The organism is Neorhizobium alkalisoli (genome assembly GCF_007829835.1).
In the GTDB taxonomy this organism is placed as follows: Bacteria; Pseudomonadota; Alphaproteobacteria; order Rhizobiales; family Rhizobiaceae; genus Neorhizobium.
On record NZ_VIWP01000002.1, the window covers coordinates 335515 to 449388 of the forward strand.

Genomic DNA, 113874 nt, shown 5'->3' on the forward strand with positions numbered 1-113874 from the left:
ATCGACGCGCAGAAGAGGCTGAAAACGCCGCGAGCAGGTAACACTTCTTCACCGCATTCAGACGATTTCTCTGCACCGAAGAAGACGGCTATCGATGAGCCGGATCCCGCGGATCCCTTCCAGCTCATAGCACACCTCGAAGATCAGGTCGCAGATCTGACTCGGCGAAACAAAGTTGCAGCCATCAAGATTGTAACTATTGACGATGAGAACCAGCAGCTACGCGAAGAGATAAAGCGGCTGAAGACGGAGTTGACACGGAGAAGGTTTGTTCCGACAAATTAGCGACGCATTCGCGCGTCACCGCATCACACCGCCCGAGGTGGGCCACCAAACTTGCGCCGCGCTTTGCGATACTAAATGGTCGGCCAACGCGGGAGAGTGCCGGTGAGAGAGGCGTTACGGTCTTCGACGGCGATCCGGTATTAGGGCCGAGGTCATCCTAGTGGACCATGTTGAGAAGCGGCGAGACGGATCGACTGGTCGGAGTTTGGTATGAAATGCGGCATCTTGATCATCGGCTCGCTTCTCTGGGACGACAAAACAGAGGGGCGGAAGGACTGGCGAGATCATAGGCTGGATGTCTCTAAGGCAGTTCCGGTTTTGGTTCCCATTGACTATGGACGTATATCCTCAAGCCGATCCAACACGTTCACCATGGTGCTGCGATCAGATGGTCCTCCGGGTACAGGGTTGCTTGTACCGTGCCGACGCGAAGTTGTAACGATTGACGATCTTGTCGCCGAGGCTTCCGCCCTCTGGAAAGCCGAAGCTCCGAAAGCCAAGCGGGGAGTAATAGGCTCAACTTGGGGCAGCGTCGGAGTCCTGTTCCGAGAGGGCGCGTCGAGCGCGGGCTTTGCGGAATCATGGCGGGCACACTTCAAGAAGATGGGCACGAAGTCTCTAGCGGTTGTCGGAAGCGATGGATCATTGAATATTCCGTGGCCTGTAACAGAGGACGGCGCTTCGGCAGATTTTGACCTGGTGCTCGCGACAGCCACGGTTCCGGAAAACGTCAAGCCCAGCCCAGAGGCTGTCGCTAGAGCCATGTTGTGCCAGGCCGACGGACACGAAAACTACTTTCTGAACAATGTCCTCAACGGCATAAGGACGGCCGCGGACGACGAGATTTTCACCATCATCGAAAGGGGCAGCCCGGACTGGATCTCCACTGATGAATATCGCGATGCTATTGCCATTCTAAAAGCGGCTCAATCCTTCGCGAAGTAATCGGCATTGGCTACGGCACTACGAACGCCCGAATAAGCTTGGCATTGCGAGCGCGCTCTTGCGTCTTCTCAAAGGTCTCGTTCCAGGATCCTGCCGGGAAGTACGCCTTGAGTAGGTCGAACTCAGCGCGCGCGGCGACCCGTGAAGTCGTTCGACGGGCCGATGTTATTCGTACCGCTAATGCCTCCGGACTATCGCATCCTTCACGAACCGCTGCTCCTAGCGTGCTGAGCACGATCGACAAGGCTTCCTCGTCGCCTTTGTCACTGTGGCGTGCGGCAGAAAGACGGGCTGGCAGTCCTGCGAAGAACGCCAAATCTGGAACCATTCGAAGAACGAAGTGCCGTGCATGCTTGCAACGACCAGAATCCCCGTTGGGGTATTTCGCTTCGATGTCCTTCAGCGGAGCACCGCTCATCCAGGCGTCAAGGCAGTCCCATATTATCGGTAAAGCGTACCCAGCCTTCTCTTCAATGCTGAGCTTGCCGAAGGCGACACCGAAGAAGTCATCCACGTTCTCCGGGCGCATGACCTCGAACAATCTTCTAGGGTCAGCCATCAACCATTTCAACAGCGTTGCGATAGCCGCGTCAGTCGATTCGAATGTCTCGACCGGCTCGAAGGCGGCGGCGATCTGGCGCAAGGATTCGATTCCTACACCTGTCAAACCAGAAACCCTGTCCAACCACCCATCCTCTGCAGCGACCGGGATCTGGTTTCGCGCTGAGAAAACCGCGCTGATCCGATCCTCCATCCATTGCTCGTCTCCACGTTGACGCGCCTTGAAGGCCGCGAGCGATTTATTGAGTACACTCCGAAGCGTGCCGTCGCTGCCATCTTCATCCGCGGGTGGCAGCCTGCTCACGAAGTAGGTCGACATGGCGTCGCCCCAAGTTCCCGCCTGAATGCGGTCGAGAAGTACCGTGGTGGGATCATCGATTTCGAGGCATTGATCGCTTTGTGAAAAAATCGACTGCAGCGTCATCCAATGGGCGTTGATAAGGCCTTTTTCCTCGTCAAATTCCACGACCTTGCTAGGTACTACCAAGACCATACCCTGAGAATTCTCCCCCGCCCTGCCAGCGCGTCCAGCGGCATTCAGCAATTCATGTGCCTCTAGTTGAGCCATCTTCTCCTTCTCGGGGTCAAAACGACTATCACCAGCTATGATCACCAGCTCGCTGGGTAGGTTCATGCCCTGGGCGAGAGTGGAGGTTGCAAATAGAACCTTGATACCGTCTGCGCGCCTGAACAGGGACTCGTGCAGCAGACGCTCCTCGCGAAGCAGCAGAGAATGGTGCCCGGCGGCGCCGCCGGAATACTTCCCATGTTCATCGACGCTGATGTAGCAGAATCCTGCACCACCCATCTCTTCCGAAGCGATCCGGTAAAGATCCAGCTCCGCTTCGTTCAGCGTTACCGGATCGCGACTGTCCAAAGCCCTAAATTCCTTCACGGCGGATTCGGCAAACACTACGGACTGGACGAACACAAGTGTCTTCAAATCCGCTTCCGCTGCGGCCGCAGCAATAACGGCACTCGTGTGATTTCCATTCGGCGTGAGATACCACGTCTTCCGCTTCGTCGTTCCCGTTGATAAGGCATGCTCCTCTGATAGAAGGGGGAGCAACGCATAGTCTCTTCGGTCTTGAGTAGCCCATGTCTGCAGCAAGCCGAAGAAACCGAAGGGCCGCGCCGTCAGGGTGTCAGTGACCGCTTTGGGAGCGTCCTTGTTCGGATATTTTCCGCGGGCTTCAGTCAGCGCCTCGTTGAGCTCATTGATTCGCCGGGCGGCATATACGACGGTGCCACGGACTTGACGGGTAGGTTTCCACGCAAGATTAAGAGCAAGACAGTTCCGACCCGTCAGGTCGCCAACCCAGTTTGCGATCTCGTCCGTGTTTTTCATCATAGCCGAGAGGAGAAGCAAGTCAGCATTCGGCGCAACGAGCGACAGGTTCAATAGCGCCAGCATGGCATCAACGCTGCGTCGGCTCTTCTCGACGTCGCGGGGGTGGAGAAGATGACACTCATCGAATACCACGAGCCCAAGATCCTTAAAGGCTTCGGGCTGTGTGGTGAGCAGCATAAGGCATCGCTCCGGTGTCGTGACAATAGCTTCCGGCAGCTCGATCAACTCATCCGAACTGTCGTCGGCGACGTCACCAAAAATTTCGAAATCGAAAGTCTTGAAGGTTTTTTGCAGCGATCTAGCAGTCTGATCCACGAGCGCGTGTGTTGGCGCCAGAAACATGACCTTCTCTTCTCGCAACAGCGCCGTGGCGATCTTCAACTCAGACAGCGTCGACTTTCCGCCTCCCGTCGGAAAGCTGATTGCAGCAGAGACACCCTTATTGAGATAGCCGCTATCGATCGCGGCCATGTGGTTACGCCACAAGAAAGGTCGCCCCCCGGACATGCGCTTTACGATTCGCCACCAGTCCTGGTCGGGGACTTGATCGGGGGTCGGAATGCGGCTCAGAGCGGAACCGACGAGGTCGCGATCAACGGCGAGGAGAAGGTTCGCAAGATGCAGTGGCCCAGGGAAAAGGCTGAAGACCGGATCGCCGGTCCCGAAGATGTCATCAAGCTGCCCGATGCTGAGCTGCTTTACACGGTTGAAGAAGTTCGCCGAGGGTTCGATACCGCCCACCTCCAAGGGTAGATCCGTTCTGCGTTGGATACGCAGAGCAAGATTCTTGATACCCCTGAGAAGTTCGAGATAGAGCGCACTGACGGCTGTATCGCTGGACTCGGCGTAGATCGGAAGCTCCGGAACCGTGATCGCAGCGACCAGATGCACACGACCTAGGCAAAGCCACCGGATTGCGTTTAACAGCGCCGCCTCCACAGCACGTTCAGGATCCGTAGGTGCTGATATCCGCTTAGCGCACTCTGCAGCGTCCGCATGCGCCTCTGCAATCAGGAACAGCAAGCTCGCGCACACCTCTGCGGAGAGGCTGGCACCATCTAGGTACGACACGTAACCATCAGGCTTGTAGGTTCCTAAAAGGCAGACCTGATGTGCAGACGCGGCGACGAAAGCTGCCGCAGATCTGTTATCGCGATCTGGCAATAGGGCGACGTAGCTCTCGTGGGCCGACGCAAGCCGCTGCATCTCGCGAATTGTTTGTAAAAGCGCTTCCGCCGGCTCGTCCCGCTTCCGGCCCCGAAGCTCGATACGAGCGGCGACGATTTCAGAGAAGGCCTGTGTCAATCTCTTGGGAAGGTCATCAAGGTCGAGACCTGACAATGCAGGCGCCGAGGCAATGATTGCGGATGTGATTGGATCAAACATTCCCCAACTCTTCCAGCTTGATGATCACTTTGGCAGCGAAGCCGGCCATCCAGGCCCTTAAGTCGTCGAAATGCATTGTCTCTGCTTGTCGACGAAGCGTGTCTCCAGCCGCAGTCGTGTCATAGTCTGCAAAAAGGCCTGCGCGAGCGTTCTCTGTCTTGTGCGTATTGCCCGTAGTGATACTGACGCGATATCGACGCGCTTCCTGCCAGAGAATCCGATCGACTGCGCCGTCAATATCCATGCCGGGATAGACGTGTTGCTGCGCTTCCAAGAGACCGGCCGCCTCGTGCGTGAGTTCAGCGACCCTTTCGCCAGCCTCCATACTGACGATTCCTGGCCATACATCCTCCCGAATGGTGCTTCTTGGATTATCGGTCGCCTTGTCTTCGAATATGATGAGTGCGATTACCGATTGGCCATCATCAGTAATTTCAAGCTGAATACCGTCGAATCCTTTGTGCGCATGGAAAATGTGTGGCGGCTTCAAAATGGCCTTCCCCGCCTTCTGCTGGCTTGCGGCGATCCACGATATGATTTGAAAGATCCATCCATCGCGTTGCCACGGATCCCCGTTCTTCGCGACTTGCATCTTCTGGATGGCATTCTCTGCGTGAACTTTCGATCCTTTCGGGGCAGCTACGTTCAAGCCATCGAGTATCCTGGAAACATGGCGGTACTGCCCCATCGCCACACGGGCGACGCGTTCGACAAGAAGATCGAGGTCATCAACTTCCCATCTATTTCCATGGCAGAGATCTCCGTGCGAGATCGGTGTCAAAATTAAACTCATGCAGTTTGGCCCGCAGGCTCCCGTCCATTTACCCGAAAGCTTCACTAAAGCAGCAACCTCGACTGCAGATTTGATCAGGAATCACTTCTGTAGGTTGAGTTACAAAGCTATCGCTGAGTGAAGCGTTCAACGCAATCGCAACCGAATCAATTGCATCGAGTTTTTTTGGATGGTGACCTAGGACCTGACTTCCGAGCGACTTTATCCCTGCTGATCGCAATAATTTAACAGAGCCGCGTATTGAATTCGCCTTGGCTATTATCTGCGGATGGAGGACGTGCCCTCGGGTACCCGCACCGATTCGGATGGTCCGCATGCGGAGCTTACAGTCCTTCAACTTGAACTCCGTTTTCCGCCAGCCAGGATTTCCGAGTTCGCCAATCGGGCAGGTGTTGCTCGACCTTAGTCCAGAAACTAGCCGAATGGTCCGGGTGGTGCGCATGAGCAAGCTCATGAATCATCACGTATTGCGCAATCCGTGGAGGCAACAAGATCGCTTTCCAGTGAAACGAAACCCTCCCGTCGGCGCTGAACGATCCCCACCTGAAGCCGAGATCTTGAACCTTAACTTCGCTTACTTGGACACCCATCCGGTTGGCGTGTTCAGCGACCTGTTGCGAGAACCATTTCAGAGCACGCCTTGTGTACCATGCGATGAAGACATCTCTAGCGCGGTGAGCTGAGGAGGCCCTGAGGCAGAAGCGGCCATTCTTCAAACAAAGATCGACGAGCTGGTTCTCGACTAGCCGGAGGCGGTGACTCTTGCCGAGATACAGGAAGCCCTCACCATTCACAAATTCCTTGATCGGAGCGCGTTTTTGCAGCCGCGCTTTCTCTTCGATTTTGGTGTGGATCCATAGCAGCTTTTCTTCAACGAAAGACGCCAAGTCCCACTCCGGCACTCCAGTGGGAGCAGTAATCGAGAGCTCTCCGGACCGTTCTACCGTAATCTGCAGTGTCTTGCGCCTGTCGCTTCGGTGAACTTCGAAGATCAACCCATCGATTTCCAGCGTATCACCCGACGAACGGGCTAACTTCCCTCCGGTTCGAACAGGTGAAAGCGGAAGCAATGGCATCAGACGCTCCGGAGGATGTCATCGTTGGCCTTGGCCTGCTGCAGAATTTGATCTGCAAGGCCTTCAGCGTCGTCAACTCCAACGCCAGGCAGGTGTTTGTCGAATATGATCTCGAATATCTCCGAGCGCAGATTCTCTTGATCGGCCATCTTGAACGAGTTCCAAATTGACCGATTTGCGCGGATTTCTTCGATAACTCGATCCACAACTTCGATAGTCATCCGGTGGATTGCTTGGAGCTCAGCCTCCGAAATATTCTGGTCTCTGGCAAAAGCGTCCAGCGCGGTCCGAAGAAACGGAAGGTAAATGGCAGGGATGTCCGATGGATCATCATTGTCAGGGTTACTGCCTGAGCGCAATTCATCGATGATCGTTTGCAGTTGTTGGACTATTTCCTCCCACTGTTGTCCCAGGCTACGAAGGATCTGGTTAAGTCGTTCAGACATTCGCTTGAAGCGGACAGGGTCTGTCTCGAGATTTTTCCTAATATGAGAACGGATAGCATGTTCCATTTCGGAAGCCTTCGCACGACTGCCGGATGCCTGGCCAACTTGGTGCTCGAATTCAGCATCCGTCAACTGGACGGGCGGAATCTTTGGATTGATCCCTAGCGAGATCACGTGGTCATCAATGAGCTTCCGTACTTTTGCCCCGACGTCGGATCCGATTGGCACAAGATCCCGATATCGGTTTCTCGCCCGTGCATAGATATAGGCAAGTCGTTTCGCGTCCTTAACAAAAGGCAAGCCTTCAGGCCTGGGGAGAACGATCTCCAGCGACTTCAAGAAATCCTTCAGTTTCACAGAAAACTCGGCGCGCGCCTTTTCGGTCGCGAGGACATTCAGACATATTTCATCGTCCGCTAGATCATCAAGACCCGCACGTCGGAAGATGTCCACCACACGAATATGGCGATCTCGAAGAATGGGTATCTGGTCATTCAGACTGACAAGAGCACCATCGACGTCTTCATCGGAATAGGCCGCGAGAGCTGCCTTCAGATGGTGGGCAACGCCGAAGTAATCGACGACGATGCCGCAGGTCTTTCCATGGCCAGTCCGGTTCACGCGGGCGATTGCCTGCAAAAGCTCGGCCTCCCGGATTGAGCGGTCAAGATACATCACCCCCTCTATTGGGGCGTCGAACCCGGTCAGCAGCATTGATTTCACAATAAGGAATGCCAAGGGATCCGTTTTGGAAGGATCAGCGTGGAGCAGCGGCTTCTTGAAGCGCTTTATCCGCACCTCCTGCATGCTTCCATCAGTCCATTGCTTCCAACCGGCATCATCGTTATTGCCTCCGGACATGACGGCGGCGAACTCGATCCGCGCCAGAGTTTCGCGGTAACGCCAAGCCTGCACGAGAGCTTGAAGCCGGGGCGGTTTTGTACAAAGCGCCTCGTCATCCAAGGCCTTCTCTTGATCGGAGAGCGCTGTGGCTTCGGCCAGCAATTCGTCGAGTGCTTCGAGAAAAGCCGCATGGTACCGCACGACGGCAGTCCGGCTATAGGCTACCACCTGAGCCTTGTACCCGTTCGGCAAGATGTTGGTCACGTAATGTCGAAGCATATCGCGTGCCTTTTCGGCAATCATTGCGGGCGCTTCGAGGATGTTGCCTTTGGTCGCGTACTTCTTGCGGATCGCCTCCAGTTCTTCCTCGCTACGCTCTTGGAACATGTCCTCAAAAAGATCGTCGAGCGTAGCGCCATCCTTTACCGCACCTTCTGCCGTGCGCCCCTCGTAAAGAACTGGCACCGTGGCGCCGTCCGCCTCCGCTTCCTTGATGGTGTACCTGTCAATGAAATCACCGAAGATTTGAGTTGTGCGCTTCTTCTCACCCATGATGATGGGTGTGCCGGTGAAGCCGATCCGAGCGCAGTTTGGCAGGGCAGCCAGCAGGTTTGCGTGCAGATCACCTGCTTGCGTGCGGTGAGCCTCATCAACCACGACAAGGATCGTTTCATCTTCGTTGAGCACCTCGAAGGCGGGTCCCCTTGTAACCTCGGGCACATCCTCGTCCGTCCGATACTTCTGGATCGTGGCAAAGACCAGGCCTGGCCCCTTGCGCCGCGCCAATTTCCTAAGCGCTCCCGCGTCTGTCGCTAACTCGACCACATCCCCCGAGAGCGCCGCCGTTTCCGACAACTGCCGTTGTAGGTCGCGTCGGTCGGTGACCACGATCACCTTGAACTTCCGTAGTTCGAGGTTCGTGCGCATCTTGCGGATCATGAACACCATGGTGAGGCTCTTGCCCGAGCCTTGGGTGTGCCACACGATGCCGCCTCGGCGGTCGTATTCGCCATCCTGCAATCGTGTCTTGCCCGTCCGCAGCCGCTCGACAGCACGGTTCACGGCACGGTATTGCTGGTATCGGCACACTGTCTTGATAATTTGCCCGCCGACCTGCATGAACAGCAAGAAGTGCCTCAGGAGATCCAGCAGATGCGCAGGGCGTAGCACGCCGGCGACAAGGCGTTCCTGCTCCGAAAGCGCGTTTTTTCCCAAATTTGACGCCACAACGACCTCGGATCCTGTGCCATCGGGCCCGACGACCGTCTTCCACTGTCCGTAATGTTCCAGCCCTGCGCCGATGCAGCCCACACGGGCCTCATCGAAACTGGTGGCGATCAATAGCTGGACCGACGCGAAGAGCGCGGGGGCGCCCTCATTCTCCTCGACCTCAAGCGCGGCCTTCCGGGCATTGTGGTAGCGCCGCAACTGCTTGACCGCCTCAGCCAGGGGCTCGGGGATGCCGGGGCTCTTGGCCTCTACCACGACCAGCGGGATGCCGTTCACCAGCATCACTATGTCGGGGATGATGAAGCCCTTGCCCACATCATGGCCAGGCGGGCAATCGACGCGGAACTGGTTGGCAATGGTGAAGGTGTTAGCCGTTGGGTTGGACCAGTCGATATAGCGGATCGTTTGGCCGCGCCCGCCGTTCCAACCGGGCAGACCCTCGACTGTCAGCCCTTTAAGGAGCAGGTCCGTCACCGCCTGGTTCGCCTCCATGAACCCGCGCTGGCCGTGGCGCGTCAGCGCACTGACTGCCTCGGAGAGGCGAGTATCGTCGAGCCAGGGCTGACCATCCGGGCCGGGGTTGATGGTGCGCAGTCGTTCGCGCAGGTTCGTCTCTTGAATGACTTGCTTGAAGCTCGTGCGTCCGGTCAGGCCCGCGTCATCCTTGTTGCCGGTCTGCGCCTGCCAGCCCATGGCAACACATTGGTCAATGAACGGCTTTTCGACATCGATGTATTCGTGAGCCATGGGCAGATCTTCCGGTTACAAAAGCGGAGTGACAGAGACGCGCCCTGTGAGCAGGTCATTCATGAGACCGGATTTCTGAAGGCGGTACTTGGCTAGAATTGCTTCTTCCTCCCGCAGTCGTTCGGATAACTCCAAGACTATCGACTCAATGGCGGTTTGCTCTTCCCTTGGCGGAACAGGCAATCGTGTCGAGCGAATGGTATCTGACCTGATAGCCGACATAGTGCCCCCCTGTTGATCCTTCGAGAAGTGGCGAAGAACCCAGTCTGAATAATTGACTTGTAACATTGCAAGGTAGGGAGAGTATTTGTCGCTATCCAACGAGATCGCCCAAGTATGCTTGGAAGACAGTGCGTCACCGATATCCTTTGGCACCAAACAGCAACGTCCTACGGTGCCCATGATGGTGATCATCAGATCATCCGGTCGGACGGCATATCGGTGAAGATCGAGGAACTTTGCGCGCGTCACGAAGCGTTTGTAGTCTCGGTCGAACCTCTCGACATGGACGTTGTCAATACCGAGAAATGGGATGCCATGACTGACAAGCTCCTCCTTCAGAAGAGCACTGCCAAACGGTCCTGAGCGCATCGCCGGATCAACTGCGGCAAGCAGGTCCTGTATTTCCAGAACATCCCATTCCATTGGTAGCCACCCCAGTGGGGTTTCCTTGTAGAGATGGGGTGCGTCGGGGTAGCGAGGACGGAGATTTCCTCTCACGTCGATGCCGCGAGTCAGCAGGTCATGCAGCAGCCCGTGCTTTGATGCCTTCAACTTGGCTATCACCGCCTGGGTGCCCCGGATCGCCGCATCTAGCGTGTCGAGAATTTCGGCGATTTTGGATTGATGATCAAAAGGTGGAATGAGGCATCCCACGGTTTTCAGCGTCGAGAGATTGATCCGAATGCGTGTCGAACCAATTGCTTTCTTCTCCGCCTCTTGTCGGGTGTAGGGGCTATTGATTGCCTTTACAACAAATGAGGGGACGAACTTGGTCGTGTCCGGTCGTAGACGGATGCAATCCGCCACCACCACGAACTGCTTGCTGGCTTCAGGCACTATGCATGCCCTCGCAACTGGGTCGGCCATTTTTGCAATGGCTATGTCACCTGGCACTGCGCCATGCCGCTGAAGCGAGAGGAATTTCTGCTCGGAGATAAATTTCTTGTTGTCGTCATTCCATTCGTTGATGCCGATGTTTTGGAGCTGAATTAGCCGAATGCCTGCTTCTGTGTACTCGTTGGACTTCAAGCTTGATCCAAACGGCCCATCAACGAAGCTGTTGCTGGTACGTTCAGCAATATCCACGAGTTCGACTCTCTTAAAAGCTGGTTCAGACATACCCCAACCCCTTAAGGAACCCGGTCAGCTTTTCGGTCGCCTGCGCCCGCGCGAGCTCGATCTGGGTCAAGGTCACGCGATACTTGTCCCACCAGTTCTCGAAGGTCGCCACGATCTGCCCGCGCTGTGCCGCAATGTAGCGGGTAAGAATCTTCTCCATGTCGTCATGCAGGATCTTTAGGAGGAGTTCGCCGGCTTCCTCGGGCGTCAGTCCGTCAACCGACCTGTTGATCTCGTCGGTGAACTGGGCGTGCTTGGCCTTGAGGGCTTTATTGACCTCGGTCAGGTCTTTCTTCCACCGCTTGATCTGGGCCTCGTCAACCGGATCGGTGTTGTCCTCGTCCTCCTCGCCTTCCTCGGGCGTGGCGGTGGCAGCCTTGATCTGCGCGTCCAATTCGGCCTTGCGTCCTTCAAGCTCGGCAATCTCGGCCACGAAGCTGCCCATCAGGAAGGTTACCAGCTTGTGATCCAGTGGGCTGTCCTTGTTCCCCTTGTCCTCCAGCGCCGTGACGATCGAGGTGCGCCAGGCATCAATCACACCTGTAGTGTCGCGCGCCATGAGGGTGAGAAAGTCGAACCTCGACTGGTTCCAGAATTGCGCGATGATCCCGCGCACGGTGAACGGGTCCAGCGTACCGAGGCTCTCGAGCGTCTCCGGGAAGCTGGACAGGAGTTCGTCGCGCAGCGCGATCAGCCCCGCCGGATCATTCACTTTGGCGAGAGCCAGGATATTCGCCTGATGGGCACCCCACCAGGCGTTGAAGCTGTTCTTTACCTCGGCCTCCCTGGCCCGTAATCCCGAATTGGTTTCGACAGCGGGCTTCAGGCCGACCTTGGTGTCGAGACCTTGCGCGAAATCGAGATAATGGTCATCGCGGATGGTGAGCAGATCCATAGGATCCAAGCCATGAGAGGCGAAAAGGCCTACCTTTGCCTCGACTTCGGCGTTGGGGATGCCGCCAACAAGATGGGCGCGCACATCTTGTGGTTCCGGCGCTGGTGCGTTGTCGGCGTAGCGACGGATGTTCAAGTTCCAGTCGTTCTCTTTCAGGGTCTTGATGTCCACGATGGCGGAGAAGCCGGGTACGTCGCGATACTCCTCGAAAGTGGTGACGATCTTCTCGATATGCTCGGGTAGTAGGTGGTTCTGCGCGCGTCCCTCGAAATACTCGCGGTCAGCGTTGATGAAGAGCACATTGCCCTGCCGTTCCTTGGGTTTGCCCGAGACAAGGTTGGCTCCGTTGTGGACCCGTTGGCGCAGGACAATGATGCAAGCCGGAATACCTGTGCCATAAAAGAGATGCGGACCAAGGCCGATGACCGCTTCGATCTGATCGTCCTCGATGATCTTCTGCCGGATCTTGCCTTCATCCCCGCCGCGGAACAGCACTCCGTGCGGCATGACGGTTGCGATCATGCCGCCGTCCCGGGTGACGTGAAGCATGTGCTGCAAGAACATGAGATCGGCCTTCTTAGAGCCCAGAGGCACCTCGTGAAAGAAGCGTTCCCTAAACTTCGGCTGCCAGATTGGCTTGCCGGAACGGTCCTTGTCCTTCGTGCCCCATGTGATGGAAAAGGGGGGATTCGTCAGGATTCGATCGAACCGGAGGAGCTCACCATTCTCAACGTGCTGAGGCTCACCCAAGGTATCTTCGTTGCGAAGATCAGCGCTGTTGATCCCGTGCAGCAGCATGTTCATCTTGGCGATGGACCAGACGGTGCCGGCATTTTCTTGGCCAAAGAGGTTGGCCTTACGTCCGTCCTGACCATGCTCGTCGATGTATTCCTTGGCGGCAATCAGCATCCCTCCGGAACCACAGCACGGATCATAGATGTCATGTTCGAGCGAGGGCTTAAGGAGCCGAACCATCATGCGCACCACGGAACGCGGCGTGTAGAATTCGCCACCCTTCTTTCCGGCCGAATCCGCAAAGTCTCCGATGAGATATTCGTATGCCGCCCCGAGCAGATCCGGGAACTCGAAGTCTTCGTTACGAAGACGAATCTGGCCAAAATGCGTGATCAACTGACGGAGTTTTAAATCACTGATTTTGCTCTGGCCGACTTTCCGGGTGAAATCGATATGGTCAAGGACTCCTTCGAGCGCGATGTTCTCGGACTCTATGCCACCTAGGGCCTTATTCAGCGTGTCGCCAATGTTTTCATGAGCTTCGTTGACCAAGAATTCGAATCTGGACTGCGGTGGAACCCAAAAGGTTCCGCTACGTCCGTACCAGACCTTGCTTTCAGCGTCCTGCGCAGCGCGCTCTGGCGAAACGCCACTGGACACGCGCTTCTCGATAACTTCCAACCTTGCCTGCTCGAAGACGTCGGAACACCTCTTCAGAAACAGCATCCCGAAGATGTATTCTTTGAACTCCGACGCGTCCATTTTACCGCGGAGAATGTCTGCTGCGCTGAAAAGATGGCGCTCAAGCTGAGCCAGGGTCAAAGGCATTTATGTTTCTCATTACCGTTCATATGCAATCTGAGTAGTCTGCATGGCACGAACGACGATGATTCGTCTGCCCTGTCGTTGTTGAGTAGACATCGGAGAGCGAGGTATCACGCTTGGCCTCATCGGCCGGACCCGTTTCAAGACCAACGGCGGCCAACAGGCCAAGCATGCTAACATTCGATCGGAACCCTGGGTGCAGGCGACGACCTCCCTACACGATATTAAGGCCCAGTATCTGAAAAACCTGGCGGTTTTGCACGGTGTTGTCTTCTATGGCTCGTTCAAGAGCCTCACAAAGACGCAGTGCTTGTGGATCCGACGCCGACACGGCGCGGATGTTCTCAAAATCTTGAAGCATATCAGCCACCGTCACCCGCATCGCATGGCCACATGCGACCACTGTTTGAGTGGAAAGAGCCAAGTTTCGCAAGAGTTTTCGCCTATTCTCTCCTGATAGCTTGCCAGTCACCATACACCTCCATCATCGCCGTAGCTTCCGAACCACTATCGCAGGCTGAGGAGGTTGGTCGCCGAAATTCTACTCGCCTGACTTCTTAAGAGCCCGCCTTTTGAGTGTCTCCCTGTATTTCCCTTGAGACACAGTCTTTGGCCCGACATTGGCCGGTACGAATCCTACCTCTGACAGAGCTTCGCCAAACGTCTCGGCGTCAGGCACCGAATTCCTTACTCGACTATCGCTGGTTTTGTTCGCATCGCTTTTTCCCCCTTTTGACATACCAATCTCCAATCACCTCGCTATAGAGTGGGCAGAGCTGGACGCGAAGTGGCCAACTTCGCTTGAAGTGGACACCATTCGCAACAAAGAATGTGGGCAATTCTAACATGCGCCGCATGTCAGACGCTTGCGGCCTTTCGGAAACTCATTGTTGCCGCCTTGCTTGCTCGCGGGCCTTCCGCAATCCCTCGACAACCCGTTCCAACCTTCGGATCGAGCCACCGGTCCAGACCTTCGCCAAGGCGTCCAATTCGAATCCTTCGAGTGGCTTGGCCCAGCGCGGATCGTAACCCGCATCGATGTACAACCGCTCCAGGATACGCGAGGCGAGCGTCGGCAATTGATCGGCTCCCGGGGTGGGAAAGCGAAGGATTCGGCACCTGTCGCGCAAGGCTCTCGGGATCGGCTCAATCGAGTTCGCGGTCATCAGCCAGGACACGTGCGACAGATCGCATGGAGCCTGAATGTAGGGATCATGCCAGCAGCGCGATGTCACCGGTTCGTACAGGCCGATCAACACGTCGTGCACATTGCCATTGTTGCGACTGGTGCCGATCTTATCGATCTCGTCGAGAATTAGAATCGGTCCGGCGCACCGGTGGCGACGCACGGCCATGATCGCGAGGCTTGGTTCGCCCGATGACCACCTCCGGGCGGTCCCGCCGATGGCGCTATCGCTCAGGCCGCCACAAGATATGACTTCAAAGGGCGCGCCGAGTTCCTTACTCAATCGTTTGGCAAACTCAGTCTTGCCGCTTCCAGGCGCACCAAGCAGGATCATTGGTCTCAGGTAGAGATTGGCCCGGCCATCAAGGCCCTCCAGCACATTGTCAATAACCGTCACTGCATAGGGAAATTCCGCGATCAGCCGCGCACGAACTTCGGTCAATTGAGGCATGCCGGGCAAAGGCAACTCACGCTGTTTGAACTTTTCGAATTCCTTGGCTACTCGCTTCCCTTCGGCCGTCGTATCATTACCGACGCCGTTGATAACGACGACACCGTTAGTCGGTCGCGTCTGGTGCTCTAAGGGCTCTTCTTCCCAGGTCGGGATTGAAAGGCCGGCATCACCTGAATCCTTGGGTTCAGACCCATCGACCATTTTTGAAGTGATCGCATTTTTGAAATGCGCCTCGTAGGTCCGCACTTCCATCTCGAACCACTCTGCGGATCTTTCACTAGAAACACCTGCTCGTTGCCGCGCGTGGAGTGCACGGGATTGTGCTGCCCAACTGAGCGAACGCCACAGCAGGTGGAGACTCTCCGCAGCAGTGAGCTTCTCAGAAGCTAGATGGGCGATCTCTCCGGCGATCAACGCCGTCGCTTGGCCATCCCCGAAGAACGCCCGGTAGAATCTGCATCGCAGGCGGCACTCATCGAACGGCAATCCTTGGGCATCATCGATGAGATCGAGAGCAGCCTCCACCGCAAGCACGGCGTCGCTACTGGGATGCAATGCTAGCTCATCCAGGCCAGCGGCGAGGAGCGCAAGCCTAGTCCGCTTCCGCTTTTTAAGTAGACCCGACAGACGTTCGGAATATTCGCGGATGTCTTCGGCCAAGTCTTCGCGGAAGAAGGCCATCCCTAGGAGCAGCTCCTCGGCGGTCGGCAAATGCAATCCGGCGATTGCTGCCTGCTGCCGGCGTAGGAAGTGGCGATCTTGTGGTGGCAGTTTATCTGTCACGGGACACCTATTTGAATCCTAGTCAAGCATTGGTGCGAAGTCGTGGCCGCTTTCGGCCCGGCTTCATGCTTTTCCAGTTTCGGCCGGACGCCCCAGGCGGTACCAACGGTTGATCGTACGGGCGATGCCGACCTCCGTGTCCATGTACATGAGCTGACTGGTCATGATTTCACGACTGTCTCCCAGAGATGGATGTCCAAAGACGTATCCGGAGAGGCAGGCCGTCCTGCGTGAATACATCTGATGGGCTTCGAGGATGGGAGCGGTGTGGAGTGACAGTGTGTGGGTAATCCCAGCCTCAACCGAGCGCAAATCGGCGGACAGTCTCTGTGCATCTTCTGCGCTCAAATAGGCGAACTTCATGGGATTGCCCTCTCATGTTGATTCGCGGCTTCCACGAGCCACGAAAGATTAGCGGTTCTGTCGCTCTTATTAGCGAATCTATCGCTACTTTTCGCGAGTCGATCGCTATTGTCAACATTTGTTTGCGAACCGGGGCTTTTGATGACACCAAGGCGGCATGAGGCCGCCATCACGAATGCTTGCTGTCGCTCGACTTGTCCTTGGTCAAACTCAGGCCGAGGTGGCGGAGGATTCCGGCATCAGTCCACGCACGATCTACATGATCGAGAAGGGGGCAGCCGGGATCGCAAGCGTTGAAAAACTCGTCCGCCACTACGGCAAGCGGGGGGTGATTTTTCTCGCGCCAAGTGGGACGGAAGGCTGGGGCATCCGCGCCAACTTTGTCGCCGGTTCCTATGATGATGAGCGACCAGAGTGACGGACTGGCAATATCGATCAATCGGGCGCTCAAAGCCCCTTCCTTCGGTCGGGGTCCAAAGCCGGCTTCGCCGGAAATGACGGCCTATCGGCCGGCTTCTTAAATTCATTTTGACGACAAGGCCTCGTCCGCTGCGAAGTTGGGCTCCGCTCCTCGGCCTAGTCTTCTGAAAGGAATCCGCCTAGCCGGCGGATGAGTCGGCATAAAGTGCCACGACTGACTGTTCAGATGTTCAGATGGTGTCCAGAAAAGCAAAGGCGCCAACTAGCAGTTAACTAGCTGGCGCCTAAGAAGTCGATTACCAAATGAGGTAACCTTTTGAAAAACCTCGGAATGGCGGGATTCGAACCCACGACCCCTTGACCCCCAGTCAAGTGCGCTACCGGGCTGCGCTACATTCCGTCATAGTTTTTAGTCTCGGTCGTGAACAGATCGACGGTCCCGTATAATGAACCGACGACCCCTTGACCCCCAGTCAAGTGCGCTACCGGGCTGCGCTACGCCCCGACCAGCTTCGTTGGAAGCATGCCTTCCATACTGACATGCCCCTGTCCACGCAAGCGAAAAATCCCGATCCGGACCAAGAGCCCGCAACTCCTCTCATGGCAAGAAAAAGGCCCGCTTCCGTTCGGGAGCGAGCCTTGGTTCATCACATCAATGAGCTGTCCGACTGGCGATCACGGCGAAACGCACTGGCGGCGCGGGCCGTAATTCGGCTGGAATGTATTGTCGGACGCCCGGTAAGAGCGATAGCGGTTATAGCACCAGCTGGTATGCGAGTTGCCGCCGTAATAACGCGGCTGGGCGAGCGCGCCGCCGATGATGGCACCTGCGGCCAGTCCGCCGATAATGGCGCCGGCGCTCGGCCCGCGGCGATAATAGCCGCCATAGTGACGACCGCGGTAATAACGATTGCCGTAATAGCGACCATGGTTGCCACGGTAATAGCGGCCGTGATTGCCGCGATAGTAGCGGTGCGGTCGCGCATTGCGGAAGTCGCCATGGCTCCAGCCGTCGCCGCGGTGACGCCATTGCACCTGTTCTACCGGCTGGGTCTGGGTGACTTGCGAGGTTTCAACACGCGGCGCTGCGGCGATCGGAAAGGCTTCCGCCGGCATGACACCGCTTACCGCTGTCGCGAAGGCAGCGACAAGGATCGCGATTTTCTTCATCGTTTTTCTCCTATTCGTGTTTCCACAATAGGAAATGCGTCAGCTTTCCGTTCGAAACAGGGGCGAGCGGTAAATTCCTGGTGATCTGGCGCTTTTTTCGTCAGCGAACCTGATCGAGCAGGCGTTTGCATTCGAGAAGATCGAACAGCGCCTCCTGCAAGAGCGCACGATCTTCCTTGCCGACGCTCGACTTGCCGATGGAAACTTCCGGCGTGTCGTCGGAGCCACCGAAGCCGAAGAAACGGCCGCTCGGCTTGACCTTCGGACGGCCGACGATCTGGTCGTCATCGGCAGCGGCAACCTTTGGCTCGACATGCTTGTCGCTATTGGCGGCCATGATGGCTTCCATGGTCGCCATATCGCCGGAGGCGATTGCCGCCACGAACTTGTTGCCGTTCGTCTTCAGAAGCTTCTGCACGCCCTTGATCGTGTAACCATGGTCGTAGAGCAGATGACGGATGCCCTTGAGGAGATCGACATCTTCCGGACGGTAATAACGGCGGCCACCGCCGCGCTTCATCGGCTTGATCTGCGGAAAACGCGTTTCCCAGAAACGCAGGACGTGCTGCGGCAGATCGAGGTCGTCAGCAACTTCGCTGATCGTGCGGAAAGCGTCCGGGCTCTTTTCCAAGTTCAGTCTCCAACCTTCGAACGCTGTGCTGCAGGGGAAGCTTCAAGCTGCGAAGCGCGACAGCAACTATGCGCCGAATCGCACATATCTCAACGGTTTGCACCGCAAGATTCAAGCATGTTCACAAGAATGGAAAAGCGGGTGCGCAGGAAATTGCCCACCCGTCGATATCGTCGCGATCGACCCGCTCTATCAGGCGACAGGGGTTGCCGGCTTCTGCTTGGCCTTGCGGGAACTGTGCGCCTTGAGGATGCGCTGCTTCAGGACGTTGGACGCCTTGAAGGTCATCACCCGCCGCGGCGAGATCGGAACCTCCTCACCGGTCTTCGGGTTGCGGCCGATCCGCTCGTTCTTGGCGCGCACCTGGAAGGTGGCGAAGGACGAAAGCTTGACCACTTCACCCTGTACGATTGCGTTGCAGATTTCGTCGATTACCGTCTCGACGAGCTCGGCAGACTCCGTTCTGGAAAGCCCGACCTTGCGAAATACAGATTCCGCCAGATCCGCCCGTGTCACTGTCTTGCCGGCCATGATCCCCGCCCGATTTTGAAAATTGATCTTATCAAAGCCGACCAAGAGTATTTTGCTTAAGCTTTTGGGTCAAGCACCTGTTTGAAATCGATTATTTCCGCGATCTGGACATTTGCCCAGACCGTTGGCCGTTGAACGGTCAGACATGGTGCCCGGTTACCAGCACCATTTACCAGCGAATGAGAAGCGCGCCCCAGGTGAAGCCGCCGCCCATGGCTTCCAGCATGACGAGATCGCCCTGCTTGATGCGTCCGTCATCCAGCGCAACGGACAGCGCCAGCGGTATGGAAGCCGCCGAGGTATTGCCGTGCAGATCGACGGTGACGACGACCTTTTCGGACGGAATGCCAAGCTTCTTGGCAGAACCGTCGATGATTCGGCGGTTTGCCTGATGCGGCACCAGCCAGTCGATATCGTCTGCCGTGGTCTTGGTTGCGTCGAAGGCACCTTCGATGACATCGGTGATCATTGCCACCGCATGCTTGAAGACTTCGCGGCCTTCCATGCGCAGATGGCCGACCGTGCCGGTCGTCGAAGGGCCGCCATCGACAAAGAGCTTATCCTTGTGGGAACCGTCGGAGCGCAGATGCGCGGTCAAAATGCCGCGGTCGGCATTCGTCCCCTCGCCTTCCTGCGCTTCCAGAACCAAGGCGCCTGCGCCATCACCGAAGAGAACGCAGGTCGTACGGTCGGTCCAGTCGAGGATGCGCGAAAAGGTTTCGGCACCAATCACCAGCACGCGCTTGGCCATGCCGCCGCGGATATGCAGGTCGGCAGTCGCCATCGCGTAGACGAAGCCGCTACAGACGGCCTGCATGTCGAAGGCATAACCATGCGTCATGCCGAGACGGTCCTGGATCTCGACGGCCGTGGCCGGAAAAGTGTTGTTCGGCGTCGAGGTGGCGACGAGGACGAGATCGATATCGTCCGGCGTCAGGCCGGCCTTGTCGAGCGCTGCACGGGCCGCCTGTTCGCCGAGCGAGGCGGTGGTCTCACCCTCGCCCGCGATATAACGCTGGCGGATGCCGGTGCGCTGGACGATCCACTCGTCCGACGTATCGACCATGTCTTCCAACTCGCGATTGGTGACTACCCGCTTGGGGAGTGCTGCCCCGTAACCGCGAACTACTGAACGGATCATTCTAAAACTCACATCTCGTCATGCTGCTTCAGGGCCAGCCGAAGGCTGGCGCTTGGCATGATAAATCTTCAAATCCTGGGCGATCTTTGCATTGAGATCATTGCGGGCCATGTCATAGCCGACATCGATCGCCGCTGCGAAACCATCGGCATTGGTGCCGCCATGGCTCTTGATGACGATGCCGTTCAGACCGAGGAACACACCGCCATTGACCTTGTTCGGGTCCATCTTTTCACGCAGCCGGTCAAAGGCCGGCTTGGCGAGGAGATAACCGATCTTGGCAAGCAGGGTGCGCGACATCGATTCCCGCAGCAGCGTGGCGATCTGCCGCGCGGTGCCTTCGGCCGCCTTCAGCGCAATATTGCCGGTAAAACCTTCGGTGACCACGACATCGACCGTGCCCTTGCCGATATCGTCGCCTTCGACGAAGCCGTGATAGGCGATGGTTGGCAGGCTTGCCTCGCGGATCAGCCGTCCGGCTTCCTTGACCTCTTCCTGGCCCTTGACCTCTTCGACGCCGACATTGAGCAGGCCGACGGTCGGACGGTCGAGTTCAAACAGCGCACGTGCCATGGCACCGCCCATCAGGGCGAAATCAAGCAGCTGCTGCGCATCGGCACCGATCGTCGCGCCAATGTCGAGAACGATGCTTTCGCCCTTCAGCGTCGGCCAGATGCCGGCAATCGCGGGGCGTTCGATGCTTGCCATGGTGCGCAAACAGAATTTTGCCATCGCCATCAGCGCGCCGGTATTGCCGGCCGAAACAGCGACATCGGCCTCGCCGAGCTTCACCGCTTCGATCGTGCGCCACATGGTGGAGACGTAACGGCCGCGGCGAAGCGCAGCACTCGGCTTTTCATCCATGCCGACGGCAAGTTCGCATTCGTGGAAGACGGAGCGGTCGCGCAGCTTCGGATATTTGGCAAGCAGAGGCTCGCACTGAGCCTTCAGGCCGTAGATGAGGAAGTTGACGTCGGGGTGACGTTCCAGCGCCTTGGCGGCACCGGGTATCACGACCTCTGGGCCGAAATCACCACCCATGGCGTCAATGGAAATTCTGATCACGCTTGCCAGATCCTTATTTTCACCGGACATCTAAGCCCAGCAGCCGTGTGCCACTCATCAGTTTTGCAGTGACGCTTGTGCAGTGGCTTTGCCAATGCTCTGCCCTGCCGGCGAAATCGTGGCCAAAATATAGTTTTTGTTGCCGCTTACAACAGGCCTCAATCCTTTTTCCAATCTTTGAGGACTGCGAACGGGTTGGGCCGGCCTCCCTTGTCGTTCGGATCGCCTTCCAGATGGGTGGTGAACTCGACGCCCGGCTTGCGCGGGTAAGGATCGATCGAGAGGGCTGCAAATTCCGTCACCACCTCGCCGGCATCGATCGTATCGCCGACAAAGGTCTCCGGAAGATCCGGCCCTTCGGGGTCGAGCACCATTTCGGCATTCTCGGCAGAGATCACCCGTGCAAGCTTCGAACCTTCCGGCACGAAGATCTGCTCGAAAGGCTCGTCGATATGGGAGATGACCGGCTCGAGCGTGACGACGCAAGCCTGGGTGATATCGGCAGAAACCCTGCCCTTGAGGCGGATACCGTCCTTTTTCCAACGAACGATCTGCAGCTCGGCTTTCAGGCTCTCCACCGACAGGACGCGCCAGAGCTTGGCCAGACCGACAAGTTCGCGCGGATCGGCTTCAAGCGTCACGGTGACCGGGTTAACCGAGATATTCCCAACCTTTACCGGATAGGAGAAAGGAGGCTTGTCGCCGCCGTCATGTTCAGTCTTCATCGTTCCTCACTTCCCTGAGTTCTCGCTCAGGCCCGGAGCCGGCAATTGCAGCAGCCCACGGGAAATTTCGTCTTCCGACACACCGGCCAGATCTGCTTCGGCGGCAATCATCCAGAGAGCCAGGCCGCGCATGTCAGGCGCATCGCTTTCCTGCGGATGGATATTCCGTCGCAGCGCTTCTGCCAAGCCTTCAACATCCTTTGCCTCAAGGGCTGCGGCATAACGTTCCAGCCGGCCGTAAAACATGCCGGCGAGCTTCTTCATCCGCTTCGGCACGCCCTGGTCGCCAATTCCGAGCTCGCGAATCGAATGATCGATGTCCTGGAAAAAGGCATCGACAATCTCCTGCGCGAGTTCCTGGCCGCTGCCTTCAGCCTTGGCCGTGCGCCGGAAAAACAGGATCATCACGACCGACAGCATCTCGAACCGGCCCATGACCGTGTCCGGCACGTCGAGATCGGTATAAAAGAAAGGAATGCGGGCCGCCGCGGTCAAGGTCTGATACTGGCGATCGACAATGGCGCGATTGCGGTTCTTCTTCCTGAACAGGCCAAACATCGTCAATTTTCTCCCGTCCGGCATCCATCATTCCGCTTTGCCGGCGACCGGCGATGTTGCATGCAAGCCAAAGCTGGTTTACCGAAGCATGCACGAAATGCAATGCGTTCGCCATGTGCGGGCGAGCTCGCCGCAAAGGATGGGCTTTTCGGCTCCCGGCGGTCGGCTTCCCCGGAATAGCCACAATGGTATGAACAGCAGAGTAACCGGCGAGAGCCGGAGTCGATATGTGGGGGATGCCGTTGAAAAAGCGGATTTTCGGGTACGAAATGAACGTGTTGAGCAAGACCGCCGCGGCCCTGACCGTCGCATCGATAGCCGTCTCGGGCTGCACCTCCATGAATATCGGCGATACCATGTATAATGGCTATGTCGTCGATGAGCAGTCGCTCAACCTCATCCCGGTCGGATCGAGCCGCGAGCAGGTTCTGCTGACCATGGGCACGCCCTCGACCACGGCGACCTTCGACGCCGAAGTTTTCTATTACATCTCGCAGAAGCGCCACCGCGCCGTGGCCTTCATGAAGCCTAACGTCGTCGACCAGACGGTGCTTGCGATCTATTTCAACAAGGACGGCGTCGTTGACCGTCGTGCCAATTACATGATGCAGGACGGCAAGGTGTTCGACACCATCTCGCGCACGACGCCGACCGGCGGCCGCGATCTGACCTTCCTGCAGCAGCTGTTGAATGGCGGCACGGGTGCGGCTTCGAGCGGCGCTGCCGCCGTCCGCAACATGCTGGGCAATATGAGCCAGTAACGGCTGCCCGGACGAATGAGATGAAAAGAGGCCCGCCGGATCGCTCCGGCGGGCCTTTTGATTTCTGCGCATTACCGTCTCAGCCTGCAAGTACGGCCAGCAGAAGAAGTGCTACGATATTGGTGATCTTGATCGCCGGATTGACGGCAGGGCCGGCCGTATCCTTGTAGGGGTCGCCGACCGTATCGCCGGTAACCGAAGCCTTGTGGGCTTCCGAACCCTTCATATGGCGAACGCCATCCTTGTCGACGAAACCGTCCTCAAAGCTCTTCTTGGCATTGTCCCAGGCACCGCCACCCGAGGTCATCGAGATCGCCACGAACAGGCCATTGACGATAACGCCCAAGAGCGACGCGCCGAGGGCTGCAAGAGCAGACGCCTTGCTGCCACCGGAGACGAAAAGCACGCCGAAATAAACGACGATCGGCGCCAGAACAGGCAGCAGCGACGGCACGATCATCTCGCGGATCGCGGCCCTCGTCAGAATATCGACGGCGCGGCCGTAATCCGGCTTTTCCGTACCCTGCATGATGCCCGGCTTTTCGCGGAATTGCTTACGAACTTCCTCGACGATCGAACCGGCAGCGCGGCCGACGGCGGTCATGGCGATACCGCCGAACAGATAAGGGATGAGGCCGCCGAAGATCAGGCCCGCGACGACGTAAGGGTTGGACAGGCTAAACGAGATCGGCCCTACCCCTTCGAAATAAGGATATTGCTGCGGATTGGCGGCAAAATACTGCAGGTCGTTGGAATAGGCGGCGAACAGAACGAGAGCGCCGAGACCGGCAGAACCGATCGCGTAACCCTTGGTGACCGCCTTGGTCGTATTGCCGACCGCGTCGAGCGCATCGGTGGACTTTCTAACTTCCGGCGGCAGGTGCGCCATTTCGGCGATACCGCCGGCATTGTCGGTGACCGGGCCAAAGGCGTCGAGCGCGACGATCATGCCGGCAAGGCCAAGCATGGCGGTGACGGCGATGCCGGTGCCGAACAAGCCACCGAGCTGGTAGGTGGCGATGATGCCGCCGATGATGACGATCGCCGGCAGAGCCGTCGATTCGAGCGAGACGGCAAGGCCCTGGATGACATTGGTGCCGTGGCCGGTGACGGAGGCCTGGGCGATCGAATTAACCGGCCGCTTGTTGGTGCCGGTATAATATTCGGTGATCACCACGATCAGTGCTGTCACGACGAGGCCGAGCAGACCGCAGATGAACAGGTTGGCACCGGTAATATCGAGGCCGGCAACGGTGCCGATAGAACCCCAGCCGATCGTGACCGAGGTGGCGAGTGCCAGACCGACGATCGACAGAAGACCGGTGACGATCAGGCCCTTGTAGAGGGCACCCATGATCGAGCCGTTCGAGCCGAGTTTGACAAAGAACGTGCCGATGATCGAGGTGACGATGCAGACGCCGCAGATCGCCAGCGGATAGATCATGACCGTGTCGAGGATCGGAGCGCCGGCAAAAAAGATCGCGGCCAGAACCATGGTGGCGACGACGGAGACCGCATAGGTTTCGAACAGGTCGGCTGCCATGCCGGCGCAATCGCCGACATTGTCGCCGACATTGTCGGCGATCGTTGCCGGGTTGCGCGGGTCATCTTCCGGAATACCGGCCTCGACCTTGCCGACAAGGTCCCCGCCGACATCAGCGCCCTTGGTAAAAATGCCGCCGCCGAGGCGGGCGAAGATGGAAATCAGCGACGCGCCGAAACCGAGCGAGACAAGCGCATCGATCACCTCGCGCGAGCCGCCCGGATGGCCGAGGCCGGCTGTCAGAACGAGATAATAGATGGAGACGCCGAGCAATGCGAGGCCGGCGACCAGCATGCCGGTAATGGCTCCGGACTTGAAGGCGATATCGAGACCGGCAGCAAGACTATGTGACGAGGCCTGCGCGGTGCGGACATTGGCGCGCACCGAGACATGCATGCCGATAAAGCCGGCAAGGCCCGACAGAACGGCGCCGATGACGAAGCCGATCGCGGCGGTGACGGACAGAAGAATACCGGCCAGCACGGCCACGACCACGCCGACGATCGCGATCGTCATATATTGGCGGGTCAGATAGGCCTGTGCCCCTTCGCGGATATAACCCGCGATCTCCTGCATGCGCTGATTGCCCTGGTCGGCGGCGAGAACCGAGCGTGTCGCCCAGACGGCATAAATGATCGACAGCAGGCCGCAGACGATCACACCTGAAATTACGGTCATTCGCTTTTTCCTCTCCCTGTCGCCGTCCGGCCAAATGCCCTCCGGCCATGCATTCCTCCGGTCTGCTTCTCCCCTCCCAAGGAGTGCTTACCATGCATGCGAGAGATTGGGGGCAGGAACAACCGGCGTCAAGCGCCGACACCGTACGAGAGGCTCAAGCGCGGGGATTTGCCGCGGGGCGTCGTATCATCAGGGCGATGAGCAGCAAAAGGCAGGTGATCGCCACCGGCCAGATGACGAGATTGATGAAGGACCAGCCCCAGGTGACGAAAACCTTGCCCGAGGAGAAAGAGGACAAGGCGACCGAAGCGAAGAGCACGATATCGTGGAACCCTTGCACCTTGTCGGCCTCATGCGGCCGATAGGTGGAGGCGATGATGGTGGTCGACCCGATGAAGCCGAAATTCCAGCCGATGCCGAGCAGGATCAGGGCGAGCCAGAAATTCCAGAGTTCTATACCGATATGCGCGACGACCGCGCAGCTCATCAGGAGCACCAGGCCGGTCGCAACGACTTTTTCGGCCCCTAACCTGGTAATCAGCATGCCGGTGAAAAAGCTCGGGCCGAACATGGCAAGCACATGCCACTGGATGCCGAGCGCCGCGAGTTCGGTCGGGAAACCGCAGCCGATCACCATGGCCAGCGGCGCGCCGGTCATGACGAAAGTCATCAGCGCATAGGTGCCGATGCCGCAGACGATGCCGGTGATGAAGCGTTGTGTGAGGACGATTTCCCTGAGCGGCCGGGCCGGCAGCTGGCTGGCAGCGGCCTTGGAAGCATTCGGCAGCTTCAGAAAGCTCATGGCGGCAAGGCCGACGAGGCAGACCGGCACGAGAGCTACGAAGGTTCCGGCAAAGGTGACCGGCGCGAACCAGTCCCTAGCAAGGATCGCCAATTGCGGGCCGATAATGGCCGAGACGATGCCGGCACCGAGAATCCAGGAGATCGCCCGCGGCTTGAAGGCAGGCGGCGAGACGTCAGCTGCCGCAAAGCGAATTTTCTGGGTAAAGCCGCCGCAGGTGCCGATCAGCAGAAGCGCGAAGGCAAACAGCCAGAAATTTTCGCGAAACAGGGCGATTGCCGCAAGTGCGCCGGCAAGGCAACCGATCACGGCACCGAGCATGAAGGCGGCCTTGCGGCCGAAAACACGGGAAGCAACGGCAATCAGCACCGCACCACAGGCGGTGCCGACATTCATCGCGGTGACGGGAGCGGTCGCAAGCGTCTTGTCATCGCCGAGAAGCTGGTAACCGGCGAGTGCTCCGATCGACACGGCGATCGGCGTGGCCGAGCCCAGAACGGCCTGGGCTCCGGCCAAGAGCATGACACGGCGGCGCGCGGAGCGGAGATCGATAGTCGAAATTTCCGCTGCCGCATCCATGCCGAAATTGCCTACTTCTTGGTGTCGCCGCGAATCTGCTTGGCGATACGGTCGAGAACCGCATTCACCACCTTCGGCTCGTCATCCGCGAAAAACGCACGGGCGATCTCGACATATTCAGTGACGATGACGGCGACCGGAACGTCCTTGCGCTCGATCAGCTCGAACGTGCCGGCGCGCAGGATGGCGCGCAGGGTGGAATCGAGGCGCGACAGCGGCCAGTCTTCCTGCAGGGCCGAACGCACCAGCGGGTCGATCTTGACCTGATCGCGCACGACGCCGGCGACGATGGAACGGAACCAGGAGGCGTCGGCCTTCAGATAGGTATCTCCGTCCAGTTCCTGGCCGAGGCGATGCGCTTCATATTCGGCAACGACCTCGAGCACGCCGGTACCGCCGACATCCATCTGGTAAAGGGCCTGCACGGCAGCGAGGCGGGCTGCGCCACGCTGGTTGGCCGGACGGACCTGCTGGTCAGCTTCCTTCGTCATCGGATCAACCACCATTCAGCTTTTCGCGCAGCGCGATCATGCTCAGGGCAGCACGAGCGGCAAAACCGCCCTTGTCCTTGTCCGAGCGGCGTACACGGGCCCAGGCCTGATCGTCGTTTTCGACGGTCATGATGCCATTGCCGATCGCCAGCGATTCCGAGACGGCCAGATCCATCAGCGCACGCGAGGATTCGTTCGAGACGATATCGAAGTGGTAGGTCTCACCACGGATGACCATGCCGAGCGCGACGAAGCCGTTATATTCGGTGCCGCCCTCTTCCGCTGCATCGAGCGCCATGGCGATTGCCGGCGGGATTTCGAGCGCACCGGGAACGGTCACGACGTCATAGGTGGCGCCGGCTTCCTTGAGTGCAAAAGTTGCACCTTCGAGGAGCGCGTCAGACATGTCGTCGTAGAAGCGCGCTTCGACGATCAGGATATGGGGAGCGGATTCTTGCGACATGATTTTACCTTTTCAAACCGGGCGGTGCAGCCAAGCCGCCGGGACAGGCGGCGGTCAAAACACGCCGCGCAGCACTTGGCAAGCTATTTTCGTTGACCTCAGCGTTGCATGTCGCGAATATCTCGTTTCAGGGACGACCTGACGAACGGGGCGGCGACAGTCGAAACGGGATCCATATGCAGCCAGTTGCATTGACCTACTATAAATTTATGCAGTCTCTATTCTCCTTTTATTAGGAGGATGCAATATAATGGTTGTGAAACACGCCGCAGTTGGAACTCTTGAATGCATTTTTCGGACCAGAGCTGTATGGAAGATTTGATCCTGCAGATGTCGATGGCCCGGGACATATCGGAAATCATTTCGATAGTCCGGCATTCGGCCCGCAGCCTCATCGGGGCTGACGGCATAAGCTTCGTCCTGCGGGACGGGGCAAGCTGCTACTATGCCGACGAGGATGCGATCGGTCCGCTCTGGAAGGGACAGCGCTTTCCGATGACCAGCTGCATTTCAGGCTGGGCAATGATCCATGGCGAGACCGTCGTCATCCCGGATATCTATGTCGATCCGCGGGTACCGATCGAGGCCTACAGGAACACGTTCGTGAAAAGCCTGGTCATGGTGCCGGTGCGTCCCGAAGATCCGGTTGGTGCGATCGGCGCCTATTGGTCCAAGGTCGGCGAACCGGGGCCCGAAATCGTCCAGCGCCTGAAGCGCATCGCCAATACGGCGGCAATCGCCATGACCAATGTGGCACTGATCAATTCGCTTGCCACCGCCCGCGAGGAATCGCAGCGTGCGCGCGACGCGATGATCCTTGCCATGGCCTCTCTTGCGGAAACGCGCGACCACGAGACCGGCAATCACATCCGCCGCACCCAGCATTATGTGCGGGCTCTGGCCGAGGCGATGCGGCAGCAGGAACCTTACAAGGCGACGCTGGATGATGAGCTGATCGACCTTCTCTACAAGTCGGCGCCGCTGCACGATATCGGCAAGGTCGGCATTCCCGACAGCATTCTCTTGAAGCCCGGCAAGCTCGACAAGAGCGAGTTCGAGGTGATGAAGACACATGCCGAGATCGGCCAGGCGGCAATCGAGACGGCTGAGAGCTATATGGGCTCGACGACGCCCTTCCTCAGCCTTGCCAAGGAAATCGCCTATACCCACCATGAAAAATGGAATGGAACCGGTTATCCGCGCGGCCTGAAGGGCGAGGAAATCCCGATTGCCGGACGGATCATGGCGATTGCCGATGTCTATGACGCGCTGGTTTCGGAGCGGATCTACAAGGCAGCCATGCCGCATGAGCAGGCCGTGGACCTGATCGCCAGCGAGAGCGGCACGCATTTCGACCCCGATATCGTCGAGGTCTTCATCAAGATCGCGCCGATCTTCAAGGATATTCACCGCAAGTTTTCGAACGCGGCCTGAGCGGCCGCGTCGAGGATCATGCCGTCGGGAACTGGGCCAGACGGGCGGCGTAACGCGCCATCGTATCGACTTCGAAATTGACGAAGTCGCCGGCCTTGCGATCGCCCCAGGTGGTGACGGCAAGCGTATGGCGGATCAGAAGGACGTCGAAATCCGCGCCATCAACGGCATTGACCGTCAGCGACGTGCCGTCCAGCGCGACCGAACCTTTTGGCGCAACGAAACGGGCGAGATCCTGCGGCGCGCGCAGCGTGATGCGAACCGCCTCGCCTTCGGATTTGATCGAGAGGATTTCGGCCTTGCCGTCGACATGGCCGGAGACGATATGGCCGCCGAGTTCGTCGCCGATCTTCAGCGCCCGCTCGAGATTGACCCGCGTGCCTTCGCCCCAGGAGGCGATCGTTGTCAGGCGCAGCGCTTCTTCCCAGGCCTCGACCTCGAACCAGCGCTCGTTGCTGCCTTCGGCCGGAAGATTTGTGACCGTCAGGCAGACGCCGCCATGGGAGATCGATGCGCCCATGTCGATGGTTTTTGGATCGTAGTTGGTGGCGATCCGAAGCTTGACGCCCTCATCCATCGGCGATGCCGATGCGACCGTGCCGACATCCGTGACAATTCCGGTAAACATCAAAAACCTCGTTCAAATTCGTAAGAGCTGTCCGGGCCGAACATGTCCTTGCGGACGGGCCGGAACTTTTCCGGCATATCGGATGGCGTCAGCGGCGATTCAAGCCCGCCCTCACCGATCGTCACCGGCCCTTGCGAAACGATCACACGATCGACGAGGTCGGCATCGAGGAAAGCACGGGCAACGGCCGCTCCGCCCTCGACGAACAGCGAGGAAATACCGTGTTCGGTGAGCGTATAAAGAAGATCGGCGAGATCCCTAGCGTCGATGATATGGACGCCCGCATCCAGAAGCGCATTACGTGCGGGGTCGTCCGAGATCGGCGCGGCTTCGGTCTCATTCCAGGTCTGACCGGTCACATCCTGCGCGACATAGATATGCTTCTGCTCCTCACCACAGCGGCAGAAAGAAACAGAGGCACGCCCCTTGCCCATCGATGAGGATGGCTGGGCGGTGGCGGGGAGCGCACCCACGGATGCTGCGATGACCGGCACGACCCGGGCAGAGCGCACGAGATTGGAATCGAGCGGCAGTTCCAGCCGCCGATCGAGGATGATACGCACCGGCGAACGGTCGCGCATGCCAGGAAGGCGGACGGTGAGTTCCGGATCGTCGCAACGCACGGTGCCGATGCCGACGAGGATCGCATCGCTTTCGGCGCGCAGAACATGCACCTGTGCGCGGGCGAGCGGACCGGTGATGGAAACTTCCTCGCCGCGACGGCCGAGCATGCCGTCCAGAGAAACTGCAAGCTTGAGAGTCACATAAGGGCGTTTTCTGACCTGCCGGCTGAGATAGGCGGCCAATGCCCGGCGGCCTTGGCTCTCCAGAAGACCAGTCTCGACCTTGATGCCCGCCTCTTTCAGAATGGCAATGCCGTGGCCGGCAACGCGCGGATCGGGATCGACCAGGCAAATGACGACGCGGCCGACACCGGCAGCCACGAGCGCATTGGCGCAGGGCGGCGTGCGGCCGTAATGGGCGCAGGGTTCGAGCGTGACATAAACGGTCGCTCCCCTCGCCTTTTCGCCGGCGATGGCCAATGCCTGCGTTTCCGCATGCGGGCGGCCGCCGACAGCGGTGACGGCCGCGCCGACTATGGCGCCGTCCCTGACGATAACGCAGCCGACGGAGGGGTTGGTTTCGGTCTGTCCTTCATGCCAGAGCGACAGCCGAAGGGCCGCCGCCATGTAGCGTGCGTCCTCGGCCGCGGACATGATCAGATTTCCACGCCGGAATCGCGGGCGATCTTGGCGTTGATCTCCTGGATCACCTTCTCGAAATCTTCCGCATGGGAGAAATCGCGATAAACCGAGGCGTAACGGACGAAACCGACGTCATCGAGGCTCTTCAGGGCTTCCAGCACCTGCAGGCCGATCTCTTCCGACGAGATTTCGCTCTCGCCGGAACTTTCGAGACGGCGGACGATGCCGGAAACGGCCCGCTCGATGCGGTCGGCATCCACGGGCCGCTTGCGCAGCGCGATCTGGAACGACCGCACCAGCTTGTTGCGGTCGAAAGGCACCTTGCGGCCGGTCTTCTTGGTGACCATCAGCTCGCGCAGCTGGACACGTTCGAAGGTCGTGAAACGACCGCCGCAATCCGGGCAGATGCGCCGCCGGCGGATCGAGGTGAAATCCTCGGCCGGACGCGAATCCTTGACCTGGCTATCTTCCGAACCGCAATAGGGGCAGCGCATGCCTTTTCCTTACAGGTAGGGGTACATGGGGAAACGGCCGGTCAGAGCGACCACCTTTTCCCGCACGCCGGCTTCGATCGCCGCATTGCCTTCGTCGGAATTGGCAACCTTCAGGCCATCGAGAACCTCGACGATCAGGTTACCGATTTCCTTGAACTCGGCTTCCTTGAAGCCGCGGGTCGTGCCGGCCGGGGTGCCGAGACGGACGCCGGAGGTGACGAAGGGCTTTTCAGGATCGAACGGGATGCCGTTCTTATTGCAGGTGACGTAGGCGCGGCCCAGAGCTGCCTCGGCGCGCTTGCCGGTGGCGTTCTTCTTGCGCAGGTCGACCAGCATCAGGTGGTTGTCGGTGCCACCCGAGACGATGTCGAGACCGCCAGCGATCAGGGTTTCCGACAGCGCCTTGGCGTTCTTGACGATCTGGGCTGCGTAATCCTTGAAGTCGGGCTGCAGCGCTTCGCCGAAGGCAACGGCCTTGGCGGCGATGATGTGCATCAGCGGGCCGCCCTGCAGGCCGGGGAAAACGGCCGAATTGAACTTCTTCGCCAGATCCTCGTCATTCGTGAGGATGACGCCGCCGCGCGGGCCACGCAGCGACTTGTGGGTCGTGGTGGTGGCAACGTGGCAATGCGGGAACGGCGACGGATGCTGGCCACCGGCAACGAGACCGGCAATATGGGCCATGTCGACCATCAGGTAGGCGCCGACTTCATCGGCGATCTCGCGGAACTTCTTCCAGTCCCAGATACGGGAATAGGCGGTGCCGCCGGCGATGATCAGCTTCGGCTTGTGTTCGCGCGCCTTCTTGGCGACGTCTTCCATGTCGAGCAGGTTGTCGCCTTCGCGCACGCCGTAGGAGACGACGTTGAACCACTTGCCGGACATGTTGACCGGCGAGCCATGGGTCAGGTGGCCACCCGAATTGAGGTCGAGGCCCATGAACGTATCGCCCGGCTGCAGGAGCGCGAGGAATACGGCCTGGTTCATCTGTGAACCCGAATTGGGCTGGACGTTGGCGAAATTGACGCCGAACAGCTTCTTGGCGCGCTCGATGGCGAGTTCTTCGGCGATATCGACGAACTGGCAGCCGCCGTAATAACGCTTGCCCGGATACCCTTCCGCATACTTGTTGGTCATGATCGAGCCCTGGGCTTCGAGCACGGCGCGGGAGACGATGTTTTCAGACGCGATGAGTTCGATCTCGTGGCGCTGACGACCCAGTTCCTTCTCGATCGCGCCAAAGATTTCCGGATCGGATTCGGCAAGCGGGCGGGAGAAGAAGGTGTCGGTATTCGACATAAGCAGGCTCCTCGAAAGGGGTGGCAGGCGATGCAAGGCGTATTAGCGCCCCGGCGGGGTCAGGGCAATACGCCGAGCGACATTTGCGCGTCCAACTCCGGTCAAGCATCCTGGAAAACGAAAAAGCCGCACCCTTTCGGACGCGGCCTTTCAAAATTCTGCAGAGACCCAGTCTCTTACTGCGGCAGGACTTCCTCGCCAATCGAGCCGACCGGCTTTTCCTGGCCGTTGGTCGTCTGAAGCGCCAGTTCCTGTTCACCGTCCATCTGGTAGATGTCGTCGCGGAACTGCACGACACCGTCCTTGGCCGACCAGGCGGTGATGTAGGAGAAGTAGACCGGCACTTCGGTCGTCAGCTTGATCGGCGTGTTGACGCGGCTAGCGATGACGCTTTCCATGTGCTGGCGCGACCATTCCGGGTTTTCCGAAAGCAGCCAGACGGCCAGGTCGCGAACGTTCTGAACGCGCACACAACCGGACGAGTCGAAACGCATCAGCTTGTTGAACAGGCCCTGTTCCGGCGTATCGTGCATGTATTCGTTGTTCGGGTTGTAGAAGTTGATCTTGGTGGATGCCATGGCGTTGTTCTTGCCCGGATCCTGACGGAACATCAGGTTCGGCGCCTTTTCGGCATTCCAGTCGATCGTTTCCGGCGCCACTTCCCCGCCCTTGCCGTCGAGCAGGCGGATGTTGTTGCGCGTCAGATAGGTCGGGTCCTTGCGCATCAGCGGCACGATATCCTTGACGATGATCGAGCGCGGCGCGGTCCAGTAAGGATTGAGGATGACCTCATAGATCTTCGAGTTGATGATATGCGTCGGGCGGCTGAGACGGCCAACGATGGCGCTGTGGCGCAGCGCCACCTGCCCGTCCTGCACGGCCTCGATATAGGTCGCCGGAATGTTGACCATGACGTGGCGGCGGCCGAGATCGCCCTGGAACGTCTGGAGACGGATCAGGTTGGTGTTCAGCTGCTGCAGGCGCACGTCGGCGGAGATGTTCATCGCCTTGATCGTGTATTCGCCCATCACGCCGTCTGCCGGCAGGCCGTGGCGGGCCTGGAAACGCTTGAGCGCGCCATCGACATAGCTGTCGAACGAGCTGGACATGCCGGCGCTGCGCGGCAGGTCGCCGACGATCATCAGGCGCTGGCGCAGCGTCTGGACGTTCGAATCCGTGACACCGATCTTGAAACGCTGCTGGGCGGAAACATTGACCATCGGCCAGCCGCCGGCAGAGACGATCTGCTGGTACTGGGCGATCGCCACCTGGATGTTCGGAACAGACTGCGGGCTGAGGATCGGCGTGTTGGACACGGTGCCGACCGCGGTACGCGAAACCTGCGCATCGAACTGGTCGTCCCAGGTGCCGCGGCCGCGGGCATTGATCAGTTCATCGACCGCGCTCTGCGCAAACGCCGGCGCTGCCAGTGCGGCCGCCCCTGCGGAAACGGCCGTACGCAAAAGCGCGCGGCGAGAAAAAGCTTCCGATCCGATCTTCTTCGACATTATCCCGTCCATTCGATCCCAAGTAACGTCAAGAGGTTACGGGGATATGGTTAATACAAAGCGTTGACTGCGCGTGGTCGCTGCGGTGAAACAGCGGGAACCCAAAGTTTTCAGCGCGATTTTACCGTCTACATAGACCTTGGCGTTCACATAGCAATACGGCCAATTCGTGTCAGTTGCGAATGGGTCACAAAGCTGTGTGAACGTGTGTTTTCGGGAACACTCGGTGCGCCACAACACTCACGAAAACGCGATGTGGGTATCCGGCGCTGCGGACGACCTCGTCCTATGATTTCCGCCGAGACTTGGCTAGCCTTTCGGCGATCGGAGAATCGTCATGCGCACATTGCTCGCCGCCGCCCTCATCACCGCCGCGATCGCCGGATCGGCGCAGGCGCAGAGTTTCAGCTTCGGACAACCCAAAACCGTCTCCTTCGGCCTGCCGGGCTGCATCGATCTCAAGACCGAGAACGTGATTGCCGGGCTGCTGAAACAGAAGGAAGTCAATGCCGCGATCAAGATGGCCTACGATGCCGGTACGAAATGCAGGCTGTTCAAGCGGCTCGAACAGGTGACGGTCGAAGGATTTTCAAAACCGCAATCACTGTTCTGCATTCGGCCGAAGGACGCGCAGGATTGTTATTGGTATCCGTCGGTTTATTTGCGGTGAAGCTCGGCTGAAACAGGTGCGACGGAGCGCATTGCTGCACTCCGTTCGACCTTAGGTGTCACTGCATGACTGGAGGAAATGCCGTGCCATCGAACCCTTCGTGGCTTAAGGGCACTTAGTCCTCGGCGCCGCAGAGACAAGTTACCTCTCCGAAGAGGAGTTGGCGTTCTGACTTATTGTTGAGTAGCGTGCGGTTGCCGGTATGACGGCATGAAAGGATGGCTTTCCACATCCCAGAACTTCCAATTGTTTTGCCTCCCAGACAACCTTCAAGAAGGCTGGGATGCGGGTCTGGGGCCGCATCCATTGCAAGAATCGTCGCCCATCCATTAGGTCTTGGCAACAACTTTCACGCGCGGTGCTTCAATGGACGTCAAATACCAGATTTTCGTGAGTTCGACCTTCGACGACCTGATAGAAGAGCGCCGGGCGGTGATGGAGGCTATCCTGAACCTAAGGCACATTCCCGTGGGAATGGAGCTATTTCACGCCACCGACGAAACGCAGTGGCAGTACATTCAACGCCGAATTGCGGAATGCGATTATTACGTTGTTATCGTTGCGGAGAGGTATGGTTCCGAGTTCGAGGGCAAGAGCTATACGCAGAAAGAATACGAGCTTGCGGTGCAACTAGGTATACCCGTCATTGCCCTCCTTCTCGATGGCAGCGTGCGGGCCACATGGCCGCAGACGAAAGTCGATTTCGAGAAGAAAACTCAGGTCGAAGAATTCCGCTCGCTTTGCAAACAGCGTCTGGTGAAGTTCTGGAAAACCTCTGAAGACTTGGCTTTGAAGGTCACCCAGTCACTGAATGCGGTCACAATAGATATCCCCCGTGTAGGATGGGTGCGGGCGGATGCAGTGCCGTCGCTGAAGGTGGTGGAAGAACTGTCCATCCTGTCCGACGAAAAACGCAAGCTACAGGCTCGGGTTGAGCAGCTGTCGGGGTCGGAGAGCATTTCGATCCCACCGGAAGTCATCTACCGCATCCAGCAACTTCAGATGTCCTCCGTCAACAGCTACTGCGAGGGTTACGAGATCGAGGACGACATCCCCTCCCTGCTGGATGTGTTTCTCGCGTCCCATAAAGTCTTGGCGACGGGCGCGGAGCTTTGGCAAATGTGGGAAGTTTGGCGCGAGAGCTTCAAGATGTTTGGTAATGACGACCACACAGCCGTCAGTATCCTCGGAGAGTTCGCCTCCCACAATTTGGTGGATTTTGGCTACAAGCCGACGAGCGGCCGTGGACAGGCCAAGGAATATCGCCTGACTGAATACGGGAAAAACTTCGCCATGTACGCCTATAACTACGAGACGGGGCCCTAGAGCCGCACTCTATGCTTCGCTCGTTTCGAACGCGCTGCATAACGCGAAAGGCGCACCATGGTGTGGTTCCCATGGTGCGTGATCTGTGCCGCTGGAGGCAGGCAAATGGCTGGCGCGCAACTGGCGCGCATTCATGCGCTACCGTGTGCATTCTTGTGCACTTTCGTGCCTTTACGCGCCAGTTAGCAGTTTCGAATTATCAAGCTTTCGCAAAGCCTTAGCGGCTTACATCCGGTAAGCGATGCTGTCGTTCCAGAAACGATCCAGACGCTGCAGCAGCTTGTTCATCTGCGAAAACTCGCCTTCGCCGATGCCGCCGACCTTTTCGATCGAGCCGATATGGCGCTCGTAAAGCTTTGCGACGGTTTCGGCGATTTCCTGGCCTTCCGGGGTCAGGCTGATGCGGACCGAGCGGCGGTCGATGCGCGAGCGCTGGTGGTTGATGAAGCCGAGGTCGACGAGCTTCTTGACGTTGTAGGAGACGTTCGAGCCGAGGTAATAACCGCGGGAGCGAAGTTCACCGGCGGTCAGTTCGGAATTGCCGATGTTGAAGAGGAGCAGTGCCTGGACTGCGTTGACATCGTCGCGACCCTGGCGGTCGAACTCGTCCTTGATGACGTCGAGCAGGCGACGGTGCAGGCGTTCTACGAGGTGCAGCGACTCCATGTAGAGCGAGCGGATGGTGTCTTCATGCGGAGCTGCGACGGCCGCGGCCTGCGGCTTGATTTTGGTATTCAACATGACTGCCTCACTGTTTCGTTTGGCGGTGTGTTTGTTTATTCCCGCCTTGAGACAGACACTATCGAAAGCGCATAAAATTCGACTTAAAACAAAGGGTTAATGAAACCTTGCCGAAGTTTTTCCAATGCCCGGCACTTGTGAGCCCCATAAAGCGGCCGCAATCTCACCCTTGAAATTTCAATGACTTAGATGCGATTTTTCGCTAAAATCGCGGGGTCAAAGCTTTAATTTCAGGGTAAATCAATCCTTACCCGCTCGGCCTTGCGGCGCTCTTCCAGCCACAAAGAGAGACGAAAGACGATATAAAGGGCCGCCACGAAGACGTGCAGAAGCGGCACAAGCCTGTTATGTCCGAAGACATCCGGCCAGACGACATACATCAGAACCTGCACGGCGGCGGCGATCGTCCACAGCACCGCGCCCCAGGAGACGGTGAGCCAGAGGCCGAGCGAGGCGACCGGAAAGAGCACGGCCAGCGAACAGGCGGCGACCTTCCAGGGCAGATTGAGCAGATCGAAGCGGGCCGCACCCTTCAGCGAATAACCGACCAGCATGCCCCAATACTGGATGCCGAACCAAAGGCAGGCCACCGCGACCATCCGCAGGAAGATCACGAACAGGATTTCGGTCAGCGAGCGTTTGAGCGCCGTGGGGGAATCAGGTTCCATGGCCGCACATTAAACATGGATGGGCGCGCCTCGCCAGATAGGCAGGGGAATGCAGACCTTGTATCCTCCGTTGAGCGCAGCCCTGCCCCTTTCCATGTCACCTGCTTTCCATGTCACCTGCGGCATCCTGCCCTTTTATATAAAGTGGCGCCTATGCTAGTGACCTCGCCATACGATCGGACCGCCGACTTCGCCGACGGCCACGACAAAACCCGTATCGGAGATTTTTCATGGACAAGACCCATCTCGTCGACACCGTCACCGGCCACCGGCGCATGCGCCGCAATCGCAAGGCGGACTGGACGCGCCGCATGGTGCAGGAAAGCCGCCTGACGGTCGACGATTTCATCTGGCCGATCTTCATCGTGCCGGGCACGGGCATCGTCGATCCGATCAAGGCCATGCCGGGCGTCAACCGCATGAGCGTCGACAAGGCGGTCGAGGCCGTCAAGGAAGCGGCCGATCTTGGCATTCCGGCCATCGCCACCTTCCCCGATATCGAGATGGATCTGCGCGACGTTACCGGCTCGCAGAGCCTTGTCGCCGACAATCTGATCAACAAGGCGACGGCGGCGATCAAGAAGGCCGTGCCGAATATCGGTATCATTACCGACGTGGCGCTCGATCCGTTCACCAGCCATGGCCATGACGGCATTTTGCGCGATGGCGTGATCGTCAATGACGAAACGGTCGATCAGGTCGTGCGTGCCGCAATCTTGCAGGCGGATGCCGGCGCCGATATCATCGCGCCGTCGGAAATGATGGATGGCCGCATCGGCGCCATCCGCCGCGGGCTCGACGCCGCCGGCCACCAGGATGTCGGCATCATGTCCTATGCGACGAAATTTTCGTCCGGTTATTACGGCCCCTATCGCGAGGCGATCAACACAAGCGGCCTGTTGAAGGGCGACAAGAACACCTACTACGTCTCGCCGGCTAACGGCACCGAGGCGCTGCGCGATGCGGCGCTCGATGTCGAGGAAGGCGCCGACATGATGATGGTCAAGCCCGGCCTTGCCTATCTCGATATCTGCTGGCGGGTGAAGGAAGCATTTGGGCTTCCGACCTATGCCTATCAGGTCTCTGGCGAATATTCGCAGATCAAGGCTGCCGCGATGAACGGCTGGATCGACGGCGAACGGATCATGATGGAGACCTTGCTCTGCTTCAAGCGCGCCGGCTGCGACGGTATTTTGACCTATTTCGCGATCGAGGCCGCAAAGAAGCTTGCCAAGGGCTGATTCTTGAAGCGATCTGCAATCGTCACGCCGGATTGCGCGTGACGATTGCCGGTACCGGCCTTAGGGCCATGGCAGTTGAACTGCATCCGGCGCGATACCATATCCCATGTCATGTCTTTCTCAGGAGAAACCAAGACGATGAGCATCGAGCCGAACCCGACTTTTGCCGCACCGGAGGACTGGCGCGCCTATAGCGGCGTTCTGTCCCGGCGCATCTTCGCCTTCCTGATCGATTATCTGATCGTGCTGCTTCTGTGCATTCCGGCCGCCGTGATTGTGTTCTTCCTCGGCATCATCACGCTTGGCCTCGGCTTTGCGCTCTATCCGGCGCTGTTCGTCATCGTGGCGCTTCTCTATTTCGGCATGACGCTCGGCGGGCCGAACCAGGCCTCGCCCGGCATGCGGGCAATGGGTCTTGCCATGGCACGCATCGATGGTCGCCGCATGGATTTCTTGACGGCCATGGTCCACACCGTGCTGTTCTGGCTGATCAACTCGGTGCTGACGCCGCTCATCCTGCTGGCCGGCCTGTTCATCGAGCGCTCGCGACTCGTACACGACCTGCTGCTCGGCACCGTGGTAATGCGCACCAATTGATCTTTTTCAATTCCGTGCCGCGTCCCTATCGATGCGGCGCGGGACTGCAATCACTAAAATGTTGAGGCAGCCCATACCGTAGATTGCCGGAGTTGACGTTTGGCGTTTATGCGCCATGCTATGGTTACAAAGGCAATAAAGAGGGACCCGGTCGGCACTCGATGAATACGCAGGCGACGCCATCACCGCAGTTCTACCTGACGGCACCGGCGATTTGTCCCTATCTTCCCGGCGAAATGGAACGCAAGGTGTTTACCCACCTCGTGGGACCACGCGCTGCGGAAATGAACGACCTTTTGACCCAGGGCGGTTTCAGGCGTTCCCAGAACATCGCCTATCGCCCCGCATGTGAAGCCTGCCGCGCCTGCGTGTCCGTCCGCATTCTCGCCGGAGAGTTCCAGCCGGCCCGTTCGATGCGCCGCGTGCTTGCCGCCAACAAGGACGTCATTGCCAGCGTCGGCCCGGCCCAGCCCTCCACCGAACAGTTTTCCCTGTTCCGTCGTTATCTCGACGACCGCCATCAGAAGGGCGGCATGTCGGACATGTCTGCGCTCGACTATGCGATCATGGTCGAGGACACGCATGTGAACACCCGCATCATTGAGTACCGCCGCCGCGAACCGGGCGCCGGCATCAGCGCAGAGCCGAAGGGCGAATTGCTCGGCGTGGCATTGACCGACCTGATGAGCGACGGGCTTTCGATGGTCTATTCGTTCTTCAACCCGGAGCTCGAGAAGCGTTCCTTCGGCACGTTCATGATTCTGGACCACATCAACCGAACCAACACGCTCGGCCTGCCGCATGTCTATCTCGGCTACTGGGTGAAGGGGTCGACGAAGATGGGGTACAAGACGCGGTACCAGCCGCAAGAGCATTTGACCGCGCGAGGGTGGGAGCGGTTTGCGGGTGAGGACGGCGGGGAATAGGTTGGCTCAAATTGTAGCCAGTTTTCGCTCATGCTATAACTTGGCTATACGATAGGGGCAGGCCATGAACGTCACGATACGTAAAATCGGCAATTCCGAAGGCATTATTATCCCCAAGGAAGTTCTAGATCGCATGGGCTTGAAAGAAGGCGATACGCTTCAGGTTCTGGAGGAGAACGGGAGTATTGCTCTCGTGCCAGAGCAGGCCGAACTCTCAGAGCAGCTTAAAGCCGCTCGCCTCGGTATGGAAAAATATAAAGTTGCCCTGAGAGAACTCGCGAAATGACAGCCATTAAGTGGCTGTCACGTTCGTCCATTGAGATTATTCATTCCGAGCAAATTGCAGAGCACGGCGGCTTGTCTGGCCTTAAAGACGTCAATGCTTTGGAAGCAGCGCTGGCCCGTCCTATTCACAAGCACACCTACGGAGAAAACGATCTTTTCGTACTTGCTGCCGCCTATCTTTATGGCTTAACTCGCAACCATCCGTTTTCCGACGGCAATAAACGCATTGGCTATCTTGCTGCATTTACGTTCCTACTGATCAACGGCTACCTGATAGAGGCGAGCCAGAGGCAGATCGTTAACCTAGTCCTTGCCGTAGCCGCCGGCGAGGTCGACGAGGAAGGTGCGACGCACCTTCTGCGCGACCACACCATCCCCTATCCATAATCACCCCGCAAACTTCCCGCTTCTCGGAAAGCCCTTCGGCACGGTACGGCCAGCCGAGGCACGGTCGCCCATCCATTCCAGCAGCTCGTCCTTGTTGCGGGTGAAGGCGCGACCGGCGCTGTCTTCCCAGGAAAGGCCCGTTTCCATCGCAAAGCACTTGATGTCGGAAATGCCGCCATCCTTGTAGCGTTGCAGGCGCACGCCCTTGCCACGGCTCATTTCCGGCAGCTGGGCGAGCGGGAAGACGACCATCTTGCGGTTTTCGCCAACGACGGCGACATGATCGCCCGAGACCTGCACGACGAGCTTGGCCTCGTCCGGCATGGAGACGTTCATCACCTGCTTGCCCTTGCGGGTATTGGCGACCATGTCCGTCTCGCCGACGATAAAACCGTAACCGGAGGTCGAGGCGATAATGACCTTGCGGGATGCGTCATGCACGAAGGCGGTCAGCACGTCCTGGTCGTTTTCCATATCGACCATGATGCGGATCGGTTCGCCATGGCCGCGGCCGCCGGGCAGCTTGTCGGCGCCGAGCGTATAGGCCTTGCCGCCGGTCGTGACGAGCAGCAGCTTGTCGGTCGTCTGCGCCGGGAAGGCCAGTTTCGGTCCGTCGCCTTCCTTGAAGGTCAGGCCCGACGTATCGGCGACATGGCCCTTCAGCGCACGGATCCAGCCCTTTTGCGAGATGACGACGGTGATCGGTTCCTTTTCGATCATCGCCTGGTTGATCGCCTCGATATCGGCATCCGGCGCATCGGCAAAGGTCGTCAGGCGGGCAAAAGGCTTGCCCCTGCCCTTGGCGAAGGTTTTGCGGACGTCCTGGATCTCGTGCTCGATCACCTTCCACTGCTTGTCGTCGGAGGCGAGCAGCGATTCGATATCGGCCTTTTCCTTGCTCAATTCGTCGAATTCCTTGCGGATCTCGAACTCTTCCAGCTTGCGCAAATTGCGCAGACGCATGTTGAGGATAGCCTCGGCCTGCGTGTCGGTCAGCGACCAGCGCGCGATCATGACCGGCTTCGGCTCGTCCTCCTCGCGGATGATGCGGATCACCTCGTCGAGATTGAGATAGGCGATCAGGAGGCCGCCGAGGATATCGAGGCGGCGGTCGATCGCGGCCAGACGGAAGCGCGAGCGGCGGATCAGAACGTCACGGCGATGGCTGAGCCATTCGACCAGAACCTCGTTCAGTGCCATCACTTTCGGCACCTTGCCCATGGACAGCACGTTCATGTTGAGCGGGAAACGGGTTTCCAGCTCGCTCAGCTTGAACAGCGATTCCATCAGCAGCGTCGCATCGACGGTGCGGTTCTTCGGCACCAGAACGACGCGCACGTCTTCGGCAGATTCATCGCGGACGTCTTCGAGAAGCGGCAGCTTGCGGGCCAGAAGCAGCTCGGCGATCTTTTCGATCAGCCGCGATTTTTGAACCTGATAGGGAATTTCGGTGACGACGATCTGGTAACCGCCGCGGCCGAGATCCTCGATCTGCCAGCGGGCGCGAACGCGAAAACCGCCGCGGCCGGTCTTGTAGGCCTCGATCATCTGCTGGCGGCTGTCGATGATGATGCCGCCTGTCGGGAAGTCCGGCCCTTCGATGCCACCCTTGGCCGGATTGGCCGGATCGGCCATCAGATCCTCGACCGTCGCCTGCGGGTTCTTGATGAGGAGAAGCGCGGCGTCGCAAAGTTCATGCACGTTATGCGGCGCGATGGACGTCGCCATGCCGACGGCGATACCGGACGTGCCGTTCGCCAGAAGGTTCGGGAAGGCACCGGGCATGACGACCGGTTCTTCGTCTTCCTCGTTATAGGTCGGGCGGAAATCGACGGCGTCCTGATCGATACCTTCGAGCAGCAGCGCCGCGACATCGGTCATGCGCGCTTCGGTGTAACGATAGGCGGCGGCGCCATCGCCGTCGATATTGCCGAAATTGCCCTGGCCATCGACGATCGGATAACGCTGCGAAAAGTCCTGGGCGAGACGCACCAGCGCGTCATAGACCGACTGGTCGCCATGCGGGTGGAATTTACCGATGACGTCACCGACGATACGGGCGCATTTCTTGAAGGCCGAATTCGGCCTTATGCCCATTTCGCTCATCGCGTGGATGATACGGCGATGCACCGGCTTCAGGCCGTCGCGGACGTCCGGAAGCGCGCGGTGCATGATGGTCGACAGCGCATAGGCAAGGTAGCGCTCTTCCAGCGCTGCCTTGAGGTCGACTGGCAGAATATGGTCATCGCCGCCGTCAGAGGGCGGATTTACAGTTTTTCCCATGGGACTGCCCTAGCGGAAATGCGGATTTGCGGCAAGAAAGCCGGGCAAACCGCCTGTGGATTAAGAGATTTTGCACTCCAAGGACAGTTTGGCTGCGCGTAATCATTCCGCCGCAATCTTGTCTTCACAGAAGGGCTTTAGGGGCGACGTTTGGGAGTTGCGTAACTCTGTCAGCGTTTTACTGCAGGACCCCATAGACGTTTGGTATTCGCCGCCTATAACTCTTGCCTTGATTAGGCATTCATCGGTTTTGCGGGCAAGATCTGCCCGCCAGGAGGAAAAATGACGCACTATTCCACCAAGGCCCGGCTTCTTATCGCCGGTACGGCGCTTTCGGTCTTCGCCAGCCCGGCTTTCGCGCTGGATGGTCAGGACCTCCTGAAGAAGATCAATGCCGCCATGGCCGTTCAGGGTGGTAAGCTGACGGCGGAGTCGATCGACATCAGCGGTTCGACCGTGACCCTTAAGGGCACGCGCGTCAGCCCCGTCGCGACGCCGGAAGAACTGACGATCGGCACCGTTACCATGGATGGTGTCGAGGAAGATGCGGGCGGTTATTCGATCGATAAGGTCACCTTCCCCAATATCAACGCCTCCAGCGAAGGCACGACGGTGACTGCCACCGATCTGACTCTGAGCGGCGTCACCGTTCCGGCGGATGCCACGACCGCATCGCTGGATTCGCTTCTCATCTATGAAAAGGCGCATTCGGGTCCGGTGAATGTCAGCGTCGGCGGCAAGACGATTTTCGCGATCGCCGAAACCAATGCCACGACCGATGTCGCCGATGACGATACCAGCCTCGATTTCGCCTTCGACATGACCGGCATCAAGGCCGATCTCAGCATCGTCGATGACGCCCAGTCGAAGGAAGCGATCAACGCGCTCGGCCTGACCTCGCTCGATGGCAAGATCACCATGAAGGGCAGCTGGACGCAGAATGACGGCACGGTCGATGTCGAGGAATATGCGATCGACTTCGACAAGGTCGGCAGCCTCAACCTCGCCTTCAGCCTGTCGGGCTACACGATCGACTTCATCAAGTCGGCGCAAGAAACCGCCAAGGCGATGGAAGCCAATGCCAACAAGGAAGAGGCCCAGCAGGCCGCCAACCTTGCCATGCTCGGCCTGATGCAGCGCCTGACCTTCAACAGCGCCCAGATCCGTTTCGAGGATGACGGCATCACCACCAAGGCACTCGATTACGCCGGCAAGACGCAGAACACGACCGGTCCGCAGATGGCCCAGATGATCAAGGCGATGACGCCGCTGGTGCTGGCCCAGTACAATGTGCCGGAACTGCAGAACATGCTGAGCCAGGCCGTCAACAGCTTCCTCGACAAGCCGGAAAGCTTCACCGTCGATGCCGAGCCGAAGAACCCGGTCCCCTTCCCGATGCTGATGGGCGCCGCAATGGGCGCCCCGAACACGCTGCCGCAGGTTCTCGGCGTCAAGGTTTCCGCAAACGACTGATCGTTTCGCAGACTGATTCAAAAAGCCCCGGCAAGCGATTGCCGAGGCTTTTGTTTTGGAGACGATTTTGAACGTCAGTGACCTGTCGGAGCAGACAGGGAAGCATGCTCCTTGTCGTGCAGGGCGAAGCGGTCGATCATACTGGCGCTTGCCTCATTTGCGCCCCTCACCTCGACCGAAACTCCACGGCGGCGGAATTTCAGGACGACCTGATCAAGCGCGCCGATGGCCGAGATATCCCAGAGGTGCGCATTGCCGACATCGATCGTGACCCGCTCGACCGGCTCGGCGAAATCGAAGGCGGAGAGAAAGTTTTCGACGGAGGCAAAGAAGATCTGCCCCTCGACCAGATAGTGCCTCTCCTTGCCATCCGAAGACAGGTTTGAAGAAACCCGGAACAGACGGGCGACCTTTCCGGCGAAGAAGACGCCGGAGAGAAGCACGCCGACGATGACGCCCTTGGAGAGATCCTGGGTGGCAAGCACGGTGCCGACCGTTGCCAGCATGACGATCGAAGATGTGCCGGGATGGCGTTTCAGATCGACGATCGATTTCCACGAAAACGTGCCGATCGACACCATGATCATGACAGCGACAAGCGCCGCCACCGGCACGACGCGCAGGACATCATCAAGAACGAGAAGCAGCACGAGAAGGAAGGCGCCGGCAATGAAGGTCGAGAGACGGCCACGGCCACCCGAAGTGACGTTGATCACCGACTGGCCGATCATCGCGCAGCCGCCCATGCCGCCGAACAGGGCGGCGACGATATTGCCTGCCCCCTGCCCGGCGCATTCCTGGCTCTTACTGCTCGTCGTATCGGTCATCTCATCGACGATCTGCGCCGTCAGCAGCGATTCCAGCAGACCGACAGCGGCGAGCGCGACAGAATAGGGAAAGATGATCCGCAGCGTCTCGAAGGTCAGGGGCACATCCGGCCAAGCGAAGGCCGGCAGCGTCGTCGGCATCTCGCCGAGATCTGCGACAGTCGGCACATGGATGCCGAAGCCGAGCGCGATCAGGGTCACGACGACGATCGCCACCAGGGGCGAAGGGATCGCCTTGGTCAGATAGGGAAAGAGATAGATGACAGCGAGTGCCACGGCGATCAGCAGATAGGTGACTTCAGGCACATGGATGAGCTGTGGCAGCTGGGCCATGAAGATCAGGATCGCCAGCGAATTGACGAAGCCGGTCATGACCGATTTCGAGACGAAACGCATCAACCGGCTGAGCTTCAGCATGCCCGCAATGATCTGCAGGATGCCCATCAGGATGGTTGCGGCAAACAGATATTGGATGCCGTGGTCGCGGACCAACGGCCCCATCAGGACGGCGGTGGAGGCGGTGGCCGCCGAAATCATCGCCGGACGCCCGCCGGTGATCGCGGTGACACAGGCAATCGCTACGGAAGCGAAGAGGCCGACCTTGGGATCGACACCGGCGATGACGGAAAAGCCGACGGCTTCGGGGATCAGGGCGAGCGCCACGACGATGCCGGAGAGAATGTCAGCGCGAATGTTGGGAAACCATTCGCGGCGATAGGTGGAAAAAGCGTTCATGGGTTTTGGATTTTTCGCAAAAGGGAACGCATCCGCCGGGAAGAAATCCTGGTGTGATTTTCGTCTTGAAAAAGGCTGATGCTTTGCGTTGTCCGGCGGATCGGCGGCCGGAAGAGCCACCCGGGAGTTTCACCCGAGTCCTTGTGGTGGGAAAGCTATAGCGGGGAATAACGAGACTGGCAAATGCCGGGATTGCCGATGCAATTTTTGCGTTTATCATGGTCCGCATAAAACATCGGGGGCTGTGATGAATGAGATTGCAAGGAGAACTTTGGTTAATAACGAGCGACTGAAATTACTGGCGACATTCGTGAATGGAATTGGGATAGCGACATTTGCCGTAGGAGGACTTACCCCATGATATCGAGCCTATAGGGCACCAACGGCATCTCAAAAGCCGTCTTGCTAACAAGCTCGATTTGTATTTTGGGCGCCTTCGCAATACATTATGTTGGAAGTCTATTTCTCAGGAGGCTCGTATCATGAACACATTGCAAATTGCGTCGATGCTGTTGATGCCGGTTTCCGGACTCGCGTTCGCCTTGGTGGCCCTCTACATTGTCAACCGCAAGTTCGGCCACGATCACCGCGACTGAGCCATTCTTGCAAATCGACATGAATTGGCCGGCACTCTATTGTTGGCGCCGGCCTTAAAGCTCCATGATATCTGCTTAAGCGCAACCGCGTCGGTCACTCCAGAACCTGGATCACCGTATGGGTCTGCGGATCTACGATCACGCGGCGCTCATTGACGACGGTATAGCCGTAATTGTCGTACCCCTGGACCGGACGTACCTCGACAGTATCCGGCAGGACGCGGCCGACAAGGACATCGCCTTCGTAAGGCACCGATTCGACCTGCTGTTCCATCACATAGGTGCGGACCTGACCGGGCATGACCACGGTGGAATTGGTCACCGTCGGATCCTGGGTGATGACCATGGTCTGGGCCATTGCGGTGCCCGAAAGGGCCATGAGGGCGGCCGAGGCAGCCAGAACGATCTTGCGCATAGTGCTTCTCCCTTAGGTTTCTGCTGGGTGGTAAACACAAGCGGCAGGATATGGTTCCGTTTCCTCCTCTGCCTTCGTTGTGCGCTGCATCATGGCTTTCATTCCCGTGGCCCGATGCAGCTTGACGAAACGGCGCCTGCGGGCGATGACAGTTTTGACCTGCCTTCGGGCAGCAAGGGGTGTCGATGACTGCGGGGGCGCAGGCATCGCTTGAGATGGTGAAACTGCATGTTGTCCTGGCTTGCTCCGCCAATCGATACGATCGAACGGCTGGACACGAGCGCGCAGAGCTTCGAGCCGGCGCGTACCGATTATTACAAAGGCAAGCCCGGGCGGCAGGTGCAGCGCCTGCTGACCGCGCGCAAGGATTTTCTGGCCGTCTGGCGGGCAGCCGATTACCAGCAGAAGGTCTCGGGCCTCAAAATCTTCGGGCGGCAGGTGGTCACGGTCAACTCACCTGAAGCGATCAAGTATGTCGTGGCGACCCGCCATGACAATTTCGAGCGCAAGACGCCGCAGATGCGCCGGGCGCTGGAATATCTGCTGGGCGACGGCCTGTTCATTTCCGATGGCGAGACCTGGAAGAACCGGCGTCCGCTGGTCTCCGATATCGTCCACAAGAACCGCGTGCCGGCCTTCGGCTCGATCATGACCGACACGTCGCTCGAGCTGGTCAAGCGCTGGGAGACGCTCGGCGAAGGCGCGTCCGTCAACGCGCTTTACGAAATGGCTGGTCTCACGGCGGAAATCATCTCGCGCAGCGTGTTCGGCAACGATCTTGGCGAAGATGCTGCCAATGCCGTCACCGAAGGGTTCACCAGCTATCAGTCGCTGATCGACAGTATCAATATCGGCTATTTCCTCGGTTTCGACGAAGGCCTGCCGCAGTTGCGCACGCCGTCGCTGCGCCGCTCGGTCAAGCGCATCCACCAGATCATCGACCGGGTCATCGAAGACCATCTCGCCGGCAAGGGCGACGACAATTCCATGGTCGAGCTCCTGATCCGCCGGCAGGCCCGCAATCCGGAACTGAAGCTCGACGTGGTGGCGCTGCGCAACGAGGCCGCGACCATCTTCATGGCCGGCCACGAGACGACGGCCGCGACGCTGACATGGGCCTGGTATCTCCTCTCCCGCGCACCATGGATCGAGGAAGCCGTGCATGCGGAAATCGAGGCAGTCTGCGGCTCCAACCCGCCAACGGTCGACGACGTGCCGAAGCTGAAATGGTGTTCGGCCGTGATCGAGGAAACGCTTCGGCTCTATCCGCCGGTGCCGATCCTGGCACGGCAGGCGAAGGAGGCGGACAAGGTCGGCAATCTCGAGGTGGAACGCGCCTCGCTGCTGCTGATCGTGCCGTGGATCCTGCACCGCACCGCTTCGCTGTTCGACCGCCCGCATGAATTCCGCCCGGAGCGGTTCATGGAAGGCAAGAGGCCTATCCCCTACAGCTATATTCCATTTGCGGCAGGCCCCCGCGTCTGCCCCGGCCTGCAGTTCGGACTGACCGAAGCGATCCTCTGCCTTGCCGTCATCGCCCAGCGTTTTCGCGTACGCGTCAGGGAAGATCACAAGGTTGAACCGGTCTGCCGGCTGACGCTCAGACCGCGCGGCGGCCTGCCCGTGACCCTGCACAAGCGCTGAGACACGGATGGCAGAGCCCGAATCGAAAGAGATACCGCTGCGCAAGCGAAAAGCCTGGATGTTTTCGCAGAGCGAGGCACCGAGGCTTTCCGCCCTGTTCGAAAGCCCGGAAGGCCGGAAGAAATTCTGGCGCTACTGGGTGAAGGACAATCTCGTCAACGGTATCGATCTTGCCGTCCATTTCGGCCTCAAGCTGATCCCGATGGATGCGGCCTCGAATTTCGGCGCCTGGCTCGGCCCCTTTGCCCTGCCCCGTTTCCACAAGACCGCGATCAGGCGCGGCCGGGCGACACTCGCCCGCCTTCTGCCGGAAAAAAGCGAAGCCGAACGCGACGCCATTCTCTATCGCAACTGGCAGGCACAGGGCCGGCTGATGACGGAGTTTTCCGCGATCAACCGGCTGCGCGGCCATATGGACCGGATCCAGCTGCACAATTTCGAGCGTCTCAGGGATACGGCCAAGGCCGGACCTGTGGTCGTCGTCGGCATGCATCTCGGCAATTGGGAAATCGGACCGCTGATCCTCAGCACCGCGGGCCTGCAGCCCAACATCAATTACATCCCACCATCCGGCCGTGCCAAAGCCTGGATTTCGCGTCGCGTTCGCCTGAAGGCCGGCGTCGCCTTCCTGCCTCCGGGGCATCAGGGCACCCGCGCCTCCGTCAAGGTTTTGAAGGATGGCGGCATGGTCTCGATGTTCTGCGACGAAGGTGTTTCCGGAAAGATCCGCGGCCCCCTTTTCGGCCGGGCGCCGCATCAGGAAGGCAATCTCGCCGTCGCCGTGCGGCTGGCGCGGATGACGGGTGCAAAAATCTGCCCCTGGTACAATCTGCGCGGCAAAGGTTTTCGCTTCGACGCCTACTTTCTGCCGCCGATCGAGCTGCCGCCGGAAGACAAGCCGGGCGCCCGGCTGGCCGAGGATATTCTGATGCTGAACGGCGTGATCGAGCCGGTTATCTCGGCGCATCTCGACCAGTGGTATTTTCTGGATAACAGCCTGCCGGAGGGGTGATCGCTACTCCGCAGCAAATTCGTCCTTAAGTGGACGGTGGCTGCTGTCGGCGCTCGGCCTTCACATATTTGGCGATAACCGTAGCCAGTTCTTCTTCGCTTGCGAATTCGCAACGATCAGCCTCAGCCAAACCAGCTTCAATCTCGGCAATCTGCGAGAGATTTATCGCGGTCTCTTCAGCGACCTGTGCGGTAAAATCAACCATCGGCATCGCTTTCGTTAGGACATCACGATTAGCGGTGAACGAATGCCTTTCGTCAAGATTTCTCGAGTCAGAACAGCGCGCACAAAAAAGCCCGGATCGCTCCGGGCCTTTTCAATCTCATTCCACCAAAGACCCTCAGTCCTTCTTCTGCGGCGGCATGACGCGCAGGGAGAGCTCCATCAGCTGCTTCGGCGTTGCCGGCGAAGGTGCGTTCATCAGAAGATCCTGTGCCTGCTGGTTCATCGGGAACAGGGTGATTTCGCGCAGGTTCTTGGCGCCGAGCAGGAGCATGACGACGCGGTCGATGCCGAAGGCGCAGCCGCCGTGCGGAGGGGCGCCGTACTGGAAGGCACGGTACATGCCGCCAAAACGTTCTTCCACGTCCGTCTGGCTGAGGCCGACCAGTTCGAAGGCCTTGACCATGGCTTCCGGCGACTGGTTACGGATGGAGCCCGAGGCAATTTCGAAACCGTTGCAGACCGCGTCGTACTGATAGGCCTTGAGCGACAGCGGATCCTGGGTCTGTAGCGCTTCGAGACCGCCCTGCGGCATCGAGAAGGGGTTGTGGGCGAAGTCGATCTTCTTGTCTTCCTCGCTCCATTCGTAGAACGGGAAGTCGATGATCCAGCACAGTTCGAACCGGTCGCGATCGACGAGGTTGAGGTCTTCGCCGGCCTTGGTGCGGGCTTCGCCTGCAAACTTGTAGAACTTTGCCGGTTCGCCGGCGACGAAGAAGGCGGCATCGCCGGCTTCAAGGCCGAGCTGGACGCGGAGCGCTTCGGTGCGCTCTTCGCCAATGTTCTTGGCGAGCGGACCGGAACCACCGACCTTGCCGTCTTCTTCCTTCCAGAAGATGTAGCCGAGGCCCGGCTGGCCGAGCGACTGCGCCCAGGCGTTCATGCGGTCGCAGAATGCGCGGGAGCCGCCGGTCTTGGCCGGGATCGCCCAGACTTCGACCTTCGGGTTGGACGCGATCATGCCGGCAAACACCTTGAAGCCGGAGCCGGCAAAGTGGTCGGTGACGGCCTGCATCTCGATCGGGTTGCGCAGGTCCGGCTTGTCGGAACCGTATTTGCGGATCGCGACGTCATAAGGAATGCGCGGCCAGTCCTTGGTGACCGGCTTGCCTTCGGCGAACTGCTCAAAGACCGAGGTCATGATCGGGGCCATCGTATCCCAGACGTCTTCCTGGGTGACGAAGCTCATTTCCAGGTCGAGCTGGTAGAATTCGCCCGGCAGACGGTCGGCACGCGGGTCTTCGTCGCGGAAGCAGGGTGCGATCTGGAAGTAACGGTCGAAACCGGCCACCATCAGCAGCTGCTTGTACTGCTGCGGCGCCTGCGGCAGGGCGAAGAATGTACCGGGATGGATACGGCTCGGCACGAGGAAGTCGCGCGCGCCTTCCGGCGAGGACGCCGTCAGGATCGGGGTCGTGTATTCGCCGAAACCGGCAGAGGTCATACGGTTGCGGATGTCGGAAATGATCTGGCTGCGCTTGACGATGTTCTTGTGCAGCGTTTCGCGGCGCAGGTCGAGGAAGCGATATTTCAGGCGGATGTCTTCCGGGTAATCAGGCTCGCCGAAGACCGGCAGCGGCAGTTCCTTCGCTTCGGACAGGATCTCGATATCCTGGGCGTAAAGTTCGATCTCGCCGGTCGCCATGTTCTTGTTGACGGTGTCTTCCGAACGCGCCTTGACGACACCGTCGATACGGATGACCCATTCGCCGCGAACGGTTTCGGCAGCCTTGAAGGCCGGGCTATCTGGATCGGCAACGACCTGGGTCATGCCGTAATGGTCGCGCAGGTCGATGAAGAGAACGCCGCCATGATCTCGGACACGGTGAACCCAGCCGGAAATACGGACATTGGAGCCGACATCCGACTTGCGGAGGGCTGCACAGGTGTGGCTGCGGTAACGATGCATTGTCTGATCCTGGACTGGTGCTTTTACGGTCTGTCGGCCTCGCGAAGCATGGCCGGCCGATATCATGGAAAATCGGCGCGAAAAGCGCACGGGTGCTCCGATTTGTCAAGGCTTTCGCGGCCAAGGGCACAGGTAAGGATACGCGCAGACGGGCTCGAAGGACAGGACCCGAAGTTGTGCATGCCCGGCAGTTGCGCGTCTCTCAGCCCTCGATCGCTCCTGCCGCGGCCAGCGGAAGGTTTTGGCTTTTCTTCGACATGCGGCGCATTCCGACGGCAAGCGCAACACCGCTGACGACGATCAGCACGCCTCCGGCTACGACCGGCAGAGGCGGCACATCGGCAAAGAACAGGAAACCGAACAGGCACGCCCAACCAAGGCTCGAATATTCAATCGGCCCGACAAGGGAGGCCGGTGCAAAGCGGCAGGCTTCTACGAAAAACAGCTGGGCCAGATAGATCTGTATGCCGAGCGCCAGCATCAGTCCCCAGTCATAGAGGCTCGAGGGCATCTGCCATGTTGCAAAGCCGACGCTGAGCGCCATGAAGACAAGACTGTTGGTGAAGAGCTGCACATCCGAGCTTTCGCGGGCGCCGCTCTTGCGGGTGAATACGACCGTGAGAGCCCAGAACAGCGCGGCTCCGAGCGAAAGTAGTGCTGCAAGCAGATCCGTATCGGCACCGGGATTGGCGGCGATTGCCGTTCCCACCAGACCGAGGATCACGGCAACCCAGTGGAGGCCATGGATTTTCTCGCCGAGCACGACGATCGACAGGAGCACAATCATCAGCGGCGCGGCGGAATAAAGCGTCGTCACATCGGCAAGCGGCATTCTGTTCGCAGCCACGTAGAAGAAATAGGCGCAGAGAAATTGCAGCACGCCGCGGATCGCCGTCGGAAGCTTGTAGGGGCTAGCTACGAAACCCCGGACCGTTGCAGCCCTGCCAATACCGAGCGTGATCAGGAACATGACGAGGCTGCGCAGAAAGATCAGCTGCCAGATCGAATAGCCGGTGCCGAGCCATTTCATCGTCGCATAATGCAGCGAATAGGTGGCGTAACTGGCAAGCGCCAGGACGATGCCCAAAACTTTCCGGTCGGCAAAATGGCTCATCTCAACGGTCTTCCCTGCGACGGCTTGCGAAAACCACCCCGTGCCAGCCGATCACGAGGCGATCCGCATCGAGCACGCGGCCATTGGCGCGCGGGGCGGACGATGGTATGACTAGCCACTAGTTAACTGGTCTACTATCCCATGTCCGACAAAAATAATCCGACCCGACAGAAGCTGATCGCAGAGGGGCTGAAATCGATGATCGTCAACGGATTTGACGGTATCGGGCTCAATGCGATCCTCGACGCTGCGGGCGTGCCGAAGGGTTCCTTCTATTACTTCTTCAAGAGCAAGGAGGCGTTTGCCGGCGCCATTCTTGAAGAGTATGAGCGGGTCTATGTCGACCTGCGCAATGATATTCTCGGCGATCTGTCGCATAGCCCGCTTCAGCGGCTTAGAAACTATTTTGACGAGGTCGAGCGGATCCACCGAGCCGAAACGCCACTCGGCGGCTGTCTCTATGGCGTGTTGAGCCAGACGGCCGCGACGCGCAGCCCGGAATTCAAGGCCAAGCTGGCGCAAGTGTTTTTCCGTTGGGAGACACAGTTGGGTGGCCTGCTGGAAGAAGCCCGTTCCGCAGGCGAAATCGATCCGGCGCTCGATACGAAAGAGGCTGCGGCTTTTCTGATCGATGCCTATGAGGGAATGCTGGTGCGGATGAAGGTTGACGGCGAAGGTGATGCCTTCGATCGCTTCCGCCGTTTTGCCTTCGGTGCGCTTGCGACAAGAAAACAGGCCTCCTGATCACGATCATCGCGCGCAAATCGCAGAGCGTGACCATATCGCGTCGCTTCTGGCCTGTCGCAGCCCTGCCAGTCAGGATAGAGATTCGGCAAAGAGAAACATTGCGAATCCCCTCGCCGGTTGCAGATGAGCCATATCCGTCCCCTCATTCCCCTCCTCGTCACCGCGGGCATCCTGATCGGCGGCAACGGGCTGCAGGGAACCTATATCGCGCTCAAGGGATCGGCAGAGGGATTTTCACCTTCGACAATCGGCATGATCGGCGCCGGCTACAGCATCGGCTTCGCCATCGGCTGCATTTATATCGCGAGGCTGCTGCGGGAGATCGGGCATATCCGCGCCTTTGCAGCGCTTGCGGCCATCAACGCCTCGGCTTCGATCGGCATGTCGATGGTGATCGATCCCTTCTTCTGGCTGGCAATGCGCTTTCTGACCGGGATCACGATTGCGGGCCTGTTTGCGGCGGTCGAAAGCTGGATCAATTCCAAGGTCACCAATGCCAACCGCGCCCGGACTTTGTCGATCTATCGTTTCGTCGACCTGGGTTCGGTGACGGTCGCCCAGTATATCATCCCGACCGTCGGCATAGACGGGCCGATCATCTTCAATCTCATCACGATCGCCCTCACGCTCTCGCTCGTGCCGATCTCGCTTGCCGACAAATCCAATCCAGAGCCACCCGAATCGATTTCCTTCGACCTCAGGGCCGTCTGGAACATCTCGCCGCTGGCCGTAGTCGGCGTTATCGCAGTCGGGCTTTCGATGGCCGCCTTCCGCAATATCGGGCCGCTCTATGCCAAGGATATCGGCATGAGCATCACCTCGATCGCCACCTTCATGAGCGCCGGCATTATCGGCGGTGTCGTGCTGCAATATCCGCTCGGCGTCTATTCAGACAGGCTCGACCGGCGCAAGGTGATCCTCTGGACGACCGTCGGCTCGATCATCAGCGGTGCCTACATGTCCTTTGGCGCTGGCACGAACGAGACAGCCAATATCGTCAGCGTCTTCCTGTTCGGCGCTTTTTCGATGCCGCTCTATTCGCTCTGTTCGGCCCATGCGAACGATTACGCCAAGCCCGGCCAGCATGCGCTGGTTTCCGCAGGCCTTCTGTTCTTCTGGTCGGCGGGTGCGATTGTCGGACCGCTTCTCGCTTCCGTCCTGCTGCAATATTACGGCGCTCGGGCCTTCTTCCTCTATACGTCCTTCATCTTTGCCGGGTTCCTGATCTTCACACTGCGGCGCATGCGGGCGCGGCCCTCGGTACCGCCGGCACAGCGCACCTCACGCTTTCACGCGCTTCTTCGAACCTCCGCCTATTTCAACAGATTGGCGGCACCGGCCGATAAAGATGAGAGAAAATAGTCAGGAAAGCCCGGTAGTTATTGACATATGCGGCCGGAAGGGAAAGGAAGGTTGATCACCCGTATGCGAACGAGAAGATGATCGAAACCACTGCCGCTCTCGAGGAGGCCTGCGCCAAGCTGGCGCAATCGGACTTCATCACCATCGATACCGAGTTTTTGAGGGAAACGACCTTCTGGCCGGAGCTCTGCCTGATCCAGATGGCAAGCCCGACGCTGGAAGTGCTGGTCGATCCGCTGGCAAAAGGGCTGGACCTAAAGCCCTTCTTCGAGCTGATGGCCAATTCGGCAGTCGTGAAGGTGTTTCACGCTGCCCGCCAGGATATCGAAATCATCCACCATCTCGGCAATCTCGTGCCGCATCCGATCTTCGACACGCAGGTGGCCGCCATGGTCTGCGGCTTCGGCGATTCGGTTTCCTACGACCAGCTGGTCAACCGCATCAAGGGCGTGCAGATCGACAAGTCGTCGCGCTTCACCGACTGGAGCCGCCGACCACTGTCCGAAAAGCAGCTTGATTACGCGCTGGCCGACGTCACGCATCTGCGCGACGTCTATCTTTCCCTGAAAGAGCAGCTGGAGCGCGAAGGCCGCGCCCTGTGGCTGACCGAGGAAATGGCCGTGCTGGAATCGCCCGGCACATATGACCTGCATCCGGACGATGCCTGGCTGCGGCTGAAATCACGCCTGCGCAAGCCGGCGGAACTGGCCATCCTGAAATTCGTCGCCGCATGGCGCGAGCGCGAAGCCCGCAGCCGCAACGTGCCGCGTTCGCGCGTGCTGAAGGACGACGCGATCTATGAGATCGCCCAGCAGCAGCCGAAGGATACGGAAGCCCTGTCGCGCCTTCGCACCATTCCGAAGGGCTGGGAGCGTTCAGCTTCAGGCACCGCGATCATCGAGGCCGTCAATGCCGCGCTGGCGCTGCCGAAGGCTGAAATGCCGCATGCGCCGAAGCACGTACATGTGCCTGAGGGCACCGGTGCTGCCGTCGAGCTTTTGAAAGTTCTGCTGAAGCTGATCTCGGACAAGGAAGGCGTCGCTGCCAAGGTGATCGCCAATACCGACGATCTGGAAAAGATCGCGGCAGAAGGCGAAAATGCCGAAGTCGCCGCCCTTTCCGGCTGGCGCCGCGACCTCTTTGGCGAAACCGCGCTGAAACTGATCGGCGGCGGTGTCGGCCTGCGCTTCGTCAACAAGAAGGTCGAGGCGGTCGAGTTCTAGACCGCCCGCCTTTACTTCTAAATCTGCCAGGGATTGATGACCGGAATTCCGGCCGCTTCGAAGGGCGCCGTGTCGCGAGTGGCGACTATCGCACCCCGAGCCTGAGCAATAGAAGCAATCTGCCCATCGGCTATTAAGATCGCCCGCCCCTGAGCACGAGCGGCAGCAACAATACGGCCATAGGCATGAGCTGCAGCTTCGTCAAACGGCAGAATGCGACCGAAAAGGTAGCGATCAAATATGATCCTTGTCCCCTCGCGTAACGTCTCCTTCCTCCGGCCATCAGGAAGCTTCTCAATGCCGAACATGATTTCCGCGAGGCTGATGGCCGTCGTGTAGAGAGCGGCCTCCGGATAATTATCCAGCCAAGCTTGAACCTGCCGGTGACGATCCGTTTTGGCTATTTCCGAGACCACATTCGTATCGAGAACGATCACTCGAAAGACGGCCCCCAAGCCGGGGTCTGATCTCGCGAAAAGTCGATATCGGCAAGCTCTGGATATTTTTCGCCCAGCTGCCGAAGCGCCGTACCGAGCCCGACTTTCGGCTCATCTGCTGGACCGGCTTTCGCGTCGCTGCCAGCGATAGCCAAGGCATCCTCCAAAATGCGTTCCGCTTCCATCTCGGCTGTCGTGCCGTTCTCCGCGGCGCGCGCTTCGAGCGCCCGGCTGACCTCGTCGGACAGGTTTCTGATCGTGATGGCATTCATCATCGCACCTCCGACCTCATCGGTTATTGCGGCGGATGATATTCGCTCCTAGGCCTCTTTTCAACGCGAGCGATAAGAGCAGAGTCAGCCTCAGGCGTGCATCCTGGCACCCTTGGTGATCTTGTCGACGATCTTCTTGTCGGCCCTCAGCGCTAAACCGACCAATTTCGCATCCTCCGGCGAAAACTGCGCGAAAACCTCTCGATTGGCGGCGTCGTGACCGGTCGAGAACATTTCCTCGATATAGGCCGACGTGACGACCTCCCGCTCGAGCGAACGCCTGTGGATCGTCCGCAGGGTCTCCTGATCGGCCGAAAGCACGACGATCGGCTGGATGGTCAGCGGGTTGTAGACATTGCCCGCTGCATCCCGATATGCTTGCCCAATGATCGCAGGCGTCTGGGCGACGATGCCGCTCGTCAGGAAGGCGGTCACGTTGAGAGCCTGCCAGCCGGCAAGGTTTTCGCACAGAACGATGGCGATCTTGGTATCGAACATGAAGAAGAACTCCCTGGAAGGCTTTTCCAAACTGGATGGAACGGGACCCAACGAAGCGGGTCTCGGGGAGATAGCCGCCTGCGCGTCTGCCGGTATTGAACGTTTGTGCAAGCAGGAGGCCGCCCTAACACAGGGCGACGGCATTATCGAAAGCCCCGCTTTGGCCGGCATAGAGCGGATCGAGGCGCGTTTTCGTGGCAACGGATTTTCCCCGCATCGCCACGATACCTATGCGCTTGGCCTGACACTTTCCGGCGTCCAGACATTTCAATATCGCGGCGCCGGCCGCGCCAGCCTGCCCGGCAATATCATCGTACTGCACCCGGACGAATTGCATGACGGCGCGGCGGGCACGGAACAGGGCCTGACCTACCGCATGCTCTACCTGCCGCCGGAACGGCTGATCGAGGCAACCGGTGCGACAGCGCGCCAGAAAGACGCCCTGCCCTTCATTCCGAACCCGATCGTCGCAGACGAGGATTTTCGTCTGTGTCTTGCCGAGGCGCTGGACGATCTTGCTGCCGCTCCGCAGGAACTTCTGCTCGATGATCTCATCACCCGAATTTCGGCCGGCCTGTGGCGCAATGCCGATGACAGGCGCGGTGGCGGCTCAAGGGATGGCGGAATGGCATCCGAACGGGTCGCCCGGCAGGCCATGTTGCGCTGCCGGGATTTTCTCAGAGAAAATTTCGATGCCGCCGTTTCCTCTGCGGATCTGGAAAAGGTCGGCGGTCTCGACCGCTATCAGACAGCGCGGCATTTCCGAAAATTGTTCGGCACCAGCCCGCATCGTTACCTCGTCATGCGCAGGCTCGATCGTGCGCGGCATCTCCTGTCTGAGGGTGAGAGCCTGGCGCAGGTGGCAAGCGAAACCGGCTTTGCCGATCAGGCGCATTTCACCCGCCATTTCAAGAAGACATTCGGCATGACGCCGGGCCGCTGGATGGCGTTGAAGGCCTCCGCCTGAGCGCGAAATCTCTCCATTAGATTGTAAAAATCCCTTCATGGAAACTTCATCGGGGCGTTAATCTACCATCACGTGTCCGTCATGTGGCCCGCCTATCCGGTTGTCATTCCAGACCCGCCAACCACAGGTGATCCCATGACGAGACTTCTGCTTGCTTCCGTTGCTTTGGCTGCGCTTTTCGCCGGCGCCGCATCTGCCGACGACAAGGCCTTCACCGCAACGCTCGCCGGCCAGGCGATCCTGCCGGCCAACACGGTCGTTCCGGCGCCGGCCGACGCACCGGCCTCGCTCAAGACCTCCGGCAAGTTCACCACGCCGGATCGCAAGCGCACCGACAAGCTCGGCACCGTCGATGGCAAGGACGCAGCCCGTGTGACCGACATCAAGCTGCCGCTCGACGGCCAGCCGATCCAGGGTTTTTCGGGCATCAAGAAGATGGCTGACGGCACGTTCTGGACGCTTTCGGACAATGGTTTCGGCGCCAAGGCAAACTCCTCCGACGCCATGCTTTTCCTGCACCAGATCAAGTTCGACTGGGCCGGCAATAAGGTTGATGTCGTCAAGAACATCTTCCTCTCCGACCCGAATAAGATCGCGCCCTTCCCGATCGTGACCGAAGCGACCGACACGCGCTACCTGACCGGCGCCGATTTCGACATCGAGTCGATCCAGCCGGTCGCTGACGGTTTCTGGCTCGGCGAGGAATTCGGTCCCTATCTGATCAAGGTCGATATGGAAGGCCGCCTGACCGACGTGTTCGCAACCACGGTCGATGGCAAGCCGGTCACCTCGCCCGACAATCCGCTGATCCAGCTGCCGGGCACGCCGGTCGCAAAAATGCCGGCCTTCAATCTGAAGCGCTCGGGCGGCTTTGAAGGCCTTGCGATGTCGAAGGATGGTTCGAAGCTTTATGGTCTTCTCGAAGGCCCGATCTTTGTCGACGGCCAGATGGAGCAGGTGGACGGCAAGACCGCGATCCGCGTCATCGAATTCGATACCGCCGCCAAGAAATGGACCGGCCGCTCCTGGCTCTATCCGTTCGCCGATAAGGGTATCGCGATCGGCGATTTCAACATGATCGATGAGACGACCGCCCTCGTCATCGAGCGCGACAATGGTGCCGGCACGAAGGACAAGGCCTGCGCCGATCCGAAGCAGCCGAAGCCGGATTGCTTCGAAGCCCCGGCCGAGCTGAAGCGCGTCTACAAGATCGAATTCAACGACGCCAATGTCGGCAAGGCCGTCCGCAAGATCGGCTATATCGACCTGCTCGACATCAAGGACCCGAACAACAAGAAGAAAGCCGGCTCCAAGGATGGCATCTATGACATGCCGTTCGTGACGATCGAAAATGTCGATGTCGTCGACCCGACGCATATCGTCATCGGCAATGACAACAACCTGCCCTTCTCGGCCGGCCGCGCCGTCGACAAGGCTGACGATAACGAATTCAGCCTGCTGGAAGTCGGCGAATTCCTCTCGGCCAAGTAACGATCTCAAATCGGAAAAGAAGAGCGTCCGGCGCAAGCTGGGCGCTCTTTGCATTTCCGGCCGGATTTTGCGGTCCTCCGAGCGCCTTCATGAAATAGATTTAACGATCATGCGAACTCCCGCTCATCGGGAACAGGCCACGGTCTGGCGCGACACGCTTCAAAGCCTGAGTCGCGACACCAATCGGGGCGACGCATGTTCTATATTTTCTCAATTTCCAAAGACCTTTTTTCAGTCCTGCGGGCATCAGCAGAGGGGACGCAAGACCGCCTTGCGGGTGACCGATAATGTCGGTGGCTGTTACGACCGGCCACGATAGCGGACCTCCTGTGACACGAGAGGATCCGGAGCTTAGGCGTGACTTCGGCGGCGGTATCATCGGCATACATGCGATCGTGCAGATGGCCTTCGACAGGGCTGATTTTTCACCGCTCTGGAACATGCTGATGCAACGTGTCCAAGCCAACCCGTTCGACGCCGCTGCAATCTTCGACATCGCCACCATATTGCAGAGCCTCGGGCGAACCCGCGAAGCACGCCAAACGCTCGACACGGCTCTTTCACTGCGGCGGAATTTCTGCAGCGTGCATGGTGAAGGCACGGGCCTGAAGCTGCTGGCCTTCGTGACGGCGGGCGATTTCATGGCCAACACGCCGCTGGATTTTCTTCTGGTCGGTAGCGACTGCGTGCTTCATCTCCACTATGTCGATGCGCAGACACAAACGCTGGACAACCTGCCGGACCATGACGTCGCCTTCATGGCGATTGCCGAATCGACAGATAACCTGCCGGTTCTGCGCCATATGGTGGATCTGCTGTCCCTCTATACCGGCACAATCATCAATAACCGTCCCGCGCTCGTTGCGGGCCTGACCCGAGACGGCGTCAGCGCCATGCTGGCAAACGAACCCTCCATCCTGTCCCCCGCGACCTTTCGCCTGTCGCGGGATGTGCTGATGGACATTGCCTGCGGGGAAAAGGCGCTTGCCGACGTCGCGCCAGAGCTTTCCTTCCCGCTCGTTCTGCGACCGGTCAGCACCCATGCCGGCGAAGGCATGCAGAAGATTGCCGATCCCGGCGAATTGATTGCCATGCTGGCGAGCCAAACGGCTGAGCAGCTTTATGCCGCGCCTTTCATCGATTTTCGTGGCAGCGACGGACTTTATAACAAGCAGCGCGTCGTGTTCATCAAGGGCCGGCCATTCGCCAGTCATATGGCTCTCTCAGATCACTGGATCGTTCATTATCTCAGTTCCGGCATGATGACCGACGCCGCGAAACGGGATGTCGAACGCATCTGGATGGAGACCTTTGACCAAGATTATGCGGTCCGGCATGCGGATGCGTTTTCGGCCCTCTACCGCCATATCGGGCTCGATTATTTCGGCATCGATTGCGCCGAACTGCCGGACGGGCGGCTGCTGGTTTTCGAGGTGGATGTCGCCATGGTCGTCCACAACATGGATAGCCCGACGGTGTTTCCTTACAAACACGTTGCCATGCGCAAGCTGTTCGACGCCTTCATTCGGGCGTTCGATCCGGCACGGGCGGAGGATTTTCTGACGACCAGTGAAACCACGGCGTAAGCGAAAAGAATGCCGCCCTGGCAGGCCGGGGCGGCACATTCGTCAGGCTTCATCGCCTGCATTATCGGTTTCGAGCGGTGAAAACCGCGGGCTCAAAGCGCAGCTTTGACCTTTTCCGCGACTTCCGGGCTGACCCACTGCGTCCAGACTTCCGGCCGGTTCTTCATGAAATAACGGGCCGCATCGTCATTGGTGCCCTGGTTGTCGACCTGCCAGGCAAGGATGCTGTTGACCGTGTCATTGGTCCATTTGCGCTTCTTCAGGTAATCCATGGCAATACCCGCCTTTTCGGCGAACTGCTTTGTCACGACGCTGTAGACGGCCGAGACCGGATAGGAATTGACCTTCGGGTTGGCGCAATCCGTCACAGACGTGCAGGCATCCCATTCGGTCTTGTCATGCGGCACGCCGAAGGAGAGCTTGACCATCTGATACTTGCCGAGGATCGCGGTCGGCGACCAGTAATAACCGAGCCAGCCGGTCTTGTTCTCGAAGGCGCGGGTGATCGTGCCGTCGAGTGCGGCACCGGAACCGGTCTCGACCAGTTCAAATCCCTTCTTCTCTGCGCCGAGCGCGCGATAAAGATTGCCGAGCGAGGACTGGCACTGCCAGCCGGGCGGGCAATTGTAGATGGCGGCCTTGGACTTGTCGTCCGGCGCCGGAAAGAGCTCGGGATGCTCCAGCGCCTGCTGCACGGTCTTGATATCCGGGTGGGCGTCGGCCAGGAATTTCGGGATCCACCAGCCATCGACGCCGCCTTCCGACAGGATATCGGCGGCAATCACCAGCCGACCTTCGCCAACGGCCTTGTCGAGCGGCGTGCGCACGGCATTGATCCAGAGTTCCGGCGCGATATCCGGCTGGCCCTTTTCGTTCATGGAGGTAAAGGTCGGCAGCGTATCGCCGGTGACGAGCTCGACCGAGCAGCCATACCCTTCCTGGAGGATGATCTTGTCGACATTGGCCGCGACGCCGGCAGAGGCCCAGTTCATCTCGGCAATCGTCACCGTGCCGCAATCGGCAGCATGGGCGTTACCGGCAAGGGCGTAAAGGGATGCGGCAAAGGCGGCTGCAGCCACCAGTTTGTTCTTCATGTTCAAGACCTCCAGGCCTCAGGCGTTGGCAATATTCTGATCGGGCGCCGCCCGCGGAGAAACTCCGCCGGCCAGGCACGCGCCATCGCCATAAGTCAGCGAGATAACGTTTACATTACGCCCGGCTAAATACCGGCGCCTGCCCACAGGAAAGATGGCGTCCTCAAGCTCGCGTATCGACACGCCAGGAACTAGAGCCTGCTTCACGAGGCATGCCCCTGCTTTATGAGCAGCGAGACGAGATCGGCATCGCCAGGGACAATCGTACCCCACGAATTTCCGCCCCATTCCCAACCTGTGTTCATGTCGAATGACAGAGAACGCTGCTGCTCCCGATCCACGGAGACAAGCAATGCCTGACTGCAGGAGCCACCATGCCCCGCAGATGGCGTATACTTTTCCAATGCCGTTCCCGGGTTCGCTGGCTGGGTCGTGAAGAGCAGAAGACAGCGAGGTAAGGGCGTCGCGACATTGATCTGATGACCGTAAAGAGGAACCGCATAGATTGGCGCCGGAACGTCGGAGCCCAGGACCATACGCGACAGACCGGAGGTAAACTGGTGTCCGGTCTCGTTTATCATGGTGATTGCGGACAACACGCCTTCGGATTTGACCTCTCCTCCACCACCCGCATGAACCAAGAAAGTCTCTCCTGGTTCAACGACCGTTTCAAATCCAGGCGCGATCACTCGACCAGCACGAATGGGGCTAGAGGATGTGTAAGCCCCAACCGACAGCGACCATTCCAATGCCATCCGTGGCATGATGTCTCGAGTTGAAAAGGCAACCGTCGGACGCGCCGCTGCGTTGGCCATTGCCGTCGCAAAAAGCAGGCTGAGGGAATACCCTCCCTTCAAGAGTGCATCGACCGTGGCCGAAGAGAGGGCGATATCGACGATATAGGTGGCTTTGGTCGCCATATGACAATCTCCGCGCCTTCGGAAAGACCTGTGCGCTGTCGCGAAGACAAACGGCAGCGCAGCGCACGACCGTTTGTCCTGTTCATTCCCGGAGGTTCTGATCAGGCTGCGTCGATCAGCAGCGGTACGACATTCGAGTCCGCCTCGACCTTCTGAGCCCAGCTATATCCTCCCCACGACCATCCCTTGTTGATGTCGAATGACACCGCCCTGTGGGTGCTGCTCGTGAGGTCGATCAGGATGCTCTGGCTGTAGGCCTGCTCGATCACGGTTCCGGTGTTCACCACCTTGGTCGAAAAGGTGAGAAGCACCTTCTGAATAGGAACCATGGCATCCAGGCCGTTGCCATAAAGGGGGAACGCGCACAGCGGCTGGGCAGTGCCTTCGACGACTTCGGAAATACCGCAGGTCATCTGATCCGTGGTGAGATTGAGAATAGAGATATTGCCCGGATCACCCTCAACGACATTGCCGGAACCCTGCGGTGTCTGAACCTTGAGCTTCTGGCCGAGGTTGATGTTGTACGGGGTCAAACCCTTGATCTGCCCGTTGGGGATGATCTCAGATCGGGATGTATAGGCCTGGTACTGGATTTCCCAGCTGACATCCGTCTCCGTTCCGTAATCGGCTGACTTGAACCAGACGAGCGGCCTGCCTCCCCCCATATTCGCCTGAACACCTTTGAAACCGTAGAGCAGGTAATTGCCGTTGGAGAGAGCGGTAACTGTCGCATCCGTCATCTGAATAGCGACGCCATAACTCGTGGCGCCGAGAAGATTGCCCATTGTCGGTTCCAGCGGTCCGAAAGACCGGTCCGCCGGACCATCGGATGATGTTGCCGCAGCGACTTTTCCCGCGACCCACATGACGCTCAGTCCCTTGAAACCGAGCTGGGAGCCTGCAAATTCCAGGGGGTTGATCGCCATATCGCCAGGTCCCTTGGCGATCACCCGCTTGGTTGAGGCCTCTTCATATATGTAAAGATTGGGATCATATACCTCCGGATTACTCTGATTTTCCCCGGCCTTTTTGATGATATTATGCACGTCACCCTTGTGGATGTTTTTCGACATGCACTCGAAATAATAGGCGCCCTTTGCCATGGCAAAGCCCTCTCCTGGTTGATGTGAAAGATATTGGTCCGGACACGGACTTTCGTTTTGGAACCGGCCCGATGCCCGGCAGTTCTTCTGCTTCCCGGAGAATGCGAAGCCTGTTCGCATCCCAGAGTTGCCACACCAATCTACGCAACCATTGGTTATTTTCTTTTGGCGCAATCACTCATGCTTGTGATCGCATCATCATCCGGCGATACGCGCTTGGAGAGAGCCCCCTGCTCTGCCGGAAAGCCGTGGCGAAATTTGCCGGCTCGCCGTAACCGACTGCAAAGCCGATCTCACCGATGGAAAGCGTCGAGGTTCGTAGCAGCCTTGCGGCCTCATCGAGCCTCCGCTCCCGCAACCAGGCGTATGGACCTATGCCCAGGACATTCCTGAAGGCGCGCGTCAGCGAGTTGTGATTTGAACCCATATGCCGGGCCAGAGCATGCAGGGAAAACTCGGCCACGATATCCTTGACCAGGAAGGCGCATGTGTCGTTGACCAGCTTGCGCTCCTTTGCTGTGGCGCGGTGCGAGCTGCCGGCGTCTATCGCCTCCGCGAACGATGCTTCTGGAAGCGGCCAGCGAAGGACACGGAAAGCGGCAACGGTACCGAGGCGTGTCGCCAGCTCCATGGCAAGAAAAGGATAATAGACAATATCGCTGAAACCGGCCGCAAAAAGCGCCGCCCGTTCCTTGTGTCCGCTGTTCACGACAGCCAGAACAGGGATGCCGCTATGCCGGCACTGGGCGAGAAGTTGCGGTGAAGCCCGTTTGCCGGTGTCGATCTCGACCATGTCGGCAAGGATGACCAGATCCTTTTCATCGCCGCTGAGCCCCAGCTTGCCCGATGCCGAAATCTCACCGCGGCACCCTTCGAGCACCGCCATATTGGCCATGAATTCCTCGGCCCGTTGCTCGGCGGCGCATACGAAATGCACGCGAAGGCCGTAGTCGGGCATCGCGACCTATCCTGTTTCAACAATAGTCGGTAACGGCGGCTACGGTTGAGAGGAATAAAACCCAAACACCCAAAAGCAACCTAGGATTTTCATCCTAGATGAAGAACAAAAGAAGTACAACTTTAGATTTTACGAAGTTGCAAAAAACTGCCCGAGGCAGCATATGCGAACACGTCTCAGACGCGCGGAAAGGATGCAGACCGCCTTGCCCGACTGAATTCATCGCGGCAGGACGGCCCTCACAACCGATATGGGACTATTCGAAAACGAAAGCGAGCCGCTTGCCGGTCAGCTTCGCAAGCTGCTGCAGCCGGCCGTCCAGCCGTTCGCCGGCGAAACTGGCATAGGCGTGCGGCACGACGAATTCGAGGTCGAGATCCGGGGATGCCGAATGCCGGAAGGTCAGATGGTTGACGATGCCGGGCATGGAGGCCGAGAACAGATAGACCACCCGCAGCAGGCCGCCGAGTAGCTTTGCCAGATCGAGCAGGCGCGGCGTGCCGATCGTGGCAAGTGGCCCGGTCGCGCCGTCATCATTCAGACCTTCGAAGCGATAATAATTGGCGAGCGCCAGATAGGCGCGGCCGGCATGGGTGATGCCGACGAAGGACGAATGGGCAATGACATTCAGTGCCTGGGCGCCGCGATAATCGGGATGGGCGCGCCAGCTGATATCGGCGAGAAGGCAGGCAGCCTGACGGTAGCGGCCTTCCTCTTCCGTCTCGGTAATGCCGAAGAACGGCACCATGCGGCCGGTCCAGTCGGCAAGCTCGCGGGCGTGCTCCGGTGACCGGGCGCGCAGAATTGCCAGCTGGTCGGCGGCGACGAGAAGCGGATCGGCTTCACGCTCATCGTCCGGCATCAGCGAATAGAGGTAACCTTCGCGCACGCCTTGGGCGGAGAAGGTGACCGAAGCGGGCTTCATGACGCTCAGCACTTCCTGCATGGCGATTGCGCCATAGGGGAGAAGTGAGCGGCGGCTCTTGGAAACGGCCTGCCAGGCGGGATCCTTCGAATCCTTGGCGGCGATCACCTCTTCAAGGAAGCGCTGCATTTCGGCGAGCGGCAATTCGTAACCCTGCATCATGTGCAGCGGGTACTTGGTGATTTCCATATGCAGCTTGGCGATGTTTCGCCATGTGCCGCCGACGGCGTAAAAGGTGCGGCCTTCGCCCTTTTCCAGAAAACGCGCCGTCTTCACCTGCTTGCGAGCAAAGGTGCGTGCCTTGGAAAGCGAATTGCCGGAGGATTCCGACAGGCGCAGGCCGCCGAGCGGCAGCGTGATGCCCTTGCCGAAGTCATGTCCCTTGATGTCGATCAGTTCCAGCGATCCGCCGCCGAGATCACCGGCAACGCCATCCACATCGTGGAAGCCGCTGATAACGCCGAGCGCAGAATATTTGGCCTCTTCCTCACCGGAAAGGACCTGAACCGGCTGGCCCAGAATTTCTTCGGCAGCGCGGATGAAATCGGGACCATTGGAGGCTTCGCGGGCGGCAGCTGTCGCCAGCACGTAGACATGCGTGGCGCGGGCCTGGACGGAGAGCGCGTGAAAACGCTTCAGCGCGCCGAGTGCACGGGCGACACCTTCGTCGTCCATGCGGCCGTTCGCACCCAGTCCCTTTCCGAGCCCGCACAGGACCTTCTCGTTGAAGAGAATGGTCGGCGCACGCGAAAGGCCTTCGTAGATAACCACGCGAACCGAATTCGAGCCGATATCGATGACGGAAACGGGGGCAATGCCGGGAAGGCGCCCCTGGGCTTCAGATCGTACCATACTGCCTATTTCTTGAATTGGGCTTTTATTAACGGGCTACTTCTTACGTCCCGACATCACGCCGGCGATCAGTTTCGGTGCGCTCGATTTCAGGGCCTCACCACGACCGGAAAGGCTGGGATTGGTCATGAAATACTGCTGCGCGTTGAACGGTTCCTCGCCCTTGCGCACCTCCATGCGCCTCGACGTACCGTCGGGCAATATCTCGTAGCTCTGCTGGTTGTCAATGAGATTGCCCAGCATAATCTGGGATAGAACCTGCTCATGCACAGTCGGGTTCAACAGCGGCACCAGCGTTTCCACACGACGATCGAGGTTGCGCGGCATCATGTCGGCCGAGCCGATATAGACCAACGCCTTGTCGGACGGCAGGCCATAACCATTGCCGAAGCAGAAGATGCGGCTGTGTTCGAGGAAGCGCCCGACGATGGATTTGACGCGGATATTTTCGGACAGGCCGGCCACCTGCGGGCGCAGGCAGCAGATGCCGCGCACGACCAGATCGACCTCCACCCCTGCCCGGCTGGCGCGGTAAAGCGCATCGATGATTTCCGGATCGACCAGCGAATTCATCTTCATCCAGATCGCCGCCGGCTTGCCGGCCTTGGCGTGGCAGATCTCTTCCTCGATATGGCGCAGGATACGCGGCCGCAGCGTATAGGGCGAGACGGCCAGCTTCATGCTTTCGGTCGGCTCGCCGTAACCGGTGATGAAGTTGAAGATATTCGCCATGTCATGGGCGATCTTCGGATTGCAGGTGAAGAAGGACAGGTCGGTGTAAATCTTCGCCGTGACCGGGTGATAATTGCCGGTGCCGAGATGGCAATAGGTCCTGAGCTTGCCGTCTTCACGGCGCACGACCATCGACATTTTCGCGTGGGTCTTGAGTTCGATGAAGCCGAACACGACCTGCACGCCGGCGCGTTCAAGGTCGCGCGCCCAGCGGATATTGGCCTCCTCATCGAAACGCGCCTTGAGCTCGACCAGCGCCGTCACCGACTTGCCCATTTCGGCCGCATCGATCAGCGCCCGGACGATCGGGCTGTCGTTGGAGGTTCTGTAGAGGGTTTGCTTGATCGCAAGCACGTCCGGATCGCGCGCCGCCTGAAGCAGGAACTGCACCACCACGTCGAAGCTTTCGTACGGATGGTGGACCACCATGTCCTTTTCGCGAATGGCGGCGAGGCAGTCTCCGGCGTGTTCACGGACGCGCTCGGGAAATCGCGCATTGTAGCTTTCGAAGCGCAGATCGTCGCGCGGCGCCTTGGCGATTTCAGACAGTGTGTTGAGGGCCAGAAGGCCCGGCAGAACCGCGACGCGATTGTCCGGCACGCCGAGTTCCTGAACCACGAACTGGCGCAGCGAGGCGGGCATTTCGCTATCCGTCTCGATGCGGATGACCTTACCACGGCGGCGGCGCTTCAGCGCCGTCTCGAAGAAGCGCACGAGGTCTTCAGCCTCTTCTTCGACTTCAATATCGCTGTCGCGGATGATGCGGAACGTGCCGGCACCCCTCACCTCGTAACCGGGGAAAAGCCGGTCGGTGAACATGCCGACCACGTCTTCCAGCGTGATGTAACGCACCGTCGCGCCATCATCCGGCAGGCGAATGAAGCGGTCGAGCGTCGTCGGCAGGCGCAACAGGCCGGTCATCGGCTCCTTGCCATGCAGGCTGTGCAGCTGCAGGCCCATGGAGAAGCCGAGGTTCGGAATGAACGGGAAAGGATGCGCCGGGTCGATCGCAAGCGGCGTCAGAACCGGGAAGAGATCGTCCTCGAAATCGGTCGCGAGCCAGGTCTTGTCCTCGGTCGAAAGTGCTGCCGGGCGGACGATCAGGATATCTTCCTGGGCGAGATATTGCTGGAGGACGGCAAGCGAAGCCTGCTGTTCCATCTGCAGATTGTCGATCTCCTGCAGGATCTCTTCCAGCTGCTCGACCGGCGTCTTGCCATCGGGGCTGCGGATGGCGATGTTCTGCCGGACCTGACCTTCGAGGCCGGCGACGCGGACCATGAAAAATTCATCGAGGTTGGCGGCCGAAATCGACAGGAAGCGAATGCGCTCCAGAAGCGGATGGGCGGTGTTCAGCGTTTCCTCGAGAACACGGCGATTAAACTGCAGCCAGGAAAATTCGCGGTTGATGAAGCGATGCGGGCTCGTCAGCAAGTCCTCGGCGGCATCGGCCACCGGCGCCGTTTCCGGCTGCTGCTGCATTTCCGTCATCGATTCCATCTCATCCATTCCAGTGCATGTCCTCTGCTTGGCCCCTGCCCCACTTTGACGAGGGAATTGTCACAGTCAATCGCCGGTTCCGGCATTTCCGAAATCGCTCAGGACTTCGGCCGCCAGCACCCGGTTTATCTTCGTGCCGCGCGAGAGCGCCAGCCGGTCGAGCCGGTCGACGATCGCCTGCGCCGCACCGAGTGACCGCTCCATCCGCGCAACAATATAAGCGACGAGCTTGTCATCGATATAAAGCTGGCGGTCGGAAAACAGTTTTACGATCACCTGGGCGAGCAGCTCCTCATCCGGTTCGCCGATCTCGACCACGGTCGCCGCCTTGAGGCGCGATTTCAGGTCGGGCAGCGTCACGGACCAGGAAGCCGGCCACAGGCGCGATGTCATCAGCAGACTGTGGCCATTTTCGCGCACGCTGTTGATGACGTGAAACAATTCCGTCTCGTCGAAGCCGCGCCGATCTGCATCCTCGAACAGGACGGGACCGGAAGCAGCGATGACCGCGGCCTCGGAACCGGCAAGCGGATGGATGTCGCGGGCTGCCGCCCGTTCCTGCCAGATATGCGCCAGATGCGATTTGCCAGACCCGACCGGGCCGGCAAGGATAACGACCGGCGACGGCCATGCCGGCCATTCGTCGACGATCGAAACGGCGGCCGCAAGGCGCTCGGAGACGAGAAGGTCGTCACGCCCCCTCGCCGCATCATGGGTGAATTGCAGCGGCAGCTGCTCGGTCTTGCGACGCTCGTCAGTCTCGGTCATCGGTGTTTTTTTTCGAACTTCAGCTTTTCGGATTTTCGCTGTGGGAAGCATCGATCCGCTGCAGCGTGGCGGCTTCATGGCTCACCACCTGCTGCTGATCGTCTTCCCAGGGCAGGTCCATGGACCGCCCGTAATAGATGTCGCTGTCAAGATATCGCGACAGGGCGAAACGGACAAGCACGCCGACAACGGCTGCGGCCGGAACCGCGATCAGCAGACCGACGAAACCGAACATCGCGCCAAAGGCAAACAGCGCGAACATCAGCCAGACCGGGTGCAGGCCGACGCTCTGGCCGACGAGTTTCGGCTGCAGAATATTGCCTTCGAGGAACTGGCCGGAGAAGAAGACGCAGGCGACTGCGATGATCCACGGATAATCCGGCCAGAACTGCACGACGGCGACACCGACAGCGAGAATCAGACCGATGGTCGAGCCGATATAAGGGATGAAGGAGATCATGCCCGAGATGAAGCCGATCAGCAGGCCGAAGTTAAGCCCGACCAGCGACAGGCCGACGGCGTAATAGATGCCGAGAATGAGGCAGAGCGAGCCCTGGCCGCGGATGAAGCCGGCGACGGACTCATCCATCTCGCGGGCGATCTCGCGTACGACGACGGTCTGGTCACGCGGGATCCAGCTGTCGACCTTGGAGACCATGCGGTCCCAGTCGAGCAGGAGATAAAAGGCGACGACGGGGGTGACGATCAGCAGCGAGACGACATCGACGATCGCCTTGCCGGAATTCCAGATCTGCGCGAACAAAGTGCCGATAAAACCGGCGCCCTGGCTCAGGACCTCGGTAAAATTCTGCTTGATCGTATCGATCTGGCTGGTGACCCAGCTTGGCAGGAAGGAACTCTGCGGGCTCGACAGGATCTGCTGCAGCTCGGAAATATAACCCGGCATGGCGGCTGCGAACTGTGTGAACTGGTTGATGATGATCGGGATGACCAGCATCAGCGACAGCGCGAAGACGAGCACGAAACAGACGAGGATAACGACCGTCGCCATGGTGCGGCTCAGGCCGCGGCGTTCCAGCCAGTCGGCCACCGGATCAAGGAAATAGGCCAGCGCCATGCCCGCCACGAAGGGGAGCAGAATGGACGAGAAGAACCAGACGAAAAGAATGAAGCCGACAAGTATACCCATCCAGAACAGGATATGGCGCTTGAGTGTCGCGCCACTGATTTGATGAGGCATGTCTGCTCCTTGATTGCTTTGGACTTAGGCCCGGATAGGCATATGAGGGGCATATAGGGTAAGGTCAAGTTTGCAGGAGGGGCGGAAGGCCGCAGCTGTGAAAAGCCTTCAAAACCCGCCTCAACGCTTGCATATCGGGGCGTCCCGTGCAATTGGCGGCGTTAAAACATACCCTTGGGTCCCCACCGGAGAAATGAGATGAGCGAGCCGGGCAAAAACGGTCTCACCTATAGCGATGCTGGCGTCGATATCGATGCGGGCAACCTGATGGTGGAAAAGATCAAGCCGGCCGTGCGCTCCACACGCCGTCCGGGCGCCGATGGCGAGATCGGCGGCTTCGGCGGCTTGTTCGACCTGAAGGCCGCCGGCTTCAAGGATCCGATCCTCGTTGCCGCCAATGACGGCGTCGGCACCAAGCTGAAGATCGCCATCGACGCGGATTTCCACGACACTGTCGGCATCGACCTCGTTGCGATGTGCGTCAACGATCTCGTCGTGCAGGGTGCCGAACCGCTGCTCTTCCTCGACTATTTTGCCACCGGCAAGCTCGATCCCGACCAGGGTGCGGCGATCGTCAAGGGCATTGCCGCCGGCTGTGTTGAATCCGGCTGTGCGCTGATCGGCGGCGAGACCGCCGAAATGCCGGGCATGTATTCCGATGGCGATTATGACCTTGCCGGCTTTGCCGTCGGTGCGGCCGAACGCGGCCAGCTTCTGCCGGCCGGCGATATCGCTTCCGGCGACATCATTCTCGGCCTCACCTCTTCCGGTGTTCATTCCAACGGCTTTTCGCTGGTGCGCAAGATCGTTTCGCTTTCCGGTCTCGCTTGGGATGCCCCTGCCCCGTTCGCGGACGGCAAGGCGCTCGGCGAAGCGCTGCTGACGCCGACCCGCATCTATGTGAAGCCGCTCCTGAAGGCGATCCGCGAAACGGGTTCGCTGAAGGCGCTCGCCCACATCACCGGCGGCGGTTTTCCGGAAAACATTCCGCGCGTGCTGCCGAAGCATCTGGCAGCCGAAATCGATCTCGCTTCCATCCCGGTTCCGGCCGTGTTCTCGTGGCTGGCCAAGACCGGCGGCGTCGAAGCCAAGGAAATGCTGCGCACCTTCAACTGCGGCGTCGGCATGATCGTCGTCGTTGCGGCTGAAAACGTGAAGGCCGTGACCGACGTACTGACGGCCGAAGGCGAAGTCGTCTTGCCACTCGGCCGCATGGTCGATCGCACCGAGGGCGAAGCCGGCGTCATCTACAAGGGCACGCTCGGCCTGTGAGCGACGCCGTGACCACGACATCCAAGAAGCGCGTCGCCGTCTTCATCTCCGGCGGCGGCTCCAACATGGTGTCACTTGCCGATGCCTGCGCCGCGCCGGACTTTCCGGCCGAAATCGTCGCCGTGATCTCCGACAAGCCGACCGCCGGCGGGCTCGCCAAGGCTCAAGGCCGCGGCATCTCGACCTTCGTCTTCGAACGCAAGGATTTTGCGGGCAAGGCCGAACACGAAGCGGCTATCCTCGCGGCGCTTGCAGACATTCGCCCGGACATCATCTGTCTCGCCGGTTATATGCGCATCATCTCCGGTGATTTCATCCGCGTCTATGAAGGCCGGATGCTCAACATCCACCCTTCCCTCCTGCCGCTCTTCCCCGGCCTGCACACGCACCAGCGTGCGATCAATGCCGGCATGAAGATTGCCGGCTGCACCGTGCATTTCGTCACCGAAGGCATGGACGAAGGCCCGATCGTCGCCCAGGCGGTTGTGCCGCTGATGGCAGACGATACTTCTGAGACGCTGGCCAGCCGCGTGCTGACCGTGGAGCACAAGCTTTACCCGCTGGCACTGCGGATGCTTTCCGAAGGCAAGGTCAGGATGGAAGACGGCAAGGCGGCATTTGCCGATCTTGCGGCGAATGAAACGGCGAAGCTTATCTCTCCGGATGTTTCGGCCTGATGGCCGGACAAACCTTGGTGAACAACACATTCTAGCCCCATTAATTCTGCTTCGAGATCCGTTCGGAAAAGTTCGTGCATTACTTGATGCGCGAACCAAAAAACCTGATATTCGATAATATTTTCAAATAAATCGCGGCAATTTTGCATCAATGGTGGCAAATGACCTTTCAGTCATCTGTCGACACTTGGCGCCCAACTGAATTATGGCAATAATGCGGCCATCTTAATTATGGATGGCTGATTTGAAAAAGACCCTGCCTGCTCTTGCCCTCGCATTTGGCGCCCTGGCGACCACGCCCTCTTTCGCCGATGACACGATCGCAAGTTCTGCCGACAATACATTCTGGCTGTCGGGCAGCGTCGGGCTGATGGACATCACCGCCCGCGAATATGTCAACGGACCCGGGTTCAAGCTGAGCCAGCTCGACTGGGAGAGCAAGCACGTCATGCTCTATAGCGGCACGATCGGCGCGGAATTCGCGGATGACTGGACGATCACCGCCAAGTTCGATTTCGGCGCCGGCGGTAATGGCGACATGGCCGATTACGATTGGGTACCGCCCTACCCGACCGACAATTCCAAGGATGGCTGGAGCCATCGTTCGCTGCACCCGAGGACCGATCTCAACCACTATCTGGCCGGCACGCTGGAAATCGGCCGCAAGGTCGCCGTCACCGATACGGGCAGCCTCGGCATCAGCGGCGGCTTCAAATACACGGATGTGCAATGGGATGCCCGCGGCGGCTCCTATATCTACAGCAGCGGCGGTTTTCGCAATGATATCGGCGAGTTCAAGGATGCGACGGTCATCACCTATCGCCAGCGCATCCCGTCCGCCTTTCTCGGCGTCAACGGCTCGCAGAGCTTTGACCGGCTGACGCTGTCGGCCGGCGTCAAGGGCGGCCTCACCTTCGGCATCAACGATGTCGACGACCACTGGCTGCGCAACACGCGCTTCAAGGGCAGCATGGATGCGGCACCGATGATGATGATCGATGCGTCCGCCGACTATAAGGTTGCCAGCAACGTTTCGATCTTCCTCGCCGGCTCATTCGAAAACGTCTTTCGAGCCGATGGTGATATCAGCAGCTATGAACGGACGAGTGGCACGCGAAGCAATACTGCCGGGGCTGCCGGCGCGTCGTTCCAGACCATGTCGATCAAGTTCGGCCTCAAAGGCACATTCTGACGCCCTCGGCGCCTCTGCGGATCAGGCGCAAAAGGATCAGCACTGCTGATCTAAAGCGCTCGATGTCATGGTCAGCCGCGTTGAAGTCTTGCCCATTGCAACATCATGATCGTCTTCGCGTCGATGATCCGACCATCCTCGATCATCGCCAGCGCGTCATCGAGCGGGACCTCGAGCACTTCGATATCCTCGTGTTCCTCGGCCAGGCCTCCGCCTTCCTCGACACGGTCGGTAAGATCGACCTCTGCATGGAAGAAATGCACCACTTCGGTCACGGCACCGGGCGACATCAGCGCCTTGAAGACGAATTTCACATCGCGGACGCGAAACCCGGTTTCTTCCATGGCCTCGCGGCGGATCGCCTCTTCCGGCGTATCTCCGTCAAGAAGTCCGGCCGGCACCTCGATCATGAAATCGTCTTCGCCGGCGAGATGTGCGGGTAGCCGGAACTGTTTCACCAGAACGACGGTGTCGCGCTCGACATCGTGGAGGAGAATGCAGGCGGCAGGGGTGCGGTGGAAGATCTCGCGGTGGATGCGGTGAGTGTCGCCCTTGCGGTCGGTATAATCGAGTTCGTAGCTCGAGAGTCGTGTCCATCCGTTCGACAGCGTCTTGTCGCTGACGATTTTTACTCGGTCACTGTTATCGGTCATGCCATCTCTCTGGTCGTATCCGGCGAAAAATCCTTGCGCAGCCAGACCTTGTTGTCATGCACCGCCGCGCCACCAAACGGGGCGACTGGATCGGCGCCGGTCAAGACGTTGATCCCCTCGCCGTCGAGATGCGCATCGTTCGGCCAGAGACCTTCGGCGATCAGCACGCCGGGTTTTGCGCCGGGAACGAGTTTCGCATGCAGGCGGATCTCGCCGCGGCGATTGCCGATCGAGACGATATCGCCATCGACGATTTGGAGGCGCTCGGCATCGCTCGGCTCGATCATCACTTCCGGCCGGCCTTCCTTCTGCACCGAGCTTTTCGTCTCTGCGAAGCTGGAATTCAGAAAGCTGCGCGAGGGCGAGGTGGCGAGCCGGAACGGATGGTCGGCATCGGCAGTCTCGATGACCGGCACGAAGTCGGGAAAACGTGGCAGGTCTGCATGCGGGCCGAGCGGGCCGACGCTGTCCGGCGTGCGATCCGGCGACGGGCCGCCCACCCAGTCGGGGCTGAAGCGGAATTTTCCGTCCGCGTAACCGAAGCCGTTTATGTAATGGGCCATCTCGAAATCCGGCTGGGCATCGATCCACTTGTTGGCCTTGAGATCCTCGTAGGAACCCCAGCCACTGGCTTCGAGAATGTGGTCGATATGGGTGCGCTCATCCAGACCGAAACCGGCGAAATGATCAACACCGAGGCGTTTTGCCAGTTCCTCGATGACGAAGAGATTGGTGCGCACGGTTTCCGGCGGCTCGACGAGCTTCGGGCCCAGCAAAATATGCTGCTGACCACCGGCGCGATAAAGATCGTCATGCTCAACGAACATGGTGGCCGGCAAGACGATATCGGCGACCTTGGCCGTATCGGTCATGAACTGCTCGTGGACGGCAACGAACAGGTCATCACGCAAAAAGCCTTCGCGGACGAGGCGCTGTTCCGGCGCGATATTCATCGGATTGGTGTTCTGGATCAGCATGGCCGTCACCGGGCCGCGATGGCGCAGCGCTTCGGCATCACCGGTCAGAACCCGGCCGACCTGCGACTGGTCAAGCTGGCGAATGTCCGGGTCCATATAGGCCGTGCCCATCAGCTCCGACTTGTCGAGCTTGAAAATTTCGCCATTGTTGTGAAAGGCGCCGCCGCCTTCATATTGCCAGGAGCCGAGCACGGTCGCGACGGAAAGCGCCGCATGCATCGAAGCCGTACCGTTGCGCTGGCGCGAAAAGCCGTAACCGAGGCGGAAGAAGGTCTTTTTCGTCGTGCCGACCAGAGCGGCGAAAGCCTCGATTCCCTCGATCGAAAGGCCGGTGATCGCAGAGGCCCATTCCGGCGTCCGGCTCTTCAGATGCGCTTCGAGGCCTGCCGCATCGTCGGCATATTTTTCCATATAGGCGCGGTCGGCATGACCATCGCGGAAGGCGATATGCATGACGGCACAGGCCAGCGCCGCATCCGTGCCGGGGCGCAGGACGAGTTTGACGTCCGCCTGTTTCATCGTCGGGTTGTCATAGATGTCGATGACGACAATCTTTGCGCCGCGTTCCTTGCGGGCCTTGACTGCGTGGGTCATGACATTGACCTGGGTGGCAACCGCATTGGTGCCCCAGATAACGACGCAATCCGACTTCGCCATTTCGCGCGGATCAGGGCCGCGCAGGGCGCCGGTGCCCATGACATAACCGGTCCAGGCCATGTTGGTGCAGATCGTGCCCATGAAGCCCGAATATTTTTTCGCATGCCGCAGACGCTCGATCGAGTCACGCTGCACCTGCCCCATCGTGCCGGCATAAAAATACGGCCAGACCGCTTCGGACCCATGCTTCGCCTCGGCCTTGACGAAGGCATCGGCAATCTCGTCGAGCGCCGCCTCCCAGGAAACCTCCTGCCAATTGCCGGCACCCTTCGCGCCCTTGCGGCGCTGCGGCACCATCAGGCGGCCGGGATGGTAGAGGCGCTCGGTATAACGCGCGACCTTGGCGCAGATGACACCGGCCGTATAGGTGTTGTCGGAAGCGCCACGCACCCTGCCGATCTTCCCGTCCGCGGTCAGATCGACATCGAGCGCGCAGGCGCTCGGACAGTCATGCGGACAGACGGTATGGCCGACAGAATTGTGGCCGGCCTTGGCAACAGGGGTGATTTTGGTCGCAACGTTCATCGGTCTGTCTGTCCTTCATGCTCGACGAGATAGCGCGTCGCCAAGCCGATATGGCGGGGAATGGGCTTGTTTTTCCGATAGTCGGCGACCTGTCGCCGGGAAATCTCCAGCGCGGAAGCCATGCCATCCAGGCTCATGCCCAGGTCGTCCATAGCCTGCCGAAAATCAGCATTGCCGAATTCCACTGAAGGAAGCTTATCGAGCCATACGGCCGAAAAGTCGAGATCCTCCCCCCATTCGATCGCATCGCCGTAGTCGCTGACCTTGAAGGACCGAAACAGGGCGTCGTCGTCGCGTAGCGCTATGTAGAAACGACGGCTGGCAAGGGCCGGCGCCAGATCCACCACTTTTGTTGTTCCGCTCTCGAAGGTTACACGCAGTTTCCGTCCTTCCAGGGCAGCGACATCGACAAGACGCGGCAGGGTTTCAGTGCCGTGAACGATATCATCGTCCGGGATTGAGACGTTTCCACTCACGTTCAAGGTGCTCCCTGTTTTCCGCTGCCCATGCGAGGGCGATCGCAAGGCTCTTCCTGTCCATGCTGCCCGCCACGATGGAAAAGTCGGAAAGCAGTATGGAAATCTGGTGACTCGGTGTGGCGACATGAAAATGCGGGGGATTGTGATCATTGGCGAACATGCGGATCGCCACATTGCCCAGGATCACGATCGTCGGCATTCAGGGCCTCCTCACCTGCCTGCAATCGTACAGATGCCATGGATAGACGTCAAGAATAGTGCATCACACGCACTATTCTTGACGTCTTCGATATCGAGCTCTTGCACTAAGCGCGGGAAAGCGTCATCTGCGGCATCGAACCCCATTCACGCGAGACCCCAACCGCCATGAACTATCGCCACATCTATCATGCGGGCAATTTTGCCGATGTGCTCAAGCATGCGGTGCTGGCGCGGCTGGTGCGGTATGCACAGAACAAGGACAAGGCGTTTCGCGTGCTCGATACCCATGCCGGTATCGGGCTTTACGACCTCTCCTCCGAAGAAGCGCAGAAGACCGGCGAATGGGTGGACGGGATCGGCCGGCTGATGGAGGCCGAACTGCCGGAAGATGTGGCCGAGATCCTCGAACCCTATCTGACCGCCGTCAAAACACTCAATCCGGCCGGTGGCATAAAACTTTATCCCGGTTCGCCAAAGCTGGCGCGCATGCTGTTCAGGCCGCAGGACAGGTTGTCGGCGATGGAACTGCATCCGGAAGATTTTAATCGGCTGCACAATCTCTTCGAAGGTGATTTTCAGGCGCGGGTGACGGAACTCGACGGCTGGCTGGCGCTCGGGGCGCATCTGCCGCCGAAGGAAAAGCGTGGCATCGTTCTGGTCGATCCGCCCTTCGAGGAAAACGGCGAATATGAGCGGCTGGTCTCGGGCCTGGCACATGCCTGGAAACGCTTTGCGGGCGGTACCTATTGCCTGTGGTATCCGATCAAGAAAGGCGCGCCGATCAAAGCCTTCCACGACCAGCTTCAGGCCCTCAACATTCCGAAAATGCTCTGCGCCGAGCTCTCGGTCAAAAGCGACCGGGAGACGACCGGCCTTTCCGGGTCGGGCCTGATCATCGTCAACCCGCCCTTCACGCTGAAGGACGAGCTGCATGTGATGCTGCCGGTCATCAAGACGATCCTCGCGCAGGACCGTTTCGCCTCGCAGCGCGCCTTCTGGATAAGGGGTGAAAGCGTCGACATTCCGGCTTGACCGGGTCCCGCTTCGTCGCCAAGGTGCCGCCGATCCGAAAGAGGCGTCGCCATGAAAAGACAGATCCTTTCCCTATTGATGCTGCTTGTCATGGCCGGCGGCGCTGCCGCTCAGGAACGCCGCTGGGATAACCAGTCCGGCGGCCGTCAGGATCGCGCCGGCGTCTTCGATTTCTACGTCCTGTCGCTCTCCTGGTCGCCAAGCTTCTGCGCCTCGAACAAGGGCGGCAGCAATGACGACCAGTGCGGCATCGACAAGCATTACCGCTTCATCGTGCATGGCCTCTGGCCGCAATATGAAAAAGGCTATCCGGATTTCTGCCGCAGCTCGGAGCCGGATCGGGTTGCCTACTCGCTCGGCCGTTCGCTGTTCGACATCATGCCGTCGATGGGCCTGATCGGCCATGAATGGCGCAAGCACGGCGTCTGCTCCGGCCTTTCCCAGCGCGACTATTTTGGCCAGATCCGGCAGGCCTTTTCGAATGTGAAAATTCCGGCCGATCTTTCCCAAGGTTCGGCCACGGCCACGCTTTCGCCGGCCGATATCGAGACGAAATTCGTCGCCGCCAATCCCGGCATGAGCACCAAGGGCATCTCCACCAGCTGCCAGAACCGGCAGCTGACGGAAGTGCGCATCTGCCTGACAAAGGACCTGCAGTTCCGCGACTGCCAGGAGGTCGACCGCGACAGCTGCCGGGCTGGCCAGCTGAGCGTGCCGCCGCCGCGTTGAAATTTGCAGGCCACAGGACTGGCCTGCCGAAATGACCGAGAAGGATTTCTGGATGAAACTGCTTTATTCCCCCGCCTCCCCCTATTCCGCCAAGGTGCGCATGGCGGCCCGCCATCTCGGCATCGAGATCACCGAGGTGAAGACCGATACGAATGCGGCGCCTGCGGAGCTCACCGGCAACAATCCTCTCGGAAAAATCCCGGTCCTGATCCGCGACGGCGAAACGCCGATCTATGACAGCGTCGCGATCATGCATTTTCTCGACCGCCAGTCGGGCGGCAAGCTTTATCCGAAGAAGGAGGTCAAGCGCACTGAAGCTGAGGTGCTGGAAGCGCTGTGCGACGGCGTGATGGATTGCCTGCTCGCCATCGTCTACGAGCGCCGCTCGCGCGAAGAGGAAAAGGTGCATCAGCCCTGGATCGACAAGCAGTGGTCCAAGGTGGTGCGCAGCCTCGACTATCTCGAGGAGAACCTGCCGAAGACCGGCAAGAAGCTGCATGGCGGCCATTTCGCGCTGGCCGCGATGATCGGTTACCTCGACCTACGCTTCAACGGCCAATGGGCCGAAGGCCGGCCGGAACTCGCCTCCTGGCCCGACGATTTCGCCAAGCGTTTTGCGGACTATCAGTCGATGAAGGCCGCCGCCTGATAAAACAGGAAAAAATCACGCAGCAAAAAGCCCGGGCTACAAACCCGGGCTTTTTCTGTTTCAAACCTTGGGAGGCTTAGAACTTCACGCCGATACCGACCTTGACGCTGTGGTCGTCGAAGCCCTTCGAGACCGAGCCGGAATCGAGGTTGTAGGTATCCTTGCCGAAATCGGTGTAGCGATATTCGACGCGGGCGGTGATGTTGTTGGTGACGAAAGCTTCTGCACCGACGCCGACCGTGTAACCGACAGCCGTCTTCGAGTCAGACGAGGTGGCGTCGGACATCTTGTTGTCGCCGAGTGCCAGACCAGCCGTACCGTAGATCAGGAAGGGGTTCATGTCGTAGCCGACGCGGCCGCGAACCGAGCCGTTCCAGCTCTGCTTGGCATCATTGCCTTCGATCGTGGTGTTCTTAGTGCCGTTGTAACCGACATCAGCTTCAACACCGTAGACGACCGAACCGGACTGCCAGTTGTAGCCGGTGTAAGCACCGCCGCCGAACTTGCCGTCACGGTCGCCATAGGCGCCGAAGCGGCCCCAGTCATAGGCGCCGTTACCACCGAGGTAGAAACCCTGCCAGGTGGCGGCCGGAGCCGGCTGGTCAACCGCGACCGGAGCCTGCGGGATCTGCTCTACGGCATCAGCGGCGTTCGCCGCAGAAATCGCGATGAAGCTGGCGGCCGAGGCCATCAGAGTTGCGACGAGGATACGCATACATTTATCTCCTTTTACTGCTGTGCCGGGAAAACACGTCGCTTCAATGTGTTGGCGACGGCTTTGTTCCCTGCCCGCTGAAAAGGAATTTGGATGCCAATTGAGGATTTCGAAGAGCCGAATTGTGAATTGATTATGGCAACAGAGCGGCTAAATTTCGATGTTGCTTGGCCGCAACATGTATAATATTAACCCTAACAAAAGATAAATTCAAATATTAACGTTTTCACACCCGTTACTTACTTCTTAATATCAAAACAAAACGCGGTCAATACAACTTAGTATCACGAAGCCATCGGCCGAAATCCATGATTCTAGACATTGAGTGCCAGGAAACCCGGTGTCGGGTCTGTGCTTTATGCCCATCAATTCTGAGGGATTACCATCGATCCTGCCGCCAACCCACGCTCTGTGCGTAAGCATGCCCGAATTCAGACATGATCGATCTTGTGGCAATCGGTTACCTGAGGCATGCCGACCAATGGGACACGAAAGCGTGAATTCCCTCCCCGACCTCGGCACCGCCAGCCTGCCGCTTTCAAACCGCAGTCGAAGACACTATTTCTGCCTGACAATATTCAGCGGCGAATCGAAAATAAATGCGTCCGGCCCGGCTTGCCGCGGAGATTAGGGCCGGCGGAGACATGTAATGAATGCAGGCAAGCTGCCGGATGGCGGCGTTCTTTATGACGGGACGGAAGATGATGACGACGATATCGGCACAGCCGAACCGTCCGCCGTCGCCGGATTGCCGATCGACTGGAACGAGGGCCTGAAGAACGACAGCGGCCTCAAGGGCGCCGATCTGATCGCCGAATTCGTCAAACACCTGCCGAATGCGCCGGGCGTCTACCGCATGTTCAACGAGGCCGGCGACGTCATGTATGTCGGCAAGGCGCGCAGCCTGAAAAAGCGCGTCGGCAATTACGCGCAGGGGCGCGTGCATTCCAACCGGATTGCGAAAATGGTGCGCGAGACGACCCATATGGAGTTCGTCACCACCCGCACCGAGACCGAGGCTCTGCTTCTCGAAGCCAACCTGATCAAGCGCCTGCGGCCGCGCTTCAACGTGCTTCTGCGCGACGACAAGTCGTTTCCCTATATCATGATCACCGGCGACCACCGGGCACCGGCCATCTTCAAGCATCGCGGCGCGCGTGCCCGCAAGGGCGACTACTTTGGTCCCTTCGCATCGGCGGCGGCAGTCGGGCGGACGATCAATTCGCTGCAGCGCGCGTTTCTGCTGCGCACCTGTACCGACAGCGTGTTCGAGACACGCACGCGGCCCTGTCTTCTCTACCAGATCAAACGCTGTTCCGGCCCCTGCACGCATGAAATCAGCGATGCGGGGTATGCGGAACTGGTGGAAGAGGCCAAGGACTTCCTTTCCGGCAAGAGCCAGGCCGTGAAGGCGACGATCGCCGGCCAGATGGCGGAAGCCTCCGAAGATCTCGATTTCGAACGGGCAGCGATCTATCGCGACCGACTGGCAGCACTTTCGCACGTACAGAGCCACCAGGGCATCAACCCGGCCGGCGTCGAAGAGGCGGATGTCTTTGCCATCTATAATGAAGGCGGGCTGTCCTGCATTCAGGTTTTCTTCTTCCGCACCGGCCAGAACTGGGGCAACCGCGCCTATTTCCCGAAGGCCGACCCGCAAATGTCCGGCGCGGAGATCTTGAACGCCTTTCTGGCGCAGTTCTACGACGACAAGCCGGTGCCGCGGCAGATCCTGCTTTCGGAAACCGTCGAGGAACAGGACCTGCTGGCCCTCGCCTTTTCGGAGAAAGCCAGCCACAAGGTGCAGATTCTGGTGCCGCAGCGTGGCGAGAAGAAAGATCTCGTCGACCATGTCATCGCCAATGCCCGCGAGGCGCATGGACGGCGGCTGGCGGAAACGTCTTCGCAGGCGCGACTGCTCAAGGGATTGGCCGAGACCTTCGGCCTCTCCTACGTGCCACGCCGCATCGAGATCTACGATAACTCGCATATCATGGGCACCAATGCCGTCGGTGGCATGGTGGTCGCTGGACCGGAAGGTTTTGCCAAAAGCCAGTACCGAAAATTCAACATCAAATCGACCGACATCACCCCCGGCGACGATTTCGGGATGATGAAGGAAGTGATGACAAGGCGGTTTTCACGCCTGCTCAAGGAAGAAGGCCTTCCGGACCGGAGCGCAGCGGCGACCGGAGCTGAAAGCGGCAGCGACGACATCAACGACACCGCCTTCCCGGCCTGGCCCGACGTGATCCTGATCGACGGTGGCCAGGGGCAGATGACGGCGGTGCGCGCCATTCTCGACGAACTCGGCATCCGCGACGTGGTGACGGCGATCGGCGTCGCCAAGGGCGTCGACCGCGAGGCAGGCCGCGAGCGTTTCTTCGCCGATGGCAAGAGCGATTTCTCGCTGCCGCCGCGCGATCCGGTTCTCTATTTCATCCAGCGCATGCGCGACGAGGCCCACAGGTTTGCCATCGGCTCGCATCGGGCTCGGCGCAAGAAGGAAATGGTGAAAAACCCGCTCGACGAGATTTCCGGCATCGGCCCCGGCCGCAAGCGCAAGCTTCTGCAGCACTTTGGAACGGCCAAGGCCGTGTCACGGGCCGGTTTGACCGACCTGATGGCGGTCGAGGGAATTTCCGAAGCGGTGGCGAAACAGGTCTATAACCATTTTCACGAGAACCGGGCGCCATGAGCCAAAATGAAGGGCTGGGCGGCCGGAAGACCGAATCTTTTTCGGTATATTTCGGAACTTGCCTTCGCCCTTCATCGCACCGCCGCAAACAACTGCAAAAAAGCCGCGAAAGCCTGTTGACGCTTTCGTCTCCAGACATCAACTAGGGGCAAACCCTAAGCACAGGTCGAAAATGGCTTCCCGCGCATACAGCATCCCCAATCTCCTGACCTATGCACGCATCATCGCCGTGCCGTTGATCGTTCTATGCTTCTTCGTCGAAGGGAAGCTCGAGAGTTCGGATTTTGCCCGCTGGGCGGGGTTCTGGATCTTCGTCGTCGCCTCGATCACCGACTATCTCGACGGTTATCTCGCGCGTATCTGGAACCAGACGTCGAATATCGGCCGCATGCTCGATCCGATCGCCGACAAGCTGCTGGTCGCATCCGTGCTGCTTCTGATGGCAGCGGACGGCACGATTGCCGGCTGGTCGCTCTGGGCCGCGATCACCATTCTCTGCCGCGAAATTCTGGTCTCCGGCCTGCGCGAATATCTGGCGGCGCTGAAAGTCTCGGTGCCGGTGACGCGCATCGCCAAGTGGAAAACGACGATCCAGATGGTCGCGATCGCCTTCCTGCTCGCAGGTCCGGCCGGCGAAGCCTATCTGCCCTACACCACGATGATCGGCATCGGCCTTTTGTGGATCGCTGCGATCCTCACCTTCTACACCGGCTATGACTATTTCCGCGCTGGCCTCAAGCATCTGGTGGATGAGGACTGATGACGAAGCTCGTCTATTTCGCCTGGGTGCGTGAGAGAATCGGCAAGCCGGAAGAAGATCTCGATCTTCCCGAAGGCGTCGTCACCGTGGCCGACCTGCTGAGCCATCTGAAAACGCTCGGCGAGGAATACGAGAACGCGTTGCAGTTTCCCGACGTCATTCGGGTGGCGATCAACCAGGAACATGTCGAGCACGACGAACCGATCGCCGGCGCCCGCGAAATCGGCGTCTTCCCGCCGATGACGGGTGGGTGAGAGGCGACGGCGCAAGCCGGCAAAACGCTCCAGTGGAGCGTTTTGAGCCTCGAACACCCTGAGCCAAAGCGAAGGAGCGGGATACGGTGCGGACCGCTCCACCTGCTGCCAAGGACCAAGACCATGCCCATCACCCCAACGATCCGCGTGCAATCTGCCGATTTCGACCAGCAGGCCGAGATGGCAGCGATCACCGCCGGTCGTCTGAATATCGGCGCGGTCGTGTCCTTCGTGGGCCTGTGTCGCGGCGAAGAAGGAAAACTTTCAGCGCTTGAACTCGAACATTATCCCGGCATGGCGGAAACCGAGATGCGCCGCATCGCCGATCTCGCGATCGAACGTTTTTCACTGATCGACCTCACCGCCATCCATCGCCATGGCAAAATCGCGGCCGGCGAAAATATCGTGCTGGTGATCGCAGCCGCATCCCACCGCCAGGCCGCTTTCGACGGCGCCAATTTCGTCATGGACTTTTTGAAGACCTCCGCCCCCTTCTGGAAGAAGGAACACGCGGCAGACGGCAGCCAAGGCGAATGGATCCAAGCGAAAGACAGCGACGACCACGCCCGCGACAAGTGGTCGTAAGGACGCAGGTCTCTGCTTGACCGGCGATTCGGTCTTCACCAGACGCGGTTCAGGCCCGGCATGGTATCGAAGACGGCATCTGCGGATATGAGCGGCACCCCGAGATCGAAAGCAGTCGCCGCGAGAATTCGATCAAACGGATCGCGATGCTCCCAGACCATCATGGCCGCCTGCAAGGATATTTGCGGTGTCAGTGAAGCCACTCGACCGCCCTGCCTCTCCAGAAGTGCCGGCAGGTTTTCGACATGTGGCTGCATCTGCGGCCATTTGCCGATCCGCACTTTCTGGCCGATCTCGAAAAGGCTGATGGGGCTGACGAAGACGCTTTCGGCCGCAAGCATGGCCGATATCGCCTTTTCCGAAAGCTGGGCATCTCCCGTCAGAGACCAGGCCCAGGCATGGGTATCAAGCAGAATGGCGTTCAAGCCTTGCCTTCCCACAGATCCAGCTCATGATCAGGCATCGGCTCGAAGAAATCAGGCGCCTCGCCATCGAGCTCGCCCTTCAAGAGGCCGATGGTAAAGCCTCCTTCGGTTACGGGAACGATGCGCGCCACAGGCGTTTTGCCCTTGGCGATGACTACTTCCTCACCGGCACGGGCAAGCTCGATCAGCTTGGAAAGATTTGTCTTGGCGGCATGAATGGTGACTTGCATATGCACCCCTTAGCTAAGGTAGCTAACTTTACCATTCCGATGGGACAAAATCCACATTCAAGGCACCACCCTCTCCCGCCGGCTGAGAACCAGGACGGCCACGAGCGCCGCTGAGACGACGAGATCGCGCCAGACGACGGGGCCATAGCCGCTCCACAACGTTTCCGCCAAACCGACCGCTGCGGCGCCTGCTGCTGAACGTGCCGGGTGTGAGTGGCCGCCGGCTGCGGCGATCAGCACGACCTTGAGGCCGAAAACGAGGCCGGCGCCGAAATCCATCGTGCCGTAATGCGAGGTGGAGAGAATGCCGGCAAAGGCGGCGTAGAGTGCCGCGGCACCATAGGACATGACGAAGACGCGGGCAGAATTGACGCCGGAGAGTTCTGCCGCCAGCGGATCCTCCGCTACGGCACGCCACAGGCGGCCGAGCCGGCTGCAATCCAGAACGAGACAGCCGAGGCTGATTGCGGCAAGCATCAGCGCCACATTGGCGAGCTGTATGGCCGTCAGCGTCACCGGATATCCGTCCCCCTGCCAGATGACGATCACCTGGTTGAAGAACGGCGGCAACCAGAGCTCGCGGGTATCGGCTGCCAGCCGTGCCCCCTCCATCAGGACCAGAAGCACGCCGAGTGCTGCGACGATCAACGCGTTCGGGGCGGAGCGCGCCAAGGGGCGCATGACGATACCGCCGATCGCCAGACCCGCGCCGAGGCTGCCGATCATTGAGGCCGCGGCGCCAAAGGCAAGCGAAGCCGGCAGGATCAGCCAGAGGCGATCCCAGCCGACATGGGCAAACAGCACATAGAGATGACCGGAGAAGGCAAAGAGCGCGCCATAGGCAATGTCGGCGCGTCTCGTCACCGCAAAGCCGATCGCGTAGCCGAAGGCGAGCGTCGCATAAAGCGCCGAAAGCGGCAGAGCATTTGCCAGTTGCTGCAGGAGATAGGCCATGTACGGCTCCGGATATCCAGCATGAATATAACTGGTAAAAATGCTTTTGCCAGTTATATTGGCCGCATGGATTTTTCGTGGACAGAACATCGATTTGCGGGAGGGGCGCTGGCGCTGGATGTCGCCAATAGCGTCGTTCTACGCATCGATCCCGAGCGCAGCATCGACCGTTTTTCCGTGCCGGAACAGATGGATGCCTTTCCCGAGGCCGCGATGGAGTTTTCGACGGAACGGGCGCTGTTCGGCACGCTTGCACCGGTGGTATCGGAAAACAGAAAAGCGTTTCTGGTGCTGCGTGAGGCGATCGACGGCTATTTTCGCGCGGTCGTTCGCGGCAATGAAAATGGCGGGCTGCTGGCGGATCTGCTGGAGGCTGTGGCGGGCATGCTGCGGCGCTCGGCCAGCGGTTCACTGGAGGCGGCAACGGCGCATTCTGCGCTTGCTCTTCTCGCCGAGGGGGAAAAGAAGCGTCTGAAACTCTGCGGCAATTGCGGCTGGCTATTCATCGATCGCAGCAAGAACCGCAGCCGCACATGGTGCGACATGGCCGTCTGCGGCAACCGGGTGAAGGCCGCCCGCCATTATCGGCGCGGCAGATCGGTGGCCACGGGAGAGAAGCCGTGAGACGGCGCTGGCTGGCGGCAACGACACTCCTTCTTCTGACGCTTGCCGCCGGTTGCCAGCGGGAATCGAAGGGCATCTATCTGGAAATTTCCGGCCGGATCTTCGTGTTCAACTACCGCGTGGCGACCGCCAATTATCTCGTGACGCTCAGGCGCGTGGCTCCGATACCCGACGGCAGCCGCGTGCAGGCGGAATTCGAAGATCCGCATGGCGGAGCCCCGCTTGTTGCCAGCGAGCCTCTATTCGCCATCGATGACCGCGTGTCACTGACCAGCCCTTTCCTCAGCTGTGTCAGGAAGGACAGGCCCTATAAGGTTCATGTGCGGCTTGTCGATTCCACGGGCGCGCTGCTGCAGGAAATCGAGACGAGCGTCACATCGGATGTCGACCAGTCGGTCATGCCGGGCAAGCCGCTGGTGGTCGGGCCTGTCTATACGCCCAACCCGGACGTATTCAAACCGGACGGCAGTATGGACGACCGGCGCACCGAGAGTTGCTCGCAATAAGGCAAAGCCGCCCAGAGATTGCGCAACCCCTTCAAATACGGTTGCAAGCTTCTGAATTAACTACTCTCCTAACCCAAATGGGGGGCGCCGCCGCCTTACGCTTTCGTTACGGATATGGGCGGCGGAAATTCGCCTTTTGGGGACGGAGCACATGGCAAACCTACAGAGATATTTCCCGGGCGGGGTCAATCCGGACGAGTACGATCCGCCAATCGACGGTATGGACTACATGCCGATGATGGACGAGATGGTCGATTTGAGTCAGGATGCCGTCTCCGGCAGTTCCAGCACGACACAGGCTCTTCTCAAGCTGCAGAACGGCATCCAGTTCGCGATCAACGGCTCCTTCACGCTCGACGCAGATGGCGACGTTGCTGCTGGCACGATCACGGGGTTTCAGACTTTCACTTCGGATGGGTCACTGATCGAGACGATCAGCAAGTTCACCCTCTCCATTGCAAATTTCAAATCCCTGGCCAATGAAGGTGGCTTCAGCAATGTGCTCTACAGCATCTTCAGCGGCAATGACACGCTGAAGGGTGGCGGCGGCGACGACGACCTGTTCGGCCACAATGGTAATGACAAACTTATCGGCGGCGGCGGCGGCGACTACCTGCATGGCGGCCGTGGCAAGGATACCTATGATGGTGGCTCCGGCTACGACCAGCTCAGCTTTGTAGAGCGCGACACCACAGGCACGCACGGCGTGACGATCGATGCTTCCAAGGGAACCGCGATCGATCCCTGGGGCAACAAGGAAACCTTCAAGAGCATCGAGAGCTTCCGCGGCACCCTGCTCGACGACACGATGAAGGGGTCGTCCGGCGACGACACGTTCATGGGCCTGAAGGGCGACGACAAGATCGACGGCGGTGCCGGCTTCGATACGGTGCGTTACCATCGCGACGCAAACTACGGCGCGAAGCACGGCGTCAAAGTGGACCTTACCAAGGGAACGGCAGTCGACGGCTTCGGCGACAAGGATACGCTGACCAGCATAGAGGGCGTACGCGGCAGCGACTTTGCCGACAAGCTGACCGGCAGTGCGGTAAAAAACACGCTGCGTGGCGACGGCGGCAATGACACGCTCGCCGGCAAGGGCGGCAACGACTACCTGATCGGCGGCGCCGGCAAGGATATCTTTGTGTTCGACACAGCGCTCTCCAAGACGAAAAATGTCGATACGATCGAGGACTTCAGCGTCAAGGACGATACCTTCAAGCTCGACAACGCGATCTTCACCGAGATCACGGGGACTGGCAAGCTGAGCTCGGCCCAGTTCTGGGCTTCGACCTCAGGCAAGGCGCATGATGCCAGCGATCGCATCATCTACGACAAGGACGACGGCAAGCTCTATTATGACAGCGACGGCAGTGGCAAGGCGGCGGCGGTGCTGTTTGCCACGCTCAGCGACGGCCTGAAGCTGACCAATGCAGACTTCCTGATCTTCTAAACTTTTTACAGTTGGCACGAGAGCCGCGGACGAAAAAGGCCCTGGATGTTCCCACATCCAGGGCCTTTTTTATTTCGACCGATCGGCAGCCATTGTCAGCTGCCGACGGGCTTATGGCTTCAGCCGACGATTTCGGTTTCAGCGAACCAGTAAGCGATTTCCTGGGCAGCGGTTTCCGGAGCGTCCGAACCGTGAACCGAGTTTTCGCCGATCGACAGGGCGAACTGCTTGCGGATCGTGCCTTCGTCAGCGTTTGCCGGGTTGGTCGCGCCCATGATTTCGCGGTTCTTCAGGATGGCGCCTTCGCCTTCCAGAACCTGAACGATGGTCGGGCCGGAGGTCATGCCTTCAACGAGTTCGCCGAAGAAGGGGCGTTCCTTGTGAACGGCGTAAAAGCCTTCGGCTTCGCGCTTGCTCATCCAGACGCGCTTGGATGCGATGATCCGCAGACCGTTGTCTTCAAATACCTTGGTGATTGCACCGGTCAGGTTGCGCTTGGTGGCATCCGGCTTGATCATCGAAAACGTGCGTTCAATCGCCATGTCTCTGTCCTTCATATCCAGGGAAAGTGGGCGGTGTTTACCCGCCCCTTTCATTGGAAACAAGGGGGTTCGGCCAATTTCACGCCGCTGTCACACGTCGCCCGACGCCATTATGCAGGTCGAGGCAGCGTTCGAACCAGAGACCGACCGGGTCGTCGTCGGAAAACACCTTGGCGCCTGCGGTGATACGCATCCATTGCAGGGCGCCGAACAGGATGTAATCGGCAAATAGCGGGCTGTCGCCGCCGATGAAGTCCTGGAACTTCAGCGTATGGCGGATCGGCTTCAGCTTTTCGGCAAAACCGTCGATCTCCGCCTGGCGAACCGCATCGACGGCCTCGAGCGTGGTGCCGAGAAAGGCCTCGCGGCTCTCGCGGAAATAGACCTGATCCTTATCGCCCAGCATGTCGTGAATATTCTTCACTGCGATACGGGTGATCCCCGGATGCACGACCATCTGCGAAAAGCCTTCGACGAAACGGGCAAGCGCCTTGCCGCCCTCGCCGCCGAACAGGGTCGGCCGGTCGGGATATTTGTCCTCGAGGTAAAGCGCGATGTCGAAACTGTCGCGGATCAGCTCGTTGCCGTCCCGCAGGATCGGTACCGTTTTCGAGAACCCGTCCTCCAGTGCCGGGATTTCCGTAAAGGGCGTGGGCCTTTCGATGAAATCGAGACCCTTATGCTCCAGGGCCTGTACCACTTTCCAGCAATGGGGAGAAAAGGGGCGGCTCTCGTCGGCGCCGCAAAGCGTATAGAGGATGCGTGTCATGGGCTCTCTCCGGATGCGAATGGCTGCGATAATGCGGCAGTAATCGGCACCGAGTCCAATCAGGAAATTTCATGGGCGCCATTCATGGACAGGGTTTCTGTTGCAAGGCCCCGGCAGGAGGAATTCGGCGCATTCTCGCATTCATCTGCACGCTTCATTAACCGCAACCCCACGCAGCATGTCGTCTTTTAGCGGATATTAAGCGGCATCCGTGCATGCCTTTCTGCAAAGACGATACTTCCGACCAGAGGATGAGGACGCGGAACATGGCGGGCGAAGTTTTGAAGACATCGCAGGACCGGCAGCTGCAGCTGGTGACCCAGCATATGGCGAAACACGAGATTGCCGGCCTGCCGCGCAATTACGAGCTCGTGCACGAGGCAATATCAGGCACGGATGCCGCACTTTCGCGCGAGGTCCTGTCGCTTGCCAACCCGCCGCAAAGCCTGCTCGACGAGATCGGCGCTCGCTATCAGATCACGTCCTTCGTCACATTGGCGACGCCCAAAAGCCGCGCCGACGAAATCCGTCTGCTTCTCGACCTCCGGACCAAGATGGCAAGCGGCGTCACCCAGAAGCAGGGTTTTACCAAAGTTCTGGAAACCGTTGCCCGCAGCCTGCGGCAGGACAAGGGCGCAGGCCCGGAAGACATTCTTGCGGAAATCGAATTCCTGAGCGTCTCCCTGTCGGATGCGGTCGTTGCTGAAACCGAGCTCGAAGGCATCCTGCGTTCTGCCGCCGACCGCCTGATCCAGGCGGAAACCGAAGCGAATGCAGCCCGTGCGATCACGCTGCGCGACCGGCTGACCTCGCTTCCCAACCATACAGCGCTTGCCGAAAGGCTGGAGGCGCTCTACGGCGGTTCCGACGAGCGCGAAAGCGCGCTCTTCCTCGTTTCGCTGACGGATCTTGCGCATCTGGCACAGGTCTACGGTGAATCCGCCGCCAACCGCATCGTCAAGAAGGCGGCGACGGTGTTCCGCAAGGCGATCAAGAAGCACGATTTTCTGGCCCGCACTGGCCGCGGCGAATTCGCCTTCCTGTTCCGCGAGGTCAATCGCGAGACCGTGCATGCGATCGCCGACCGACTGAAAACATCGATTGCCGACAACTTGGTCTTTGCCACATCGGACGGTTCGGCGCGCGTGACGGTGTCGATCGGCGTCGCACTTGCAGCCGACGCCTTTTCGCCGCAGCAATTGCGGCTGCAGGCCGCCAAGGCGCTGGAGACAGCCAAGGCAAGCCCCCGCCTGACGGTCGTCGTGCATAACTGAGCCAATCAGACCGCAAAATGCCTTTGTGATTGATCCTCGGCCAATGCCGGGGACCGCTTGCGTTCGGCCCGCGTTTCGGCCAAAACCGCGGCCATGATCACGATTACCGACCTCTCCGCCCGTATCGCAGGCCGCCTGCTTCTCGACCATGCCAGCGTCTCGCTTCCGGCGGGCGCCAAGGTCGGCCTGATCGGCCGCAATGGTGCCGGGAAATCGACGCTGTTTCGCGTGATTACCGGCGATCTCGTCTCCGAGAGCGGTTACGTCACCATTCCGAAAAATGCGCGGATCGGCCAGGTGGCGCAGGAAGCACCGGGCACGGAGGATTCGCTGATCACCATCGTCATGGCAGCCGACAAGGAGCGCACGGCGCTGATGGCGGAAGCCGAGACCGCGACCGATCCCAACCGGATTGCCGAAATCCAGATGCGGCTCGTCGATATCGACGCCCATTCGGCCGAAGCGCGGGCGGCGAGCATTCTGGCCGGCCTCGGTTTCAATGCCGAAGCACAACTGCGGCCCGCCTCGTCCTTTTCCGGCGGCTGGCGGATGCGCGTGGCGCTGGCCGCCGTTTTGTTTGCCGAACCGGACCTGCTGCTGCTCGACGAACCGACCAACTATCTCGATCTCGAAGGCACGATGTGGCTCGAGGATTATGTGCGGCGTTATCCGCACACCGTCATCGTCATCAGCCACGACCGCGACATGCTCAATAATGCCGTCACCTCGATCGTGCATCTCGACCAGAAGAAGCTCACCTTCTATCGCGGCGGTTACGACCAGTTCGAGCGCCAGAAGGCCGAGAACGACGAATTGCAGATGAAGGCCAAGGCGAAGAACGACGCGGCGCGAAAGCACCTGCAGAGCTTTATCGACCGGTTCAAGGCCAAAGCCACCAAGGCCAAGCAGGCACAAAGCCGTGTCAAAGCGCTGGAGCGGATGGGCACGGTCGCGGCCGTGGTCGAGGACCATGTGCAGCCGATCAATTTTCCGAAGCCGGAAAAGCTGCCCGCATCCCCGATCGTTGCAATCAACAAGGGGTCGGTCGGCTACACGCCGGGTAAGCCCATCCTGAAGAACATCAGCCTGCGGATCGACAATGACGACCGCATCGCCCTGCTCGGCTCGAACGGCAACGGCAAGTCGACCTTCGCCAAGCTGATCTCCGGCCGGCTGCAAAACGAAGCCGGCGAGATGAAGCTTGCCCCTTCCCTGTCGATCGGCTTTTTCGCGCAGCACCAGCTGGACGACCTGATCCCCGAGGAGACGCCCGTCGATCACGTGCGTCGGCTGATGCCGCAGGCGCCGGAAGCGCAGGTGCGTGCCCGGGTGGCCCAGATGGGGCTTGCGACGGAAAAGATGAACACGGCCGCCAAGGACCTTTCCGGCGGCGAAAAGGCGCGGCTCCTGATGGGGCTTGCCGCCTTCCATGCACCGAACCTGCTGATCCTCGACGAACCGACCAACCATCTCGATATCGACAGCCGCCGCGCGCTGATCGAGGCGCTAAACGACTATGACGGCGCCGTTATCCTGATCAGCCATGATCGCCATCTGATCGAGGCGACGGTTGACCGGCTGTGGCTGGTCAATGAGGGTACAGTCAAACCCTTCGACGGCGACCTTGAGGAATATCGCGAGCTGATCATCGCGAGCGGCCGCAAGAAGGAAGAAAAAACGTCAGCTGCGGACGATACGGCATCGAAGGCCGACCAGCGCAAGGCCAATGCGGAGAAGCGCGCATCGCTGGCGCCGCTGAAGAAAAAGATCAACGAAGCCGAGGCTTTGACCGCAAAGCTGGAGAAGCTGATTCAAGCGCTTGATAAGGAACTTGCGGACCCGGCGCTTTATGAAAAGGCGCCCGCCAAGGCGGCGAGCAAAGCCAAGGAGCGCGGTGAAGCGGCGGCGAAACTTTCCGCCGCCGAGGAGGAATGGCTGATGCTTTCCTCCGAATATGAAGAGGCCATGGCCTCCTGAGCATGTCGCGCAAAAATGTAGAGCGTTTTTGCGATAACGACATGCGATGAAAAACAACCTGAAGCACGCAAGCGGATCCGAAGGATTGCGGTGTGCTTCAGGTCGAAAGAGGCGTAGGGGGCGCCCGGGGGGCTCAGGGCGCCCCTCGCCACGGAGCTTAGCGGCAGCCGCAGCGCCGTGTCTTGCCACCGTAGCTGCTGTTGTCATTGTTGTTGCCGGACAGGATGCCAAGGCCGAGAAGGCCGTTATTGTTGTTGCCCGACAGGATGCTGTTGCCGTTGAGGATCTTGTTGCCGGAGAGCAGGCCGCTCAGCACGCTCGTATTGCTGTTGTTCAGGACGCTCACCTGCGGCGAGACGGAAATGAGGCTCGACGAGCCACCACCGATATTGATGAGCGAACCTGCAGAAGCCTGCGAGGCAGCAGCGACGGTGAGGGCGAAGGCAGCAGCGATAGCGATGATTTTCATGAACTTTACTCCCGAGTTGCATGTGTGGTTGCGATGACTGGAGAGTATAAATTAGCACTTTCGAAATCAACGATATAAGCAAATCATAATAAACCATTAAGCATAACAGCTAAGCTTTTACTCAAACTGTTCGTATCTGCCGAATGCTTGCCCCCTGCCCTTTTGATGCCTAGGTAAGAGCTCGCAAATCAGGAGGCTCGCGTGAAAACTGGCATGGATCTTTTCCTCGAAACCGACAACGACCCGAAGACGCTTTCCTTCGTTGCGGAGTTGAACGCCGCCTCCGACGCAAAATTGCGGACACCGGAATTCGAGGCGGATCGCGATGCGGTCAAGGCGATGTTCGAGCGCGAGGACCGGCTGATCGTGCCGACACGGCGCGGCCGCTGGTTGTTTGATTTCCATCGTAGCAAGGAAAACCCGCTCGGCCTCTGGCGCCGCCTGCCGGCCGATCAGGAACCGCGTTCGGATGCCGCCTGGGAAACCGTGCTCGATTTCGACGCCTTCTGCGAAAAGGAAGGCAAGCGCTGGATCTATTCCGGCGCGATCACCTGTCCCTTCGAGCCGACGCTTGTGCTGCTGATCCTCTCGGACGGCGGCTCCGACCTGCTGCGGCTCGTTGAATTCGATACAGAGACGAAGACGTTTGTCGAAGGTGGTTTCGACACGCCGCCGGTGCGCGCCCATGCAAGCTGGATCAGCCGCGATGAGATCGCCTATTTTGGTTCGGTGGATGAATTTTCCGCCACCCGCTCCGGCTGGCCGCGGGTCGGCCGTATCCTCAAGCGCGGACAGGCGATCACGGATGCGCCGATCCTGTTCGAAGCTGGCATGGACGACGTTTATGGCGCAGCCAGCTTCATCGATCCGCTCTATTGGGGCGGCTCCACTGATGAGCGCCGTATCGAAATCTTTTCGGTCGGCCACGAGATCGGCAAATCGAGCCTTTATGTGCGGGGCGCTGACGGCGACATCCACCATCTCGATCTGCCGACCGAGATCGACAGCGACCTTAACCACACGCATCTCCTCTGGCGCGCCAAGACCGATGAGCGTTACCCGAGCGGCAGCCTGATCCTGCAGGAGTTTTCGCCTTTTGGCGAAAAACAGCTGGGCAAGGCGCGCGTGCTGTTTTCGCCGAAGGAAGGCCAGTCGGTTTCTCAGTTCACACTGCTGAAAACCTGGGCGCTTTATATCGTCAGCGACCGGATAGTGCCGAAACTGTTCCTGCTCGACCTGACGAGACCGGATGCCGAAGCGCAGGAACTCTCCCTGCCCTCCGAACTGCAGAGCATCAGTTTTCGCCTTCTCGACGCCGACCTGACGCTCGGCCAAGAAATCCTGACCGTCGTCGGCCAGGGCTTTCTCACGCCTTACGGCACCTACCGGCTCGACCTGACCGATCACGCTAAGACGCAGGAACTGGTGCCGACCGGTATCTCGCCGAGCTATTTCGATGCAGACGGCATGCGCTCCGAGCTTCTGGAAGCCATTTCGGAAGACGGCACAAAAGTGCCCTACCACATTGTCTTTCCAAAGACGTGGACTATGGGTGAACTGCCGGTGCTGATGTATGGCTATGGCGGTTTCGCGGTGCCGCTGTCACCCTATTATTCCGGCAATAACGGCCTGTGGCTGACCCATGGCGGCGCCTATGTGCAGGCCTATATCCGCGGCGGCGGCGAACTCGGGCCCCACTGGCACACGGTCGCCAAGGGCAAGGGCCGCCACAAGGCTTTCGAAGACTTTTCCGCAATTGCCCGCGATCTGGTGAAGCGCGGTTATTCGAAACCGTCGCGCATCGCCTGCACAGGCGGCAGCAATGGCGGCCTGTTGACCGCCGTCATGCTGACCCGCTACCCGCAAGATTTTGGCGCGGTCTGGACCCGCGTGCCGGTCATCGACATGGAACGTTTCCATCTCTTCCCGGCTGGTCGCGCCTGGATGGACGAATACGGCAATCCCGACGTTGCGGAGGACCTGGACGCGATGCTCGATTATTCGCCGCTGCATCAGGTAAAGCCGGCATCCGAGGTGACTTACCCGCCGGTCTATATCGAAAGCTCGACCAACGACGACCGCGTACACCCCTCCCACGCCCGGCGATTCGCCGCCCGGCTGATCGAGGCGGGCCACACGCCACTCTTCCACGAATACGGCTCCGGCGGCCATGGCGGCGCCGGCGATTCCAAGGAACAGGCCGAACGGCTGGCAATGGGTTACAGCTTTCTGCGGCAGACGATCCTTAAGGGGTGAACAAAAGACCTTCGGTTGTCGCCTTCGTGAAGATGCACTATCTTTGAACCATCTTCACGAGGCACGACCATGGCCCTCTCCCTGGATGACGACAGCATCGACCGGCTTGCCGAGCAGGCGCAGAAGATTTTGAAGGCGCCGAGCAAGGCGGACGCGATCCGGCAGGCGCTGGAGCGTGTGGTAGAGGCGAAGCAGGATAATCCGCCCGCCGAAAGACCTTTGGCCGAGAGGCTCCAAACCATCCGCGATCGATATCAGGCGATGGGTACGCCCGATCCCGCTTTTGATGAAAAGGCGTTTGTCGACGAAATGTGGAAACCCTGATGTTTCTGGATAGCTCGGCGATTGTGGAATATTTCATCACTGGTCCCGAGTTCGATCGGATTGCTTCTGCGTTCTCCACCGCGAATACCCGCTTCTGCACTTCAGGAATGGTGATGTTCGAAACCACGACCGTTCTCGCGAGCCGCCGGCAGATTGAAGTCAGTGAAGCCTACGTTCTCCTCAACGATCTCCTCCTGGAATTGCGGGCCGAGATCATGCCAATCACAGACGAAACCGCCTCCGCGGCCATCGACGCCTTTTCCCGCTACGGCAAAGGCCGCCATCCGGCAAAACTCAATTTCGGCGACTGCTTTTCCTATGCCGGCGCGAAGATCGCAGGCGTGCCTCTCCTCTATGTCGGCGGCGATTTTGCGCTGACGGATCTCGGATGAAACGTTAAGCGCCGAAAGCCAATCCTAACCATCCGTTAACCATGATCGGAGAAAGTGAAGGAGAATCAAATCCTTCTTCATTTTTCAGCCGAGCACGTCCCCATGTCCGTCAGGACCCTTTGTGTTGCCGCAGCGCTTGCAGCCCTTCTCTCCTCCTGCGCCGGCCGTCCGCCGTCCGAAGGTGGCTCGCTTGCCACATCCTTTGCCCCAGCCAAAGCGCTGAGTTCGCCGAAAAAAGCCGATGCCGATGATCCGGTGGCGCTGACGCCGGCTGCCTGGGGTCGCCTCGGCAATCCGGGCAGCCTTGCCGGCCGCACGATCGACGTTTCCTCTCTCTCGGATATCAAGCTGCGCGACAAGGAAGTCGTTCTGTCCTTCGACGATGGCCCGATGCCGAAGAAGACGGAGCGGATCCTCGCGACGCTCGATGAATTCGGCGTCAAGGCGACCTTCCTGATGGTCGGTGAAATGGCCAAGGCACATCCGGAAATCGCCCGCGAAGTGGTTGCGGCCGGCCATTCGATCGGCAGCCATACTTACCGCCATCCTGACCTTGCGCATCTTTCGTTCGATGCGGCAGTCGCCGAGATCGAAAAGGGCAAGGCGGCCGTTGCCAGCGCCACGCATGAAGATCCGGAATTTTTCCGCTTCCCCTACCTTTCCGATAGCCGCAAGCTGCGCCAGTGGGTTGGCGATCACGGCATGGTGGTGATGGATGTCCAGGTCGATTCGAAGGATTATTTCGGCGTCACCCCGGCTGCCGTCGCGACCCGGACGATGAATACGCTGCGCGTCCAGCGCAAGGGCATCATCCTGCTGCACGACATCCATATCCGCACCGCGGCCATGCTGCCGGCGCTGCTGACGCAGCTGAAGGCGGAAGGTTACAAGGTCGTGCGGCTGCGCCATGCCGGCGGTTCGCGCATGCTGACGGCTTCGATCATGGGATCGACCGAAACCGTGGTGCGCTGATCGGGCCAGCCCGGAGATTTGAAAATCGAGAACAGCGTGTAGCGGAAAAGCGCCTCACGCCTTCTTCACCCAGCGCCCTTCTTCGGACTGCTGCCAATAGGTCAGCGCATGTCCCTCGCCTTTCAGGCGTTTCCACTGGGCGCGCGCGCCTTCCAGCTGCTGCTGGTCATACCCGTCGAACATGAAGACGATCCGCTCATAGCTTTCCACCGCCGGCGGCTCGGCGCCGTCGACGACGAAGCGGACTGTTGCGGAATTCGGGTTGTCCTGCGTTGCCGTCAGGAGAACAGGCTGGTCTTCCGCCATCGGCGCAGCATCCGTGCCATGGCCCAAAAAACTGTCGTCGCGAAAGGTCCAGAGATGGTCGTCGAGAAAATCCCGGCGACCTTCGAGCCCCGTCTGAACCACCACTTTCCAGCCGCGCTCGACACTCTTTTCCAAGAGTGCCGGAAGCGCGTCTTCCAGTTTCGATTCGGTCAGGTGATAAAACAGGACGTCGGTCATCAGCCCTCGTAATGCGCCCTGACAAGCTCGTCCAGCAGGCGGACGCCGAAACCGGAGGTCCAGGACTGGCTGATCTCGTTCGTCGGCGAGTTCAGAGCCGTGCCGGCAATGTCGAGATGCGCCCAGGGCGTATCGCCGACAAAACGCTTCAGGAATTGCGCGGCGGTGATCGAACCGGCCTGACGGCCACCGGAATTCTTCATGTCCGCAAAACGGCTGTCGATCATCTTGTCGTATTCCTTGGCGAGCGGCAGGCGCCACAGCTTTTCGTGGGTCGTCTCGCCCGCAGCGGAGAGTTCAGCGGCCAAAGTGTCGTCATTGGAAAACAGGCCGGCGTGATGGGCACCGAGCGCCACGACAACGGCACCGGTCAGGGTCGCGAGGTTGATCATGAAACGCGGCTTGAACCGTTCCTTGGTGTACCAAAGCGCATCGCCGAGGACGAGCCGGCCTTCGGCATCGGTATTGACGATCTCGATCGTCTGGCCGGACATCGACGTGACGATATCGCCGGGACGCTGCGCATTGCCGTCGGGCATGTTTTCCACGAGGCCGATAATGCCGACGACATTGGCCTTCGCCTTGCGGGCGGCCAGCGCGTGCATCAGGCCGGTCACGGCGGCAGCGCCGCCCATGTCGCCCTTCATGTCTTCCATGCCGGCACCGGGCTTGATGGAAATGCCGCCGCTGTCGAAAACGACGCCCTTGCCGACGAAGGCGACCGGCGTTTCACCCGATTTGCCGCCCTTCCACTGCATGATTGCCAGCCGCGGCGGCTTTGCCGAGCCCTGCGCAACACCGAGAAGCGCGCCCATGCCGAGCTTCTTCATTTCCTTCTCGGTCAGGATCTCCACCTCGACACCGAGCTTTTCCAGTTCCTTCGCCTTGTCGGCGAATTCGACCGGACCAAGCACGTTCGGCGGCAGATTGACGAGGTCGCGGGCGAGATTGACGCCGCCGGCAATCGCCTGCGACGTGGCAAAGGCCTTCTTCGCTTCCTTGGCCGAAGCGGTGACGATCTCCACCGTCACCTTCTTCGGCGCCTTGTCGTCGTCATCGGCCTTCTTGGTCTTGTAGGCATCGAACGTATAGGCGCGCAGAAGCATGCCGAGGGCGAAACCGGCAGCCTGATCGGCACCGACTTCCACACCCGGCGCATCGAGGAAAACGGTGACCGAGGTCATCGACTTGACCGTTGCGGCAGCGGCGCCGCCGGCCTTCAGCCAGTCATAAGCCTCGAGTTTGCCGGCCTTGCCGAGACCCAGCACGACGAGACGATCGGCGGGCGAGCCCTGCGGCGCGATCACGTCGAGAACAGACATCGACTTGCCCTTGAAGCCGGCAATGCCCGCGGCGCGAACCGCGACGTTTTCAGGGTCGGCCACGTCGGCACCCGCCGCCGGCTCATCGCCGGAGAGCTTCAGCTGGATTGCAAGCCCACCCTTGAGCTTTGCGGTGGCGGCGAAGGTGATGTGGAAATCGACGGACATTACGGCTCCAGGCATTTGCTGCAAAAAGATGCGCCGATCATCACGCTTTCGTCCATGAACGCAAGGCAGGACGCACCGGCATCGGCAATTTGGCGTGCAACGCGCCGAAAACCAGCCCTTCTTCGAACCAATCGGATGCAGGACGGAATGGCGTCGCCCGCAGCGGATGGCGAAGAACGTCGCGACTCAAGCTTTCGTCACGGCATCATCAAATGCCTTTCATGAAAGTCCGGCATAAGATCCGTGGGGCGGCCGACGGGCAGCGGATGCCATCAGATCAATGGATCAACGCCCGATGGAATCAGCACGATGCCGCAGACACTGCTTCTTCCCTTCCCCCTGCAGCAGTCGGCACGGCGGCATTTTTTCGCAGGCGCGACCGGCTGGCTCGCCGTACTGGCGACGGCATGGTGCCTGCTTCTCGCCCTGTTCCACGCCTTTCCACAGATCGATATCATGGTCGCCGAGGCGTTCTTTCGGGAAACCGCCTGTAACGGCGCAAACGCCAAGGCGGTGATCTGCGGCTTTTTCCCCTACAGCAAGGATCCCGGCCTCATCCTTGTGCGTAAAATCCTGTTCTATCTGCCGGGAGCCTGCGGCCTCTATCTGCTTTACCGGCTGCTCGATAACTTCCAGCATCACGGCGCCACCTATTGCTGGCGCAAGGCACGCGATTATTCGATCGCCCTGACCGCGCTGCTCATCGGCCCCTATCTGCTCGTCAATCTCGTCATCAAGCAGATTTCCAACCGGCCGCGTCCCTATGACACGGATCTGTTCGGCGGCAGCTCGGCCTTTACGGCTGCCGGCGATTTTGCAGGCGCCTGCATGCGTAACTGCTCCTTCATTTCCGGAGAGGCGGCCGGCACCGGCTGGATGGCCTGCCTGATCGTGCTTCTGCCAAAACATCTGCGGCTGACATTCGGTCCGCCCCTGATCGCCATTTCGCTGGTTTCACCGGCCCTCAGACTGGCTTTCGGCGGCCATTATCTGTCGGATGTCATGCTCGGCTGGCTGTCGGCTCCGGTCGTCTATGCGGCCGTTGCGCTGCGATACGAAATGTCACAACGGGGAAGAAAACAATGTCCCCCAACAATTTTGTGACATTAGGCCTGTCGCAAATGCCGTTTCTATCGCTTAGATAGGCGCGGCTGTCATCACGGGATGACGGGCGGGACGACAGGCCATCAGGCAGGACTTGGGCATCAGGCGGGAATGAAACTTCTCGAAACCTACATACTGCGCCGGATCATACAGATGTTCCTCGTGGCACTGGTTCCGGTGCTGACGATCATCTGGACGATCCAGGTGCTCGGCCGCATCAACCTGGTCACCGATACGGGCCAGTCGATGGGCTCGTTCATGCTGCTCGCAAGTTACATCCTGCCGACCATCATCCCCGTCGTGCTGCCGTTCGCGCTCGTCATCGGCATCACCCAGACGCTGACGGCGATGAACAACGATTCGGAGCTGCCGGTCATCGATGCAGCCGGCGCCAGCCGCAGCATCATCTACAAGCCGGTCATCCTTCTGGCGCTGGGCCTCAGCCTCGCCTCCTTCGCCATCACCAATTTCGTCGAACCGGTCTCGCGGCTGGGCGCGCGCCAGATGGTCGCTGCCGCCTATGCCGACCTTCTCTCGTCGGTGATCGAGGAAAAGACCTTTCGCACGATCGAAGACGGGCTTTACGTGCAGATCTCGGAGCGCCATTCGGGCCGCGTCCTGAAGGGCCTGTTCGTGGTGGATTACCGCGATCCGCAGTTCGATCTGATCTATTACGCCCGCGAAGGCTCGGTCGATCCGGGCGGCACGTCGCTGACGATGCGCGACGGCGAAGTCCACCGCAAGGGACCGGACGGCCGTATCTCGATCGTCAAGTTCGCCTCCTATGCCTTTGATCTTTCTTCGATGACCAAGTCGGACAATGGTGGTGGCCTGCCGCTTTATTCCGGCGACCGTCCCCTGAGCTTCCTGCTCAATCCCGACCCGAACGATCCGGCCTATCAGAAGAAACCCGAAAGTTATCGCAGCGAACTGCACCGTCGCCTCTCCGACTGGCTGTTCCCGATCACCTTCGCGCTGATTTCCCTGCTCGTCGCCGGCAATACCCGCTCGCATCGTCAGGCCCGGCTGCATCCGATGATCTATGCTCTGATCGTCGCCTTCCTTCTGCGCTGGGTCGGCTTCTCGGCAACGAACCTGACGGAGCGCAACGCGGCCTATATTCCGCTGGTTTATGCCATTCCGCTCGGCACCTGCGCGATCGTCAGCTTCATGCTGGCAACCAATCGACAGATCCAGATGCCGAAATTCATCGGCAACGGCATTACCAGCATGACCCGATCCGTGCAGCGGCGGCTTCCGAAGCCCGGCTCCAAGGGAGGTGCGGCATGATCTTCTCGACACTCGGCCGCTACTTCTTCAAGCGCTACATCATCACCGCCTTCTGGTTCCTGCTCGGCGTCAGCGCGATCATCTTTCTTGCCGATTTCAGCGAGACGAGCCGGCGGCTTTCTGGCCTGACGGGCTATACGGTCTATGGCGCGCTTGCGATGACGGCGATGCGCGTCCCGCAGATCCTGCAGCAGGTCATCCCGACACTCAGCCTGTTCATCGGCATGACGGTGCTGATCGCGCTCAACCGCCGTTACGAGCTGGTGGTGACGCGCGCCGCCGGCATTTCCGTCTGGCAGTTCGTCACCCCGTTCGTGGTCGGCGCTTTCCTGATCGGCCTTTTCACGATCTTCGTCATCAATCCGCTCGGCGCCTGGGGCCAGCGCGAATCGATCTCGCTGGAGACGACCTGGCGACAGGCGAGCAATCGCGCCAAGGCCTCCAATTTCGTGCCGTGGATTCGCCAGATCAGCGGCAACGAGGACACGATCATCGGCGGCAAGAGCTATCGCGATAGCGGAACCGAGCTGCTCGACGTGGTGGTTTTCCACTTCGACAAGGACGATCGCGTCACGCTTCGGCAGGATGCGAAGTCGGCAAAGTTGGAAGATGGTTACTGGCTTCTTAAGGATGTTGTGGAGAATCGCCCGGGCGAAATCTCGACCCGTAAGGATACGGTACAGCTTCGCACCAACTTGAGACGCGAATATATTTCCGAAAGCCTGGCGCAGCCGGAAACCATTGCGTTTTTTGACCTTTCCAGAAAGATCGAGATCGGAAAATCCTTCGGAATCTCGACAAAGGCGCTTGAGACACAGTTCCACTCGCTGCTGTCGCTGCCGATCCTGCTTGTGGCCATGACTCTCATTGCTGCAACAGTATCGTTAAAATTCAGTCGCTTCGCACAGTCGCGATCGATGATTCTGGGTGGCATAGTTTCAGGCTTCGTGCTTTATGTTGTGACCGTGCTTGTAAAAGCATTCGGGGGCAGTGGGGCGATTCCTCCTTTCGTTGCGGTCTGGATTCCAGTCACCGTGGCGACAGCGTTGGGCGCAACAATTTTGCTCCATCAGGAGGATGGCTAGTGGCGGCAATCGACCGCAAGAAATTTAGACGGCTCGCCGCCGCCCTGCTGACCGGAGTGTCTGTAAGCGTAATTGGCGTTGCTGGAACCGGCGCATATGCGCAGGGTCTCGCCGTGCCGCAGGCTGCCGATGGCGCGAAGATGCTTCTTCGTGCGAACGAGCTCGTCTACAATCAGGACAATAAGCGCGTCACCGCAACCGGGGCCGTGCAGATCTATTACAACCGCTACCGCATGGTCGCGCAGCGGGTGGAATATGACCAGACGACCGGACGCGTGATGGCGACCGGCAATATCGAATTCATCGAGCCCTCGGGCAACCGCGTCTATGCCGACCAGCTGGATGTGACCGATGACTTCGGCGAAGGCTTCATGAACTCGCTGCGGGTCGAGACGACGGACAATACGCGTCTTGCCGCCGAAAGCGCCGAGCGTCAGCCCGGCGAAGTCATGGTGCTCAACAACACCGTTTATACCGCGTGTCTTCCTTGCGCCGCGACGCCCGGAAAGGCGCCCGTCTGGCAGGTCAAGGCGCAGCGCGTCATCCGCAACGGCCAGACCCACACGATCCGGCTGGAGAATGCCCAGTTCGAGCTGTTCGGCATGTCGCTCGGCACCCTGCCCTTCCCGGTCACGGTTCCCGACGAGACGGTCGAGCGCAAGTCGGGCTTCCTGTTCCCGAAGTTCAGCGCCAGCGACAATCTCGGCTTTGGCGTCTCGGTTCCGTATTACCATGTCTTCTCACCGAGCATGGATGCGACGCTGACGCCGACCTATTATTCGACCCAGGGTCTGCTCGTCGAAGGCGAAGTGCGTAACCGCTTCGAAAACGGCCAGCATACGTTCCGTTTCGCCGGCATCGACCAGCGGGATCCGGGCACGTTCGATGCGGAAACCAGCGACCGCGCCCAGGACACGCGTCTGATGGCCGCTTCCAAGGGCGACTTCCAGATCAATCCGCGCTGGTCGTTCGGCTGGAACGTCATGGCCCAGACGGACAACAACTTTGCCCGTACCTACAATCTCGACGGTCTGGACAGCGACACGTTCACCAACGACGTCTATCTGACGGGTCTCGGCAAGCGTAACTATTTCGACCTGCACTCTTATTATTTCGACGTGCAGGACAACGCGGTCGAAAACGATCTCGAGCGCCAGCAGGCGATCGTCTATCCGTCTCTCGACTATACCTATTACGCACCAGAACCGGTTGCCGGCGGCGAGCTTTCGATCACCGCCAACCTCACCAATCTGACGCGTCGCCAGGAAGATTCGTATTTCGAAGGCACGACCAACCGTTTCCCGGGGCTTGAAGGCGATTACAGCCGCCTGACCACGGAAGCCGAGTGGAAGCGCACCTTCACGACGCCCGGCGGCCTGCTCTTCACGCCGATCCTCGCCGCACGCGCGGACGGCCTGCATCACGACATGTCGGACCTGTCTGCCGCCTATGACGGCAATCTGGAGCCGAACGGCTCGGATGGCCGCTACATGGTCACGGCCGGTTTCGAAACCCGCTATCCGATCCTGATCTCGGCCGGCAGCAGCAGCCATATCATCGAGCCGATCGCCCAGGTCTTCCTGCGGCCGAACGAGCAGATGGCCGGCGGCCTGCCGAACGAAGATGCACAGAGCTTCGTATTCGACGCGACGACCCTGTTCGAGCGCGACAAGTTCTCGGGCTTCGACCGTGTCGAAGGCGGCTCGCGCGCCAATGTCGGCGTTCGTTATACCGGCTCGTTCGACAATGGCGTCGGCCTGCGCGGTATCTTCGGCCAGTCCTATCAGCTGTTCGGCCAGAATTCGTTCGCGACGGAAGACCTCGTTCAGGCGGGTGCTGATTCCGGCCTCGAAACGAAGCGCTCCGACTACGTGGCGATGGCTGCGATCGACCTGCCGCAGGGTTTCTCGGTCGGCACCAATACGCGCTTCGACGAGAAGAGCTTCCAGGTTCGCCGCATGGATACGTCGCTCAGCTACACGACGCCGCGCGTCAGTGGACAGCTGGTCTACACCAAGCTCGATCCGCAGGAAGAATATGGTGATTCCGAACCGACCGACGTGTTGAAGAACACGATGTCGCTTCGGATCAACGAGAACTGGTCGCTGGCCGGCTCCGCCACCTACGACTTCGCCAACAATGACATCATCCGCCGTGGCGTCGGTATCAGCTACGCAGACGAGTGCACGATCTTCACGCTCGCCTATACCGACAAGCCTTCGGACTCTGATGCCAATGACTGGACGATCAGCGCAAGGCTGAGCTTCCGGACACTCGGCGATATCAATATCGGCTCGACCAAGGATTATCAGGAAAACTTCCGGAACTGATCTCCGCGAAGTGATCGGCCCGGCCACCAGGTCCGGGCCGCCTTGTCATGGTTTTGCCGCAACGATTGTGCAAGCGGGCTCCGATCGGCTAGTATAAAGGCCGGAGTGAGCGGGACTGGACCGCAGCGGAAAAAGGGATTGGGTTTGATGTTTGCAAGGACTGCAACGCGCAACACGCTGATGGCGCTTGCCGCACTCGCCGCCTCGACTTTCATCATGCCGACGATGGCCGGCGCACAGAGTGCCAGCAGCGTCGCCGCCGTCGTCAACAAGACGGCAATCACCACATCCGACGTTGCGCACCGCGTGGCCTTCCTGCGCCTGCAGCATCGTCCGGGCGACGCGAAGACCGCCCGCCAGCAGCTGGTCGACGAAACGCTGAAGCGCCAGGAAATCGCCCGCGTCAAAATGTCGGTCAGCACTGACGACGTCGACAAGTCCTTTGCGCGCTTTGCCGCCAGCAACAAGATGACCGTGCCGCAGCTGACCGAGATCCTGTCCAAGGCCGGTGTCGGCGCCGAGCACTTCAAGGCCTATATCGCCGTACAGATGAGCTGGCCGCGCCTGCTCAACGCCCGTTACGGCGGTGGCCGTTCGCGCATGTCGTCGGACGAGCTCGTCAGCCGCATGATGGAAAACAAGCAGAAGCCGGTCACGACGGAATATTTCCTCAAGCAGGTAATCTTCGTCGTACCCGCCGCCAAGCGCAACGCCATCCTCAACAAGCGCAAGGCGGAAGCCGAAGCGTCGCGTTCGAAATTCCCGGGCTGTGACAATGCCAAGGAATTTGCAGCGACGATGATGGACGTCTCGATCCGCGATCTCGGCCGCGTTCTGCAGCCGGAACTGCCGGAAGACTGGAAGCCGCTGATCGAGAAGGCTTCCGGCAATACGACGGCCGCCCGCGTCACCGACCGTGGCGTCGAATTCCTCGCCATCTGCGAGCAGCGCCAGGTATCTGACGACGCCGCCGCCGAAGCCGTGTTCCGCGCCGAAGACCTGACCAAGGAAAAAGACGGCGAGAACCCGAACGAAAAGAAATACATGGACGAGCTGCGCGCCAAGGCGCAGATCGACTATATCGGCAAGTCCTGACGGAGACAGCATGCCCTTCGATCGTCCGCTCGCACTCACCCAGGGCGATCCCGCCGGTATCGGCCCCGACATCACGCTTGCTGCCTGGGCCTCACGCCGGGAAACGGGTATTCCACCTTTCATCTTCCTCGGCGATCCTGATGTCCTGAAATCGCGCGCCGCGATCCTCGGCCTCGACGATCTGCCGATCCGCGAAGCCGACCCGGAAACGGCGCTTTCCGTCTTCGACGATGCTCTGCCTATCCTGCCCATCCCAGCAGGTGCCGTGGTCGCGGCAGGCGAGCCGCATGTCGCGACGGCCAAGGGCACGATCGCTGCGATCGAGACCGCCGTGGCGCTTTCCTTCGAAGGCAGGGCTGCCGGCGTCGTCACCAATCCGATCGCCAAGTCCATTCTCTACGAAGCAGGTTTTGGTTTTCCGGGCCATACCGAATTTCTCGCAGCCCTTGCCGAGAAGAAGACCGGCACGCCCGTGCGCCCTGTCATGATGCTCGCCGGGCCGAAACTGCGGGCGATCCCGGTCACCATCCATATTCCGATCAAGGATGTTCCCGGCGCGCTCACCGAAGCGCTGATCATGGAAACCTGCCGGATCACCCATCACGACCTGAAGACGCGTTTCGGCATGGCCCAGCCGCGGCTGGCGGTTGCCGGCCTCAACCCGCATGCGGGCGAGGATGGCGCGATCGGCGTGGAAGACCAGGACATCATCCATCCCGCGGTCTTCAAGCTGCGCGCCGAAGGTATCCATGTGTTCGGGCCGCTCTCGGCCGATACTATGTTCCACGATGATGCCCGCGCCCGCTATGACGTGGCGATCTGCATGTATCACGACCAGGCCCTGATCCCGGCCAAGGCGCTCGGTTTCGACACGTCTGTCAATGTCACGCTGGGCCTGCCCTTCATCCGCACCTCGCCCGACCATGGCACCGCCTTCGGTATTGCCGGCCAGGGTGTAGCGCGCGAAACGAGCCTCGTCGAAGCGCTGAAGCTCGCCGGTAAGCTTGCATCCAAGGCCAGCGCCTGATGGCAACGCTGGACGGTCTGCCGCCGCTGCGCGATGTCGTCGAGCGTTTTGGGCTCGACGCGAAAAAGGCGCTTGGCCAGAACTTTCTGTTCGACCTTAACCTCACCCAAAAGATCGCTCGTTCCGCCGGGCCACTGGAGGGTGTCACCGTGTTCGAGGTCGGCCCCGGTCCGGGCGGTTTGACGCGCGCCATCCTTGCGCTCGGAGCGAAGAAGGTGATCGCAATCGAGCGCGACCCCCGCGCCCTGCCCGCCCTTGCCGAAGTCGAGACCTATTATCCCGGCCGGTTGGAGGTCATCGAGGGCGACGCGCTGAAGACGGATTTTGCCGCCTTGGCAGCCGAGAAAGCCGAGGGCGGACCGGTAAAAATCATCGCCAACCTGCCCTACAATGTCGGCACGCAGCTGCTGATCAACTGGCTGATCCCCACGGACGGCAAATGGCCGCCCTTCTGGGAAAGCCTGACGCTGATGTTCCAGAAGGAAGTCGGCCTGAGGATCGTCGCCAACGAGGATGACGACCACTATGGCCGTCTCGGCGTCGTCGCCGGCTGGCGCACGGATGCGCATATGGTGTTCGACGTGCCGCCCCAGGCCTTTTCGCCACCGCCGAAGGTCACCTCGACGGTCGTGCACCTGACACCCAAGGCTAGCCCCCTGCCCTGCGACGTTTCCAAGCTCGAGCGCCTGACCCAGGCCGCGTTCGGACAACGCCGCAAGATGCTGCGCCAGAGCATCAAGTCGCTCGGTGGCGAAACACTGCTTGCCAAGGCGGATATCGATCCGCAGAGACGCGCAGAGACGCTGTCGGTGGAAGAGTTCGTGCGGCTGGCGAACTGCCTGTAAAACCTGACGATCTCGGTCGCCAGCACGCCCGCAGATAAAGCGATTTGTAAGTGATCTCGTGTATGCGTGCTTCAGTGGCATACTGACTGGAGTACGAAATGACCGAAAGCCGTAATGGCTTGACGGGGAGCGAAGGATACCGTGGCAACCGTATCCTGCTCGTCGAAGATTCGATTGCCCTTTCCACCCTTTTGACCGGCCGCCTGGAAGCGGAAACGGAGGCTTCCCTGACCTGTTGCAGGACGATGGCGGAAGCACGCTCGGCCCTTGCCTCCGGCGATTTCATCCTGGCGCTGACCGGCCTCAACCTTCCCGATGCACCCAATGGCGAAATCCTGTCGCTTCTGGTGGAAAAGGAAGTGCCGACGATCGTCTTTACCGCCACTTTCGATCCGAATGCCCGCGAGCGTTATGCCGAGAAAAAGGTCCTCGACTATATCGTCAAGGACAGCCGCAGGACCGTCGACACGGTCGTGCAGACGGTTCGGCGGATCCTCGGCAATCATGATTTCACGATCCTTGTCGTCGACGATGCAAGGGCGGCACGATCCGGTCTGGTCGAGATCCTGGCGCGCCAGAATTTCAACGTGTTGCAGGCAAGCTCCGGCCGCGAGGCGCTGGATATCCTGAAAGCCGACGACACGATCCAGCTGGTCATTACCGACTATCACATGGCCGACATGGATGGTTACGAACTCACCCGCCGGATCCGCGAGACACGCACGTCCGAGGAGTTGCGGATCGTCGGTGTCTCCTCATCGTCCGACCGGCTGCTCTCCGCCAGCTTTCTGAAGGCAGGCGCGTCGGACTTCATCTATCGACCGTTCGTGCCGGAAGAACTGCAATGCCGTATCGACAACAATATCGAGACGCTGGTGCAGCTGAAACGCCTTCGCCGCCTTGCGGAGCGGGATCACCTGACGGGGCTCGCCAACCGGCGGCATTTCTTTGAAAAGATGAGCGCGCTGGACGGCGGCGCAATGACGGGCGCCATCGCGCTTCTCGACATCGACCAGTTCAAATCGGTCAACGACACCTATGGCCATGATGTCGGCGATCAGGTTCTGAAGATGGTCGCGGATGTGATGGCGGATCTGTGCAAGTCGGCAAAGCTTCTGCCAGCCCGGCTGGGTGGCGAGGAATTTGCGATCTATATGCCGAAAGCGGATGCGTTTCAGGCGCATTCCTTTTGCGAGGGACTGCGCGTTGCCATCGCCGATGCAAGCACACAGAATACCAGTAAGCCAATCTCGGTGACGATCTCCATCGGCGTCGTCGAAATCGAATCCGGCGAGACCTTTACCAATCAGCTGAACGCTGCCGATCAGCTTCTCTATCTGGCCAAGGCAAACGGCCGCAATCGCGTCTATTCGGACCTGACCTTGCCGGAAGCGATGACGCTGAAATCCCAATCGAACTAAACGGCTTCGGGCCATTCGGCCGGCAAATGCAACGGGCCGCCGCCTTCTCATGGAAGACGGCGGCCCGGTTATCTCGATCAGATGATATCGAAATCGTGGTAGGTGAGCTTCAGGCCCTTGTCGAGCGTCGCGAACTGCACGGCCTTGGAAGAACCGGTACCATCGGCGTCGTACCAGAGCTTGCCGCTCTTGCTGTCATAGATGATCCGGTCGGAAGCATCATGGGCCTTGGCGCCGGCATAAAAGGCGTCGGCCGCCAGGTGACCGACTTTGCCGGCTTTCTTGAAGATCGCCAGTTCGAGATCGATCGAATCTGAGATCGGGTTGAAGTCGAGGATCTTGTCGATATTGGACGACGAGAGCTTGGTGTCGAAGACGAACGTATCCTTGCCGGCGCCGCCGACTAGAACATCCTTGCCGAGACGGCCGTTCAGCGTGTCATTGCCGCTGCCGCCCTCGATGCGGTTGGCGAGCTTGTTGCCGGTGAGAACATCGGCATATTTCGAGCCCGTCAGGTTCTCGATCGACACATAGGTGTCGCCCTTGGCATCACCCTTGTTGAGCGTGCGCTTTTCGAGGTTCGCGGTGACGGCCTTGGTCGCGCCTTCATAAGAGGCAGTATCATTGCCGGCGCCACCATTCAGGTAATCGCCGCCCGGGCCGCCCCAGAGCGTGTCATTGCCGCCGAGGCCGTAAAGACGATCGTTCTTGGCGGCGCCAAAGATCCAGTCGGTCGCAGCCGTGCCCTTGACGGTATAGGCCTGCCCCGTGCCTTCGAAGTCCATGGCGCTGGCACCGGCGAACTGGCCGTAACCCGAGACTTCCTTCATCGGCACGCGTTCGCCCGTCACCGGATTGATGGTGAAGAAGTCATCACCGGCAAAGGCGTAAAGTGCGGCGCCAAGCTTTTCGAGGCCGAAGAGGTTGGAAAGCCCGGTCTTCGCCTGATGCAGCGCCTCACCGGTGACAGGCGAGATTTCGATGATGCTGTTATCGGTTGCGGCGAGATAGAGCTTGTTGTTGAGGAAGGCGAGATCGCCTGCCGAGCCCACGGTCGTCGAATACTGGCCGATCTTCGTCGCGCCACCGGTCGAGAGGTTGACGGAATAGAGGTTTCCGTTGGTATTGGATGCGAGATAGGCGTTTCCGTTGGCGTCGATCTCGAGTGCATTGGCACTGTACATGCCGAGCGAGCCGATGCGTGTCGAAGCGCCGGTCGTAGGGTCGATGCGGTACAGGTCGCTGAAGGAAATCCCGTAAAGCGTCCCGTCCGGGGCAAAGGCGATATCGGTCATCGCCGTGCCTGTGTTGCCGATATAGCGGGAAGACAGGTTGTATGGGTTGATCGCAATGAGCTGGCTGCTCAACGTAGAAACATAAATTTCGCTAGTCATATAATCTCCTCGTCACTAACGCGCGGAGGATCATACGTACGCCTGCCGATTACAAGCATAAGTTTGCAATAAAATAGACAAATATCAACTTATTCAGGTACTTGAATACCGCTTCAGAGGACCGGTTCTTCCGTCAGCAGATTGCCGATGAAATCGAACAGACCGTGGCGGCGGTCGCGGCGGACGCGCTCGGCATTGACGATGCAGTTGACGTTGCGGAATGCCTCGTCGAGATCGTCGTTGACGATGACATAGTCATATTCGCGCCAGTGCTCGATCTCGGCGCGGGAGTTCAGAAGGCGGGTGCGGATCACCTCTTCGGAATCCTCGGCCCGGCGGTGCAGGCGCGACTGCAGCTCGGTCATGGTCGGCGGCAGCACGAAGATCGACACGACATCGGCCTTCATCTTGTCCTGCAGCTGAAGGGCACCCTGCCAGTCGATATCGAACAGCATGTCGCGACCTTCGGACATCGCCTGTTCCACCGGCTCGCGCGGCGTGCCGTAGAAATTGCCGTGAACCTGCGCCCATTCCAGCAGCGAGTCGGAATCGCGCAGGCGCTCGAATTCGCGCACCGTGATGAAATGGTAGTGCTTTCCGGCGATCTCGCTCGGGCGGCGCTGGCGGGTCGTGACGCTGACCGAGATTTCGAGGCTCGGATCGGTCTCCAGAAGATTGCGCGCGATCGTCGACTTGCCGGCGCCGGAGGGCGACGAGAGAACCAGCATCAGACCGCGACGGGCGATCGTCGTCGGCATTTTCGAGGCGGTCGACTTCTGGGCCGGGCTCATGGTCTACTCCAGATTCTGGACCTGTTCTCTGAACTGGTCGATCACGACTTTCAATTCTATGCCTGCCGCAGTTACAGCGGCGGAGTTGGATTTGGAACAGATCGTATTCGATTCCCGGTTAAATTCCTGTGCAAGGAAATCGAGACGTCGTCCGGCCTGTCCGCCGCGGTCCAAAAGCTCGCCGGCCGCGACGACATG

General features: G+C 59.5%; 109 protein-coding genes, 1 tRNA gene and 1 other annotated feature (2 of these 111 cut by a window edge). Of the genes, 49 read left to right on the forward strand and 61 right to left on the reverse strand.

Going from position 1 to position 113874, the window contains the following annotated elements; all coding sequences use genetic code 11:
- Together FHW37_RS07410 and FHW37_RS07415 are read left to right on the forward strand one after the other, a co-directional pair.
- Nucleotides 1-285, forward strand: partial view of a hypothetical protein gene (locus FHW37_RS07410; protein WP_145634500.1) — the 3' portion only. The gene continues 213 nt to the left of window position 1, outside the view; 285 of the gene's 498 nt are visible here — the last part of the coding sequence; its start codon lies beyond the left edge, outside the window; the stop codon is at nt 283-285.
- Nucleotides 286-495: 210 nt separating this feature from the next.
- Nucleotides 496-1230 carry a hypothetical protein gene (locus tag FHW37_RS07415; protein WP_145634502.1) on the forward strand — a complete coding sequence of 245 codons (735 nt, stop codon included), beginning with the start codon at nt 496-498 and terminating at the stop codon, nt 1228-1230.
- A gap of 10 nt (nt 1231-1240) precedes the next feature.
- Here FHW37_RS07415 and FHW37_RS07420 read toward each other — a convergent pair whose 3' ends face one another.
- The 9 genes from FHW37_RS07420 to FHW37_RS07460 all read right to left on the reverse strand — a co-directional run bounded on the left by FHW37_RS07420 (nt 1241) and on the right by FHW37_RS07460 (nt 16245).
- Nucleotides 1241-4528 carry a DEAD/DEAH box helicase gene (locus FHW37_RS07420; protein WP_145634504.1) on the reverse strand — a complete coding sequence of 1096 codons (3288 nt, stop codon included), beginning with the start codon at nt 4526-4528 and terminating at the stop codon, nt 1241-1243.
- Nucleotides 4521-5309 carry a hypothetical protein gene (locus tag FHW37_RS07425; protein WP_246690700.1) on the reverse strand — a complete coding sequence of 263 codons (789 nt, stop codon included), beginning with the start codon at nt 5307-5309 and terminating at the stop codon, nt 4521-4523. Before FHW37_RS07425 ends, FHW37_RS07420 begins: the two co-directional genes overlap by 8 nt.
- A gap of 335 nt (nt 5310-5644) precedes the next feature.
- Entirely contained in the window at nt 5645-6397 is a 753-nt protein-coding gene (locus FHW37_RS07430; protein ID WP_145634508.1) for a M48 family metallopeptidase, read from the reverse strand.
- Nucleotides 6397-9663 carry a type I restriction endonuclease subunit R gene (locus tag FHW37_RS07435; RefSeq protein WP_145634510.1) on the reverse strand — a complete coding sequence of 1089 codons (3267 nt, stop codon included), beginning with the start codon at nt 9661-9663 and terminating at the stop codon, nt 6397-6399. The genes FHW37_RS07430 and FHW37_RS07435 overlap by 1 nt, the downstream gene beginning before the upstream one ends.
- Before the next feature lie 15 nt (nt 9664-9678).
- A complete protein-coding gene (locus FHW37_RS33915; protein ID WP_145634513.1) occupies nt 9679-11004 on the reverse strand; it encodes a restriction endonuclease subunit S in 1326 nt (441 codons plus the stop codon).
- Nucleotides 10997-13462: a type I restriction-modification system subunit M gene (locus FHW37_RS07445; protein WP_145634515.1), complete on the reverse strand. Its 2466-nt coding sequence runs from the start codon at nt 13460-13462 to the stop codon at nt 10997-10999. The genes FHW37_RS33915 and FHW37_RS07445 overlap by 8 nt, the downstream gene beginning before the upstream one ends.
- 211 nt (nt 13463-13673) lie before the next feature.
- On the reverse strand, nt 13674-13931 hold the full coding sequence (locus FHW37_RS07450) for a hypothetical protein (protein WP_210249277.1): 258 nt from the start codon (nt 13929-13931) through the stop codon (nt 13674-13676).
- A gap of 412 nt (nt 13932-14343) precedes the next feature.
- Entirely contained in the window at nt 14344-15882 is a 1539-nt protein-coding gene (locus tag FHW37_RS07455; protein WP_145634519.1) for an AAA family ATPase, read from the reverse strand.
- A 63-nt stretch (nt 15883-15945) separates the two neighbouring features.
- Nucleotides 15946-16245 carry a DUF6634 family protein gene (locus FHW37_RS07460; protein ID WP_145634521.1) on the reverse strand — a complete coding sequence of 100 codons (300 nt, stop codon included), beginning with the start codon at nt 16243-16245 and terminating at the stop codon, nt 15946-15948.
- Nucleotides 16246-16420: 175 nt separating this feature from the next.
- On the opposite strand from FHW37_RS07460, the gene FHW37_RS07465 reads away from it, so the two are divergent.
- Nucleotides 16421-16663: a helix-turn-helix transcriptional regulator gene (locus tag FHW37_RS07465; protein ID WP_186458179.1), complete on the forward strand. Its 243-nt coding sequence runs from the start codon at nt 16421-16423 to the stop codon at nt 16661-16663.
- Between the two features lie 328 nt (nt 16664-16991).
- Here FHW37_RS07465 and FHW37_RS07470 read toward each other — a convergent pair.
- The 8 genes from FHW37_RS07470 to FHW37_RS07505 form a co-directional block, all read right to left on the reverse strand.
- A tRNA-Pro gene (locus tag FHW37_RS07470) sits at nt 16992-17065 on the reverse strand.
- A gap of 275 nt (nt 17066-17340) precedes the next feature.
- Nucleotides 17341-17835 carry a BA14K family protein gene (locus FHW37_RS07475; RefSeq protein ID WP_145634526.1) on the reverse strand — a complete coding sequence of 165 codons (495 nt, stop codon included), beginning with the start codon at nt 17833-17835 and terminating at the stop codon, nt 17341-17343.
- Nucleotides 17836-17935: 100 nt separating this feature from the next.
- Nucleotides 17936-18466, reverse strand: coding sequence for a MerR family transcriptional regulator (locus FHW37_RS07480; RefSeq protein ID WP_145634528.1), 531 nt, complete (start codon nt 18464-18466; stop codon nt 17936-17938).
- A gap of 192 nt (nt 18467-18658) precedes the next feature.
- On the reverse strand, nt 18659-18997 hold the full coding sequence (locus tag FHW37_RS07485; protein ID WP_145634530.1) for an integration host factor subunit alpha: 339 nt from the start codon (nt 18995-18997) through the stop codon (nt 18659-18661).
- A 169-nt stretch (nt 18998-19166) separates the two neighbouring features.
- Nucleotides 19167-20138: a beta-ketoacyl-ACP synthase III gene (locus FHW37_RS07490; RefSeq protein WP_145634532.1), complete on the reverse strand. Its 972-nt coding sequence runs from the start codon at nt 20136-20138 to the stop codon at nt 19167-19169.
- 18 nt (nt 20139-20156) lie between these two features.
- Complete coding sequence (plsX, locus tag FHW37_RS07495; protein WP_145634534.1) at nt 20157-21203, reverse strand: phosphate acyltransferase PlsX; 1047 nt, start codon at nt 21201-21203, stop codon at nt 20157-20159.
- Between the two features lie 158 nt (nt 21204-21361).
- The gene (locus FHW37_RS07500) at nt 21362-21928 is read right to left on the reverse strand and encodes a YceD family protein (RefSeq protein ID WP_145634536.1); all 567 of its coding nucleotides are present in this window, start codon (nt 21926-21928) and stop codon (nt 21362-21364) included.
- A 6-nt stretch (nt 21929-21934) separates the two neighbouring features.
- The gene (locus FHW37_RS07505) at nt 21935-22486 is read right to left on the reverse strand and encodes a ubiquinol-cytochrome C chaperone family protein (protein ID WP_145634540.1); all 552 of its coding nucleotides are present in this window, start codon (nt 22484-22486) and stop codon (nt 21935-21937) included.
- 236 nt (nt 22487-22722) lie between these two features.
- On the opposite strand from FHW37_RS07505, the gene FHW37_RS07510 reads away from it, so the two are divergent.
- Nucleotides 22723-23247, forward strand: a complete 525-nt coding sequence (locus tag FHW37_RS07510) for an outer membrane protein assembly factor BamE (RefSeq protein ID WP_186458180.1) — start codon at nt 22723-22725, stop codon at nt 23245-23247.
- A gap of 79 nt (nt 23248-23326) precedes the next feature.
- On the opposite strand, the gene FHW37_RS07515 is transcribed toward FHW37_RS07510, so the two are convergent.
- From FHW37_RS07515 to ribH, 4 genes are all read right to left on the reverse strand, one after another.
- Nucleotides 23327-25468 carry a sodium-translocating pyrophosphatase gene (locus tag FHW37_RS07515; RefSeq protein WP_145634544.1) on the reverse strand — a complete coding sequence of 714 codons (2142 nt, stop codon included), beginning with the start codon at nt 25466-25468 and terminating at the stop codon, nt 23327-23329.
- 154 nt (nt 25469-25622) lie between these two features.
- Nucleotides 25623-26849: an MFS transporter gene (locus FHW37_RS07520; protein ID WP_145634546.1), complete on the reverse strand. Its 1227-nt coding sequence runs from the start codon at nt 26847-26849 to the stop codon at nt 25623-25625.
- 11 nt (nt 26850-26860) lie between these two features.
- Complete coding sequence (gene nusB / locus FHW37_RS07525; protein WP_145634548.1) at nt 26861-27340, reverse strand: transcription antitermination factor NusB; 480 nt, start codon at nt 27338-27340, stop codon at nt 26861-26863.
- Between the two features lie 4 nt (nt 27341-27344).
- Nucleotides 27345-27803 (reverse strand): 6,7-dimethyl-8-ribityllumazine synthase, encoded by a 459-nt coding sequence (gene ribH / locus FHW37_RS07530; RefSeq protein WP_145634550.1) that lies wholly within the window; start codon nt 27801-27803, stop codon nt 27345-27347.
- A 309-nt stretch (nt 27804-28112) separates the two neighbouring features.
- On the opposite strand from ribH, the gene FHW37_RS07535 reads away from it, so the two are divergent.
- Entirely contained in the window at nt 28113-29237 is a 1125-nt protein-coding gene (locus tag FHW37_RS07535; RefSeq protein WP_186458181.1) for a GAF and HD-GYP domain-containing protein, read from the forward strand.
- 16 nt (nt 29238-29253) lie between these two features.
- On the opposite strand, the gene FHW37_RS07540 is transcribed toward FHW37_RS07535, so the two are convergent.
- The 5 genes from FHW37_RS07540 to FHW37_RS07560 all read right to left on the reverse strand — a co-directional run bounded on the left by FHW37_RS07540 (nt 29254) and on the right by FHW37_RS07560 (nt 34371).
- Nucleotides 29254-29865 carry a riboflavin synthase gene (locus FHW37_RS07540; protein WP_145634555.1) on the reverse strand — a complete coding sequence of 204 codons (612 nt, stop codon included), beginning with the start codon at nt 29863-29865 and terminating at the stop codon, nt 29254-29256.
- Nucleotides 29865-31082 (reverse strand): bifunctional diaminohydroxyphosphoribosylaminopyrimidine deaminase/5-amino-6-(5-phosphoribosylamino)uracil reductase RibD, encoded by a 1218-nt coding sequence (ribD, locus tag FHW37_RS07545; RefSeq protein WP_145634557.1) that lies wholly within the window; start codon nt 31080-31082, stop codon nt 29865-29867. The genes FHW37_RS07540 and ribD overlap by 1 nt, the downstream gene beginning before the upstream one ends.
- Nucleotides 31083-31084: 2 nt before the next feature.
- Nucleotides 31085-31564, reverse strand: a complete 480-nt coding sequence (gene nrdR, locus FHW37_RS07550) for a transcriptional regulator NrdR (protein WP_145634559.1) — start codon at nt 31562-31564, stop codon at nt 31085-31087.
- A 9-nt stretch (nt 31565-31573) separates the two neighbouring features.
- Entirely contained in the window at nt 31574-32863 is a 1290-nt protein-coding gene (gene glyA / locus FHW37_RS07555) for a serine hydroxymethyltransferase (protein ID WP_145634561.1), read from the reverse strand.
- 176 nt (nt 32864-33039) lie between these two features.
- Entirely contained in the window at nt 33040-34371 is a 1332-nt protein-coding gene (locus FHW37_RS07560; protein WP_145634565.1) for a L,D-transpeptidase family protein, read from the reverse strand.
- 337 nt (nt 34372-34708) lie between these two features.
- Between FHW37_RS07560 and FHW37_RS07565 the strand changes: the two genes are divergently transcribed.
- Nucleotides 34709-35041 (forward strand): hypothetical protein, encoded by a 333-nt coding sequence (locus tag FHW37_RS07565; RefSeq protein WP_145634567.1) that lies wholly within the window; start codon nt 34709-34711, stop codon nt 35039-35041.
- 366 nt (nt 35042-35407) lie between these two features.
- On the forward strand, nt 35408-36367 hold the full coding sequence (locus tag FHW37_RS07570) for a DUF4062 domain-containing protein (protein ID WP_145634569.1): 960 nt from the start codon (nt 35408-35410) through the stop codon (nt 36365-36367).
- A 225-nt stretch (nt 36368-36592) separates the two neighbouring features.
- Here the strand turns inward: FHW37_RS07570 and ldtR are convergent, their stop codons facing one another.
- Nucleotides 36593-37105 carry a transcriptional regulator LdtR gene (gene ldtR / locus FHW37_RS07575; protein WP_186458213.1) on the reverse strand — a complete coding sequence of 171 codons (513 nt, stop codon included), beginning with the start codon at nt 37103-37105 and terminating at the stop codon, nt 36593-36595.
- A gap of 233 nt (nt 37106-37338) precedes the next feature.
- On the reverse strand, nt 37339-37776 hold the full coding sequence (locus FHW37_RS07580) for a DUF6163 family protein (RefSeq protein ID WP_145634573.1): 438 nt from the start codon (nt 37774-37776) through the stop codon (nt 37339-37341).
- A 230-nt stretch (nt 37777-38006) separates the two neighbouring features.
- Between FHW37_RS07580 and hemB the strand changes: the two genes are divergently transcribed.
- From hemB to FHW37_RS07605, 5 genes are all read left to right on the forward strand, one after another.
- On the forward strand, nt 38007-39017 hold the full coding sequence (gene hemB / locus FHW37_RS07585) for a porphobilinogen synthase (protein WP_145634576.1): 1011 nt from the start codon (nt 38007-38009) through the stop codon (nt 39015-39017).
- A gap of 138 nt (nt 39018-39155) precedes the next feature.
- Nucleotides 39156-39614 (forward strand): RDD family protein, encoded by a 459-nt coding sequence (locus FHW37_RS07590; protein WP_145634578.1) that lies wholly within the window; start codon nt 39156-39158, stop codon nt 39612-39614.
- A 161-nt stretch (nt 39615-39775) separates the two neighbouring features.
- Entirely contained in the window at nt 39776-40540 is a 765-nt protein-coding gene (locus FHW37_RS07595; RefSeq protein WP_145634580.1) for an arginyltransferase, read from the forward strand.
- A 64-nt stretch (nt 40541-40604) separates the two neighbouring features.
- On the forward strand, nt 40605-40826 hold the full coding sequence (locus FHW37_RS07600; RefSeq protein ID WP_145634583.1) for an AbrB/MazE/SpoVT family DNA-binding domain-containing protein: 222 nt from the start codon (nt 40605-40607) through the stop codon (nt 40824-40826).
- The gene (locus FHW37_RS07605) at nt 40823-41212 is read left to right on the forward strand and encodes a type II toxin-antitoxin system death-on-curing family toxin (RefSeq protein WP_145634585.1); all 390 of its coding nucleotides are present in this window, start codon (nt 40823-40825) and stop codon (nt 41210-41212) included. Before FHW37_RS07600 ends, FHW37_RS07605 begins: the two co-directional genes overlap by 4 nt.
- Here the strand turns inward: FHW37_RS07605 and parC are convergent, their stop codons facing one another.
- Nucleotides 41213-43495: a DNA topoisomerase IV subunit A gene (gene parC, locus FHW37_RS07610; protein WP_145634587.1), complete on the reverse strand. Its 2283-nt coding sequence runs from the start codon at nt 43493-43495 to the stop codon at nt 41213-41215. It lies immediately after the preceding gene.
- Between the two features lie 282 nt (nt 43496-43777).
- On the opposite strand from parC, the gene FHW37_RS07615 reads away from it, so the two are divergent.
- Entirely contained in the window at nt 43778-44968 is a 1191-nt protein-coding gene (locus FHW37_RS07615; RefSeq protein ID WP_145634591.1) for a hypothetical protein, read from the forward strand.
- A gap of 74 nt (nt 44969-45042) precedes the next feature.
- Here FHW37_RS07615 and FHW37_RS07620 read toward each other — a convergent pair whose 3' ends face one another.
- Entirely contained in the window at nt 45043-46530 is a 1488-nt protein-coding gene (locus FHW37_RS07620) for a SulP family inorganic anion transporter (RefSeq protein ID WP_145634593.1), read from the reverse strand.
- Nucleotides 46531-46616: 86 nt separating this feature from the next.
- Nucleotides 46617-46674, reverse strand: a sequence feature (sul1 is cis-regulatory element that is thought to sense ions involved in sulfur or methionine metabolism; They are found in Alphaproteobacteria).
- Between the two features lie 546 nt (nt 46675-47220).
- Complete coding sequence (locus tag FHW37_RS07625; RefSeq protein WP_145634596.1) at nt 47221-47541, reverse strand: DUF1236 domain-containing protein; 321 nt, start codon at nt 47539-47541, stop codon at nt 47221-47223.
- 228 nt (nt 47542-47769) lie between these two features.
- On the opposite strand from FHW37_RS07625, the gene FHW37_RS07630 reads away from it, so the two are divergent.
- Together FHW37_RS07630 and FHW37_RS07635 are read left to right on the forward strand one after the other, a co-directional pair.
- On the forward strand, nt 47770-49185 hold the full coding sequence (locus tag FHW37_RS07630) for a cytochrome P450 (RefSeq protein ID WP_145634598.1): 1416 nt from the start codon (nt 47770-47772) through the stop codon (nt 49183-49185).
- Nucleotides 49186-49192: 7 nt separating this feature from the next.
- The gene (locus tag FHW37_RS07635) at nt 49193-50197 is read left to right on the forward strand and encodes a lysophospholipid acyltransferase family protein (RefSeq protein WP_145634600.1); all 1005 of its coding nucleotides are present in this window, start codon (nt 49193-49195) and stop codon (nt 50195-50197) included.
- A 25-nt stretch (nt 50198-50222) separates the two neighbouring features.
- Here FHW37_RS07635 and FHW37_RS07640 read toward each other — a convergent pair whose 3' ends face one another.
- The 3 genes from FHW37_RS07640 to FHW37_RS07650 all read right to left on the reverse strand — a co-directional run bounded on the left by FHW37_RS07640 (nt 50223) and on the right by FHW37_RS07650 (nt 53442).
- Nucleotides 50223-50402, reverse strand: a complete 180-nt coding sequence (locus FHW37_RS07640; protein ID WP_145634603.1) for a hypothetical protein — start codon at nt 50400-50402, stop codon at nt 50223-50225.
- Between the two features lie 135 nt (nt 50403-50537).
- Nucleotides 50538-52328, reverse strand: a complete 1791-nt coding sequence (gene aspS, locus FHW37_RS07645) for an aspartate--tRNA ligase (protein ID WP_145634605.1) — start codon at nt 52326-52328, stop codon at nt 50538-50540.
- A gap of 202 nt (nt 52329-52530) precedes the next feature.
- The gene (locus tag FHW37_RS07650; protein WP_145634608.1) at nt 52531-53442 is read right to left on the reverse strand and encodes a DMT family transporter; all 912 of its coding nucleotides are present in this window, start codon (nt 53440-53442) and stop codon (nt 52531-52533) included.
- 141 nt (nt 53443-53583) lie between these two features.
- Here FHW37_RS07650 and FHW37_RS07655 point away from each other — a divergent pair, with 141 nt between their 5' ends.
- From FHW37_RS07655 to rnd, 3 genes are all read left to right on the forward strand, one after another.
- The gene (locus FHW37_RS07655; protein ID WP_145634610.1) at nt 53584-54186 is read left to right on the forward strand and encodes a TetR/AcrR family transcriptional regulator; all 603 of its coding nucleotides are present in this window, start codon (nt 53584-53586) and stop codon (nt 54184-54186) included.
- Between the two features lie 126 nt (nt 54187-54312).
- Nucleotides 54313-55551, forward strand: coding sequence for an MFS transporter (locus FHW37_RS07660; protein WP_145634612.1), 1239 nt, complete (start codon nt 54313-54315; stop codon nt 55549-55551).
- Between the two features lie 77 nt (nt 55552-55628).
- Nucleotides 55629-56774 (forward strand): ribonuclease D, encoded by a 1146-nt coding sequence (rnd, locus tag FHW37_RS07665; RefSeq protein WP_145634615.1) that lies wholly within the window; start codon nt 55629-55631, stop codon nt 56772-56774.
- A gap of 17 nt (nt 56775-56791) precedes the next feature.
- Here the strand turns inward: rnd and FHW37_RS07670 are convergent, their stop codons facing one another.
- The 3 genes from FHW37_RS07670 to FHW37_RS07680 all read right to left on the reverse strand — a co-directional run bounded on the left by FHW37_RS07670 (nt 56792) and on the right by FHW37_RS07680 (nt 57981).
- Nucleotides 56792-57211, reverse strand: a complete 420-nt coding sequence (locus FHW37_RS07670; RefSeq protein WP_145634616.1) for a type II toxin-antitoxin system VapC family toxin — start codon at nt 57209-57211, stop codon at nt 56792-56794.
- Nucleotides 57208-57486: a FitA-like ribbon-helix-helix domain-containing protein gene (locus tag FHW37_RS07675; protein ID WP_145634618.1), complete on the reverse strand. Its 279-nt coding sequence runs from the start codon at nt 57484-57486 to the stop codon at nt 57208-57210. Before FHW37_RS07675 ends, FHW37_RS07670 begins: the two co-directional genes overlap by 4 nt.
- Before the next feature lie 87 nt (nt 57487-57573).
- Nucleotides 57574-57981, reverse strand: a complete 408-nt coding sequence (locus tag FHW37_RS07680; RefSeq protein WP_145634621.1) for a DUF2000 family protein — start codon at nt 57979-57981, stop codon at nt 57574-57576.
- 145 nt (nt 57982-58126) lie between these two features.
- Between FHW37_RS07680 and FHW37_RS07685 the strand changes: the two genes are divergently transcribed.
- The 3 genes from FHW37_RS07685 to FHW37_RS07695 all read left to right on the forward strand — a co-directional run bounded on the left by FHW37_RS07685 (nt 58127) and on the right by FHW37_RS07695 (nt 62025).
- Nucleotides 58127-58948: an AraC family transcriptional regulator gene (locus tag FHW37_RS07685; protein ID WP_145635956.1), complete on the forward strand. Its 822-nt coding sequence runs from the start codon at nt 58127-58129 to the stop codon at nt 58946-58948.
- 135 nt (nt 58949-59083) lie between these two features.
- A complete protein-coding gene (locus FHW37_RS07690) occupies nt 59084-60439 on the forward strand; it encodes an esterase-like activity of phytase family protein (RefSeq protein ID WP_145634623.1) in 1356 nt (451 codons plus the stop codon).
- A gap of 287 nt (nt 60440-60726) precedes the next feature.
- Nucleotides 60727-62025: an ATP-grasp domain-containing protein gene (locus tag FHW37_RS07695; RefSeq protein WP_210249278.1), complete on the forward strand. Its 1299-nt coding sequence runs from the start codon at nt 60727-60729 to the stop codon at nt 62023-62025.
- Between the two features lie 92 nt (nt 62026-62117).
- Here FHW37_RS07695 and FHW37_RS07700 read toward each other — a convergent pair whose 3' ends face one another.
- From FHW37_RS07700 to FHW37_RS07735, 8 genes are all read right to left on the reverse strand, one after another.
- Entirely contained in the window at nt 62118-63119 is a 1002-nt protein-coding gene (locus tag FHW37_RS07700) for an ABC transporter substrate-binding protein (protein WP_145634625.1), read from the reverse strand.
- A 203-nt stretch (nt 63120-63322) separates the two neighbouring features.
- Nucleotides 63323-64039: a hypothetical protein gene (locus FHW37_RS07705; RefSeq protein WP_145634628.1), complete on the reverse strand. Its 717-nt coding sequence runs from the start codon at nt 64037-64039 to the stop codon at nt 63323-63325.
- Between the two features lie 101 nt (nt 64040-64140).
- Entirely contained in the window at nt 64141-65316 is a 1176-nt protein-coding gene (locus FHW37_RS33920; protein WP_210249279.1) for a hypothetical protein, read from the reverse strand.
- A gap of 4 nt (nt 65317-65320) precedes the next feature.
- The gene (locus FHW37_RS07715; protein WP_145634630.1) at nt 65321-66100 is read right to left on the reverse strand and encodes a helix-turn-helix transcriptional regulator; all 780 of its coding nucleotides are present in this window, start codon (nt 66098-66100) and stop codon (nt 65321-65323) included.
- Nucleotides 66101-66356: 256 nt separating this feature from the next.
- Nucleotides 66357-67877 (reverse strand): exopolyphosphatase, encoded by a 1521-nt coding sequence (ppx, locus tag FHW37_RS07720; RefSeq protein ID WP_145634632.1) that lies wholly within the window; start codon nt 67875-67877, stop codon nt 66357-66359.
- A gap of 36 nt (nt 67878-67913) precedes the next feature.
- Nucleotides 67914-70100, reverse strand: a complete 2187-nt coding sequence (locus FHW37_RS07725) for an RNA degradosome polyphosphate kinase (RefSeq protein WP_186458214.1) — start codon at nt 70098-70100, stop codon at nt 67914-67916.
- Nucleotides 70101-70175: 75 nt separating this feature from the next.
- Nucleotides 70176-70877 carry a DnaA regulatory inactivator HdaA gene (gene hdaA, locus FHW37_RS07730; protein ID WP_145634634.1) on the reverse strand — a complete coding sequence of 234 codons (702 nt, stop codon included), beginning with the start codon at nt 70875-70877 and terminating at the stop codon, nt 70176-70178.
- A gap of 19 nt (nt 70878-70896) precedes the next feature.
- Entirely contained in the window at nt 70897-72078 is a 1182-nt protein-coding gene (locus FHW37_RS07735; protein WP_145634637.1) for an AI-2E family transporter, read from the reverse strand.
- 198 nt (nt 72079-72276) lie between these two features.
- On the opposite strand from FHW37_RS07735, the gene purM reads away from it, so the two are divergent.
- From purM to FHW37_RS07750, 3 genes are all read left to right on the forward strand, one after another.
- Complete coding sequence (purM, locus tag FHW37_RS07740; RefSeq protein WP_145634639.1) at nt 72277-73350, forward strand: phosphoribosylformylglycinamidine cyclo-ligase; 1074 nt, start codon at nt 72277-72279, stop codon at nt 73348-73350.
- A gap of 8 nt (nt 73351-73358) precedes the next feature.
- Nucleotides 73359-74027: a phosphoribosylglycinamide formyltransferase gene (gene purN / locus FHW37_RS07745; RefSeq protein ID WP_281407240.1), complete on the forward strand. Its 669-nt coding sequence runs from the start codon at nt 73359-73361 to the stop codon at nt 74025-74027.
- 244 nt (nt 74028-74271) lie between these two features.
- On the forward strand, nt 74272-75219 hold the full coding sequence (locus FHW37_RS07750) for an omptin family outer membrane protease (RefSeq protein ID WP_186458182.1): 948 nt from the start codon (nt 74272-74274) through the stop codon (nt 75217-75219).
- A gap of 71 nt (nt 75220-75290) precedes the next feature.
- On the opposite strand, the gene FHW37_RS07755 is transcribed toward FHW37_RS07750, so the two are convergent.
- The 4 genes from FHW37_RS07755 to FHW37_RS07770 are packed head-to-tail and all read right to left on the reverse strand — an operon-like array spanning nt 75291 to nt 78709.
- Nucleotides 75291-75872, reverse strand: coding sequence for an NUDIX domain-containing protein (locus tag FHW37_RS07755; RefSeq protein WP_145634645.1), 582 nt, complete (start codon nt 75870-75872; stop codon nt 75291-75293).
- Nucleotides 75869-78031 carry a molybdopterin-containing oxidoreductase family protein gene (locus FHW37_RS07760; protein WP_145634647.1) on the reverse strand — a complete coding sequence of 721 codons (2163 nt, stop codon included), beginning with the start codon at nt 78029-78031 and terminating at the stop codon, nt 75869-75871. Before FHW37_RS07760 ends, FHW37_RS07755 begins: the two co-directional genes overlap by 4 nt.
- Nucleotides 78028-78507 carry a DUF2442 domain-containing protein gene (locus FHW37_RS34640; RefSeq protein WP_186458183.1) on the reverse strand — a complete coding sequence of 160 codons (480 nt, stop codon included), beginning with the start codon at nt 78505-78507 and terminating at the stop codon, nt 78028-78030. Before FHW37_RS34640 ends, FHW37_RS07760 begins: the two co-directional genes overlap by 4 nt.
- On the reverse strand, nt 78476-78709 hold the full coding sequence (locus tag FHW37_RS07770; protein ID WP_210249280.1) for a DUF4160 domain-containing protein: 234 nt from the start codon (nt 78707-78709) through the stop codon (nt 78476-78478). The genes FHW37_RS34640 and FHW37_RS07770 overlap by 32 nt, the downstream gene beginning before the upstream one ends.
- A 167-nt stretch (nt 78710-78876) precedes the next feature.
- On the opposite strand from FHW37_RS07770, the gene FHW37_RS07775 reads away from it, so the two are divergent.
- Genes FHW37_RS07775 through FHW37_RS07785 form a run of 3 tightly spaced genes read left to right on the forward strand, consistent with a single transcriptional unit; the run spans nt 78877 to nt 81121 of the window.
- Entirely contained in the window at nt 78877-79743 is an 867-nt protein-coding gene (locus FHW37_RS07775; protein ID WP_145634652.1) for a 23S rRNA (adenine(2030)-N(6))-methyltransferase RlmJ, read from the forward strand.
- 51 nt (nt 79744-79794) lie between these two features.
- A complete protein-coding gene (locus tag FHW37_RS07780; RefSeq protein WP_145634654.1) occupies nt 79795-80472 on the forward strand; it encodes a ribonuclease T2 family protein in 678 nt (225 codons plus the stop codon).
- Between the two features lie 52 nt (nt 80473-80524).
- On the forward strand, nt 80525-81121 hold the full coding sequence (locus tag FHW37_RS07785) for a glutathione S-transferase (protein WP_145635971.1): 597 nt from the start codon (nt 80525-80527) through the stop codon (nt 81119-81121).
- Between the two features lie 76 nt (nt 81122-81197).
- On the opposite strand, the gene FHW37_RS07790 is transcribed toward FHW37_RS07785, so the two are convergent.
- Nucleotides 81198-81836, reverse strand: a complete 639-nt coding sequence (locus FHW37_RS07790; protein ID WP_145634655.1) for an outer membrane protein — start codon at nt 81834-81836, stop codon at nt 81198-81200.
- 649 nt (nt 81837-82485) lie between these two features.
- Between FHW37_RS07790 and uvrC the strand changes: the two genes are divergently transcribed.
- The 4 genes from uvrC to FHW37_RS07810 all read left to right on the forward strand — a co-directional run bounded on the left by uvrC (nt 82486) and on the right by FHW37_RS07810 (nt 86133).
- On the forward strand, nt 82486-84534 hold the full coding sequence (gene uvrC, locus FHW37_RS07795) for an excinuclease ABC subunit UvrC (protein ID WP_186458184.1): 2049 nt from the start codon (nt 82486-82488) through the stop codon (nt 84532-84534).
- A 172-nt stretch (nt 84535-84706) separates the two neighbouring features.
- Nucleotides 84707-85294, forward strand: a complete 588-nt coding sequence (gene pgsA, locus FHW37_RS07800; RefSeq protein ID WP_145634657.1) for a CDP-diacylglycerol--glycerol-3-phosphate 3-phosphatidyltransferase — start codon at nt 84707-84709, stop codon at nt 85292-85294.
- The gene (gene moaD, locus FHW37_RS07805; RefSeq protein ID WP_145634660.1) at nt 85294-85548 is read left to right on the forward strand and encodes a molybdopterin converting factor subunit 1; all 255 of its coding nucleotides are present in this window, start codon (nt 85294-85296) and stop codon (nt 85546-85548) included. Before pgsA ends, moaD begins: the two co-directional genes overlap by 1 nt.
- Before the next feature lie 123 nt (nt 85549-85671).
- Nucleotides 85672-86133, forward strand: coding sequence for a molybdenum cofactor biosynthesis protein MoaE (locus FHW37_RS07810; protein ID WP_145634662.1), 462 nt, complete (start codon nt 85672-85674; stop codon nt 86131-86133).
- Nucleotides 86134-86168: 35 nt separating this feature from the next.
- On the opposite strand, the gene FHW37_RS07815 is transcribed toward FHW37_RS07810, so the two are convergent.
- The 3 genes from FHW37_RS07815 to FHW37_RS07825 are packed head-to-tail and all read right to left on the reverse strand — an operon-like array spanning nt 86169 to nt 87742.
- The gene (locus FHW37_RS07815; protein WP_145634664.1) at nt 86169-86558 is read right to left on the reverse strand and encodes a type II toxin-antitoxin system VapC family toxin; all 390 of its coding nucleotides are present in this window, start codon (nt 86556-86558) and stop codon (nt 86169-86171) included.
- A complete protein-coding gene (locus FHW37_RS07820) occupies nt 86555-86788 on the reverse strand; it encodes a type II toxin-antitoxin system Phd/YefM family antitoxin (RefSeq protein ID WP_145634667.1) in 234 nt (77 codons plus the stop codon). Before FHW37_RS07820 ends, FHW37_RS07815 begins: the two co-directional genes overlap by 4 nt.
- A gap of 57 nt (nt 86789-86845) precedes the next feature.
- A complete protein-coding gene (locus tag FHW37_RS07825; protein ID WP_145634669.1) occupies nt 86846-87742 on the reverse strand; it encodes a branched-chain amino acid ABC transporter permease in 897 nt (298 codons plus the stop codon).
- Nucleotides 87743-87808: 66 nt separating this feature from the next.
- On the opposite strand from FHW37_RS07825, the gene FHW37_RS07830 reads away from it, so the two are divergent.
- From FHW37_RS07830 to FHW37_RS34440, 3 genes are all read left to right on the forward strand, one after another.
- Nucleotides 87809-88366: a CGNR zinc finger domain-containing protein gene (locus FHW37_RS07830; protein WP_145635977.1), complete on the forward strand. Its 558-nt coding sequence runs from the start codon at nt 87809-87811 to the stop codon at nt 88364-88366.
- The gene (locus tag FHW37_RS07835; protein WP_145634672.1) at nt 88363-88872 is read left to right on the forward strand and encodes a hypothetical protein; all 510 of its coding nucleotides are present in this window, start codon (nt 88363-88365) and stop codon (nt 88870-88872) included. The genes FHW37_RS07830 and FHW37_RS07835 overlap by 4 nt, the downstream gene beginning before the upstream one ends.
- A gap of 151 nt (nt 88873-89023) precedes the next feature.
- Nucleotides 89024-90325 carry a calcium-binding protein gene (locus FHW37_RS34440; RefSeq protein ID WP_145634674.1) on the forward strand — a complete coding sequence of 434 codons (1302 nt, stop codon included), beginning with the start codon at nt 89024-89026 and terminating at the stop codon, nt 90323-90325.
- Between the two features lie 119 nt (nt 90326-90444).
- Here FHW37_RS34440 and ndk read toward each other — a convergent pair whose 3' ends face one another.
- Nucleotides 90445-90867, reverse strand: a complete 423-nt coding sequence (gene ndk, locus FHW37_RS07845; protein WP_112457152.1) for a nucleoside-diphosphate kinase — start codon at nt 90865-90867, stop codon at nt 90445-90447.
- Between the two features lie 79 nt (nt 90868-90946).
- Nucleotides 90947-91636 (reverse strand): glutathione S-transferase family protein, encoded by a 690-nt coding sequence (locus FHW37_RS07850; RefSeq protein ID WP_145634677.1) that lies wholly within the window; start codon nt 91634-91636, stop codon nt 90947-90949.
- A 266-nt stretch (nt 91637-91902) separates the two neighbouring features.
- On the opposite strand from FHW37_RS07850, the gene FHW37_RS07855 reads away from it, so the two are divergent.
- Together FHW37_RS07855 and FHW37_RS07860 are read left to right on the forward strand one after the other, a co-directional pair.
- A complete protein-coding gene (locus tag FHW37_RS07855) occupies nt 91903-92910 on the forward strand; it encodes a GGDEF domain-containing protein (RefSeq protein ID WP_186458185.1) in 1008 nt (335 codons plus the stop codon).
- Nucleotides 92911-93003: 93 nt separating this feature from the next.
- Nucleotides 93004-94887: an ABC-F family ATP-binding cassette domain-containing protein gene (locus FHW37_RS07860; RefSeq protein ID WP_145635979.1), complete on the forward strand. Its 1884-nt coding sequence runs from the start codon at nt 93004-93006 to the stop codon at nt 94885-94887.
- A 157-nt stretch (nt 94888-95044) separates the two neighbouring features.
- Here the strand turns inward: FHW37_RS07860 and FHW37_RS07865 are convergent, their stop codons facing one another.
- Complete coding sequence (locus FHW37_RS07865; protein ID WP_145634681.1) at nt 95045-95356, reverse strand: hypothetical protein; 312 nt, start codon at nt 95354-95356, stop codon at nt 95045-95047.
- Between the two features lie 213 nt (nt 95357-95569).
- Here FHW37_RS07865 and FHW37_RS07870 point away from each other — a divergent pair, with 213 nt between their 5' ends.
- From FHW37_RS07870 to FHW37_RS07885, 4 genes are all read left to right on the forward strand, one after another.
- Nucleotides 95570-97612 carry a prolyl oligopeptidase family serine peptidase gene (locus FHW37_RS07870; RefSeq protein WP_145635982.1) on the forward strand — a complete coding sequence of 681 codons (2043 nt, stop codon included), beginning with the start codon at nt 95570-95572 and terminating at the stop codon, nt 97610-97612.
- 69 nt (nt 97613-97681) lie between these two features.
- Nucleotides 97682-97936 carry a type II toxin-antitoxin system VapB family antitoxin gene (locus tag FHW37_RS07875; RefSeq protein ID WP_145634684.1) on the forward strand — a complete coding sequence of 85 codons (255 nt, stop codon included), beginning with the start codon at nt 97682-97684 and terminating at the stop codon, nt 97934-97936.
- A complete protein-coding gene (locus tag FHW37_RS07880; protein ID WP_145634687.1) occupies nt 97936-98328 on the forward strand; it encodes a type II toxin-antitoxin system VapC family toxin in 393 nt (130 codons plus the stop codon). The genes FHW37_RS07875 and FHW37_RS07880 overlap by 1 nt, the downstream gene beginning before the upstream one ends.
- Before the next feature lie 102 nt (nt 98329-98430).
- Entirely contained in the window at nt 98431-99300 is an 870-nt protein-coding gene (locus FHW37_RS07885) for a polysaccharide deacetylase family protein (RefSeq protein WP_145634690.1), read from the forward strand.
- A gap of 54 nt (nt 99301-99354) precedes the next feature.
- On the opposite strand, the gene FHW37_RS07890 is transcribed toward FHW37_RS07885, so the two are convergent.
- Both FHW37_RS07890 and FHW37_RS07895 read right to left on the reverse strand, forming a co-directional pair.
- On the reverse strand, nt 99355-99804 hold the full coding sequence (locus FHW37_RS07890) for a DNA polymerase III subunit chi (RefSeq protein ID WP_145634692.1): 450 nt from the start codon (nt 99802-99804) through the stop codon (nt 99355-99357).
- Nucleotides 99804-101294 carry a leucyl aminopeptidase gene (locus FHW37_RS07895; RefSeq protein ID WP_145634695.1) on the reverse strand — a complete coding sequence of 497 codons (1491 nt, stop codon included), beginning with the start codon at nt 101292-101294 and terminating at the stop codon, nt 99804-99806. The genes FHW37_RS07890 and FHW37_RS07895 overlap by 1 nt, the downstream gene beginning before the upstream one ends.
- On the opposite strand from FHW37_RS07895, the gene FHW37_RS07900 reads away from it, so the two are divergent.
- The 9 genes from FHW37_RS07900 (at nt 101277) to FHW37_RS07940 (ending at nt 111491) form a co-directional block, all read left to right on the forward strand.
- On the forward strand, nt 101277-101519 hold the full coding sequence (locus FHW37_RS07900; protein ID WP_145634696.1) for a hypothetical protein: 243 nt from the start codon (nt 101277-101279) through the stop codon (nt 101517-101519). The genes FHW37_RS07895 and FHW37_RS07900 overlap by 18 nt on opposite strands.
- Before the next feature lie 84 nt (nt 101520-101603).
- The gene (locus tag FHW37_RS07905; RefSeq protein ID WP_145634698.1) at nt 101604-102398 is read left to right on the forward strand and encodes a phosphatase PAP2 family protein; all 795 of its coding nucleotides are present in this window, start codon (nt 101604-101606) and stop codon (nt 102396-102398) included.
- A 111-nt stretch (nt 102399-102509) separates the two neighbouring features.
- Nucleotides 102510-103688, forward strand: coding sequence for an LptF/LptG family permease (locus tag FHW37_RS07910; protein WP_145634701.1), 1179 nt, complete (start codon nt 102510-102512; stop codon nt 103686-103688).
- The gene (lptG, locus tag FHW37_RS07915; protein WP_145634703.1) at nt 103685-104773 is read left to right on the forward strand and encodes an LPS export ABC transporter permease LptG; all 1089 of its coding nucleotides are present in this window, start codon (nt 103685-103687) and stop codon (nt 104771-104773) included. The genes FHW37_RS07910 and lptG overlap by 4 nt, the downstream gene beginning before the upstream one ends.
- A complete protein-coding gene (locus tag FHW37_RS07920; RefSeq protein WP_145634705.1) occupies nt 104773-107103 on the forward strand; it encodes an LPS-assembly protein LptD in 2331 nt (776 codons plus the stop codon). Before lptG ends, FHW37_RS07920 begins: the two co-directional genes overlap by 1 nt.
- Before the next feature lie 147 nt (nt 107104-107250).
- Nucleotides 107251-108198: a SurA N-terminal domain-containing protein gene (locus tag FHW37_RS07925; RefSeq protein ID WP_145634707.1), complete on the forward strand. Its 948-nt coding sequence runs from the start codon at nt 107251-107253 to the stop codon at nt 108196-108198.
- Nucleotides 108199-108208: 10 nt separating this feature from the next.
- Nucleotides 108209-109225 (forward strand): 4-hydroxythreonine-4-phosphate dehydrogenase PdxA, encoded by a 1017-nt coding sequence (gene pdxA / locus FHW37_RS07930; protein ID WP_145634709.1) that lies wholly within the window; start codon nt 108209-108211, stop codon nt 109223-109225.
- Nucleotides 109225-110070, forward strand: coding sequence for a 16S rRNA (adenine(1518)-N(6)/adenine(1519)-N(6))-dimethyltransferase RsmA (gene rsmA, locus FHW37_RS07935; protein WP_145634712.1), 846 nt, complete (start codon nt 109225-109227; stop codon nt 110068-110070). The genes pdxA and rsmA overlap by 1 nt, the downstream gene beginning before the upstream one ends.
- A 98-nt stretch (nt 110071-110168) precedes the next feature.
- Nucleotides 110169-111491, forward strand: coding sequence for a GGDEF domain-containing response regulator (locus FHW37_RS07940; protein ID WP_145634714.1), 1323 nt, complete (start codon nt 110169-110171; stop codon nt 111489-111491).
- Between the two features lie 77 nt (nt 111492-111568).
- Here FHW37_RS07940 and FHW37_RS07945 read toward each other — a convergent pair whose 3' ends face one another.
- The 3 genes from FHW37_RS07945 to FHW37_RS07955 form a co-directional block, all read right to left on the reverse strand.
- Nucleotides 111569-112885, reverse strand: a complete 1317-nt coding sequence (locus FHW37_RS07945; protein ID WP_145634716.1) for a DUF6923 family protein — start codon at nt 112883-112885, stop codon at nt 111569-111571.
- 113 nt (nt 112886-112998) lie between these two features.
- On the reverse strand, nt 112999-113676 hold the full coding sequence (gmk, locus tag FHW37_RS07950; RefSeq protein ID WP_145634718.1) for a guanylate kinase: 678 nt from the start codon (nt 113674-113676) through the stop codon (nt 112999-113001).
- 3 nt (nt 113677-113679) lie between these two features.
- A protein-coding gene (locus FHW37_RS07955) for a YicC/YloC family endoribonuclease (protein ID WP_145634720.1) crosses the window boundary here: on the reverse strand, nt 113680-113874 show its 3' portion. Its footprint extends 693 nt past the window's final position; the window shows 195 of its 888 coding nt (coding positions 694-888); its start codon lies beyond the right edge, outside the window; its stop codon occupies nt 113680-113682.

Bases quoted from the DNA above. Each gene is read 5' to 3' on its own strand.
- FHW37_RS07875 (WP_145634684.1), top strand. From the start codon at position 97,682: ATGGCCCTCTCCCTGGATGACGACAGCATCGACCGGCTTGCCGAGCAG.
- FHW37_RS07430 (WP_145634508.1), bottom strand. From the start codon at position 6,397: ATGCCATTGCTTCCGCTTTCACCTGTTCGAACCGGAGGGAAGTTAGCC.
- FHW37_RS07885 (WP_145634690.1), top strand. From the start codon at position 98,431: ATGTCCGTCAGGACCCTTTGTGTTGCCGCAGCGCTTGCAGCCCTTCTC.
- FHW37_RS07600 (WP_145634583.1), top strand. From the start codon at position 40,605: ATGAACGTCACGATACGTAAAATCGGCAATTCCGAAGGCATTATTATC.
- FHW37_RS07880 (WP_145634687.1), top strand. From the start codon at position 97,936: ATGTTTCTGGATAGCTCGGCGATTGTGGAATATTTCATCACTGGTCCC.
- FHW37_RS07475 (WP_145634526.1), bottom strand. From the start codon at position 17,835: ATGAAGAAAATCGCGATCCTTGTCGCTGCCTTCGCGACAGCGGTAAGC.
- FHW37_RS07590 (WP_145634578.1), top strand. From the start codon at position 39,156: ATGAGCATCGAGCCGAACCCGACTTTTGCCGCACCGGAGGACTGGCGC.
- ribD (WP_145634557.1), bottom strand. From the start codon at position 31,082: ATGTCCGCGGCCGAGGACGCACGCTACATGGCGGCGGCCCTTCGGCTG.
- parC (WP_145634587.1), bottom strand. From the start codon at position 43,495: ATGGGAAAAACTGTAAATCCGCCCTCTGACGGCGGCGATGACCATATT.
- FHW37_RS07690 (WP_145634623.1), top strand. From the start codon at position 59,084: ATGACGAGACTTCTGCTTGCTTCCGTTGCTTTGGCTGCGCTTTTCGCC.
- FHW37_RS07725 (WP_186458214.1), bottom strand. From the start codon at position 70,100: ATGACGGAAATGCAGCAGCAGCCGGAAACGGCGCCGGTGGCCGATGCC.
- FHW37_RS07560 (WP_145634565.1), bottom strand. From the start codon at position 34,371: ATGTCGAAGAAGATCGGATCGGAAGCTTTTTCTCGCCGCGCGCTTTTG.
- FHW37_RS07650 (WP_145634608.1), bottom strand. From the start codon at position 53,442: ATGAGCCATTTTGCCGACCGGAAAGTTTTGGGCATCGTCCTGGCGCTT.
- FHW37_RS07820 (WP_145634667.1), bottom strand. From the start codon at position 86,788: ATGCAAGTCACCATTCATGCCGCCAAGACAAATCTTTCCAAGCTGATC.
- rnd (WP_145634615.1), top strand. From the start codon at position 55,629: ATGATCGAAACCACTGCCGCTCTCGAGGAGGCCTGCGCCAAGCTGGCG.
- nrdR (WP_145634559.1), bottom strand. From the start codon at position 31,564: ATGCGCTGCCCCTATTGCGGTTCGGAAGATAGCCAGGTCAAGGATTCG.
- FHW37_RS07660 (WP_145634612.1), top strand. From the start codon at position 54,313: ATGAGCCATATCCGTCCCCTCATTCCCCTCCTCGTCACCGCGGGCATC.
- FHW37_RS07420 (WP_145634504.1), bottom strand. From the start codon at position 4,528: ATGTTTGATCCAATCACATCCGCAATCATTGCCTCGGCGCCTGCATTG.
- FHW37_RS07570 (WP_145634569.1), top strand. From the start codon at position 35,408: ATGGACGTCAAATACCAGATTTTCGTGAGTTCGACCTTCGACGACCTG.
- FHW37_RS07695 (WP_210249278.1), top strand. From the start codon at position 60,727: ATGTCGGTGGCTGTTACGACCGGCCACGATAGCGGACCTCCTGTGACA.
- FHW37_RS07850 (WP_145634677.1), bottom strand. From the start codon at position 91,636: ATGACACGCATCCTCTATACGCTTTGCGGCGCCGACGAGAGCCGCCCC.
- ppx (WP_145634632.1), bottom strand. From the start codon at position 67,877: ATGGTACGATCTGAAGCCCAGGGGCGCCTTCCCGGCATTGCCCCCGTT.
- FHW37_RS07540 (WP_145634555.1), bottom strand. From the start codon at position 29,865: ATGTTTACCGGAATTGTCACGGATGTCGGCACGGTCGCATCGGCATCG.
- FHW37_RS07445 (WP_145634515.1), bottom strand. From the start codon at position 13,462: ATGCCTTTGACCCTGGCTCAGCTTGAGCGCCATCTTTTCAGCGCAGCA.
- FHW37_RS33915 (WP_145634513.1), bottom strand. From the start codon at position 11,004: ATGTCTGAACCAGCTTTTAAGAGAGTCGAACTCGTGGATATTGCTGAA.
- nusB (WP_145634548.1), bottom strand. From the start codon at position 27,340: ATGACGAAGGAAGCTGACCAGCAGGTCCGTCCGGCCAACCAGCGTGGC.
- FHW37_RS07760 (WP_145634647.1), bottom strand. From the start codon at position 78,031: ATGAACGTTGCGACCAAAATCACCCCTGTTGCCAAGGCCGGCCACAAT.
- FHW37_RS07810 (WP_145634662.1), top strand. From the start codon at position 85,672: ATGCCCATCACCCCAACGATCCGCGTGCAATCTGCCGATTTCGACCAG.
- FHW37_RS07615 (WP_145634591.1), top strand. From the start codon at position 43,778: ATGACGCACTATTCCACCAAGGCCCGGCTTCTTATCGCCGGTACGGCG.
- ndk (WP_112457152.1), bottom strand. From the start codon at position 90,867: ATGGCGATTGAACGCACGTTTTCGATGATCAAGCCGGATGCCACCAAG.
- FHW37_RS07910 (WP_145634701.1), top strand. From the start codon at position 102,510: ATGAAACTTCTCGAAACCTACATACTGCGCCGGATCATACAGATGTTC.
- lptG (WP_145634703.1), top strand. From the start codon at position 103,685: ATGATCTTCTCGACACTCGGCCGCTACTTCTTCAAGCGCTACATCATC.
- FHW37_RS07680 (WP_145634621.1), bottom strand. From the start codon at position 57,981: ATGTTCGATACCAAGATCGCCATCGTTCTGTGCGAAAACCTTGCCGGC.
- FHW37_RS07945 (WP_145634716.1), bottom strand. From the start codon at position 112,885: ATGACTAGCGAAATTTATGTTTCTACGTTGAGCAGCCAGCTCATTGCG.
- FHW37_RS07715 (WP_145634630.1), bottom strand. From the start codon at position 66,100: ATGCCCGACTACGGCCTTCGCGTGCATTTCGTATGCGCCGCCGAGCAA.
- moaD (WP_145634660.1), top strand. From the start codon at position 85,294: ATGACGAAGCTCGTCTATTTCGCCTGGGTGCGTGAGAGAATCGGCAAG.
- FHW37_RS07790 (WP_145634655.1), bottom strand. From the start codon at position 81,836: ATGCGTATCCTCGTCGCAACTCTGATGGCCTCGGCCGCCAGCTTCATC.
- FHW37_RS07635 (WP_145634600.1), top strand. From the start codon at position 49,193: ATGGCAGAGCCCGAATCGAAAGAGATACCGCTGCGCAAGCGAAAAGCC.
- FHW37_RS07520 (WP_145634546.1), bottom strand. From the start codon at position 26,849: ATGGATGCGGCAGCGGAAATTTCGACTATCGATCTCCGCTCCGCGCGC.
- ribH (WP_145634550.1), bottom strand. From the start codon at position 27,803: ATGTCGCAAGAATCCGCTCCCCATATCCTGATCGTCGAAGCGCGCTTC.
- rsmA (WP_145634712.1), top strand. From the start codon at position 109,225: ATGGCAACGCTGGACGGTCTGCCGCCGCTGCGCGATGTCGTCGAGCGT.
- pgsA (WP_145634657.1), top strand. From the start codon at position 84,707: ATGGCTTCCCGCGCATACAGCATCCCCAATCTCCTGACCTATGCACGC.
- FHW37_RS07485 (WP_145634530.1), bottom strand. From the start codon at position 18,997: ATGGCCGGCAAGACAGTGACACGGGCGGATCTGGCGGAATCTGTATTT.
- FHW37_RS07705 (WP_145634628.1), bottom strand. From the start codon at position 64,039: ATGGCGACCAAAGCCACCTATATCGTCGATATCGCCCTCTCTTCGGCC.
- FHW37_RS07785 (WP_145635971.1), top strand. From the start codon at position 80,525: ATGAAACTGCTTTATTCCCCCGCCTCCCCCTATTCCGCCAAGGTGCGC.
- FHW37_RS07435 (WP_145634510.1), bottom strand. From the start codon at position 9,663: ATGGCTCACGAATACATCGATGTCGAAAAGCCGTTCATTGACCAATGT.
- FHW37_RS07620 (WP_145634593.1), bottom strand. From the start codon at position 46,530: ATGAACGCTTTTTCCACCTATCGCCGCGAATGGTTTCCCAACATTCGC.
- FHW37_RS07755 (WP_145634645.1), bottom strand. From the start codon at position 75,872: ATGACCGATAACAGTGACCGAGTAAAAATCGTCAGCGACAAGACGCTG.
- gmk (WP_145634718.1), bottom strand. From the start codon at position 113,676: ATGAGCCCGGCCCAGAAGTCGACCGCCTCGAAAATGCCGACGACGATC.
- FHW37_RS07630 (WP_145634598.1), top strand. From the start codon at position 47,770: ATGTTGTCCTGGCTTGCTCCGCCAATCGATACGATCGAACGGCTGGAC.
- FHW37_RS07415 (WP_145634502.1), top strand. From the start codon at position 496: ATGAAATGCGGCATCTTGATCATCGGCTCGCTTCTCTGGGACGACAAA.
- FHW37_RS07700 (WP_145634625.1), bottom strand. From the start codon at position 63,119: ATGAAGAACAAACTGGTGGCTGCAGCCGCCTTTGCCGCATCCCTTTAC.
- FHW37_RS07655 (WP_145634610.1), top strand. From the start codon at position 53,584: ATGTCCGACAAAAATAATCCGACCCGACAGAAGCTGATCGCAGAGGGG.
- FHW37_RS07675 (WP_145634618.1), bottom strand. From the start codon at position 57,486: ATGATGAATGCCATCACGATCAGAAACCTGTCCGACGAGGTCAGCCGG.
- FHW37_RS07565 (WP_145634567.1), top strand. From the start codon at position 34,709: ATGCGCACATTGCTCGCCGCCGCCCTCATCACCGCCGCGATCGCCGGA.
- uvrC (WP_186458184.1), top strand. From the start codon at position 82,486: ATGAATGCAGGCAAGCTGCCGGATGGCGGCGTTCTTTATGACGGGACG.
- FHW37_RS07595 (WP_145634580.1), top strand. From the start codon at position 39,776: ATGAATACGCAGGCGACGCCATCACCGCAGTTCTACCTGACGGCACCG.
- aspS (WP_145634605.1), bottom strand. From the start codon at position 52,328: ATGCATCGTTACCGCAGCCACACCTGTGCAGCCCTCCGCAAGTCGGAT.
- FHW37_RS07535 (WP_186458181.1), top strand. From the start codon at position 28,113: ATGGAAGATTTGATCCTGCAGATGTCGATGGCCCGGGACATATCGGAA.
- FHW37_RS07925 (WP_145634707.1), top strand. From the start codon at position 107,251: ATGTTTGCAAGGACTGCAACGCGCAACACGCTGATGGCGCTTGCCGCA.
- FHW37_RS34440 (WP_145634674.1), top strand. From the start codon at position 89,024: ATGGCAAACCTACAGAGATATTTCCCGGGCGGGGTCAATCCGGACGAG.
- FHW37_RS07605 (WP_145634585.1), top strand. From the start codon at position 40,823: ATGACAGCCATTAAGTGGCTGTCACGTTCGTCCATTGAGATTATTCAT.
- FHW37_RS07780 (WP_145634654.1), top strand. From the start codon at position 79,795: ATGAAAAGACAGATCCTTTCCCTATTGATGCTGCTTGTCATGGCCGGC.
- FHW37_RS07460 (WP_145634521.1), bottom strand. From the start codon at position 16,245: ATGAAGTTCGCCTATTTGAGCGCAGAAGATGCACAGAGACTGTCCGCC.
- FHW37_RS07830 (WP_145635977.1), top strand. From the start codon at position 87,809: ATGGATTTTTCGTGGACAGAACATCGATTTGCGGGAGGGGCGCTGGCG.
- FHW37_RS07855 (WP_186458185.1), top strand. From the start codon at position 91,903: ATGGCGGGCGAAGTTTTGAAGACATCGCAGGACCGGCAGCTGCAGCTG.
- FHW37_RS07580 (WP_145634573.1), bottom strand. From the start codon at position 37,776: ATGGAACCTGATTCCCCCACGGCGCTCAAACGCTCGCTGACCGAAATC.
- purM (WP_145634639.1), top strand. From the start codon at position 72,277: ATGAGCGAGCCGGGCAAAAACGGTCTCACCTATAGCGATGCTGGCGTC.
- FHW37_RS07770 (WP_210249280.1), bottom strand. From the start codon at position 78,709: ATGCCGACGATCGTGATCCTGGGCAATGTGGCGATCCGCATGTTCGCC.
- FHW37_RS07625 (WP_145634596.1), bottom strand. From the start codon at position 47,541: ATGCGCAAGATCGTTCTGGCTGCCTCGGCCGCCCTCATGGCCCTTTCG.
- FHW37_RS07860 (WP_145635979.1), top strand. From the start codon at position 93,004: ATGATCACGATTACCGACCTCTCCGCCCGTATCGCAGGCCGCCTGCTT.
- FHW37_RS07870 (WP_145635982.1), top strand. From the start codon at position 95,570: ATGGATCTTTTCCTCGAAACCGACAACGACCCGAAGACGCTTTCCTTC.
- FHW37_RS07465 (WP_186458179.1), top strand. From the start codon at position 16,421: ATGCTTGCTGTCGCTCGACTTGTCCTTGGTCAAACTCAGGCCGAGGTG.
- FHW37_RS07515 (WP_145634544.1), bottom strand. From the start codon at position 25,468: ATGACCGTAATTTCAGGTGTGATCGTCTGCGGCCTGCTGTCGATCATT.
- FHW37_RS07505 (WP_145634540.1), bottom strand. From the start codon at position 22,486: ATGTTTGGCCTGTTCAGGAAGAAGAACCGCAATCGCGCCATTGTCGAT.
- FHW37_RS07865 (WP_145634681.1), bottom strand. From the start codon at position 95,356: ATGAAAATCATCGCTATCGCTGCTGCCTTCGCCCTCACCGTCGCTGCT.
- FHW37_RS07775 (WP_145634652.1), top strand. From the start codon at position 78,877: ATGAACTATCGCCACATCTATCATGCGGGCAATTTTGCCGATGTGCTC.
- FHW37_RS07490 (WP_145634532.1), bottom strand. From the start codon at position 20,138: ATGATCCGTTCAGTAGTTCGCGGTTACGGGGCAGCACTCCCCAAGCGG.
- FHW37_RS07905 (WP_145634698.1), top strand. From the start codon at position 101,604: ATGCCGCAGACACTGCTTCTTCCCTTCCCCCTGCAGCAGTCGGCACGG.
- FHW37_RS07940 (WP_145634714.1), top strand. From the start codon at position 110,169: ATGACCGAAAGCCGTAATGGCTTGACGGGGAGCGAAGGATACCGTGGC.
- FHW37_RS07825 (WP_145634669.1), bottom strand. From the start codon at position 87,742: ATGGCCTATCTCCTGCAGCAACTGGCAAATGCTCTGCCGCTTTCGGCG.
- FHW37_RS07895 (WP_145634695.1), bottom strand. From the start codon at position 101,294: ATGTCCGTCGATTTCCACATCACCTTCGCCGCCACCGCAAAGCTCAAG.
- FHW37_RS07640 (WP_145634603.1), bottom strand. From the start codon at position 50,402: ATGGTTGATTTTACCGCACAGGTCGCTGAAGAGACCGCGATAAATCTC.
- FHW37_RS07890 (WP_145634692.1), bottom strand. From the start codon at position 99,804: ATGACCGACGTCCTGTTTTATCACCTGACCGAATCGAAACTGGAAGAC.
- glyA (WP_145634561.1), bottom strand. From the start codon at position 32,863: ATGTCGAATACCGACACCTTCTTCTCCCGCCCGCTTGCCGAATCCGAT.
- pdxA (WP_145634709.1), top strand. From the start codon at position 108,209: ATGCCCTTCGATCGTCCGCTCGCACTCACCCAGGGCGATCCCGCCGGT.
- hdaA (WP_145634634.1), bottom strand. From the start codon at position 70,877: ATGACCGAGACTGACGAGCGTCGCAAGACCGAGCAGCTGCCGCTGCAA.
- FHW37_RS07735 (WP_145634637.1), bottom strand. From the start codon at position 72,078: ATGCCTCATCAAATCAGTGGCGCGACACTCAAGCGCCATATCCTGTTC.
- FHW37_RS07510 (WP_186458180.1), top strand. From the start codon at position 22,723: ATGCCGTTGAAAAAGCGGATTTTCGGGTACGAAATGAACGTGTTGAGC.
- FHW37_RS07500 (WP_145634536.1), bottom strand. From the start codon at position 21,928: ATGAAGACTGAACATGACGGCGGCGACAAGCCTCCTTTCTCCTATCCG.
- hemB (WP_145634576.1), top strand. From the start codon at position 38,007: ATGGACAAGACCCATCTCGTCGACACCGTCACCGGCCACCGGCGCATG.